This window comes from Campylobacter sp. MIT 99-7217 (assembly GCF_006864365.1).
In the GTDB taxonomy this organism is placed as follows: Bacteria; Campylobacterota; Campylobacteria; order Campylobacterales; family Campylobacteraceae; genus Campylobacter_D.
The window spans coordinates 1-115,343 of the sequence record NZ_QHLJ01000005.1 but is presented as its reverse complement, the minus strand read 5'-3'; the positions used below and the strand labels follow the sequence as shown (position 1 = coordinate 115,343).

Genomic DNA, 115,343 nt, shown 5'->3' with positions numbered 1-115,343 from the left:
TAAGTCATTCCCTGTAACATCGTTACCATTTTTTTCAACCTTGCTCGAAGCCCAGCCCAAGCCACCACCAACAAAAAAGCCATCATTTTCAGCAAAAGCAACGCTAGATAAAACGCTACTTACCAAAACTAAAGAACAAAGGGTTTTTTTCATTCACATTCCTTTTTGATTTAAAATTTAAAGACTTAAAGATCTTTAGTACATGGTAATTGTATCACATTTTACTTAATCAAGCTCATAAAAAACTTATCTTACAAACAAAAAAATAATTTTTTTAGTCCTTTTAAGAAAAGAAATTTTTTGATTTTATTCACAGCCATTTCACAATGTGATATTTTGTTAAAAGCTCGAATATACCATACTTTAAGCTTTGATGTTTCACAAAAAATATTTAGTTTTTTTTAAGTTTTTTTATGTATATATTTCTAAGCTGTGATTTTTCATTATTTGGATTTTTTTTAAGTATAAAATAAAGTTTTTTTTCTTTAAAAAGATCCTTAAATTTAAAAATTTAGGGATCTTTCAAACAAACAAATTTCTAGTAAAGATTTTTTAACACAAACCTAAGCCTTAGCCTTGCTTAGCTCATTAAGTGCTGCAAGGGCGTTTAAGCTTCTTGGATAGCCTATGTAAGGGATAAGTGTTGTGATGGTAGCAAGTAAGATGCTTCTATCATTTCCTATGTTTAAATTCCCTGCTACATGGGCTTTTACCTGAGCGTCAGCTCCTCCTAAAGCACTTACAAAGACAAAGGTCAAAAGCTCTCTAAATTTAAGCTCAAGCCCACCTCTTGTATAAAAATCCCCAAAGCAATGTGCAGATAAAAAGGCTCTTATGTGCTTTTCATCATTTGGCGCAGCAGCATTGCCCTTATCTATGGCAGAGCCAAAAAATTTACGCTGAATTTCAAGCCCCTTTTCTTGCCTATTTTCTAGGGTGGTATTAGCTCTAGGTGCAAGTGGCAGGGCTATTTTAAGCTCTTTAAAGATCTCATTACTAGCCAAGATAAACTCTAAAGCCTTGCCCATGCCAACATAAGGCGTGCTTTGATAAAGGATTTCTTGCACCTCCTCAGGCTTAACCCCAGCATTTAAGCTTGCTTTTAACATGATCTTAAATTCACTAAGCCCTCCGCTTGCTATTAAAGCCCCTAAAACAAGCATAAGTCTTTGTTTTTCTTCTAGCTTTGAGCTAAATTTCAAGCTCTCATCAAAGGCAAAATTCACATATCTTTCAAAAAACTCAGGATCTGTTTTGGCTAAAGGCGGTGTTTGCTTGCCAAAAAGGCGCTCAAAATTTTCTTTTGCGATTTTTGTTAAATTCATTGTTATTTCCTTTATTTTTGTGCTAGGCTTAGCTAAAAGTTCGCTAAAGCCCAAATTTAAAGCTGTTAAGACAGCACCTAGTTTTGCACCTGTTTTTAAAAATTCCCTTCTTTTCATCTTAAAGTCCAACGCTGTTTGCCGCATCACTTCCCGGAGCAAAACGCTCTCCAACGATAGGGATCTTTCTTACAGCTTCATCTATGTTTTTTAGCTCATTTTGGCTAAATTTCACATTCACAGCACCTAGGTTTTCTAGCAAATGCTTAGGATTTGTTGTTTCTGGTATAGGCATTAAATGTTCATTTTGAGCCAAAAGCCAAGCAAGAGCAACTTGTGTGATAGTCGCATTTTTTTCCTTTGCAAGCTGGGCTAAAAAGGCTACTATTTCTTGATTTTTTTCAAGTGCAGCTGGAGTGTATCTTGGAAAGGCTAAACGCATATCGCCGGGTGCAAATTTAAAATCAGGCGTCATCACCCCGGTTAAAAGCCCTCTATCAAGTGGAGAATAAGCCACAAAGCCTATGCCTAGCCTTTTGCAAGTATCAATCACTCCATCATTTTCATGCTCTCTAAAGCTTATAGAATACTGACTTTGAACAGCTGTTAGAGGAAATTCCTTATGCGCTCTTTCTATGGTCTTAGCCCCTGCTTCGCTAAGCCCCCAGAAGCGAATTTTACCCATTTTTACAAGCTCACGCATAGTATCAGCTACTTCTTCTATAGGAGTATCAGGATCAACTCTGTGCTGGGTATAAAGATCGATATAATCGGTTTTAAGCCTTTTTAAACTCCCATCAACAGCTCTTAAAATCGCCTTTTTGCTTGAGTCTTGGTGCTGTTTGCCAAAGGGATAATAAAGTCCAAATTTAGTGCCTATGATAACCTTTGATCGAAGCGGCTTTAAAGCTTCTCCCACAAGCTCTTCATTTGTGTGCGGTCCATAAATTTCAGCTGTATCAAAATAAGTAACGCCCATATCATAAGCCTGTCTTATAAGCTTTATCATCTCAGGTATCGGACGGGCTGGTCCATGTCCATGACTCATGCCCATACAACCAAGCCCTAAAGCACTTACCTTAAGCTTTTTTCCTAAGCTTCTTAGGGGTAGTTTTTTGCTTTGCTTTAAAGAAATTTTTTCATTTTCCTTTGCCATGCTCACTCCTGCACTTAAGAGACTAAAAACTGCTGCAGTTTTTGCAGCCTTGCTTAAAAACTCTCTTCTTGAATTTTGCATTTTTGCTCCTTTTGAACTAAAATTTAAAAAACGAAAATAAAAAATTTTCGTTTTCATTCTGTAATTATAAAAAATGAGAGCAACTCTAAGTCAAGGGTAAATTTAAAAAATTTCTATAAATTTGCTATAAAAATTAAAATTTTTTCATCGTAAAGAAATGTTGGGAAAAATTTAAAAATATCTATGCTTTTGATTTGCTAGCAAATTTTGGTGGCTTAAATCCTGTTTTAATGCTCTTTAATGCCCAAATATAATGCGAGCTAAGAGATGAGATAAAATAACTACCTAAAGCCGTGCCTTTACACCATTTAAATGTGCCTTTGCTAAAAAGTTCGTCCTCATTTATAAGTTCAAGCATAGCAAGCACGGCTTTATGACTTTGCTCTAAAAGCCTTTTACTTAAATCTAAGCTTGTATTTTGGTGTTTTTCGTGAAAGACTAAATTTAGCTTAGCATAGGTGCGCCAATTATAGCCCTCTGGAAAAAAGGGTGTATTTTGGCTCGTTTGAGCGAGGTTATTTTTCACGAAATTTAAAAGCAGATTGTGCCATTCGTGCAGATGAATAAGCACATCACGGATATTTTTATCACGCACATTTTTAGCATTTGGGTAAGTAAAGGGCGAAATTTGCGTATTTTTATCTAATTTATCGATAAAGCTCATAAGCTTATTATATTCAAGTGTGCTAGCTTCTATAAGTTCGGTTTTATTGCTTGGTCGTGGCATTTTATATGTCCTTATTTTGCGTATTTAAAAGTGCAATATAACGCAAAAATATCTAAGATAAATTAATAAATACATTAAAGTGGAACAAATTTCACAAAAAGCTTAAAAATAGCTTGTTTTTGCCCCACTTTTTAAATCCAAAGCCTTAAAATTCCTTACTCAAAAACATTTTAGGATTTAAAGGCACATAAGGGATAAACTCAAGCTTTTCTACCATGTGCAAGGTGCTTTGTTTGTATTCTTTAAAATGCGGTGTTTGTAAGTGGCTTTTATAGCTTTGCTCATCTTTATATGCTTCTATGATATTAAACTCGCAAGGATTTTTGCTATCTTGCATAGCATAAAGTATCAAAACGCCCGGTTCAGTTTGCACAGCCTTAGAGCTAGTTCTTAGCAAAATATCCCTATACTCGTCTAAAAATTCGCATTTTATGGTGATTTTTGAAATTTTTGTAAGCATGATTTCTTCCTTTGCATTTAAATTTACACCCATAACGCAAACTAAAATTCCTAAAATTTCAATAAGCTTTTTCATCTTTTCTCCCTTAAATTCCCATTAAAAAAGCTGGATTTTTCTTAACAAGCAAGTCTATATCATTATGACTTAAACCATTTTCTTTAAGCTTGATAATGCTTTGTTTCATCGCTTTTATAGGGTGAGTAAGACCCACTTGTCCTAAATCAGTGCTTATAAAGCTTCTTTGAGGATAAATTTTAGCAAAAGAGCTAAACTCTTGCCAGCTCATAGTTTCATACTCGCTTAATGAAGTGCCTTTGCCCCAAAAATTTGTAAGCACACAATACTCAACCCAAGCTCCCAAATCACAAGCCTTTTTGATCTTATCCTTGCTCATAGTCCAAATAAGAGAATTTGCATGTGTGATGATAAATTTTTCAAATTTTATCTTTTTTGCATATTCAGCCAAAATCAAACTTTCCCTAGGCGAGCAATGCCCACTTGCAAGGGCTATGTTTGCGTCTTTACAAAGATGCAAAATTTGCATACTCTCTTTAAGAGGCTTTTCATGCTCATCAAGCACAGCTATGCCCTTGCGTCCTGTTTTGTGCATTTTTTCTTGATAAGCAGCCGCTGCTGTAGGTAGCCAAATTTGACGGCAAAACCCACCCGTTGTGGCAAGGGCTTTTTCTACAGCAAAGACATTGAGCTTATCTCCTGTGGTGTAGTTTAAAACAAGGCTACCAAAGCATTTAAAATCACTCTTGCCTAAAATTTCATTGATGATAAAGGCTCTATCATGGCAACTAAAATCATTTGACTTAAAACAAATGCTTTTATAGCCTGCTTCTTTTGCCTCTTTGGCTATGGCAAGTTCGTTACTTAGTCTTTCTTTGCTATCAGGAGCTGCGTGAATATGTATATCACTGACCCCTTTAAGCAAGCTTTCTTCTTTATTTTCCTTTGCATTTAAACTCATATTAGCTCCAACAATCGCCGCACTAAGGCTTAAATTTAAAAATTTGCGTCTTGAAATCATTAAAAACCAACTTGTTTTTGTAAGCTCGCAGGATAGCGATCACCTACGATTTCTATTTTATCTATAGCTTGTTCTAAGCTTGAAAGCTCTTTTTGACTTAAATTTATACTTAAAGCCCCTAAATTTTCTTCTAAATGTTCTAGCTTAGTAGTTCCTGGAATTGGCACTATGTAAGGCTTTTTAGCAAGCAAATAAGCAAGGGCTATTTGAGCCTCAGAAGCCTTTTTGCTTTGTCTAAATTCCTTTAAAACTTCTATGATTTTGTAATTTGCTTTTAAAGCCTCAGGGGTAAATCTTGGTAACTCGCCTCTATTGTCATTTTTAGGATCAAATTTCCTTTCACTAGTAATCTTACCGCTTAAAAAGCCACGATTTAAAGGACTATAAGGCACAAAGCCTATATCAAGTCTTTCAAGCGTAGGAAAAATATCCTTTTCTACACCACGCCACATCAAGTGGTATTCGCTTTGAACGGCTGTGATTTTTTGTTCTTTATTTGCTTTTTCTATAGTGGCTGCATTAAGCTCACAAACTCCAAAATGCCTAACTTTTCCAGCTTTTATAAGATCTTTTACAGTTCCAGCAACCTCTTCAATAGGCACTTTTGGATCAAATCTGTGTTGATAAAACATATCTATATAATCTCTTTTAAGCCTTTTTAAACTCTCATCACAAACCCTTTTTATCGTATCAGGGCGTGAATCCACCTCGCCTTTGTGATAGACGCCATTTATGATTTTATGACCAAATTTTGTTGTAACGCAAATTTTATCCTTATATGAGCTTAAAGCCTCTCCTGCAAGGGCTTCATTTGTATGAGGACCATAAATTTCAGCCGTATCAAAAAGCGTGATCCCATAATCAACACATTGATGTAAAAGCCTTATCATAGCTTTTTTATCAGGTAACGCACCCCTATTATAAGTCATTCCCATGACACCAAAACCAAGAGCAGAAACTTCTAAGCCATTTTTACCTCCAAGCTTTCTTTTTGGCATATTTGAGGGACTAAATTTCGCACCAAATGCTAGCAATCCACCGCCTAAAGCTATAGCCACAAGGGCTGAAGTTTTTAAAAACTCTCTTCTTGAACTCATCTTTTCTCCTTTTAAGTTGAAATTTGCAAAAAACGAAAGTAAAAAATTTTCACTTTTGTAATTATAAAAAATGAGAGCAACTCTAAGTCAAGAGTAGATTTTAAAAAATACAAAGTTTTTTGAAAAATTTACATTTTGATACTAATTTGCAAATATTTTTTAAAGATATAACAGACTTTAAAGACTAAATTTTTAGTATTGTTATAAATTTATATTTAAGCAATTAGTATTATTTTTTAAGCACTTTTAAAAAGCTAAAAGTATATAATGAATACAAATAATCCAAAAGGAAAGGTATGCGATATAAAATTCAGCTTATTTTGGTGGTAGTTTTTACAATATTTTCGTTTATAATCAGCGCTTGTAGTTTAAAATCCACAACACAAACAAATCAAAGCTCTTTAGAAACAAACCCTCTGGATACAGCTTTTGGAAGTCCAAATGATAGCGATCCACTAAGTCTTGGTAGTACCCCAACTCCACCAAGCAAAAGTTTTAAAAATCCAAGACCCATAAAATCACAATCAAAACTACAAACCCAAACCCTACCTCTAATGAAAGAAATTTATACAAAAAAGCCTCTTATTCGCTCTTCTAGCAAGCCACTTTTAACAAGTGCAAGACAAAATATGCCAAAAATTAGCGTTCAAGGCGTGCCACCTGATTTATTTGATAGAACGAGCGATTTTATGGTGATAATGGGTGCAAATGGCGTGCTTATCACGATATGGGCGACAGCTCCTGGTAATTGGCTTTGGGGATATTCTTTAAACAATAGTGCAGATCTTGGTGGATACAGAATTTGGCGACTTATTTTGCTTCCTAATGATGAAGTGATGATCCTCAATTTCGCTACTCGGACAACTTGCATAAATACCTATAAAAACGGCGTAATCCATTCTCCGTGCAATATCAACAATGTATATCAAAAATTCACACTTCGTCCTATGACAAATGGTGCGGTGCAAATTTATAATAAAGCTACTAATTCATGCTTACAAACACCGATTAGTGATGTATTTAATGGCGATGATTTTGGAGCGATAAATTTAAGCTCAAAATGCGATAATAGCATAGATCAGCAGTGGTATTTACTACCTCCACCACTTACTTCAAGCTTGTTTGAATAAGGAGTTAAGATGCAAAGAATTTTAGTATTATTGATCATTATGTCAGGTTTTATCTTAGCAAAGCCCGAGGATTTCAAGCTTGCAACTTGGAATTTACAAGGAAGTTCAGCCGCAACGGAGTCTAAATGGAATATTAGCGTGCGTCAAATCATCAGTGGAGAAAACCCAGCCGATATCTTAGCCATACAAGAAGCAGGAAATTTACCAAGCTCAGCACAGCCAACAGGCAGATCGCTTAACCAAGGTGGCACTATAGTAACTGAACATAGATGGCAACTTGGTAGCATGTCGCGTCCTTTTGAAGTGTATGTGTATTTCTCACAGATTGACACAGGAGCAAATCGTGTGAATTTAGCTATCGTTTCTCGTATTAGGGCTGAAGAGATCATCATTTTACCACCACCAAGCGTTGTTTCTCGCCCTATCATCGGTATTCGTATAGGAAATGATGTATTTTTTAATATCCACGCACTTGCAAATGGAGGAGTTGATGCACCAGCTATTGTAAATTCAGTTTTTAATCGTTTTAGAAATATGCCAAATATCACTTGGACGATTATGGGAGATTTTAACCGCTCGCCAGAAAGCGTAAGAGAAGCTTTAAGCCTTGAAACACGCATTCGTATAACGGTTTTAGCACCAGGTGCAGCAACTCAAAGAAGTGGAGGAACGCTTGATTGGGCTATTGTTGGAAATTCAGCAGGTGGTATCGCAGAAACAGCACTTGTAGCTGTACTTATGCTAGCAAATTTACGCACGCATTTAGTATCTGATCACTTTCCTGTAAATTTTAGAAAATTTGGAGATAATTAATGAAAATTTTAGCTTTTATTTTGTTATTTTTTGTAACAGCTTTTGCTGAAAGTGTGGGTGAAAATGTAACAGATAGCTTTCAAATCCGCAATGTAAATACCGGCTTAGCTATCAATCTAAACCGAGGTGCAAAGCAGTTTAACTACCAAAATTGGTTTTTAAAAGAGCTTGGAAATGATCCTAAGATCAAAAAAGTTGATAAATTTGCTAACTCTTTTCCCTTTGGTTATGCTCAATTTGTAGTTGTGGCTCAGCCAAATATGTGCTTAAGTATCGCGCCTAGTGGTTTTATGGTGCTTAAGGATTGTAAGAAAGATTATGAGAGTGGCGAGTTTGAGACGATTTTTCAGCTCATACCCACAACTTCTGGTGCTATGCAGATAAGATCCTTGCTTTTAAATACAGATGAATGCTTGGGAACTTATGAAAATCCAAATGTTGATATTCATGACAGAGTAGGGCTTGTGCGCTGCGTGCTTGAGTTTTTCGTAGGGATTGAACCAAAACAGCTTTTTATGTTTTCTCCTCCTCTAAATCAAGCAAATGTGATACAATGAAGAATTTTACAAGAGCAAAGAAAAGTCAAAAGACCTTTCTTTGAAAATGTTAGAGTTTTGACTCATAACGCCTAAGCATGTAAAGTCTTTTGAGTATTTTCTTGCGTGCTGAAATTTTTTGTTTTTTACGAATTTCAGTCATAGGCTCAAAAAATCTTCTTGCCCTAACCTCAGTTACAACAAGATTTCTATCAACTTGCTTTTTAAACTTACGATACGCTTCGTCAAAACTTTCGTTTGGATGCACCTTAATTCCTGGCACTATCCTCACCACCTTTCTTTTTATGATTTGAAAAGGGGTATTCTATCATAAAAATGTTATTTTTATGATAAATTTCTTATTTTTTAAGTTATAATTAGGATTATTTTATCAAATACATAGGAGTTTTGAAATGCATACTTGTATTACTGATTTTACAAAAAAGCGATATTACACCTATATCTTGGTAACTTGTATCGCCTTTATCTTACCTTTCATTAGGATCAATGGAAATCATTTCTTTCTTTTGAGCTTTGTTGATAAAAAACTCAATCTACTCTTTGTTTCTTTTGATACACAAGAACTTTACCTCATGCCTTTTGTGCTTATAGGACTTTTTTTAAGTATTTTTCTCATCACTACTTTAGGAGGAAGAATTTGGTGTGCTTGGACCTGTCCTCAGACTATATTTAGAGTGATTTATAGAGATCTCATTCAAACAAAACTTCTTAAAATTTATAGTGGTATAAAAAATAAACAAAAGCAAATTAAAGGAAATTTTGTAAAAAGAATTCTTGCTATTTTGATATTTTATATACTTGCTTTTTTGGCTGTAAGTAATCTACTTTGGTATTTTATCCCGCCTGAGCAATTTTTTGTTTATTTACAAAATCCAAGCGAACATACTTTATTTATGGGGATTTTGATCATCGCTTCCTTGCTTTTTACTCTTGATATTTGTTATTTGAAAGAGAATTTTTGCATCTATGTTTGCCCTTATGCAAGAATACAATCAACCATGTTTGATGATGATACTGTGCAAGTTATTTATGATGAACAAAGAGGTGGAAAGATCTTTAATGGTGCTGTGAAATTATGGAAAAAGCCTCCTGAGGGCGAATGTATAGGCTGTGAAGCCTGTGTGCATGTTTGTCCAACGCATATTGATATAAGAAGAGGCATGCAACTTGAATGTATAAATTGTCTTGAATGTGCTGATGCTTGTTCTCATATCCAAGCTAAATTTAACCGACCAAGTCTTATAAACTGGACAAGCTCTAAGGCTCTTCAAACAAAAAATAAGGTGCATTATTTTAGGTTTAGAACCGTAGCGTATTTTGTGGTTTTATTTATACTCGTTCTTATCTTATCCTTTGTAAGCACAAAAAAAGAACATATGCTTTTAAATATCAATAGAAGCAGTGAACTCTACAATGTCAGCAAAGATGGTAAAGTTAATAACGCTTATATCTTTTTGTTTCAAAATACAGATAACAAAGAACATACTTATTATTTTGATGTGAGCTTAAAGGATATAGATGGTGGATTAAAAATCACAAAACCAAGTAAGCCATTTACTTTAAAGGCTGGGGGCAAATCAAAACAAATAGTTGTTCTTGAAGCCACGCAAAATTTAAGCCAAAACCTTGATCAAGATACGATCATACCTTTAAAGATCGTAGCTTATGCAACTGATGATAAAGAAAATATTATCGTGGAGCGAGAAAGTATTTTTGTTTATCCTAAACCCTAAATAAAAAAAGCTTGTTTGAGCTTAATAAACTCAAATAGGCTTTTTTTGTAAAATATCTACCTAGAATCTAAACGGCTATATCTAAATAAAATCTTCTTAAAAAACGAAAAAATTTACACGACTCTAAACAACAAAGATTTACCAAAAAACTACTAAAATAAAAATTTAACTAAAAGCACAAGATACTTGCCCTTATTTTTCCTAGAAAGCTAAAAATAAATTCAAATCTTTAGCATTTAATCTCTCATCAAAATAAACATATTTAAATCATTATGATATAATATATTAGCAAAGGTATTTGTTTATTTTAAAGTATTTTAGCTGTATTTATGGTTTTTAAAGTTATTTTTGTTAGAATTTTTGGATTTGTTTGATGATGGAGAAGAATATGAGTAAAGCTGATATTGTAGTTGGGATACAATGGGGCGATGAGGGTAAAGGTAAGGTCGTTGATAAACTTTGCGAAAATTATGATTTTGTATGCAGAAGTGCCGGCGGACACAATGCTGGACATACAATTTGGGTTGATGGCGTTCGCTATGCTTTACATCTTATCCCTTCTGGTGTTTTGCATTCTCAATGTGTCAATATCATAGGCAATGGGGTTGTCGTTTCTCCTGAGGCTTTGATTTGTGAAATGGCACAATTTGAAGATCTTAAGGGAAGACTTTATATCAGTAACAAAGCTCATTTAAATTTAGCCCATCACTCACTCATAGATATCGCGAAAGAAAAGCTAAAAGGTATCAATGCTATAGGAACGACAGGAAAAGGTATAGGACCTGCTTATGCCGATAAGATTGATAGGGTTGGACATAGAATGTTTGAACTTTTAGATCCTGTGAGATTGTGCGAAAATTTATTTAAGGATTTTGAAAATAATAAAACCTTGTTTAATCTGTTAGAAATTCAAATACCAGAAAAAGAGGAACTTTTAAAAGATATCAAAAGGTATAGTGAAATTTTATCTCCTTTTATCACTGATACAACAAGAATGCTTTATAATGCTCTTGATAATGACAAAAGAGTATTGATAGAAGGAGCGCAAGGAAGTATGCTTGATATAGATCATGGAACTTATCCTTATGTAACAAGTTCAAACACCGTTTCTTCAGGAGCTTTAACAGGACTTGGTCTTAATCCAAAACAAGCAGGCAATATCATCGGCATAGTCAAAGCCTATACTACTCGTGTTGGAAATGGAGCTTTTCCTACCGAAGATAAGACCGAAGATGGAGAAAAAATAGCAAGAATAGGCAAGGAAATTGGTGTAAGTACGGGAAGAAAAAGGCGTTGTGGTTGGTTTGATGCTGTAGCTGTACAATATACAGCAAGACTTAACGGACTTGATTCCTTATCTTTGATGAAACTTGATGTACTTGATGGTTTTAAGAGTGTGAAAATTTGCAAAGCATATGAATATGAGGGTCAAGAGATTGATTATGTCCCTGTGGATTTAGAAAATGTCAAACCCATTTATGAAGAAATGCCGGGCTGGGATAAGGTTTTTGGGATAAGGGATTTTGATCTTCTGCCACAAAATGCTAAAAATTTTATCAAAAGACTAGAAGAACTTTGTGGTGTAAAAGTGAAATATATTTCTACAAGCCCTGAAAGAGATGATACTATAATCTTATGAAAAGTAAATATGATTCGGTTTTAAAAGTAAGAAAACAACAACTTGATAAGGCTGAGCTTAATCTAAATCAAGCAAGAGCAAGACAAATAGCACATGAAGAAGCCTTTAAGCTTGCAAATTTAGAATATCTTTCTATGAGTCTGCCTCAAAATGGTGATGTTCATTTATTAAGGCAAGGCTTACAAATGCTTGATGTAGCAAGAAATACAAAAGAACTTGCAAAAGAAAAACTAGAACTTTCAAATAAAGAGATGAGTCATTATCAAAACCTTTATAAGCAAGCTAGCTTAGAATATGAAAAAATCAAATATCTCAAAACAGAGGAAATCAAAAAAATAAAAGATGAGCTTAAAAAAATGGAAGAGAAATTTATAGATGAAATTGCTATAAGTAGGCATTTTTATGGAGGTAAAGATGAATAAAAAGATAGTAAGCTTGATTTTTCTATGCTCTTTTTTTGCACAAGCTGCAACTGAGGCTGAGATCAATTCCTACATAGAAGCAAGAAAGGCTCAACTTGAGTTGCAAATTAGAGAATTTGACGAAGCAAAACAGGCACTTGAAGCTTATAAAGCCTCCTTTGAAGCCTTGCAAAAGGAAAAAATGGAAGCCTTGCTTAAAAAAGAAGCTGAAGTAAATGCTACCTTAGCTAAAATCGAGCAAACTAAAAAAGAAAATGAAAATATACTAGCTCAAACACAAAAAAATCTTGAAACCATAAACAGCAAAACACAAGATAGGGTTAAAGAAATTTATTCGCAAATGAAAGATCAGTCCATAGCCGATGTTTTAAGCCAAATGGACGCTGATGAAGCCTCTAAGATCATGCTTTCTTTAGAAGCAAGAAAAATTTCAGGAGTACTTTCAAAAATGACTCCTCAAAAGGCAAGCGAGCTTACATTACTTCTTAAGAATTTAGATAGCAATCTCACGCAAAATACGCAAGAAAAATAAAGATAAATAAAACTAACTAAGTAGCACGAAGCTACTTAGTTTATTCATTCGCCTTGAGTTTGATTTTTTCTTCTTGATAAAGCCCTGTTCCAACAGGTATCATTCTACCAAGGATTACATTTTCTTTAAGATCTTCAAGATAATCAAATTTACCAGCTATACTAGCCTCAGTCAAGACCTTGGTGGTTTCTTGAAAAGAAGCAGCAGAAATAACGCTATCACTTCCAATAGCAGCCCTAGTAACCCCAAGCAAGACAGGCTCAGCTATGGCTGGCTCTCCGCCCATTTTTAAAATGCGTTCATTTTCTTCCTTAAATTTACGCCTTGAAACAAAGTCCCCAACTATAAATTTGGTATTGCCACTATCTACGACCTTAACCTGTCTTAGCATTTGAGAGACTATGACTTCTATATGCTTATCAGAAATGACAACTCCTTGACCCCTATAAACTTGCTGAATTTCAGAGATCAAATAATGATGCAAGGCTTTTTCGCCCAAAATTTTAAGCACATCATGGCTTGAAATCACCCCATCAGTAAGCTTTTCTCCTGCGTGGATAAATTCGCCTTCTCTAACTTGGATTTGTTTATTTTTATCGATAAGATATTCGACCCTGCTTCCATCTTCAGCCTCGATGACAATCCTTTCTTTTGAACGCAAAGGTTTTTCAAAACGCACAGTTCCATCTATTTCAGCTATCACCGCAGCACTTTTTGGCTTTCTTGCTTCAAAGAGTTCTGAAACTCTTGGAAGACCTCCGGTAATATCCTTTGATTTTGTTACAGCCTTTGGAGTTTTTGCCAAAATATCAGCTTGCATAACCTTATCTTTATCATTAACAAAAATAGCTGTTTTTGGCTCAAGCTGATAACGCAAGGTTTTTCCACCTTTTGTACTGATCACGATAGTAGGACGCACTCCACCTGGTAAATACTCATTAATCACCAAAGATCTTTTGCCCGTCGCTTCATCGATTTGTTCATCAGCACTATAACCCACCTCAACATCTTCAAAGCTAACAACGCCGTCCATTTCCGCAATGATAGTATTATTATAAGCGTCCCACTCAGCAATAACCATTTTATTTTTACTTGGTGCTGAAGCTATAATAGCTTGTGGATCATCGATCACAGCACTATCATCAAATTCGATTATAGATTCTCTAGGGATATAATACCTCCTAGCTTCTCTATCATTCTCATCAGCAATAACAACAAAAAATCCTTTTTCTTTGACAGCATAACCTTTTTTAATATTCCTTACCCTATCCAAGCCATCACCTTTGAGTATATAAAATTTCAAAGTTCCTTTTTCTCCAGCTTTAATATTTGTAGGGATAGGATCGCCATCTTGAACAAGAATTTCACTTGCGTAAGGGATACGATTTGGCACATTCCAACCCTCTTTTATAGTCTCAACTATACTCTCATCTTGTTCAACTTCTGTGCCACTTGCATAAGGGAGATAAAACTTACCACCTATATTTCCACTAACACCGGCCAACTCATTTGATCTTGCTTGATCATGCTTTCTTAAGGTATATTTTGCTTCTTGAGTTTTATTTTTAAGGGTAATAATCACATCTTCATGTATATTTTCTATATGCAAAGTTCCTTTAAAAGGTGCTTTAATCTTTGGCTCTACAAGTAAAATTCCTGCATTTCTACGATTGGCAACGATTTTTTTCTTTTCTCTATTTGTATAGGTATCAAGATTATAAAATCTCACAAAGCCCTCTTTTTGAGCAACAACTTGTCTATCTTGCAAATCCGTACTTGCTGTTCCACCGCTGTGAAAAGTTCTTAGAGTAAGCTGAGTTCCTGGCTCACCAATTGACTGAGCTGAAATAATACCCACTGCTTCTCCAGCCTTAACCAAGCTACCCTCTCCTAAATTTATCCCATAGCATTTTGCACAAATTCCCTTTTTTGCCTTACAAGTGATTGGAGTACGGATATTAACGGTTTTGATACCGCTTTCGCTGATGATTTTTGCTTTTTCTTCATCTATTAATGTACCCTCAGCAAACAAGGTTTCATTTGTGATAGGATCGATAATATCTTCTGATAAAACCCTACCTAAAATCCTTTCTTCCAAAGTCTCAACTATGGCACTATCGGCTGTGATTTCATTAATTTCAACACCTTCATGAGTTCCGCAATCATCTATAGTAATTTTCACATTTTGAGCCACATCAATGAGCTTTCTAGTAAGATAACCAGCATTTGCTGTTTTTAAAGCTGTATCAGCAAGTCCTTTTCTAGCACCATGCGTTGAAATAAAATACTCAAGCACATTAAGACCCTCACGGAAATTTGAAATGATGGGCGTTTCAATGATAGAGCCATCAGGTTTTGCCATAAGCCCACGCATAGCAGCAAGCTGAGAAATTTGAGCTGCACTTCCTCTAGCCCCGCTATCAGCCATCATATAAATGGAATTAAAGCCCTCCTTATCTTTTTGGATAAGACTCATCATTTCCTTTGAAAGACTATTATTTGTACTTTTCCAAATATCAATGATCTTATTATATCTCTCGCTCGCAGTAATAAGCCCTTGATTAAAAGAATTTTGTATGCTACGAACTTGTTTCTTGGCTTCATCAATCTTTTTTTGCTTTTCTTCAGGTACGATAATATCAGCTACTGAGATAGAAATACCAGCCTTAGTAGCGTATTCAAAGCCTAAATTTTTAAGTTTATCCAAAAAGCTTGCAGTAATGCCTAGCCCTCCTTTTTTATACACATAATCAACCAAGGCGCCAGTGTCTTTTTTCTTTAAAATTTTATTCCACATATACTCAGGTACAAAATCAGGCAATATAGATTTTATAATAAGCCTTCCAGCTGTCGTAACTATCTTTTGACCATCAATAACGGTTTGAATACTTGCATGAATATCAAGGCAATTTGAATCAAGAGCCATCATCACTTCATCAATACCTGTGCAAATTTTATGAGAACCCTTTGCTCCCACCTTTTCCAAAGAAAGATAATAAATTCCCAAAACCATATCCTGAGAAGGCACAGTTACAGACTTACCACTTGCAGGAAGTAAGATATTCATAGAAGAAAGCATTAAAATTTTACACTCAGCTATAGCTTCTTGAGAAAGTGGCACATGAACAGCCATTTGATCGCCGTCAAAGTCTGCATTAAAGGCTGAACATACCAAAGGGTGAAGCTGTATAGCCTTGCCTTCCACCAAAATAGGGTGAAAAGCTTGTATAGAAAGTTTATGCAAGGTTGGAGCGCGGTTTAGCATGACAGGATGTCCTTCGACGACCTCTTCTAAACATTCCCAAACTTCATTGGTCTTATTTTCTATCATTTTTTTAGCTTGCTTGACCGTAGTTGCATAACCTTTTTCTTCAAGTTTGGCTAAAAGATGAGGCTTAAAAAGCTCTAATGCCATTTTTTTAGGCAAACCACATTGATCCATTCTAAGCTTAGGACCCACAACTATAACGCTTCGTCCGCTAAAATCAACCCTTTTTCCAAGTAAGTTTTGCCTAAAACGACCTTGTTTTCCTTTAATGATCTCACTTAAGGATTTAAGAGGGCGTTTATTTGCTCCTTTTACAGCATTAGTTCTACGACCATTATCAAAGAGTGCGTCTACAGCTTCTTGAAGCATTCTTTTTTCATTTCTTATGATGATCTCAGGCGCATCAAGTTCCATAAGCCTTTTAAGACGAGCGTTTCTATTGATCACACGACGATACAAATCATTCACATCAGAAACAGCAAATTTGCCACCATCAAGAGCAACCAAAGGACGCAAATCAGGTGGTAAAACAGGTAAATTTGTAATCATCATCCACTCAGGACGATTTGGCACAGATTCTTCATTGGTATTGGTATTAGAATTTGAATTTAAGAAATTTTCAACTACTTTTAAACGCTTCACGATAGTCTTTTTCTTTGCTTCTGAATTTGTAGCTGACATTTCTTCTTTGAGCGAATTTAAAAGTTCAACTAGATCAAGAGAAGCAAGTAAATCACGGATAACTTCTCCACCCATTCTTGCTTTAAAGCCCGTATTTTCATATCTTTGCATAAGACTTTGATACTGCTCTTCATTCAAAACATCACAAAATTCGACTTTTTTATTGCTCTCATTATCATAAAAGGCTTCACCAGCACTTTCAACTATATAAGCTTCATAATAAAGCACGCGTTCTAAGTCCTTCATCTTAACGCCCAAAAGCGTTCCTATACGGCTTGGCAAGGAATTTACATACCAAATATGAGCCACAGGAGTAACAAGTTCTATATGCCCCATTCTAGAACGACGCACCTTAGAACTAGCCACCTCAACCCCACATTTTTCACATTTTACGCCCTTAAAACGCATTTTTTTATATCTACCACACAAGCATTCATAATCTCTAATTGGTCCAAAGATCTTAGCACAAAAAAGTCCGTCCCTTTCAGGCTTAAGTGTACGGTAATTAATGGTCTCAGGCTTTTTTACCTCTCCATAAGACCAAGATTTGATCTTTTCAGGGCTAGCAAGTCTTAACTGAAAGGCTTCAAAATCTCTTGGTCTTCCCTCTTCTTTTATCTCTATAATCTTAAATTTACTCATCTTCTTTATCCTCATCAAAAATTTCAACATCTAAGGCTAAGGATTTTAGCTCATTTGTTAAAACAAAAAAGGTTTCAGGTATGCCTGTAGCTGGAACATTTTCGCCCTTTGTCAAGGCCTTATAAGCACTAAAGCGACCCTCAACATCATCTGATTTTATAGTAAGCATTTCTCTTAAAGTATGAGCAGCCCCATAAGCTTCAAGGGCCCAAACTTCCATTTCTCCAAATCTTTGACCCCCAAATAAGGCTTTACCGCCTACTGGTTGTTGGGTTACTAGGCTGTAAGGCCCTGTACTTCTTGCATGCACTTTTTCATCAACTAAGTGGTGAAGTTTTAGCATATACATACACCCTACATGCACCCTTTCAGCTATCTTTTCTCCTGTGCGTCCATCATAAAGCTCGCTTTTGCCGTCCATTGAAATTTTAGCCATTTCAAAAAGTTTGCCAAGCTCGTCCATAGTTGCACCCTCAAAAACAGGAGTAGCAAATTTAACACCCTTACTCCAATCTCTTGCATAAGCAATCAAATCCTCATCACTAAGACTTTTTAAGAATTCTTTTTCCTTAGCAAATCTTTCTAAAGAGCAAATTTCAAGCATTTTTGCCCTAAGCTCTTTGACAAAGTCCTTTTGCTTTTTATCAAAAATTTTTTGAATTTGATGACCTAGGCTAAGTCCTACTAAACCAAGATGACTTTCTAGAATTTGTCCTATATTCATACGACTTGGCACACCCAAAGGATTCAAAGCTATGTCTATACTTCTACCATTTGCAAGATAAGGCATATCAACTTCTGGAACTATGTTTGAAACAACACCTTTGTTACCATGTCTTCCTGCCATTTTATCGCCAACTTTAAGTTTTCTTTTTGTAGCTATATAAACTTTTACAAGCTTAACCACCCCACTTGGCAAAATATCATCTTTTTCTAAAATTTCAAGCTTTTCATCATGTTCGGCTTTGAGCTTTTTCTTTTCATTTTGGAAGTAGTTTTTCAAATCATCATATTGTTTTTGAACTTCCTTTGAATAAGCCTTAACAAGAGAATTTAAAGCAAAACGATTAATCTTTTCTAATTCTTTTATATCGATCTTATCGCCTTTTTTATAGTTTTTATCCCCTACTTTTTGTGCTAGATTTAAGGCTGATTTTGAAAGCAAGGCACAAACTCTTAAAATTTCTTCCCTATCCATCATTAAAAGTCTGTCATGGTGTTCTTTTTCCAAGGTTAGCTTTTCTTCATCATATGATTTTATCGTTCTTGCGTCCTTTTCATAACCCTTTTTGGTAAAGATCTTAACATCAACAACTACGCCCTCCAAAGAAGCCGTAGCATACAAGGATTTATTGACCACATGCCCTGCTTTTTCTCCAAAAATAGCCCTCAAAAGTCTTTCTTCAGGGGTTGGCTTTACCTCGCCCTTTGGAGAAACCTTGCCTACAAGTATCATGCCAGGTTTTATATGAGTGCCTATCTTTGCTATACCGCTTTCATCAAGATGAGCTACATCTTCTTCTTTGATATTTGGGATATCCTTTGTGATTTCTTCAATGCCGTCCTTTAGCTCTCTAGCCTCAATCTCTTTTTCATAAATATGCACACTTGTAAAGGCATCTTCTCTTATCATTCTTTCATTAACAACGATAGCATCCTCGTAGTTGTAGCCATTCCAAGGCACAAAAGCGATTAAAGCATTTTTACCTATAGCAAGTTCTCCTTGATCCATACTTGCACCATCGGCAATAATCTGTCCAGCTTCTACCAAATCGCCCTTTTTAACAATAGGGTGCTGATTATAAGCTGTATTTTGGTTTGTTCTTAAATTTTTCTCCATAGAATAATGATCAATGAAAGGACCTTTTTCATCTTCGCCTAAGATGAAAATACTTTTATTATCAACCTTTTCTACAACTCCACCCCTTTTTGCTTTCAAAGCCATCCATGCATCACGGGCTATGACTTTTTCCATACCTGTTCCTACTATAGGTGCATCAGAGGTTAAAAGAGGCACGGCTTGTCTTTGCATATTTGAACCCATCAAAGCACGGTTTGCATCATCATGCTCCAAGAAAGGTATAAGAGAGGCTGCAACGCCCACTATCATGCCCGAACAAAGATCGATGAGATTGATCTCTTCTCTTCTTGCAAGTATGGTTTCTCCATCTTGTCTTGCTTCAATAACCTCTTCAACGATATTTCCCTTTGAATCAAGCTTAGTTGAAGCAGGTGCGATAAACATTCCTTCTTCTTGAGTGGCTGTAAGATAAACCACCTCATCACTTACCTTTCCATTGATAACCTTCTTATAAGGAGCTTCTACAAAGCCCAGATCATTTACTTTTGCATAAGTTGCAAGAGTGTTGATAAGCCCTATGTTTTGTCCTTCAGGTGTTTCAACAGGACAAATTCTTCCATAATGAGTAGCATGAACATCTCTTACCTCAAATCCAGCTCGTTCTTTTACAAGTCCACCCTCGCCAAGTGCCGAAAGTCTTCTTTTATGTGTAACTTCACTTAGTGGATTGGTTTGATCCATAAACTGAGAAAGCTGTCCTCCTGTAAAAAATTCAATGATAGTAGTAGTGATCATCTTTGGATTGATCAAATCATAAGGCATAACTTTGTCTAAATCAGTACTTAAGGCTGTAAATTTATCACGAATTGCCTTTTGCATTTTTGCTAGCCCTAAATGAAGCTCATTAGCCAAAAGCTCTCCTATAGAACGGATACGGCGGTTTCCAAGATGATCCCTATCATCGATATGCCCCTTGCCATTTTTTACCTTTATAAGATATTTTGCCGTTTTAATGATATCCTCATTTGTTAAAACGGTCACAAACTCAGGAACATTCAAAGCTAACTTATGATTCATCTTCATACGACCAACTTTTGTAAGATCGTATCTTTCAGGATTAAAAAACAAATCATTCACATAAGTTTTAGCAGCTTCTTTTACCACAGGCTCGCCCGGACGCATAACCTTATAAATTCTAATCGCAGCTAAATCATTTTCATCTTCTAAATTTTCACTTTGTCTTAAGGTTTTTAAGGTTTCATTATCTTGCAAGAAAGAATTAATAATAGCCGTATCTACGCCATTTGCTAAGTCATTTGCTATCTCAAAGCTCTTTTGTTCCTTAGCTTTAGCAAGTTTATTTTCATCAAGTAAGGTCAAAGAGTCTAAAATAAGCTCGCCATTTTTATCAACAATAGGAGAAGCTAGATATCTGTTTGCAAGAATTTCAGCTGGATATTCTATCCATTTCAAGCCATTTTTAACAAGTTCTTCTGCTTTTTTCTTTGTCAAACGCTTCCCTGCTTGTAAAACCACCTTACCTTTTTCATCTTTTATGTCATATTCTATGCGGTCCATAAAATCATCTGGATTAAATTCAGTTACAAATTTATCCTTTTTAACATGTATGGTTTGTATAGGATAAAAAAGTTTGATAATATCTTGTTTTTTATAGCCCAAAGCTCTAAAAAGCATGGTAATAGGAACTTTTCTTCTCTTATTGATCCTTACATAAAGTACATCTTTGGCATCGTATTCAAAATACAGCCACGAACCGCGATCAGGGATAATTTGAGCTGTATAAACAAGTTTATTTGCAACGGTCGAGCTTTCTTCTTCTTTAAAGATAACGCCTGGACTTCTGTGAAGTTGATTTACAACAACCCTTTCAACCCCATTGATGATAAAAGAAATCCTATCCGTCATCAAAGGAATTTCTCTAATAAAAATTTCTTGTTCTTTTATATCTTTAATGCCTACTTTTTCTCCGCTTTTTTCATCTTTTTCATGTAGGGTAAGGCGGATTTTCATCTTTAAATTTACTGCATAAGTAAGCCCTCTTTCCATGCACTCACGGATCGTATATTTTGGCTTGCCTATCTCACTACTGACATATTCTAAACTTAAACGATTTTGTGGATCATGGATAGGAAAAATAGACTTAAATACCTTTTCTATACCACTTTCACTATGCTTATCATCAAGATTTAAAAAATAATCAAAACTCTTTTTTTGTAATTGTAAAAGATTTGGGATATCTATTTGTTTGGAAATATTGGAAAAATCAACTCTTAAACGACTTTTTGATGGTTGGTTGTGTAGCATTTATACACCTCATTGATAAAAAATTTAAAGAAAGTGATTCAAATTGAATCAAAAAAAGAAGACTTAAAAAAAGCCTTCTTTAAATTTAAAAAGCTTATTTAAGCTCTACTTTAGCTCCAGCTTCTTCAAGTTGTTTTTTAGCTTCTTCAGCTTCAGCCTTATTTACACCTTCTTTAAGAACTGATGGGGTTTGCTCTGTGGCATCTTTAGCTTCCTTAAGACCAAGCCCTGTAAGAGCTCTTACTACCTTAATAACCTCGATTTTCTTAGCTCCTGCATCGGTTAAAACGATATTAAATTCAGTCTTTTCTTCTGCAGCAGCACCACCGCCACCGCCACCGCCAGCACCTGCTACAACAACAGGGGCAGCTGAAACACCAAATTTTTCTTCAAATTCTTTCACAAGCTCTGAAAGCTCAAGAACACTCAAATTTGAAATATATTCTAATACATCTTCTTTAGAAATTGCCATTTTTTATCCTTTTATATTAATTTTCTGTTTCTTTTTTATTTTTAAGCGCATTTAAACCAATAGTAAAATTGGTGATTGGCGCATTCCATACTTGCAAAAGCATAGCAAGCAACTCATTTCTTGAAGGCATCTTAGCAAGAGCTTTAACCTTGGCTACATCTGCTACTTCTGTTTCAATGAAAGCGGATTTAATGTTAAATTGCTCATTATCATCTTCAAATTTAGAAGCAACTTTACAAACACTTAACTGATCCTCGCCCCAAAGATAAATATTTGTATCTTTAAGTTCAAGTCCCTTTTTATCCGCATTATTTAAGGCTATATTTGCTAAGGTGTTCTTGATGATTTGCACCTTAACGCCATTTTCCCTTGCATTTTCACGCAAAACTTCAAGTTTTTTAGTGCTTAAGCCCTTATAATTACAAACAATAATAGCTTCGCTCTTTTTAAAACCCTCTTCTAAAGCAGAAACGATTTTAATCTTTTCATTTTTGGTCATACTTCTCCTTTCCGACCGGCGATTTCAAGCAGAGAGAAAATCAATTCAATTAAGCTTAAAGCCTCGGCTATCTCCAATCTAAAATAAAAATTTAAAAAAAGTATAATTTTTTCAAATTTTTATTTTAGATAGTAAAAGAGTTGAAAGCTCAACTCTTATTTCATATCTAAAAGTTCTTGGGTTTCAAGACTTAAAGAAGGACTCATGGTTAAAGATAGGGCTGCTGTTTTGATATATCTTCCCTTAGCAGTAGCGGGCTTATGCTTGTTGATCGCCTTAACAAAGGTTTGGATATTATTATTTAATTGTTCCTTAGAAAAGCTCACTTTACCAAGCCCTGCATGGATATTTCCTTGTTTATCTACACGGAAATTAACCTGCCCACTTTTTGCATTATTAACAGCTTGTGCCACATCCATGGTAACCGTGCCTGTTTTTGGATTTGGCATAAGTCCCTTTGGTCCTAAAATACGACCCACTTTACCAACAAGACCCATTAAATTTGGAGTTGCGATTAATACATCAAAATTCATATTTCCTTTTTGAATTTCTTCCACCAAATCATCACTTCCCACTATATCCGCACCAGCAGCTTGAGCTTCATCAGCCTTTGCATCTTTTGCTATAACTGCTACGCGTACTTTTTTGCCTGTACCTGCTGGTAAAACAACTGAACCTCTAACCATTTGATCAGCATGTCTTGGATCAACATTAAGCTTTAAAGCAATCTCAACAGTCTCATCAAATTTAGCAGAGGCTAAACCCTTGATAGTATCAATAGCTTCATTTAAAGCATACTCTTTGTTTTTATCAACCTTTTGTGATAACTCTTTTAATCTTTTTGTAATTTTAGACATTTTTATTTCTCCGCATTTTTAAAGTGCTTCCGCCATCTTTTAAAACTTGGCGGTAAAAGTTTTAATCAACGATTTCAACACCCATAGAACGAGCTGAACCTGCTATAATCTTAGCAGCTTGTTCCTTATCTTTGGTATTTAAATCAGCAAGCTTCTTATCAACTATTTCTAAAACTTGTTTCTTAGTAAGCTTTCCTACTTTATTTTTAAGTGGATTATCTGCTCCCTTGCTAATGCCTGCTGCCTTTTTGATAAGATCTGTTGCAGGAGGCTGCTTTGTGATAAATGTAAAGCTTTTATCTGCATACACAGTGATCACAACAGGGATATTAAAACCTGCCATATCTTTTGTTCTTTCATTAAAAGCCTTACAAAACTCCATGATATTCACACCTTGTTGTCCAAGAGCAGGACCTACAGGAGGTGATGGATTTGCCTTTGTCGCAGCAATATGCAATTTGATTTCACCGACCACTTTTTTAGCCATAATTTTCTCCTTAATTAATTCTTAAACTATTTTCTCAACTTGAGAATGTAAGATTTCAACAGGCGTAGAACGCCCAAATATCGATACATTTAACTTAAGTAAGCCTCTAACCATATCGTATTCTTCGATAATACCGGTAAAATTTGCAAAAGGTCCCTCGACTATACGAACATTTTCGCCTTCTTCAAATGAAATTTTTGGCTTTGGCGCTGCCTTATTTTGAACCTTTTCTAAAATCAACTTGATATCTTTTTCACTCAAAGGAGTAGGCTTTTTACTTTCTCCAATAAACCTACCAACCTTAGGCAAAGACTGAATTCTATGCCAAAGCTCGGTACTTAAATCAACATAAGCAAATACATAGCCTGAATACAAGCTCCTTTCGCTTATCTTTTCTTTTCCATTTTTAAACTCAATCACATCTTCAGTAGGTACGACAACTTCTTTAATCTGCTCTTCTATACCATTATCACGAATTAGATTTTCAATGGCTCTTTTAACTGCCATTTCACTTCCTGCATAAGTTTGTATAGCATACCACTTATGCGACCCCATATTTTGTGTATCTAAATTCTCTTGCATATCAAAAACCTTAACCTACAACCAAAGATAGTAACGATGACATGATTAAATCCACTATCCACAAAAATAAAGCCACGACAAAAACAACCACTAAAACAGTAATAAAAGCATTTCTAACCTGCTCTTTGAGAGGGAAAATAACCTTTCTTAACTCTACCTTTGATAATCTAAAATAAGTTATTAATTTTTCCATTTTACAACCTTGATTGTGGCAGGGCAAGAGGGATTCGAACCCCCAACCATCGGATTTGGAATCCGGCGCTCTACCGTTGGAGCTATTGCCCTTTAGCTTTTCAGTTTAACTTCTTTATGAAGTGTATGTTTTTTAAGTCTTGGGCAATACTTTTTTAATTCTAACTTTTCAGTTGTGTTTTTGCTATTTTTATAAGTGCTATAATTAATATCGCCTGTCTCTTCACATTTTAAACCGATTTTTACTCTCATCATTTTTCCTTAAAAACAAAAAGCCAAGATTGCTCTTGGCTTTAAGATTTATTTAATAATTTTAGAAACAACACCTGATCCTACAGTATGTCCACCTTCACGGATCGCAAAGCGAGTTCCATCTTCAAGGGCTACTGGAGCAATCAAAGTTACGGTAATACGAACATTTTCGCCCGGCATAACCATTTCTGTACCCTCAGCAAGTTTGATTGAACCTGTAACATCTGTTGTTCTAACATAAAATTGCGGTCTATAGTTATTAAAGAATGGAGTATGACGACCACCTTCATCTTTATTTAAGATATAAACCTCAGCTTCAAATTCTGTATGAGGAGTGATTGATTTTGGTTTAGCAAGAACCATACCTCTTAGAACCTCTTCTTTTTTTGTTCCACGAAGCAATACGCCAACATTATCGCCAGCCTCGCCTTGATCCATTTCTTTTCTAAACATTTCAACACCTGTAACAGTTGTTGTTTGAGTATCCTTGATACCTACGATCTCGATAGTATCGCCCACCTTTACTATACCTTTTTCTATTCTACCTGTTACAACTGTTCCACGACCTGAGATAGAGAAAACATCTTCAATAGGCATCAAAAAGTCTTTATCAGTATCACGAACAGGAGTTGGGATATAGCTATCAACCGCAGCCATAAGATCCATGACCTTAGCAGACCACTCTCCATCTTGTCCAGCTTTTGCTTCTTCTAAAGCTTTCAAAGCAGATCCTGAGATGATAGGAGTATCATCGCCCGGAAAATCATAAGAACTTAAAAGCTCTCTAATTTCCATTTCAACAAGTTCCAAAAGCTCAGCATCATCAACCATATCAGCCTTATTCATAAATACAACGATATAAGGCACACCAACTTGGCGAGAAAGTAAGATATGCTCTCTTGTTTGAGGCATAGGACCATCAGCTGCTGAAACAACTAGTATAGCTCCATCCATTTGAGCAGCACCTGTGATCATGTTTTTAACATAATCAGCGTGTCCCGGACAATCCACATGTGCATAGTGGCGATTTTCAGTCTCATACTCGATGTGAGAAGTAGCAATAGTAATACCACGCTCTTTTTCTTCTGGAGCATTATCGATATTATCATAATCTTTAAGCTCCGCCAAACCTTTTCTTGAAAGAACAGCAGAAATAGCAGCTGTCAAGGTTGTTTTACCATGGTCGACATGACCGATAGTTCCAATATTTACATGTGGCTTATTACGAGAAAATTTTTCTTTAGCCATCTTTAATCCTCCATAAAAAAATTTTTATTTCAAACCAATCTTAACCTAGTATAATTTCATTCGTAAATGGAGCTCATAGCGGGAATTGAACCCGCGACCTCTCCCTTACCAAGGGAGTGCTCTACCTCTGAGCCATACGAGCGCTCAGGAGATTACACTTAAGAAAAGACAACAAAAAATTAAATTTAATGATTGATGTATTCAAGCAAATCAAGATCAAAGCTTAATACAGCTCCCAGTAAATTTAAAATGGAGCGGGAAACGGGACTCGAACCCGCGACCCTCAGCTTGGAAGGCTGATGCTCTAGCCAACTGAGCTATTCCCGCAAAGCATGGTGGTGAGTCGTGGATTCGAACCACGGAAGACATAGTCAGCAGATTTACAGTCTGCCCTCGTTGGCCACTTGAGTAACTCACCTTTTAACACCATATATTTCATATCTGGTCAAACACTGCTAAAAAATCTTAAAAAATACTAAGATAAATGGAGCTGGTTAAGGGACTTGAACCCCCGACCTGCTGCTTACAAGGCAGCTGCTCTACCAACTGAGCTAAACCAGCATTTTTTAAAATTAAAAGCAAGATTATACCCTAAAAAAATACTTTTTGTCAAGAAAAAATATTCATTTTTTTGATAAAAATATATTCATTAATAAAAACAAAAAAATAAACATAATGCCAAACTTAAATTTCTTTCATTAATTATAAATTTTGAAAAAATGATAATTAAGGCAAATTAATACAAATTTTTTTGAATGCAAAGATAATTATTTTGCTATAATCTCTCTTAAATTTAATAAAAAAGAAAGATTTATGAAAATACTTTTTGCCCCAAGTGAAGCTAAAAATAAATCCTCAAGCTTTGAAGCTATTAATGAAAAATCATTTATATTTGAAGATTTATTTGCTAAAAGACTTGAAGCTATAAACGCCTATAATGACTTTGTTTTTAACGCAAATTTCGCAGAACTTAGTGAGCTTTTTGGTCTTAAAGAAGAAAAAGAAATACTTAAATTTAAACAAAATATACTCAAACTCCCTACACAAAAGGCTATTCAAAGATATAGCGGGGTAAGTTTTAAGCATTTAGATTATGAAAGCTTAGACATAAGAGCAAAGACCTATATCGATGAGAGCGTTTTAATCTTTTCAAATCTCTTTGGAGCTATTTTAGCAAAGGATAAAATCCCTTTTTATAAATTTAAACAGGGTGCAAAAATCAAAAATTTCGAAATAGAAAAATTTTATAAACAACACTTCACTAAAGCCTTAGATAAGTTTTTGCAAGATGAAGATATCATTGATTTAAGGGCTGGTTTTTATGAAAAATTTTACACCCTTAAGCAAAAACATTCAAGTTATAAATTTATAAAAAATGGCAAGGTTGTTAGTCATTTTGCCAAAGCTTTAAGAGGAGAGCTTTTAAGGCTTTGTGCTAAATATCAAATCCAAAACAATCAAGATTTACTAAACAAGCTCCCTTCAAATTTAAAGATCATAGATATAAAAATTCAAGGATACAAAGAAGAGTTTTGCCTTGAAATTTTAGCTGATTAATGAGCTAGTTTTAAAAGCTCTTCTTGTAAGGTTTTTTTCTCAGCCTCACTAAGTCCAAAAATACTTAGCATGCTCATTCTAGAAAGTATGAGATCAGCTTGCTTTACTCTCTTATCCTCACTACCCACATCAAGAGGAGTAAAAGCAGAAGATCCTATGAGTAAGCGTCCATTTTCTTTACTTCTTAAACCCCAAATGCTATGAAACATCAACTCTTTATCCTCCACTTTACCCACATAAAGCGTGATATGTCCTTTAAGATATAACAAACTTTGATAAGCTTTAGCATACTTGGCTATAAATTTAAGTTTTTGTTCGTTATTTAAAGTACTAATATCAAGATTAGTAAAGCTGAGTGCTTGAGCATAGGAATTTCTTGGTAAAAATACCCCAAAACTTCCAAAAATATCTCTTGTAAGCAAAGAACAATCCCTTTCAAAACCATATCCACCCCAACCATAAGGAAGTCCCACAAGCTCTTTCATCATGCGTTTTAAATTTGCATCATTTGCTTGAAGAGGAAAGGAAGAAGCCTCGTTTTTGGGTATTTTATAGCTGTTTTTTCCTATCTTTCCATAGTAAAAATGGGCATCACTTTTATAAAAAGGATAGATAGCCCCTATCCTTGTTTCAAACAAAAATTTACCCTCTATACTTAAAATAGGTTTTTTTTCATAAAGTGGGGTAATGAATTGAAGTTTTTTATAAATTTGCACTCTTTTTTCGTTAAAAAGTTCCAAATCATCAGCTCTTACAAAGCCCCAGCCTAAAAACGAATACACCAAAGCAAACTGCTTATCCTTAGTATAATGACTGATAAAAACAGGAGTTCCGGCATTTAAAGCACTATCCATAGCATAATCAAATGGCACTCCTTCTCCAGCTTGGAGGGGATCAAGCAAAATTTCAGTATTTACAGGGATATTTTTACTAAAAGAATTTCTTATAAGTAAGGCTTTTTTGCTCACGCTTAGAAAGGCTTTTTTGTTTGCATTGTCTAAGGCTTTTTCAAAAAAACTCTTAGGGATAGGAATTTTGCTAAAAAAATAATATTCTTTATTAGGGTTTAAATAGCCTCCAAAAGCCCAAAAAATTTTATTTATATCAAATTTTCTCCTACGCAAATGATCGTTCCAAGGATCAAAAAATGTAGACATATAGTGATGATACTGCGCTTTCATATCTACATCAAAACCTCTAAATTGATCGAGCAAATCAACAAAACTTTTATCTTTATAAGTGTAAGGATCAACAAAATATTCTTCTTGTCCTTGCTCTTGTGGTGAATAAGTGTTATTTTGTGTTATTGGTGTTTTTGTAGTTGTTTTAGTAGAACATGCTATCATAAAAAAAACAAAAAAATTCAAAAAAAATGCAAAATTTAAAATTTTAAAACGCATTTTAAATCCCTAAATTTAAATAAAACGGCTATAATTCTACCATGAATTTAGTAAATAAACTTAAAGAAATTTTAAAACATAATCATGTCTTTTTAAGTGGTGGAGCTGGAGTTGGAAAATCTTATCTTACGAATGAGCTTAAAAAAGACTATAAACAAAGCGCTAAAGAAATAGCCGTTCTTGGCTCAACAGCAATTTCAGCCTTTAATGTAGGTGGATTCACTCTGCACAGCTTCTTTGCCTTTGGAATTTGCACAAATTTAAATGAACTTATGGCTTTGGATAAAAAACAAAAAGAAAAACTCAAAAAGCTAAGGAAAATTCTTCAAAAACTTGAACTCATCATCATTGATGAAATTTCTATGGTCAGTGCAAGTGTGTTTGAGATGATTGATTTTAGGTTAAAAGATGCTGATTTTAAAGGCAAAATGCTTGTTGTGGGCGATTTTTGCCAGCTACCGCCCATACAAAATGCAAAACAAGAAAAAAATCATCTTTTTTCTAGGGCTTACTACGCATTTTCTTCTAGTGCATGGCAAAATTTTAATTTCGTAAATATCCTCTTACACTTACCAAAAAGAACGCAAAATGAAGAATTCTACACACATTTACTCGCCCTAAGAGAAAGTAAGCTTGATGAAAAGCAGGCTTGTTATTTTGAACAATTTATAATTAAAACCCAAGATTATGAACGCTTAGATGATGATTTTACCTTACTTTGCGGGATTAATAAAAAAGTTGATTGTATCAATGAAAGCAAGCTTAGCAAACTTGAGGGAAAACTTTATACCTTTAAAGCAAGGGTGCAAAAATTTGATCAAAGCTTAGATGATAAGAGTATTGAGCGTTGGATAAAAGGGCTTAGTGTTTTAGATGAGCTAAAGCTTAAGGTGGGAGCGAAGATTATTTTTTGTGCAAATAACTGGGAATTAAATTATTACAATGGAGAACAAGGGCTTGTTGATGATATCTTTGAAGAAGACGGGGAAATTTTTATACAAATTTTAAAGAGCAATGGCGTTCATATTACCTTAGAGCCTTTTGCTTTTACGCTTGAGGATTTGTTTGCAGATGATTTAGAAGATCATGTTCGTGCAAAACTTTATCAATTTCCCATAAAACTAGCCTACGCTATAACCATACATAAATCACAAGGTATGAGCATTCAAAAGCTTATTTGCGACATTGATCATATTTTTGAAAATGGGCAGCTTTATGTGGCTATTTCAAGAGCTATAGATCCAAAAACATTAAAAATTCTTTATTCAAGAACACAAAATTTTAAAGAATACTTTTTGCATTCTGCAAAGATCGATGAAGAAGTGCTTGAATTTTATAAAAAGAATGAGTTTTTGTATTTAGAGGATTTAGATAAAATATAAAATAAATCAAGGAAAAATCATGAAAATATTGCTTTTGTTTTTATTGCCTTTGATCTTGAGTGCTGAAATTTTAGAGCTTAAGGGCTTGAGGACTGATTTGTATTCTAAAGTTGGTGCTAATACCTTAAAAAAGATTGAACTATCCTTAGAATTTGAAGGCTCAAATTTAAAAAATAACACATCAAAACTTTATGATAGCACTTTAAGCGTGATTTCTGGTTTTTTTTATGAGGACATTTTTACAGAAATAGGCAAAAATAATTTCAAAGAAACACTAAAGCGTTTCATCAGCAAAAAACATAGGCTTGAAATCAAAGAAATTTATATACTCTCAGTAAGCGGGGTGGAAAAATTTGATCTTGAAGAATTTAAACGCTTCTTGCAAGATGCGGATATAAAAGGTGATAGCAAAGAACAGCTTAGAAAAGAAATCGAATCCATAGAAAAAAATATCAGCGTACAAACACCAAATGTTCCACAAATTCCTGATCTTTCTAACTTACTTGGCGAAGAAAATAATGAAAATTTAAATATAGACAACATAGACACGAGCATTTTAGAGCTTCCAAAAATACCAGAAAAAACCCCTATCCAGCTCAAAGACAAAAACACAACAGGCTTTAGCATAGAAACTGATGATAAAAATACAAGTGGATTTTAAGGCAAGAAGCTTTTTCTTGCCTTGTTAATTATCTCTAAAAAGCCTTGAAGCAAGCCTTTTGGCTCTACTTTGATCGCGGTCTTTTTTAAGGGTTTTAAAAATTCGTCCCACATATTCTTCAAGCTTTTCTTGACTATTCATTGTCTTATCGTTTATTTTCTTTACCCTTTCATAACTTCCATCTTTTTGAAGCTCATAAGCTAGCTCTGTATCGCTGAGTTGCAAGTGTAAAATTTGAGCTAATTTAGCCTTTAAATTTTCATCAAAAATAGGTGTCATTAACTCAAGTCTTCGTTCTAAATTTCTTGGCATCAAATCAGCACTTGAAATAAAATAATTTGGCAAACTATGCTTAAAATAAAAAATCCTCGCATGCTCAAGATATTTACCCACTATCGAACGAACCTTGATATTTTGGCTATATTCCTCACCAACCCTTAAACAGCAAATTCCGCGGATAATAAGCTGTATACTCACTCCAGCCTTACTTGCCTCATACAAGGCGTTAATCACATCACTATCAACTAAGGAGTTCATCTTGGCTATGATAGCACCCTCCTTGCCCTTACCAATCTCAACGCCTATCATTTCTAAAATTCGCTCTTTGATTTGATTTGGACTCATTGAAAGTACTTGCAAACGGCGATTTTTATTAAAACCACTTAGGATATGAAAAAAACTTGTTGTATCCTGAGCAAAATCAACGCCTCTAGTGAAATAACTCACATCAGTATATATTCTTGCTGTATTTGCATTATAATTTCCTGTTCCAAGATGCATGTAAAATTTAAGCTCCTCGCCTTCTTTGCGGATCACCTGAGCTAGCTTAGCATGCACCTTAAAGCCTGTAATGCCATAAATCACATGAGCACCAGCTTCTTCAAGTGCTTTTGCCCAGTGCAAGTTATTTTCCTCATCAAAACGAGCCTTAAGTTCTACCATAACCGTTACTTGTTTGCCCTCACTTGCAGCATCTATAAGAGCTTGGACTATATTTGAATTTTTTTCCACCCTATAAAGCGTCATTCTTATGGAAATAACCCTAGGATCAGTGCTTGCTTCTTTGATAAATTTATACACAGGATCAAAACTCTCATAAGGGTGAAAAAGTAAAATATCTTGTTTATCAATACACTCAAAAATAGATAAATTTTCATTAAAAGGAGGCAAGACCTTAGGCGTATAAGAAGGACTAAGTAAATTAATAAAGGTTTTGTTTCCAGCGATTTGCCAAAGTTGGGGTAAATTAAGCAAAGTAGAATACTCATAAACATCTTTATGAAAAATTTTCATATGGGTATTGAGAAATTGAACGATCTCCTCATCAGCTCCTTTTTGGATTTGAAGTCTTACAAATGCCCCTTTTCTACGAAGTTTTAAACCCTGCTCAAGTATCATCATAAAATCATCTGCTTCTTCTTCTTCGATCGCCATATCAGCATTTCTAGTTACCCTAAAAGCAACTGAAGCTAAAAGCTTGTATCCCGGAAAAATCTCCTCAACATGCCTTTGAACTATACTTTCAATAGGAACATAAATATTGTTTTGAACCTGATAAAATCTTGGCAAAACACGAGGAATTCGTATCATTCCAAATTTGATCATATCCTCATGACTTTGATCACAAAGCTTTACAGCTAGAGCAAAAGAAAGATTATTTAAATGTGGAAAAGGGTGAGTAGAATCAACAGCAATAGGCACGATAACAGGAAAAATATGCGAAAAAAAATACTCATTGCATTTTTGCTTCAAACCTTCATCTAATTTTTCATAAGCTCTTATAAAAAGATTTTCTTTTTCTAAAGCATGAACGACCTCTTTAAAATAATACTCTAATTTTGCTTTTTCCTTATGTAGATATTTGCGGATTTCTTTTAACTGCATTAAAGGAGTCATCTCATCAACTCCACTAATAGTAATGCCAGCCGAGAAAAGTTGTTTAAGCCCAGCAACCCTTATCATATAAAACTCATCTAAATTCGTGCAATAAATAGCAATAAATTTCAATTTTTCAAGTAAGGGTATATCCTTAGAACACTGATCAAGTACGCGAGAATTAAAAGCAAGCCAAGAAAGCTCACGATTTAAAAACATTTGAGGGCTATTTTGCATCATCAAAACCTTAAGTGTAAATTTATTTATATTTTAATTTTTGTTTAAAATATGGCATTTAAGTAAATTAAGAGTTAATATATCCTTAAGATAAAATTAAATTAATTTGAGCTACAATTCTCATATTTAAGTAAATCTTTAATTAAGGAGGTAGCAATTTGAAGCAAGAAAAAACTTCATCAAGTCTTTATAGTGTTTTTCTTGTACTCATTTTTGTGTTTTTTGCTGTGGGCTTTTACACCTTTTACAATGCTAAAGGCTTGTCCTATTTTAGCAATGATAGCGCAGCCTGTAATAACTGCCATATCATGAACGAGGTTTATAACGACTATCTTAAAGCACCACATTCAAAAAAGATAGCAGGAGAGCCAAAAGCAAGCTGTAATGACTGCCATTTGCCTCATAGTTTTGTAAGCAAGTGGATCGCAAAGGCTGAAAGTGGCGTAGGACATGCTTATGCTTTCACTTTTAAACTTGACGAACTACCTACAAACTTAAGTGCAAATGAAAAAAGTAAAAAAATGGTGCAAGACAACTGCGTTCGCTGTCATAGCGAATATGTAAGCAATGTGATCAACCCAACAACTGATCCGCATAGAGATAATTCTTTAAAATGCGTATCCTGTCATGAGGGTGTAGGTCATAAAAGAGGATTTTAAATTTAAAAGGAGGAAGGAATGAACAAAAAAAGTTTATGGGGTGCGATTATAGTTCTTGTTGTTGTAATCGTTGGAATACTTTGGTTAAATAATAATATTACCAAAAAACAAAATGAAGGAGTTGGTGGGCTTGCTTCAAAAAATATCGTTGAGCTTAGCGATGACAATCCAACTTTTGATCATTGGGGTCAAAACTTCCCTGATTATCTTGATATGTATCTTACTGTGGAAAAACAAAAGCCTATTTCTACTGAATTTGGCGGAAATTTAGCTTATTCTAAGCTTATTCGCTATCCACAACTTACTGTGCTTTGGGCAGGATATCCATTTAGCCTTGATGCAAATGAAGAAAGAGGACACTTTTGGATTCAAGTTGATCAAATGGATACAGCAAGAAATAACAAAGATTTCTTAAATGCACATGGTTTTAAAGCATTTGCTGGGCAACCTGCTGCCTGTATGAACTGCCATAGTGGTTGGACTCCTTGGCTTATCAACAACACAGCAAAAGGTGATTTTGTAGCGTTTAACTCGACCAAATATTGGACAATGATCAAGAATGTTCCTGCAGTAAATGGATTTGCAGAAAACTCACCAGAACATAGTGGTCCTCATGGTGGCAAAAGAATGGGTGTAACCTGTGCTGATTGTCATGCTCCAAATACTATGGAACTTAGACTTACTCGCCCAGCAGCTATCAATGCTTTAGTTAAATTTAGAGGTTATGAAGCTGATCCTGTTACAGGTGTAAAAGCTTCAAGAGATGAGATGAGAACTCTAGTTTGCTCACAATGCCATGTTGAGTATTATTTTAGGCCAACAGGAACAAAGGTTAAGGTCATGGGCGAAACTATAGCCGATGATACGAGCAAAAAATGGTGGGACGGCACTCAAAAAACTTATGATGAGTTTGATTCTTGGAGAGATGGAAATGCTGCCAAAGAAATCGAAGTTGCTGGTATAGAGCTTGTTTTCCCTTGGGGAGAATGGAAAAAAGGCGAACCATTTAGGATAGAAATGTTTGATGATTATTACGAAAAAGCTCGTGATGTGTTTGCAGCAGATTGGAATCATAAATTAAGTGGCGCTCCTATGATCAAAATCCAACACCCCGAAAGCGAACTTTACAGCGGTGGCGTTCATGCTGCTAATGGTGTAAGTTGTGCAGATTGTCATATGCCTTATATTAGAAAGGGTGCAAAAAAGATGACCAATCACAATGTTACCTCACCACTTCAAGATATCAACGCAGCTTGCAAAACTTGCCACAATCAAAGCGAGGATTATCTTAAAGCACAAATCAAAGATATCCAAAAATCAGTGGCTTATGATCTAAGAAGTGCTGAATATGCAACAGTTAATCTCATCATGGATATCAAAAATATGCGTGAGCTTTTAGGTGCTAAGGATATTTATCAAAAAGACGGAAAAGCCGATCAAGCAAAAATTTCAGCTGCTCTTAAAGAGGTGCTAGAACTTCATAGAAAAGCTCAAATGAGAGGCGATTTCATCGGTGCTGAAAACTCAACAGGCTTTCATAATCCAAGAGAAGCTTCAAGAATGCTTTTACAAGCTGTTGAAATGGCAAAAGAAGGACAGGTTAAACTTGTTCAAATCGCTGCAGCAAACGGCATAAATGACTTTAAAACTTCAAATTTAGGTTTTGAGGAAATCCAAAAGCTTAATCCGGGAGATATTCGCTATAAAGTGGATCTTAATGGACACAAAGCAGGAGATCGCTACTATGAACATGAAGAAATCAATGGCAATCCTCCAGCAGAGTATCTTGAGTTTGACAAAAACACAAGACCTTATAACTACAAGGTGATCGATAAACAATGATTGCCAGCCAAGCTTTTCAAAGCTTGGCTTTTTAATTTAAAAGCTTAGTTAAGTTAAATTTTTAACATAACAAAGCTTGATTAAATTTGCTCTTTATTTTTCAAAGCCTTTTCTATCTTTTTATCAGTTTTATACTGCGATAGTGCATAAATAGCCCAAGCTGTTGCTGGTAACCAACCTATAAAAGTGATTTGCAGTATCAAACAAATAACTCCAGCTATAGGGCGACCTATAGTAAAAAACACAGCAAAAGGCAAAAAGATTGCAAGTAAAAGTCTCATTTTTTCTCCTTTAAAAATAATTCATAATTGTATTTTTTTTTTTTTTTGAATATTTGCTTAAATTTATATTAATTTTCAAAATTTGGCTTAAAGACTTTTTACTTTTAATTGAGTTTAAAATTTCTAATGCTTATTTTAAAGTATTTTTAACAAACATTTAAAAACTTATTTTGTGCTTAAATTTATGCTATATAGCCTTAAGTTGTTTCATTTTTTAATTAAGCTTTTAGGATTAGACTTTAAAATTTTTGAGCGAAAGCATTTTGTAAGCTAAAATAAGATTTTGTTTTCAAATTTCAAATTTTATTATAAAGTTTTTTTCAAAAGAGACGATGATAGGGATCAGTCTTTTCAAAATATTGTTAAGCCCAAGTAAAAAACTTGGGCTTTTTTTACAATACTTCTTTCTCTTCTTTTTCTTGTTTTTTGCTGATCGTTTCTATGTTTGAGCGATTTTTTTCTATCAATAAACGATTTTTTTCAACAAAGTCTTTAAGCTCTTCTATATCGGCTCGTATTTTTTCTATACTTGATCTAAAAAATTTAATCTTTGCTTCATAGCGATTGACAAGCAAAGAAATCGTAAATAAAAATAAAATCACGATCACCCAAAATCCAAATTCCATAAGTTCTCCTTTTTAATCAATAAATCTTTTCGTAAGCCCTGAATAAAAATCAATACGCCTATCTCTTAAAAAAGGCCACCACCTTCTTACCTGTTCGCCTCTTTGCAAGTCAAGTTCTTTGATGAAAGCTTCTTCATCTGTAGAATTTGCCCTAAAAAGCTCTTCACCCTGAGGTCCAAAAATAAAAGAATTCCCCCAAAAGCGAATCCCAGCTTCCACCCCACTTTCATCTTTTTCAAAGCCTACGCGGTTGATAGCCACCACAAAAAGCCCATTTGCGATGGCATGCCCTCTTTGCACACCAAGCCAAGCATCAAGCTGTCTTTGCTTTTCTTCTTTGCTATCCTTATCAAACCAGCCAATAGCCGTTGGATAGATGAGAATTTGCGCTCCTTTTAAAGCCATGAGCCTAGCTGCTTCAGGATACCACTGATCCCAGCATATCAAAACCCCAAGCCGTCCAACGCTTGTATTTATAGGCTCAAAACCCAAATCCCCCTCAGTAAAATAAAATTTCTCATAAAAGCAAGGATCATCAGGAATGTGCATTTTTCGGTATTTTCCAGCTAAAGAGCCGTCCTTTTCAAAGACAAAAGCCGTGTTGTGATAAAGCCCAGAAGCTCTTTTTTCAAAAAGAGAGGCGATCAAGACAACTTCATTTTTCTTTGCTATGCTAGCCCAAAATTTCACATCTTCTTCAAAGTCATTTGCCAAATCAAACAAATCCACATTTTCACTTTGACAAAAATACATACTTTGATGAAGCTCGCCAAGACACACTAAATTTGCTCCTTGCTTGGCAGCTTTTTGTATCAGTTCGCAGGTTTTTTCGACGCTTGCTTTTTTGCTTCCGTGAAATTTTTGCTGTATGAGTGCTATTTTTAGTTTATCTTTGCTATCTTGCTTCACTGCTTTGTCCTTTCTTCTTCAAAATCATCATAAGGATCAAGATGAATTTGAAATTCCCACCTTTGATCTTGAAACTGCTTTCTTATGTCTTGTTCTAGCGTATCAGCTATTTCATGAGCCTTGATAAGCAAGATATCAGGCGAGAAAACAAGATGCACGCTAAGATAGTTTAGTTGTGGGCTTTTGCGTGTTTTAAGATCATGAAAAGTGATGATTTGTTGATGAGCTTTAATGAGCGTTGCAATTTGATCTATGACTTCTTTTTCTAAAGCCTTGTCCATTAAGAAATTTATGGCTTTTTTGATGATTTTAAAGGCACTAAAAGCGATATAAAGGCTGATTAAGATACCAAAAACCGAATCAATGATATATAAGTTTGTAAAATAAATCAAAACCAAAGCCACAAGCGTGCAAAGATTGGTCAAAAAATCACTCTTATAATGCAAACAATCACTTTGCACGATCAAGCTCTTTGTTTTTTTAGCGACAAATTCTAAAAAAATCACAAGCAAAGCGGTTATGATCAAGGCAAAAATCATCACAAAAATACTTAAATTTAAATCTAAAATTTCTTCTTTGTGATAAATTTTCATGATACTTTGATAAAAGATGAAAGCCCCTACACAAACGATAAAAAAGCCCTCAACAAGCCCCATAAGTGCTTCTATCTTAGAAAAGCCGAAATTATAGTTTTCATTAGCCTTTTGTGAGGATTTTTTAAGTGCTAGAAAGTTAAAGATAGAAATAACAAAGTCCATTAAAGAATCAATAGCACTTGCAAGAACTGCAACGCTTGAGCTAAGCATTCCAACGATAAATTTTATCAAAGCAAGAAACAAGGCACACAAACTTGCAACAATGGTAGCTTTTTGAGCTAGCATTTTATGCTCATTTTTACAACATCACGCACAATGCTTTCCTTAAATTTATTGTTTTATTTTTGATCTTGTATTGTAAAAAAAAAGAGTTTAAAAAATACTTAGCCTTATTCTAAGGGCTTATTTATAGGTAAATTTAAAAAGTTGGAACGCTTCTTGCTTTTGGTTTGGAGCAATATTTTGAAAGGATTTAAAATGAGTTTAAGGATTAACACAAATATAGGTGCATTAAATGCACATACCAACGCAGTTATCACCTCAAGAGAATTAGATAACTCGCTTGCAAGACTAAGTTCAGGTCTTAGGATCAACTCAGCTAAAGATGATGCTTCAGGCATGGCTATAGCTGATCAGCTTCGCTCTCAAGCCTCAACACTAGGTCAAGCTATCAACAATGGTAATGACGCCATAGGTATCTTGCAAACTGCTGATAAGGCTATGGACGAGCAAATCAAAATTTTGGACATGATCAAAACAAAGGCAACACAAGCAGCCCAAGATGGTCAAAGTCTTAAAACAAGAAACATGCTTCAAGCAGATATCAACCGCCTTATGGAAGAACTTGACAATATCGCTAATACCACAGTTTTCAACGGCAAACAGCTTTTAAGTGGTGGCTTTATCAACCAAGAATTTCAAATTGGTTCAAGTTCAAACCAAACCATAAAAGCAACCATAGGTCCTACGATGTCAAGTAAGATAGGGGTTACTCGCTTTGAAACAGGAGAAAATATCACAGCTGCTGGTATAGCTCAAATGGTCATCAAGAACTATGATGGCGTTGATGATTTTCAGTTTGCTGATGTCATCATTTCAACCTCATCAGGAACAGGCATAGGCGTTTTAGCCGAAGAAATCAACAGAGTTGCTGATAAAACAGGGGTAAGAGCAAGTTTTAATGTAACCACTAAGGGTGTTTTTCCTATCAAGGCTGGAAATACAACAACTGATTTTGCGATCAATGGCGTTACTATAGGACAAATCGACTATAAGGCTGCTGATGAAAATGGACAGCTTGTCTCAGCGATCAATGCTGTAAAAGATACTACAGGCGTTGAAGCTTCAAAAGATGCCAATGGTATGCTAGTTTTAACTTCAAGAGAGGGTCGTGGTATTGCTATCAGTGGAAATATAGGTGGTGGAGCAGGTATCATGCTTGGACAATACGAAAATTATGGTCGCTTAAGTTTAGTTAAAAATAGCGGTCAAGATATTTCTATAAGTGGAACAGGCTTTGGCTTTGATTTAAATGCTGGCAGCTTCGTAACCCAAACTTCTATATCTTTAAGAGATAGCAAGGGAACTTTAGATGCTCAAATGGCTGATGCTACAGGATTTAACGCATATCCTGGTGGTTCTAAATTTATCATAACACAAACGATTTCAGATTACATGAGTACAGCAGGTTCTGGCTTTACAGCAGGTTCTGGTTATTCTATAGGATCAGGTAATGACTTTTCTGCCTTGCTTGCTCAAAATACTCTAGTTGTTTCAGCCACCTCGCAATACTCACAAGCGTATATGGTTTCTGCGGGTTCAGGTTATTCTGCTGGCTCAGGTAGATCAAATTTCGCCTTTTTAAGAGCAACTTCAGTAGGTCTTGATATCGCTGATAAAACCTCAGGTGTTACTACACTTAAAGGTGCTATGGCTGTTATGGATATAGCTGAAACAGCTATACTTAACCTTGATCAAACTCGTGCAGATATAGGTTCAGCCCAACAACAACTTGAAGTAACGATCAACAACATAAGTGTTACTCAGGTTAATGTCAAATCAGCAGAATCAACAATAAGAGATGTAGACTTTGCTAGCGAATCAGCAAATTTCTCAAAACAAAATATCCTTTCACAATCAGGCTCATATGCACTAGCCCAAGCAAATCAAGTGCAACAAAATGTCCTAAGACTACTTCAATAATCCTTTTTAACCCTTGTTTTCAAGGGTTAAATTTTAACTATTTTTTCTATTTTCAAATCAAATTAAGCTTTATCGCACTACAATAACTCGTTTAAAAAAGGAGTTATATGTTTGTCCTAGAGCCATTATTTACGATATTTTCTCTACTTATGGGAGGATATGTTGCAAAGCGAATTTATGTCTTAAAACAAAAACAAGCAAGAGCCTTTCTTGACTTTGTTATCGTCTTTGCTCTGCCTTGCTTGATCTTTGACAAAAGCTATCATCTTAAATTTGACTTTTCCCTTATCGTTTATGTTTTAATGGGCTTTAGCTCCTGCTTGATCGCTGCATTTTTAAGCGTATTTATAGGTTTTGTATGCAAATTTTCTAAGGCTACCTTAGTGAGCATGTTTTTACTCTCAGCCTTTGGAAATACTATATTTATAGGACTGCCTATCATTTCATCTTTATATCCTGCACAAAATCAGTTTGTCAGCGAAGTGATCTTTTATGATGCTCTTGCAACGGCTTTGCCTATGAGTCTTTTTGGTCCCTTTGTTATATCCTTAGCCAGCAAAACAAAGATTGATTTCATGCAAAATGTAAAAAAGATCTTACTTTTTCCGCCATTTATAGCTCTGGCTTTAGGTTTTGCGTGCAAGCTTATAAGCTTGCCTGAGTTAATCTTTTTGCCTATCAAGATGTTTGGGGATGCAGCCACGCCTACTGCTTTATTTGCCATAGGCTTAGGACTTAGCTTTGCAACGATAAAATCAAGCTACAAAGCAACTTTTTTAGTCATCTTAGCAAAAATGCTTCTAGCACCCTTGATCTTTATCTTGATTTTAAAGCTTTTTTCCATGCAAACAACGCCATCAGCCATAGTAGCCATTTTTGAATCCTCTGTGCCTACGATGACTTTAGCAAGTGCGATGATCATTAAGGCTAAGCTTGATACAAATTTAGCGATCAGCTCCATTGCCTTTGGAGTGCTTTTTGCCTTTGTTTCTATGCCTTTGCTTGTTTGGATTTTATTTTAGTTTTTTAAGCTCATAAATAATGGCTAAATTTTCTTTAAATTCAACACTAAAACGAAGAGGTAGCATTTGTATATAAGTTTCACTTTGTGCTTTTAAAAAAGTGCTATTAAGCTTATCTTTGACATTGATTTTTGCACCTATAAAACACTGCACAAGCTCTTCTTTATGAGCATTTAAAAAGCGAAATTTAAGAGCCTTGGGCATATCATCATCAATCATCTTAAAATCATCTCTTTGAAGATAACTCAAATCCTCCTGAGTATAAGCAATCTCGCAAGCATAAGACCTACTCAAGCCATCGCTTTGTGTCATAGCCATAGAAAGATTTTCGTTTTGATGAAAAAGTATGTAGTTTTTGCTTGAAAGCTCTGCCCAAAAGATAAATTCATCTTGGGCAAAAAGCTTACAAGCAAGGAGTATCAGTAAGCAAATAATTCTTTCCACTTATCAGCATCTATTTTGAGTTCTAAATTGACTCTATAAAGTCCTTGGTTAAAATCCTCATCAACGATACTTGCATTTTTGATCAAACCATTAACCGAAGCATCGATAACTGAGCTTTTAAGCATCGCATCCTTTACGGTATCTTTACCATTTACTTTCACGCCATAAAGCTTACTTGCAAGCTGGCGGTAACCATCAGCTAGGGCTGCTCTTTTTGCAAGGGCAAGAGCTTGGGCTGGTGAAACTGTATTTAAAGGAGCGATACCCTCACCCACTGCACCAAAGCTAAGTTCATTTTCACTACTATCTAAAGCAAGCATTTTTTCTTGTTTGATAATATCACGAACATCGTCCTTATCAACCTTTTGAACGACGATATCAGGAGAAGCACTTGTACTACTTGAAGTTGCTGAAGTACCCGTGCTTGTTCCTAGAGGATTTGTGAAATTAGAAGCTGCCGCGGTTTTACCCTTAGGCGCTACAACACACCCACTCACCATTAAAGCTATGAAAAGCATTAAAGTTAAGTTTTTCATTTTACAACCTTTCAATCTATATTTCAAAGCTAATCAAGCAAGAAGTGTTCCAACTTTTACGAATTTGTTTCTTCGCTTATTTCACTATCCTCTTCATTTTCTTCCTTAGGACATTTTGCAACGCTTACCACCTCATCATTTTCAACATTCACAACGATAACGCCACTTGTATTGCGTCCAGCCTTTCTTATGCTGTGCATATCAACTCTTATCATCTTGCCAGAGCTTGTAAGTGCCATTAAATCCATACTTTCATCAACGATAACAACACCGATTAAATCCTTAGTCTTATCAGTAAGCTTCATACAAATGACGCCCTTACCGCCCCTACTTTGCAAGCGATATTCACCAGCATTAGTGCGTTTTCCTATACCCTTTTGGCTAATGCTTAAGATTTCTTGCTCATCATTTTCTATAAAGACAGCTCCAACCACCTCATCATCTTTTTCCTTAAATTTAATCGCACTCACTCCACGAGCCACACGCCCTATTTCTCTTACTCTTGCAAGATTAAATTTAATACACATGCCTTTTTTAGTAACCACAAAGAGCATTTTACCTGCTTTTTCTTCGCTATTTTTAGCCAGCTCATCGCTTATTTGCTCAAAGCTTTCATTGCTAAGACTTGCTTCAAATTTAAGCTCTTCTTCATCTTTTAAAACAACGATAGCCGTTACTAATTCATCATTTTCATCTAAATTTATAGCCCTTACTCCAACGCTTCTTATATTTTGATACTCGCTTAAATTTGTGCGTTTGACAAGCCCGTTTTTAGTAAAGAAACATAAAGATTTATCAGAATTAAAATCGCTCGTTGGTATGATAGCCTTGATCTTCTCATCAGCTTGTAAATTTATGAGATTAACCACAGCCTTACCCTTAGCCGTCCTACTTCCCTCAGGGATCTTATAAACTTTTAGCCAATAAAGCTGACCGCGATCAGTTACAAACATCAGCGTATCGTGAGTGTTTGCTGTAAAAAAGCTTTCTATGAAATCATCATCATAAGTAGTTACTGCGACCTTACCCTTGCCGCCTCTTTTTTGCTTTTCATACTGCTTGCTAGGCACTCTTTTGATATAACCTCTATGCGTTATAGTAACGACCATATTTTCATTTGGTATCAAATCCTCGATTTCTATATCATCGTAATCATCTTCGATTTGAGTAATACGAGGCACATCAAATTTAGACCTGATTTCCTTAAGCTCCTCGCGGATTAAGTTTTCAAGCAAAGTTTCACTTTTTAAAAGCTCCTCAAGCCTTGCGATTTCTTTGATAAGCTCGGCTAATTCATTATCTATCTTTTCTCTTTCAAGCCCTGTAAGACGGGAAAGTCTCATTTCTAAGATCGCATTTGACTGAAGTTCGCTTAGCCCAAATTTAGCCATTAAGCCCTCTTTAGCCTCAGCATTATCAGCGCTTGCACGGATAAGCTTGATCACTTCTTCTATATGATCAAGAGCTATTTTAAGACCTTCCAAGATATGAGCCCTAGCCCTAGCCTTTTGCAACTCGAAAATAGAACGCCTGATGATGATCGTTTTTCTGTGATTTAAAAATAAATTTAAAAGCTCTTTAAGGGTAAAAATCTTTGGCTCTTTGTTATAAATAGCAAGCATTATAACGCCAAAGGTACTTTCCATGGTGGTTGATTTGAAAAGATTATTAAGCACGATCTCGCTCATCGCCTCGCGTTTAAGCTCGATCACAACACGAATGCCCTCTCTATCGCTTTCATCTCGAACTTCAGCAATGCCTTCAATTTGCTTTTCTTTGACAAGTTCGGCAATTTGCTCTATAAGCCTTGCTTTGTTGGTTTGATAAGGCAATTCATCAATAACGATAACATCTTTATTTGACTTTTTTTCTATATGGGTTTTTGCCCTTATCTTAACCCTGCCTCTTCCTGTGCGGTAAGCCTCTATAATGCCCTTTTTGCCATAAATAATACCTCCGGTTGGAAAATCAGGTCCTTTGATAAAGCCCATAAGCTCTTCTAAACTTGCTTCTTTATTATCAAGCAAATGCAAAAGTCCGTCTATAAGCTCATTTAAGCTATGTGGAGGGATATTTGTAGCCATACCAACAGCTATACCGCTTGAGCCATTTAAAAGTAAATTTGGCACACGAGCAGGCAAAACATCAGGCTCTTGCATAGAATCATCATAATTTGGCGTAAAATCAACCGTATCTTTATCAATATCGCGTAAAAGCTCTTCAGCCAAAATCGTCATTCTAGCCTCAGTATAACGCATAGCAGCAGCACCGTCTCCGTCAATCGAGCCAAAGTTTCCTTGTCCATCAACACTTGGATAACGCATAGAAAAGCTTTGAGCCATACGAACAAGGGCATCATAAACAGCTGTATCGCCGTGCGGGTGGTATTTACCGATGACATCACCCACGATACGAGCAGATTTTTTGTAAGGGCTTCTGCTTCCTACATTAAGATCATTCATAGCATACAAAATACGCCTATGAACAGGCTTAAGTCCGTCTCTTGCATCAGGCAAAGCACGCCCTATAATAACACTCATAGAATAATCAAGATAACTACTCTTAATGGAATTTTCTATATCCACAACTTCTATATCTGAATCTTTATTCAAAATATTTTCCATATGGTTTTTCCTTAAATTTAAAAGCTTTATTTTAGCAAATTATTCTTTTGCATCAGCTAAAACCAAACCAAAAAGCACAGAAATTTTGTTTTTTTCTAAAACTTTCTTTGCTTCAAGCATGCTCGTTCCGGTTGTTACAATGTCATCAACTAAGATCACCGGCGAATTAATCTTTTTTAAAAGTTTATAATTTCTTTTATTTTTCTTGCGAAAATTAAGACTCTTGCCAGAATACTTAATCTTATTTTGAGCGTGCAAAGCGTTAAATTGTATAGTGATATTTTTGCTTTTAAGATTTTTTAAAAGTATAGCAGAATGTGAATACAAAGCATTTTCAACCCTATCATCAAGAGCTATGGCACTGATTTTGCCCTCATAAGCAAAAAATTCATGAAATCTCTTAAAACTGAGCTTTGCTAAAAAATTATAAACAAAATACCCATAAAATTTATGTTTTGAATGCAAAAGATGCTTTATATCAGAATATTTATAGAAAGAATAAACCCTAAGTTTGCCACTCTCATCATCAAGATCTCTTGCACCTAAAGAAAGCTCACCAAGCTCATTTTCGCAATGATGGCAAAAATCAAGCAAGGTAAAACTTCCGCAGTTAAAGCACCTCAAATCGAGCTTATAACACTAGCAACTTTGTTCGCCATTTGTTTAATAAGAAGCTGAGTATAAAATGGAATTTGACTTGTACCGCTTAGTCCTCTTACTTCTTGATTTGTTCGCACAACGAAATTTTTTGTGTAATTGATATTTTTAAACTCAACCCTAGCCGAAAGATTTGATCTTAAGCCAGCCTTATCGATATTAGAATTAAAATCCACAAAGCTTAAATCAAGTCTTATTGTATAAGGAGATTTATCCACGCCCTCAACAACGATAATGCCTCTAGCACGAAGTTCTTGCTCTAAAAAGCGGTAAAATGAGGCGTGAAACTGAGCTTCAAGATAGTATTTACTTGTACCATTGTAAAAAAATTTATTTTCTTCAGGAAGATCAACAACTCTATGGATATATACCTTTTTCAAAGCTACACTAGGATCAAGTGTGCGTTTATCTGCACAACATCTTATCCCAACATCACTCAAATAAATCAAACCCTTGATTCTTGCTTCAAAACCCTCAGCACTCTCGCAACTTGCACAAGGCTGTTGTCTTGATAAATCCACCGCTTGTTCAAAACTTGACTTTGGCGCACAAGCACTAAAAAGCAAAACCAAAAACCCAAAAAACACAAGTCTTAACATAAAATATCCTTAAAAATTTAAGATCGATTTAGCTTTAGATTATAACTTAACTCGCTTTTCAAAAAGCTTAAAAATTTTTAAATTTAATCAATTTTAAGCACAGATAAAAAGGCTTCTTGGGGCAAATGAACCTTGCCTATGGCTTTCATTCTTTTTTTGCCCTCTTTTTGCTTTTCTAAAAGCTTTCTTTTTCTTGTGATATCGCCTCCATAACATTTTGCGGTTACATTTTTACCCATTGATTTAATAGTTTCGCGGGCTATTATTTTTGAACCTATACTAGCTTGAATAGCCACTTCAAAAAGCTGTCTAGGCACTATTTCTTTCATCGCCTTTACAAGCTCTCTTCCCTTAGCTAAAGCCTTTTCATTTGGCACTATAATGCTTAGTGCATCGACATTTTCTCCAGCTACCTTTATATCAAGCTTTACAAGAGATCCCACCTTAAATTCGCTTGGCTCGTAATCAAAGCTAGCATAGCCTCTTGTAAGACTTTTAAGCTTATCATAAAAGTCCATGACTATCTCATTTAAGGGCAGTTCATACTCTAGCAAGACGCGCTCGGGCGTAATATAATCCATCTTAAGCTGAATACCTCTTTTGCGATTTAGCAAAGTGATTAAATTCCCCAAAAACTCGCTTGGAGTAATGATAGTAGCCTTTACAAATGGTTCTTTGATGTGATCTATTTTATTTACAGGAGGTAATTCGCTTGGATTTTGAATCTTTAAAACCTGCCCGTCCGTTTGATAAACCTCATAAGTAACAGTTGGAGCAGTGGCTATCAAATCAAGATTAAATTCCCTTTCCAAACGCTCCTTAATGACCTCCATATGCAAAAGCCCCAAAAAGCCCACCCTAAAGCCAAAGCCAAGAGCTAGGGAGGTTTCAGGCTCGTAAGTTATGGAACTATCATTAAGCTTAAGCTTATCCAAAGCGTCCCTTAAATCCTCAAATTTATCAGTTTCTATGGGGTAAAGCCCAGCAAAAACAAAGGCCTTAGCCTTTTCAAAGCCCTTAATGGCTTCTTTTGCTTTATTTTTACTTAAAGTTATCGTATCGCCCACTTGTAAATTTGCTATGCTTTTTAGCCCAAGCACCACTATGGCTATTTCTCCTGCACTTATTTTGTTTGTTTTTATAGGGCTTAAAGGGTGAGGGTAAAGCAAATCTTGCACAAGGTGTTTTTCATTTGCTCCCATGATCAAAACCTCGTCATTTTTGCAAATTTCGCCATCAAAAAGGCGTATCAAAGCTAGTGCGCCTAAATAACTATCAAACCAAGAATCATAAATCAAAGCCTTACAAGGAGCGTTTAAATCGCTCTTTGGAGCTGGTATTTTTTTGATAATGGCTTGAAGAAGCTCTTTTATGCCTTGACCTGTTTTAGCACTAACTAAAAGTGCCTCGCTACAATCAATGCCTATGATATGCTCTATTTCGTGCTTAACCTTTTGGGTATCAGCTGAGGGCAGGTCTATTTTGTTGATCACAGGGATAATTTCAAGATTATTTTCAAGGGCTATATAAACATTGGCTATGCTTTGAGCCTCAACGCCCTGACTTGCATCAACAACAAGCAAGGCTCCTTCACAACTTGCCAAAGAACGGCTTACCTCATAAGAAAAATCCACATGTCCTGGGGTGTCGATTAAATTTAGGATAAAATTTTCATTATTAAATTTATATTCAAGGCGAACTGATTGAGCCTTTATAGTAATGCCTCTTTCCTTTTCTATATCCATAGTATCCATAACTTGAGCTTGCATTTGTCTTTCACTTATGGCCCCACACTCAGCTATAATCCTATCAGCTAAGGTTGATTTACCATGATCAATATGAGCTATTATGCTAAAATTTCTTATATTTTTCACTTTTTTCCTTGATAATTTAAAGGGTAAAATTCTAGCAAAACTTTGTTTTAAAATCAAATGAAAAATTTAAATTTATTTTTTTTAGAGCTAAAATGTGTTACACTTCAAATTAAAAATTTAAGAGTGAGTGTTGATGAAAAAGATTTTAGCTTTTTTGTTTCCCCTAAGTTTGCTAGCAAATAGCAATCTTACTACACTCATTGATCTAAGCTTAAACAATGAAGAATACCTCACAGCAGAGCTTTATACCGAGCAAGCAAATAAACAAAGCTTGCTTTCTTATGCAGCTTATCTGCCAGAACTTAGTCTTCAAAGTGCTTATGTATCCAACGACAAAGATCGCTTCATCACTGATCCAAGAGAAAGTGCTTTTGCTAAATTTAATCTTAAGCTTATCCTTTATGATGGAGGAAAAAGAGAAGCAAGGATAAGATACTACAAAGAAGCCTTAGAGCTTGCAAAACTAAATAAAGAACTAAGAAAAAACTATCTTGCCCTAAATGCTACGACCTTATTTTTCAACTATCAAAGTCTGCAAAATCTCATTTTTTCAAGTGAGCAAAAAGAAAAATTTTTAGCCGACACGCTTAAAAGAATACAAGATTTTTACGAAGTTGGTTTAAGCTCCAAAGAGGAGCTACAAAGCATTAAGGCAAAATACCACCTCGTTCATCTTGAACTTTCTCAAAATAAACTCAAAAAACTTGAAATTCAAAAAGAACTTCAAAAACTAAGCAAGCAAAGCTTTACTCCTGAGGGCGAGGCAAGCTTGCAAGATCCTAAGCAAGAACAAAGCAAAAGTCTTGAAGTATCCATTGCAAAAAGGCAAGTAAACTTTGCTAAAGCAAGCTTTGATCAGGTAAAATCAAGCTATATCCCAACATTTTTCATTCAAGATTCTTATACCTTTTACAAAAACCGCTATGCCTTAGATATGCCACCCATTTTGTCTCCTGTCTTAGATCCTTATCTTAATCAATACATGCCCAAAAAAGCCCAGTCAAATCAATTTATCATAGGCTTAGAATGGAGATTTTTTGGCTTTTTTGAAAGAAGACAAAAATTTGAAGCAGAACGCATAGAAATGCAAATTCAAAAGCTTAATTTTGACTACAAAGAAAGACAAAACAAGCTTGAACTTGAATATAAATTTAAAGAACTTGAGGTTTTAAAAGAGCAGGTAAATGCCCTTGAACTTGCCTTAGAAGCAGCAAATTTAGCCTTTGAAAGTATAAATACAAAATACTCCACAGGGCTAAGCTCTTACAATGACTATCTTAAGGCTCTTGATGATAAATTTAAGGCAAATGCTGATCTTGAACTTGCCAAAAATCAGCTTGAAATCGCTAAGGCTGAGTATTATTTTACCGCAGGTATAGACATAAAGGAGAGGATTAAAAAATGAAGAAAATTATCTTGCTCATGTTAGCTCTTTTGAGTTTAAAGGCTGAAGAAATTTATGCAAGTTTTGATGTTTTTGCTATCAACCAAAGCAAGCTAGCCCTTGAAGTTCCGGGTGTGGTAAGTAAAATCAATGTAGAAATTTCTCAACAAGTAAAAAAAGGCGATATCTTACTTTCTTTAGATAATCAAAACGAACTCATTGCCCTTAAAAATGCCAAAAACGAATACGAACTTGCACTCATAGCCTATGAAAACAGCAAAAGCCGTATGGATAAATTTAAGCAAGTGCAAAGTGTCATTGATAAACAAAGTTTTGAAGATATACAAACTCAGTTTAAACAAAGCGAACTCAAGCTCGCACAAGCAAAAATCAATGTAGAGCGTTCCGAGCTTATCCTTGACAAAAAAAATCTCAAAGCCCCATATGATGGTATCATCGCAAATAAATTCACTGATATAGGACAAGGCGTTGCAGGGGTTAATCAACCCCTAATGGAAATTTTTTCCTATCCTGAAGTAAAACTTGTACTTAGCTTTGATGAAAAATACAAAGACAAGGTCAAGGTTGGGCAAACTTATATCTATAAAATAGACGGAAGTAACGAAGAAAAACAAGCAAAAATCACCCTTGTTTATCCAAGCATTGATCTTAAAACAAGAAAAATTTACGCTGAAGTAAGAACAAACGCACTTATGCCCGGAAGCTTTGGTGAGGGCAAGATCATAACGGAATAAAACATGTATAAAATCGCCATCAATCGCCCCATAACAACCCTAATGTTTTTCTTAGCTTTGGCTATTTTTGGACTGATTTCAGCCTTTTCAATGCCTGTAAATTTATATCCAAATGTAAGCATTCCCTTAGTAAAAATCAGCACAGTAGCAAATGGGGATCTTAGCTTCATACAATCAAAAATCACCAAAGAAGTAGAAAATGCTCTAGCAGAAATTGATGGTATTAAAAATATAAATTCTGCAAGTTATGATAATTTCGCAGTAACCGTGGTTGAGTTTAACCTTGATAAAAACTTAGAAGTTGCAGCAAATGATGTTCGTGATAAGATAGGAACCTTAAGCTTGGCTGCTAAGCCAAAGATTGAAAAAGTAGCCTCTGATGCTGGGGCTGTCATCAGTCTTTTTGTGCATTCTAAAAGCAAAAACGATCTTAATTTGATGAGAAAGATCGATGATAAAATAAAACCTTTTTTACAAAGAATAAAAGGTGTGGGCAAGGTAGAAACCATAGGCTTTTTAAAACCTCAAATTCGCATCAAACTTGATCCAAATTTACTTGAAAAATACCACTTAAACGCTCTTGAAGTTTCAAATATCATCAAAAATCAAAACTTCAAACAAGCCCTAGGAGAGCTTGAAAACTCTCAAGATCATTATCTTATCAAGGGCTATTTTGAAGCAAATTCCATAGAAGAACTAAAAAATTTAAGGATTATAGCTGGGGTATTTTTAAGTGATATTGCTGAAATTTCTCAAGGACTAGAAGATCAAAAGCAAGCTGCACTTTTGGATTATTCAGGTGTGCTTTTAGAAGTAGGAAATATCAGCGGATACAATGCTCTTAGCACGATTAAAAATGTCAAAGCAAATTTAGAGGAGCTTAAAAAACTTGGCGGAGAAGATATAGAACTTAGCATTGCCTTTGATAAAAGTGAAAATATCTCAAAACACCTTATACAAGTTATCGAAGATATGTTTGTGGGGATTTTTTTAACGGTTGTGATAGTGTTTTTATTTTTAAGAAATTTAAGTGCAACCATCATCGCTTTTATCGCCATACCTTGCTCGATCATCTCCACATTTTTTATCATTGATTTGCTTGGTTTTGATCTAAACCGCCTTACTTTCATAGCCTTGACACTGAGCATTGGGATCTTTGTTGATGATGCTATCGTGGTGATAGAAAATATCGCTAAAAAAGCCAAAACCTTACCTCCTTTGCAAGCAACCTTTGAGGGGATAAATGAGATAGGTTTTAGTGTTTTAAGCATATCTATAGTCTTGCTTTGTGTTTTTATCCCTATTTCTTATATGAACTCTGTTCCGGGGCTATTTTTTAATGCTTTAGGAATCAGCGTAGCCTCAGGAGTTGTTGTAAGTTTCTTGGTTGCTGTATTTTTGATCCCTAGCTTAAGTGCTAGGTTTTTTAATGCCAAAGAGGGAGCTTTTTATCATAAAACTGAAAAATATTTCGAAAAGATAGAAGCCTTTTATCAAAGGCTTTTGCTTCAAATTTTGCAAAATAAGCTTAAATTTATCATCACAAGCTTTGCCATAGTTTTAGTTTGCTTTTTTTTAGCCACAAGAATCGGGCTTGATTTTTTGCCTATGGAAGATGACAGCGAGTTTCAAATTTTACTTGAAAATAAAGAAGATGTGAGCTTAGAGCAAATGCAAAGAAATTCCCTTAATGTCTTAAAGCAGGTTAAAAACGATGAAAGGGTGGATTATGCTTACTTGCTTGTGGGTTATGATGATGCCAAAGAAAGTAAAAAGGCTAAAATTTATGTTAAGCTAAAAAGCCTAAAATACCGAGATCAAAGGCAAACCGAGATCGTCGCTGAATATAGAGAAAAACTAAAAAGTAGCTCTTTAAAGTCTAAGGTTTTAGAGCTTCCAAAATTTAGTGGTGCTGGGGTTGATGAACCTGTGCAATTCATGGTTTTAGGAGATGATTTAAACGAGGTCTTACAAGCTGCAACAAGAGCAAAAGAACTTCTTGCACAAAATCCTCAAATAGTAGGCATTGATGATAATGGAAATTCGCTCAAAACAGAGGTTGGAGTTTATCTTAATAAAGAAAAAATAAAGAAATTTAATGTCAATGCCGAGTATGTAGCTGGGGTCTTAGCCTACTCTTTTGGAGAACTTAGCGTAGGTTCGATAGACCAAGGATCAAGCAAGGATGATATCATCTTAAGTTTTGATAAAGAGTATAAAAAAGATATAGAGGCTTTAAAAAGGATTCAAATCAAAAATAATGAGGGTTTAATCCTTGATCTAGCAAGTGTTGTGGATTTTAGCTATCAAGAAAACTTAGCAAGGATCAACCGCTATAACAAAAACACAGCTATAAAGGTTACTGCAAGCAATGATGGAATTTCTTTAGGCGAAGTGCAAAACTATATCCTTGATCATATCAACCAAATAACAGGTCAAAAAGCTGGCATTTCTTATGCCTTTTCAGGCTTTATAAATTTACTTGGAGAAACGATCAGTGGCTTTGCAGTGGCTATAGGACTTGGCTTTTTGTTAATCTATCTTGTTTTAGCCGCCCTTTATGAAAGCTTTATCTTACCGCTTATCATCATGCTAACCATGCCTCTAGCCTTTGCAGGCACTTGTTTTGGACTTTTTATCACGGGAAATAATTTTTCTTTATTTGTCCTCGTGGCTGTGATCTTGCTCTTTGGAATGGTGGGTAAAAATGCGATTTTGCTTGTTGATGTTGCTAATACAAAATGCCATGAGGGACTTGATGTTGATGAAGCCTTGATTGAAGCAGGCAAGGCAAGACTTAGGGCTATTTTAATGACAACTTGTGCGATGATTTTTGCTATGCTTCCTCTTGCTCTTTCAAGAGGTTCAGGCTATGAGGGAAACTCGCCTATGGCTATAGCTGTGATTTTTGGGCTTATTAGCTCGACCTTACTTACTCTACTTGTCGTGCCAGCATTATTTAGAGTATGTTTTATACTTGATATGAAGTTAAGAAAAATTTATGAAAGAAAAAAAATTTAACAACCAAAGATAAATCTTGGTCAAATCCTTGTATACTCTTTTGCTCTCTTTGCTTTTTGCATTTCTGTAGCTAGAGTATTTTTTTTATTTGAGATAAGTCTGTTTGCCTCATCAATCAAGCTCTTAGCTTGGATAAGCTCGCCAACATCATTTTGACTATATTCTGGCTTATCAAGCAAAAGCTCTATTTTTGCAATATCTTCTTCAATCAAAGCAAGTTTAAATTCACTGAGCCAATTTGCCATCTTGATGAACCTCTCTCCAAGCTTCCAATAAACCTTTTACAACATTGATGACCTCATCTACTCTAGCTTCATTATTTTCTAAATTTGCCAAAGAAAGAAGTTGAATTTCCCTTGTATAAAGTCCACTAAGATAATGAGCAACATCGCCACCTTTTTCATAATCAAGACTATTAATAAGCTCGATAAAAATAGCTGTTGCTCTTTTTACATAATACACTCTTTGTTCTATGTCTTCATTTCTAATATAAATCTTAATCCTAGAACAAAATCTTAAAAGCCCCTCATAGAGCATTTCTATAAGCTTTTCAGGGGACTCTATACCTGCTTGATTTTCTGAGTAAGCATTATAAGCTAAATTATTCATGTGTTACCTTTCCTTGCAATCTTAATTATTGTTGTTATTTGCTGCATTGATCATTTGAGTGATCGTATTGCTTTGAGTTTTAAGCTTAGAAATGATCAAATCATACTGCAACCATTGCAACTCCATACTTTCATATCTTGCATCAATACGCTCTTGAGTCTTTTTCTTCGTTTCATTTAAAGACTTAAGCTCGCTTGTGATCTGTTTATCTAAAAGAGTTAAGCTTCCCTCTTTATTTGATCTTGTACTTGTCATACCATCAAGAATAGTTGCAAGACTTGCAAAAACACCTGTTCCCTCTTCAAGACTTGGAGTAACTTTCTTTTCTTCTAAGCCTATCGCCTCTAAACTTGTTTTATCACCCTTGATTTCAAAATCAGATCCATTATCGCTGTTAAATTTAAGCAAATATTCTGTACCATTTGTTCCCATATTAACTTCTTGGATCTTAACCTTTAAATCTTCAATTTGAAAACTATTGATATGATCAAGTAAATTTCTTGCCCTTTCTGCAGCGTCTTTTCCACTAAGAACAAAATCTTGTCCATCTTTTGTCTTACTCAAATCATAGGTTTTATCATTAAAAACGATCTTAAATTCTTTTCCTGTGAAGTCCACATCTGTATCAAGCTTGACAGATTTACTTACAACATTGATATCCTCAAAGCCACTAACCCCTGCAAAGAATTTCTCAGCAAAATCGATATCATCTGATATTTTTGTATCAAATTTACTTTTGCTAAAGGACATAGTGCCTGACTCATTTAGCGTCAATCCAAAATCCTGCAAAGAAACCATAACCATAGCTGTTGAAGTTTTATCATTATCATCTTTAACGCTTCCTTCAATAGACTGGGTTTGAAAAATTGAGTTAATAATAGTCGATCTTATACTAGTAACCTGACTAACACCTTGCAAATCTCCAGCCACCTTAGTATCAGTATCATATTTAGTGTAAGTATCTAGTGTCGTCATTAAGTCATTGTATGCAGTTGCAAGCTCTTCCATTGCTGAACTAATGCCCTCAGTATCTTGCTTTACATCAAAGTTAATATCTCCTGTCTTCTTCAAAGTAAGAGCAAGACCTGCTCCAATGTCTTTAACTTCATTGCTTTGACGCACCATTTTAATACCATCAAGGGTAAATTCGGCATTTCTAGCATGCTTGATATGAAAATCATTGTTTGCATCATCTAAAGAATAATTCTTTGACACCTTCATACCAAGTGTATTTGCAAAAAAGTTACCTGTGGCACTATCGTTTTTATAAGTATTACTAGCGGTATCTAAAGTTCCTTCAAAGATCTTAGCAGAGCCACTAAAACTCATAGTTTGATCTGAACTTGAATAATTAAGCTTTACCTTACCATTTGTTGTTTGATTAACCCTATCGATAAGATCTTGATAAGTTTCATTTGCTGTAGCTGAAATCTCATAAGTTTGATTATCCGCAAAAAGTGTAAATTTAATATCAGAACCCAAAGGATCACTTAAATTTGCGACCTTATTTGTGCCATTTGCAACACTAAAACCCGAAAAGCTATCCTTTGCAAAATCATCGGTTTTAAAACTCCAACCTAGAGCATTTTGAAGTATGTTATCATCATCAGTAAAACTAATGGCACTATCAGTTCCTGTATTTTTACTCGAAATCGTTAAGCGATAAGGTGTATCAGCTTCTCCTGTATTGATAATCTTTGCTTGAATATCCCCATTACTTGCTGTAGCAATCCTCTCAGCCAAATCCTGAAAGGTAGTATTTGAATCAACACTAATTGTATATGTCTTACTACCTTGCGTAAGTGTAAATTTACCTGCATTTTGACTCTGAGCTAGCACAAGTTCTGTTCCTGCTTTGATGCCCTTACTTTGAAAAACATCTTTTTCGGCAATTTGACTTACACTTACACTTACATTTTGTAAAGCAACACCACTACTTGCAGTGAGCGAAGCAGCAGCACTATCACCCGTTACACTTGCAGTAACACTTCTTTTTGAAAAGGCTGTAGAATCTCCAAGTGTCTTAACCTGAGTTTGAAAGGCAGAAAGCTTGGTCTTGAGTTCAGTCAAAGCTTTTTGCTTAGCTGTATTTTTTTCAATGCTCGTTGTATAAAGATTAAGCTGTGAAGATTCTTCAGCTTTTTTTAACTTCTCTAAAGTGTCTTGTGTTAAAACATTTGAGCCTAAACCTAAGCTTCCTAATTGTCCCAATGCCATCTTAACTCTCCTGATTAAATAATAAACCCACAGCGTTTTTAAAATACTCTTGAAGTCTTATAGCTTCTTCGCTTGGTATTTGACGGATAACATCTCCTGTTTCATTATCAGTTACCTTAATATACAAGCCATTAAGCTCGCTACTAAAGCTAAAACTAATGTTTGCTTGCAAAGACTTCATTTGCTCATTAAGCTTTTGGCTTAACTCCTCAAGTTGCTCGCTTGAGCTAAGATCTTCCTGAGCATTACCAATCCCTGAAACTCTGGAAGAATCTTTATTACCCTCACTCAAAGAACTTTCTTGAGTAGGCTTTACTCCACTACTATCCACGCTAGTATTTTGCGTAGGGATAGAAGAATTTATGTTTAACGCGTTAATTTTCATTTCCATCTTAAAATCCTTTCTAATATGGTTTCTAAAATGCAAATCGACTAAACTTAAAAATAATGAAGTCTTTTTTATATTTTTTATAAAAAAATACTCATTTGCTTACAAGCAAAAAACATTCCTAAATTTAAAAACAAACAAAAACATTTATAAATTTTTGTTTGTTATCAAGAATATAAAAAATTAATAAAGCTCAAATTTCTTAAAAAGTATGGGATCTTTTTCTAAGATATTACGCAAGATAAGATCATCAATCACGCTTTTTGTGCAATCAGTTTGCAAGGGCCAAGTCCTAGTATAACCCTCAAGCTCGCCTTTTGCACTCGCATCAATGCCCACACAATGCTCACTAATAAAAATATCTCTTTGCGCATCGATATTATTTACCACACGCCAAACAAGCATGTAAGGATTTTCAAGGCAGTTTGTGCTGTCTAAAAATACCAAAATTTTAAAATGCTTTTTAAACTCAAGCAATTTTTCAAAACTTGTTTTTATCTTTTCTTTTTTATCTAGCAAAATGCAAGTTATAGGAGCTTTGCTCTCAGGATAAAACTGCTTTAAGGCTTTGATCTCAAGCTTTGAGCTAAAAAGCTCAAACAAGGCTTTGTCGCTGATTTTATCTATATCCTCGCTACTTTTTTCCCCACTTGCATCAAGTCCAGCCTTACCACCAAAACAAGCATTTGGAGAGGCATGATCAAGCTGATCGCAAATTCCGCTTGTAATGAGCAAATTTGAGGGTTTAAAACGATCTAAAATATAAGGGATTAAAGCTTCATAATCGTTTAAATTTGGTGCTTTCTCATCAACAAAAATGGCGTGTTTTACAAAGCTCATTTGCCCAACGCCCCAAAAAGCATGCATGATTTGCTGGGCATGAGCTGGGTATTTGGGTGCGATTTTAGCTAGGATAAGATTATGAAAGACTCCGTTTTCAGGCATTTTATAATCCAGCAAATCAGGAACGCTAGTTTGCAAAAGCGGTAAAAAAATCCTCTCCGTTCCAAGTCCCATGATCTTATCTTCTAAAGGTGGCTTACCCACGACGGTAGCTTGATAAATAGCATTTCTTTTAGCATAAATTTTTTCAACCCTCATCACAGGAAAAAGCTCAGCAGGCGTGTAAAAGCCTGTATGATCGCCAAAAGGTCCTTCGATCTTAAATTCATTCGTATCGATAAAGCCCTCGATCACGATATCACTATCCTTTGGCACGAAAATATCATTACTTTCGCATTTTACAAGCTTTGCGGGAGTTTTTTTGATAAAGCCAAAGAGCAAAAGCTCAAAAATTCCCTTTGGCAAAGGAGCTTGCGAACACCAAATGTAAAGCGGATCGCCTCCTATGGCTATGCTAACAGGCATTTTGCGTCCTGCTTTTTTGTATTCGTTAAAGAAATTTGCACCGTCTTTGTGGATTTGCCAGTGCATTAAAAGCTCGTTTTCACCGCTTACTTGCAGGCGATACATACCAAGATTATTTTGCGTATTATCAAGGCTTTTGGTATAAACTTGCCCCATAGTGATAAATTTGCCCCCATCCTTTTCCCAAGTCTTTAAAATAGGAAGTTCATTAAGGCTTTTAAGTTCTTTAAAAGTAAAATCGCCCTTGCCATTTAGCCTTTTTGGAGGGGCTTTTTTAAGGCTTAAAAGCATTTTGAAAAAATCAAATTTAGCCTTTAAACCTTGAGGGATATGAAGCTTGCTAAGCTGTTTGATCTCATCTGCAACCTCTTCATAAGATCTTGTTAGGGCTAAATTTAGGGCTTTTTCATTGCAAAAAGTGTTCATAAGCACGGGAAATTCATAGTTTTTATTTTCTTTTTTGCTTATGGGTTTGGTAAAAAGCAAGGCTTTGCCGTTTTCTCCCTTTTTTGCTTCTATGTAAGCTAAATGTGCGATTTCAAGATCGATATCTACAGGCTCTTCGATGATTTTTAGCAAATTATTTGCTTTTAAAATTTTGATAAAGCGTTTCATAGCATTGCCTCAGCTTTCTTTAAAAGCTCTTTTGCGCCCTTTGAAATGAGCTTGTTAGCCAAATTTAGCCCCGCATTTTCATAGTCCTTTTTCAAAATCACAAGCTCATCTTTTAAAATCTCACTCGCATCAGGAAGTCCTAAAATAGCCCTTATCTTGATCTTATCTTCTTTTAAGCTCGCATTTATGCCAATTGGCACTTGACAACCACCCTCTAAGGTCTCGATAAACTGCCTTTCTATATGCGTTTCTATCCTCGTAGCCTCATCATCAAGGCATTTTAAAAGCCCTAAAAGTTCAGCTTCATCAATGCTTTCTATGCCTAAAGCTCCTTGAGAAGCAGCAGGGATCATCTCTTCAAGGCTAAAATCATAGATGAAATTAACTTCTTTGTCAAGATTAAGGCGGTTAATGCCAGCACGCGCTAAAATAATCGCTTCAAATTCCTTATTTTTAAGCTTTTGAATGCGAGAATTAACATTTCCCCTTAAAGAAATGATATTTAAATCAGGTCTTAAAAGCAAAAGCTGCATTTTGCGTCTAAGGCTTGTCGTGCCTACTCTAGCACCCTTTGGCAGGGAAGCTAAGCTTTGAAATTCCATGCTAAGCATTGCATCATTTACTGCTTCTCTTTTAGAAACAGCAGCTAAAACAAGTCCTTTTGGGAAAAAACTTGGCACATCTTTTAGGCTATGAACAGCAATTTGAGCTTCATTTCTTAGCATACTTTCTTCAAGTTCCTTAGTAAAAAGCCCCTTGCCGCCGATCTTTGCAAGAGGACTATCTAAAAGCACATCGCCTTTTGTTTTAAAGCCTTCAAGTGTGATTTTTAAATTCTTATGCTCTTTTTGCAAACTTTCTTTGATAAATTCACTTTGCCACAAGGCTAAAGCACTTTTTCTAGTCGCGATGATGAGTTCTTTCATGATTTAATCCTTGATAATTTCTACATCGATGATTTCTTCATCTTTGTATTTTTGCTGAGAATTTGAAGTGTTGTTTGCCTTAAAAGCTTCTTTTTGCTGTGGTTTAAATTTTAAAATCAAGCAAAAAAGCAAAATCAAAAAAGCCACAAAAGAGCTTAAAACGCCCGGAATAATAAATAAAAAAGCACAAATGATAAAGCCAAATTGTGCAAACATTTCTTTAGGGCTTAGAATTTGAAACTCGAGCATATTCTTCCAAAAAATGGCGAGTAAAATCATACCTAAAGCCACACTTATCAAAAGAAAAATCAAAAAATTTCCAAAGCCAAAAGCATATATAAAAGCAATACTCATAAAAAGTTCAAATAAAAAAAATGGTAACAAAGAAAAGCGGTAAAAACTCATAAAATCTTAGCCTTTAATGCACTAGCTAGGCTTTGAATTTCATCTTTTTTAAAGCTTAAAAGCTCTTTTTGAAGTCCTTTTCTAGTGATAAATTCAAGCTCATTATTTTCAAAGCCCTTGCCTATAAGCAAGGCATAAGGAAAGCCCAAAAGCTCAAATTCGCTCATTTTCACGCCAAATCTTTCATTTCTATCATCAAAAAGCACTTCAATGCCTATTTTACAAAGCTCTTCATAGAGTTCATGAGCAAATTTAAGGGCTTGTTCATCTTTAGGATTTGAAAGGATCAGCTCTAAGCTAAAAGGTGCTAGGTTTTTGTTCCAGATAATGCCCCTTTCATCAAAGCTAGCCTCAACAGCCACTGCGACCAAGCGAGAAACGCCTATGCCATAACAACCCATGTAAAAAGGCTTGCTTTTGCCGTTTTCATCTAAGAAATTTGCATTCATAGCAGCTGAATATTTTTGCCCTAACTTAAAGATATGTCCTACTTCTATGCCCTTGTTTTTTTTAAGCTTGCCTCCGCATTTAACGCAGGTGTCGCCTTCTCTTACCTCGGCTAAGTCTTTAAATCTTTCTTGATTTAAATTCACCACATCAATGCCTATTAGATGATAATCCGTCTCGTTTGCTCCTAAAATCATCTGCCTTTCATTTTCAAGCTCTTTATCCACATAAAAATCAAGATCCTTTAAGCCGATAAATCCTATAAATCCGGGCTTCAAACCAGCTTTTAAAAGCTCATCTTCACTTGCATCAACAAGCTCAAGTGCCTTGCAAGTATTGCAAGCTTTGGTTGTTTGAAGCTCATCATCGCCCCTTACAAAAAAGACCACAAGCTTTTCTTTATCCTCATAAATCGCCTTTTTAACAACAGCTTTGATCGTGTAAAAAGCATTGATCTTAAAAAACTCGGCTAAATCTTTAATGGTTTTAATATTTGGCGTGTGAAATTTACTCGCGTAATTTGCCTGCGGACGCTCATCATCACAAATTCTTTTTGCACGCACAGCTGCTTCTATATTTGCAGCATAAGAGCAGTTTTCACACATCAAAATGTCATCTTCGCCATTTTGTGCCAAAACCATAAATTCTTTACTTCCACTTCCGCCAATAGCCCCACTATCAGCCTCAACAGCCCTAAAATCAAGCCCAAGCCTTGTGAAAATTTTGCTATAAGTTTCAAACATAAGCTCAAACTCACGGCTTAAATCCTGCTCATCAGCATGAAAGCTGTATCCGTCTTTCATCACAAACTCACGACATCTTAAAAGTCCAAAGCGAGGTCTTGCCTCATCGCGGAATTTAAGACCGATTTGATACAAATGCAAGGGCAGTTGCTTATAGCTTGTGATTTTGTTTTTTACTATGCTAAGCATGGCTTCTTCGTGCGTTGGACCTAGGACAAAATCATTTTCTTTTCTATCCTTAAAACGCAAAAGCTCCTTACCAAAGACATTATAACGCCCACTTTCTTGCCATAAATTTGCACTCGTTACGAAGCTAAGGCTGGTTTGCAAAGCACCTGCCTTATCCATTTCATCTTTTACAATGGCGGTGATTTTATCTAAAACCCTTTTTCCAAGAGGTAAAAAATTATAAAGTCCAGCGCCTATTTGCTCGATATATCCAGCACGAAGTAAAAAAATATGACTTGGCAAGCTCGCATCTTTTGGTGCTTCCTTTGTTGTCGGTGCGTAAAATTTGCTAAATTTCATTGTCATTCTCCAAAACTATCTCATCAAAATCCTCAAATTCGTCCTCAAGCTCAAAAACATAACGCAGGCTATCTAAGATGACCTCTCTTTGATCTTGCAAAGCTTTAAGTTTTTTGGTTGGGGCATGTAAAAAGGCTTTGAAAACTTGGTGTATAAGCTTTCTAGCTTCTTCTTCGTCTGATTTTTTTAAATAACCTTTTTTTAATGCGATTTCAAGCTGAGCGTTCGCACAATCCTTAGCTTTCAAGCGTAAAGCCTTGATGATAGGATTTAAAGCCTGATCGTTAAGGTATTTGAAAAAATCGCTCGTCATTGTGTTGATGATATTGTAAGCAATTTGAGCTTGTTTTTCCCTAAGAGCTAGATTTTTGCTCACCACTTCTTCAAGATCATCTACTGAAAAGACCTTAATACTCTTATCCTCGCTTAAATTTATATCCCTTGGAACAGCGATATCAAAAAAATACCTCGTAAAATCTCTTTTTTGCAAAAGCTCATCAGTGATGATGCACTGAAGCGAATTTGTGGCTGAGAAAAAAAGCTCATAGTGATTTAAGCATTCTTTTAAGCTACTGATATCTGCTGTTTTAACGCGTTCTCCTAGGCATTTGGCGAGGTTTTTTGCCTTGTCTAAATTTCTATTTAAAAGTAAGATTTTAGCTCCTGAATTTAGCAAATGCTTGCAAGCAAGCTCTCCCATTTCCCCAGCTCCTATGACTACAGCTTCTTTATCTTTTAAATCAAGAAGTTCCTTAGCCTTAGAAACGGCAACTGAGGCTATGGAGACAGGATTTTTAGAAATTTGCGTTTCGTTTCGAATGCTTGCAGCGCACTTAAAAGCAAAATGAATAGCCTGCCAAAGATTTACCCCGCTAAAATGCTGTTTATAGGCAAAATTAAAAGCATCTTTAAGCTGTCCGGCAATTTGCGTTTCACCCACAACAAGACTATCAAGTGAGCTAGCTACTGAAAAAAGATGATGAATAGCTCCAATATCTTCGAAAAAATCAGCCTTTTGAAACAAAACTTCCTTATCCACACCACACAACAAGGACAAAGAAGCGACGATATAATCAGCGATTTTTTCAAGCTCGCTAGCATAAACGAAAATTTCAATCCTATTGCAAGTGCTAAGCACAAAGCTTTCATCTATACTTGAGTTTGCATTTATGAGCCTTAAAAGCTCTTTTATGCGTGCTTCATCAGTGATAGAAAGCTTTTCTCTTAGGGTAATATCCGTGTTTTTATGCGTCCAGCTTACACAAAAATAATGCATTAAAAGTCCCTATCTACCATTTTACTAACGATTTCATTTAAAAAAGGACTTTGATATTTTTCTATGGCTTTTAAGGCTAAATTTGCATAGTTTTTAGCCTCTTGCAAGCTCTCATCTAGGCTTAAATTTAGCTTTTGTCTTAGCCAAGCAAGCTGGGTTGAATCTAGCTCTTTTTTAAATAAATTTTGAAGTTTTATTTTATCATTTTCATCTAGTTTTTGATATAAAAATATATAAGGAAGAGTGGTTTTTCCCTCCCTAAAATCGCTCATTGCAGGTTTTCCAAGCGTTTTTTCATCACTTCTTATATCTAAAATATCATCAACCATTTGAAAGGCTAAGCCCAAATTCTTGCCATAGTCTGCAAAATCTTGTGGCTCAAGCCCTACCAAAAAGGCCGCACTTTTTGCACTTGCTTCGATCAAAACGGCGGTTTTAAAATAAAGCATTTTAAGGTATTTTTCTTTATCCAAATTAAAACTTTTGCTTAAATTTATGTCCATCAATTCGCCTTTTGAAAGGCATAAAACAGCATTTGAAATGCTTTTTGCAAGCTCTTTATCAAAAGAACTAAGCTCAAAAAAGGCTTTAGAATACAAAATATCGCCCAGCATAATGGCATTTTTTGCTCCAAATTCAGCATTAATGCTTTTTGCCCCACGCCTTAAACTCGCTTCATCAATGACATCATCATGAAGCAAGCTTGCTAAATGAATAAGCTCGACAATAGCACAAAGCTTGTAAATTTCATTCCAAGTAGCACCGCTTGGGTTTTTTAAATTCGCTATGCTTAAGATGAGTTTGGTGCGTAGTTTTTTGCCAGATTTGATATGTGAAAACATCAACTTTGCGTCCTCATAATCAAGTTCATCAATGAAATTTAAAATGATCTTATCTACTTCTTGCAATTTTTGTCCTTTAATTTGCTGGTTTTGGCACTTGGCTTTCGTTAAAATTGATCATAGGCACGGTTTGATTGCTCTTAGGCGGCTCTTTTAAAGGGCTTTCAAGCTTTCTAGGATCAAGAAAATTAACCTGCAATCTTGAATCCTTATCCTCGATATAAACCCTAAATTTAGCCATTCCTTCCTTAAAATCACTAAATTCTAAGATCAATCTTGCCCTATCAATATGCGGATTTTTAAAATCAGGAATGAGAGTTTGTGTCGCCCAGTTGAGATTTCTTTTTAAAGATAACACAAATTGACGCGGAAATTTGCGGTATTTGCTATGAATAATAATCTTATTAGTATCCCAAAGTGTCCAATAAAAATCAAAATTTTGTTTCCTGTCTTCATAACCAAGCTCGGTAATTTCAACACTTGCTCTTTCATCTTTTTTAAGCTCAAAATCATAAATATGCTCAAAACTAGGAGTTGCTGCTTCTAAAAATAAAACAAGAAAGAAACAAAGACCTATAAATTTCAAATCAGCCCTCTTGCGTTAAAATCTTTGCGACCAGATCAATAAAAACATCGTCTTTTCTACCCTGTATCAAGGCATGATTGTGCATTTTGAAATTTTGAAATTCTTCCTCATCAATGCCCTTATGCTCAAAAAACTCAAGTAAGGCTAGATGCTCTGCAATAAAATCATCAAAAGCTTTTTCTACAGCAAAAGCGTTACCATTTTGTAAAATTTGTATAAATTTTTCTTTTGGACTTTGACTAAGCATTTCATCTAAAATATCCATGAATATCCTTATTAAATATTTATAAACCAAGATTATAAAATTTTATAAATTAAAAGCAAATTAAGTTCTTTAAGTTTAACTAGGAAAATTGATGAAATTTTATCAAACAGGACTTAGTTAAATTTTAAGAAACTTAGATATAATAACATTTTCATATAGTTGCGTAAAAAGGATATCCCATTAAAAAACAAGCTCTCTTTATTGTTTTTAATTTCATTATTTTTTATCTGTGTTTAGCTTCTTTAATGCCTGAAAGCGTTGGATTTTTAGGAACTTGGTTTTTTAAATTTAATGAATTTGTATTTGGAGATTTTGGATCTTACTATCCTTTTGCTCTTTTTGCTCTTAATTTTTTATATTACAAAAGGGGATTTAAGATTGAAAAAATTGCAAGACGAGAGTACTTAGGCATAGGCTTAAGCTGTCTTTCTAGTATGATATTATTTGCTATTTTAGGAAAAAATGCAGGTTATTTGCCCGAGTTTTTTTATATGATTTTTGGAGCAATATTTGGAAGAGTGGGAAGTGGTCTAATTTCACTTGCACTTTTGCTTTTTTCTATCGTCTTACTTTTCCCAAATTTCATTTATGAGGTCTTTAGAATTAAAGTTGATTTTGCTAGCTTTTTGCAATTTGAAAATATGATAAAAAACAAAATATATAGCTTTTTTGGTGGAGAAAAAGTTAGTACAGAAGAGCTTACAACCAAAATTCCAAGTCCTACTATCAAAGAAGATGAACTCTTGCAAGAAAAGGAAAACTCTCAAGTTGCCCAAGAACAAAATATTAAGAAAGAAAGCGATGAAGAAATACCTTTTCAAAAACCAAAAGAGGAAAAAAATCACGCTTTAAATGAAGAAATAAAAGAAACAAAAAAAGAAGAGGAAAAACCAAGTCAAAAAGATGATTTTTTTCAAGAATTTATTAGGAAAGCAAGTAAGGATCTTGAAGCTCAAAAAGAAGCTGAAAGAAAAGAACTTGAGCAAAGAGCAGCTGCAGACATCATACCTCCTCGCTTCTTAAAACCTAAAAATATAGATGAAATAAAACTCGAACTTTCTAGAAAAGAAAATTTTGATGAACCAAGTTATAAAAGAGCAAATATCAATCTTCATCAAAATGAGGATATAAAAGAACAAGAAACAAATTTAAATCAAGATAATTTCGAAATCCATGAACTTCATATCGAAAATACAGAAAAAGAGCAAGATTTTATCCCTATTGTTGAAGAACTTGATAAGATTAATTACACTCCAAAAACTATAAAGTTACAGGATTTACAAGCTGAATTTCAAAAAAAGCCCAAGCCTCAAAACATTGATCATGAAGATATTAAAGCTCCTAAACACAGCATTATACAAAAAGAGCTAAGCTCTAATAAAGCTTTGCTTGATGATATAGAAAAAGGAGAGCTTGAAAAGCCAAAGGATTTTAGCCTGCCTCCTCTTGATTTTTTACTAAGGCCTAGTGAAAACAGGGCTGAAATTGATGAGCAAGAAATAGATAAAAAAATTTATGATTTACTTGAAAAGCTTCGCCGTTTCAAAATAGGAGGCGATGTCATAAGCACTTATACAGGACCTGTGGTAACTACCTTTGAATTTCGTCCAAGTGCTGATGTAAAGGTAAGCCGTATTTTAAATTTACAAGATGATTTAGCTATGGCTTTAAGGGCTAAATCCATACGCATACAAGCGCCAATTCCGGGCAAAGATGTAGTGGGCATTGAGGTGCCAAATGAGCAAATTCAAACCATTTATTTAAGAGAGATCTTAGAAAGTGATAGCTTCAAAAAGGCAAAAAGCCCCCTTACCATAGCACTTGGCAAGGATATAGTGGGAAATGCCTTTGTAAGTGATCTTAAAAAATTACCCCACTTACTCATAGCTGGCACAACAGGAAGTGGTAAGAGTGTGGGCATTAATGCTATGCTTTTAAGCCTTCTTTATAGAAATAGCCCTAAAAATCTGCGTTTGATGATGATAGATCCAAAAATGCTTGAATTTAGCATTTACAATGAGATCCCTCATCTTCTAACCCCAGTGATTACTGAGGCTAAAAAGGCTATAACAGCTCTTTCAAATATGGTCGCTGAAATGGAACGCCGCTATAAACTCATGGCTGAAGCAAAGACTAAAAATATAGAAAATTACAATGAAAAGATGAAGGAGCAAGGCTTAGAGCAAATGCCCTTTATCGTGGTGATTATCGATGAGCTAGCGGATTTAATGATGACGGCAGGAAAGGATGTTGAGTTTTACATAGGGCGTTTGGCTCAAATGGCTAGGGCTAGTGGGATACATTTAATAGTAGCGACTCAACGCCCCTCAGTTGATGTGGTAACAGGGCTTATCAAGGCAAATTTACCAAGCCGTTTAGCTTATAAGGTGGGGCAAAAGATCGATAGTAAGGTAATCTTAGATACTATGGGAGCTGAGAGCTTGCTTGGCAGAGGAGATTGCTTATTTACACCACCTGGAACTAGTAATTTAGTCCGGCTTCACGCTCCTTTTGCAAGTGAGCTTGAGATAGAAAAAATAGTTGAGTTTTTAAAGGCCCAACAAGGGGTAAACTATGATGAGAGCTTTTTAAAAGATGAAAGCCCTGCTTCAAATTTAAGTCTAAGTTCAAGTGAAGATAGCAATTTAGGCGAGCTTTTTGAAGAGGCGAAGGCTGTCATCTTAGCAGATAGAAAAACAAGTATTTCTTATCTTCAAAGGCGTCTTAAAATAGGCTATAACCGAGCTGCTAATATCATAGAAGAACTAAGCAATCAAGGCTTTTTAAGCCAGCCTGATAGCAAGGGACAAAGAGAGATTTTACAAAAATAAATTAGGTTTTGAACACAAAATATTTTTCATTTTGTAAATTCATAGATGCTAAAAATTTATATTTTTGCATGAGAAGTTTTTAAATTAGCCTTAATACAAAAACAAAAATCCTAAGGAAAATTTACCCTTTTTCATAAAAGGGTAAAATATTAGGCTATTTATTTGCTTTTTCGATATATTCGCCACGCACAGTATCAACGCGAATAACTTCTCCCTCAAGTACATGAAAAGGAATTTGCACCACTGCACCTGTTTCAAGAGTAGCTGGCTTTTTGTTTGAGCCTTGAGTATCGCCTCTAAAATTTGGTGCAGTTTCGATGATCTTAAGTTCAACGACCTGAGGCACTTCAACGCCGATTGCCTTGCCGTTGTGAAACATCACATCAACCATCATTCCATCAAGCATCCATTTTTTAGCTTCACCTACATCATCATCGCTGATAGCTACTTGCTCATAGCTTGTAGTGTCCATAAATTGGCAGTTTTCACCATCATCATAAAGATACTGCATAGTTTTTTGCTCTAAATTTGGAGCTTCACACTTATCGCCGGCATGAATGGTCTTTTCTAAAACCTTACCATCAATAAAAGATTTGATCTTTATACGCACAAATGCAGGTCCCTTGCCCGGTTTTACATGCTGATATTCGACTATTTTAAACGGAATTCCGTCAATTTCGATCTTTAAACCCTTTTTAAGATCGCCCATAGCATAAGTTGCCATAATTTTCCTTTTGTATAAATATTGCGTAGATTTTAACACGATTAACTTGATAACTTGATTAAAAATTTGTAAATTTTGAGCAAAAAATAAGAAAAATTTAGCTAAAATGCAAGTTAAAGCATAGCAAATGCTCGCTTCATTAAGAAGAGGAAAGTCCGAGCTGCAAAAGACAAGCATTCCATCTAACAGATGGCTAGAGTGATCTAAGGGAAAGTGCAACAGAAAGCAAACTACCACAAAAGTGGAAAAGGTGAAACGGTGAGGTAAGAGCTTACCAGCGATTTTAGCGATAATTTCGGCTTTGAAAACCCAATGTGCAGCAAGAAGGGATGGTTAGTGTCTTTGTTTTAACCCTTCGCTTGAGCAAGCTTGCAAAAACTTGCCTAGATAAATGAGCATTTAAGACAGAACTCGGCTTATAGCTATGCTTTAATTTAGTAATTTGGAAAAAATGATGAAAAAAATCAAAACATGGCTTTTTACTGCCTTATTTAAAATTTCAAACCAACCCATCTTACTTAGAGACTTGCTTGAAGCAAATGCCCTTTTTAACGAAGGAATGCTCGTTGATCCTTCAAAACTTAACTATAAATTTAAGTTTTTTAGCTCTTATTTGGTGTATTTTGCACTTTGTGCCATTGTTTTACTCCCTCTTCTTGCTATCACGCATTATTTTTTTACAAAGATTGATTTTCATTTAAGTATCATAAGCACAGTTGCTGTTACAGCCTGCGTTTTTATCTTTTATGATATATTCAAAATTTACACAAGAAAGCTTATCAGTAAGGAGTTGATACAAAAGGCTTGGAAGTTGCATTTTCCATTTTTTCCTTATGAAAAATACTCAAAAATCGTTGAAAATATCTATAACGAAGCTTTAAAAAAAGAAATCCCAAAAACAAGCCTAGAAGCATATATACTTGAACAAATCATCAAATTTAAGGATAATTAATCCAAATAATCCAAAATTTGATTTTGAAAACGCATATGCTCAAGTTTTCTTTTAAGCTCTTTGTTTTCCTCATTAAGAACAGATTCTTGACTTCTTAGAGTTGCGATTTCTCGGCTAAGATAATAAATTTGAGTTCTTATATAAACTTCTGGAACAAAAACAATGCAAGCAAAAGCTACCAATAAATACGCAAATAAAAGATGACTAAAGCTTAAATTTCTCTCTTCTTTTATAGCCTGAGTATGTCCTTCAAGCAAGATACTTTTGACTTCTGTATTTGCCTTACTTTCGCTTTCTTTTTCAGGTTCTGTTTTAGAAATTGTGATTTTTTTATCTTTTTCTTTTTTTTGTGGCTTTGGTTTTGTTTGTATATTTTGATTTTTATCTTGGAATTTAGCTTGTTCTTCTTTTTTAACTTTATCTTTCTTTTTTGGTATTTCAACATTTTTAAAAGCTATTTTTTGCGATTGATCTGAGCTAATAAAAGCTTTTGAACTTGTTTGATCTAAATTTAAGGTATGAGTTTTTTTATCAACTTCCTTTTGTTTTTTTAAATTTTTATCTTTTTTATTTCTTTTTAATTTGGAAAAAAATTTTAAGGAAAATGGTTTTTTTTCCTCAAGTTTTATATTGATTAAATCCTCTTTAAGATAAATGCTAGCTTTAGAATTATTCTCTTCATGTTCTTCATTAAAAAAATCATCATAAGCTTTTTTACGATTTTTTACCCTCTTTTTTAGAATTTCATCACTACTTGATATATCAATATCTTCTGGCGTCCTGCCTTCTCTGATCGCCCTTGAATACCGAAGCATTTTTTCTCGGATATTTTGTTTTTCCTTTAAAAATTCATTATTGTCCATTTTTATCCAAAATTATTTAAAATAAAAAACTCGCATTTTAGCACAGCTTGAGCGAGAATTGCTCTTAATCTCTTCCAAACTTGGCACAATGGGTTTTTTTGTCAAAATTTTTCCTAGGCTATGATTTTTGCCACATTCGCATTTTATAGCATTTTTATCACAAATGCAATCCCTTGACCATTTTTTAAAAGCATTTTTTACCAAAACATCTTCCAAAGAATGAAAACAAATGATAGCCACTATGCAATTTTTAGGCTTAAAAAGTACTAATTTTTCCAAAAACTCTTTTAAAACACTTAGTTCTTGATTAACCTCTATCCTAAGGGCTTGAAAGACCAATGTTGCTTGAGATACACTTCTTTGACCTACTTTAGCTCTACCGATGATTTGACTAAGTTCTTTAGCACTTGAAATAGGCTTTTTTGCTCTAAATTCGCAAATTTTTTGAGCTATAAATTTAGAGTTTGTAAGCTCTGCGTTTTCTTTAAAAATGCATTCAAGTCTTTCTTGAGGATAAAAATTCACCACCTCAAAAGCACTTAGCTCATTTTGCTTATCCATACGCATATCAAGACGAGTTGAATTTAAACTAAAACCCCGCTCATCATCATCAAGCTGCAAAGATGAAAGACCTATATCAGCTAAAATTCCTCTTACATCATCATTTTTACAAAAAGATAATATATCTTTAAAATTTGATTTTACAAGCTTGCATCTGTTTTTAAAGTGGGCTAAAATGTTCATTGAAAAATCCAAGGCTACCTCGTCTTGATCACAGGCTAAAAGTCTTAAATTTGAATGCTTTTGTAATATAGCTTTTGAATGCCCACCAAAACCTAAAGTACAATCAACAAATAAACCCTCATCAAGCCCATCAAAGATCTCAAGAACCTCATCAACTAAAACAGGGATATGCGGAACTTGCAAAATTTACCTTTTTGTAAAATTTTTCCTGTTATAATAGCAAACAAATTTTAAAATAAAACAAATTTTTTAAGATTTAAAACATAAAAATTTAGTTTTTTAAACTCTAATTAAACACTTTAAAGATACAATTCGTTCTTATAAATATAAGGATTTGATTTTATGATAACTTGGATGCAAAAACATAAAAAATGGCTTGTTGTAACGATTTGGATCAGCGTTATAGCCTTTGTTGGAGCTGGCTTTGTTGGCTGGGGAGGTTATGATCTGAATATAAATCGCAGTTCTTCTTTAGCTAAAGTAGGAAATGAGAAAATCACTCTTTTTGAGCTTAATGAAAGATATGCCCAAGTTTTTAGCTACTATAATCAAATTAGCAATGGAACACTCAGCGATGAACTTGCCAAAGAAAGACAACTTGATCTTCTTGCTTTAAATGACTTGATCGAAGACAAACTCTTTATCAACTTTGCAAAAGATTTAGGCTTGAGTGTGAGTGAAAACGAAGCTGCAATTGCTCTTGCAAGCCAAGAAGAATTTTGGGACGAAAATAACACTTTTGATCAAGAAAAATATTATTTTCTACTTGCTCAAAATCAAATCAAAACAAGCCAATATGAGCAAATGTTAGAAGATAGAATTTTACTAAGAAAACTACGAACACTCTTTGAACTTCCTGTTAAGGAAAACGAATTTGAAATGCTTGGTGCAAGCTATTTTATGCAAGATGTTTTAAGTATAGCCAAACTTGACTTTAAGCCTATAAATGTTGATATAAACGAAACAGAATTACAAAATCTTTGGAAAGAACATGAAAAAGACTATATCAACGAAAGAAGGTATGAAATTTCAACTTATTTCTTGCCTATTGCTCAAAACTTCGATGAACAAAACCTAACAACCTACTATGAAGAAAATAAACACAAATATACAGATTTTACGGGAAAAATTCTATCCTTTGATGAAGCAAAAAAAGACTTACTTATTGATTTTGGCTTGAAAGAATTGGAAAAGACAGCTAATCAAGCCTATCTTGATTTAAATTCTCAAAAAATACCATTCCAAGCAGATCTTAATATCAGTGAAAATGACATATACTATCCTCTAGAACTTTTAGATAATGCAAGAGCCAATTCCCTTTTGAAACCCTTTAAATTTAAACAAAATGATCAAAATGGACTTATGATTATAAGGCTAAATGCTCTAGTTCCTGCTAGCGTAAAAAGTTTTGAACAAGCAAAAGAAGAAGTTTTACCACTTTATCTTGAACAAAAACAAACTGAGGCTCTAAACCAACAAGCTAGTAAAGCTTTAGAGAATTTTAAGGGTAAAAATATAGGCTCTATGAGTAGAGATTCTATAAGAGATCCTGAAAGGGTATCTGATGATATCATGAATGATACCGAGTTTAGCCTCTTTTTGATGCAAGTGTTTAATTCAAATCAAAAAAAAGGTTTTGTAGCATTTAAAAATAAAGCCATTCTCTATGAAATAAGAGATCAAAATCTCATCAATCAAAATAAAATAAATCAATACAAAGAAAGTTTAAGTGCAAATTTACAAGTTGCCAAGGCAAACGAATTAGAAGCAGAACTATCTAAGGAATTAAGAAAAATTTATAAGGTTGAAATCTATTATAAAGGAAACTTGAATTGAATATTTTAGGAATTGATTTAGGCTCGACGCAAACTTGTGCTATCATTGCTCAAAAAGATGATGAGGGCTTAAAGATTATTGGTTTTGGAAAAGCAAGAGCTGGTTTTGACAAAACAAAAGCTAATGGAGTAAAAAAAGGTGTTATTACGAACATAGAACAAGCTTCTAACTCTATAGAAGAAGCTGTAAGAGAAGCTCAAATGATGTCTGGGGTGCGTTATGATAAAATCATTGTTTCCATGTCAGGTGCTTATGCGAAAAGTGTCAATAGTGTCGGCGTCGTTAATATACCAAATCATGAAATAGGCATTAATGAAATTCGTCGTGCCGTAAGCACTGCTAAACATACAGCAAATATCCCATCAGGCTATGAAATCGTCCATGTTTTACCCTTTAATTTTAAGGTCAATGACCTCGAACATGTCGATGATCCTTTAGGCATGAGTGGTACACGCTTAGAAGTTTCAACTCATATCGTTATCTGCCAAGAATCATACATAAAAAATTTAAAAAAGGCTTTGGAAATAGCCGATCTTAAGGTTGATAATTTCGTTCTTTCAGGCTATGCCTCAGCAATTGCCTGCCTTGATGATAGCGAAAAAGAGCTTGGAACAATTTTAATTGATATGGGTGGAGCAATTTGCGATATTGTCGTGTATATGGGAAATTCTATTCGTTATAATGATTGCTTACAAATTGGCTCTATCAATATCACAAATGATTTGGCTATGGCTCTTCATGCACCTTTAGAAGAAGCTGAAAGGATTAAGCTTAATTATGCAAATTTAAGTTTACAACCAAACAATCTTGTTCAAGTTCCATCAATGGGCGATAAAGATAAGATTGTTGAAGTTACTATAGATGTGATCAAGGAAGTCATTTACGCAAGAGCGCAAGAAACTTTGATGCTACTTGCCAAAATGCTAAGTGATAATCCTTATGCAAAGGCTTCTGGTGCTGGTATTGTTCTAACAGGTGGTATGACAAAGTTAGCTAAACTTGATGAACTTGCTGCAGTAATGTTTGATAATAAATCCGTGCGTATTGCAAGTGCGAGAAAAGATTTAGCCTTAGGCTTTAATGAAATTTTTAACGATCCTGAAAATACTTGTGCTATAGGGCTTTGTTTATATGGTGCTGGCTATTTTACCCCTTATGAACTTGATTCAAATAAGGATTTGAGATTTAAGGGTGAAGAGGACAATTACTCAAAAAAGTCCATCGCTCATCAAGAACCAGTCTTTGAAGAAAGAAAAAGTGAAATTTCAAGCAAAATTTCACAAGAAAATGATACAATATCACTTAATGAACAAATAGACTTTAGACCAGTTGAAGAAAATAAAAGTAATATCATTACCAGAATGTGGCAACAAATTGTCAGCAGATTTTAAGGAGAGATCATGGATTATACAGTTGAAGAAGCGATAAAACAAGGTGCAAAGATTAAGGTTATAGGCTGCGGTGGCGGTGGCGGAAATATGGTCAATCATATGATAGACACAATGGGGCTTAGTGATTTTGATCTTATTGTTGCAAATACAGATGCCCAGGCACTAGCTAGCTCTAAAGCAAAAACAAAAATTCAACTTGGAGAAAAAAAGACTAAAGGCTTGGGTGCTGGAATGGTGCCTGAGATTGGTGCTGAGAGTGCAAGAGAAAGTTACGAAGAAATCAAAGCAGCCTTAGCACAAAGTGATATCGTTTTTATTGCTGCTGGTTTAGGAGGTGGCACAGGAACTGGTGCTGCTCCTATTATTGCTCAAGCTGCTAAAGAGGTGGGTGCTTTAACTGTTTCTGCTGTTACCATGCCTTTTGCTTTTGAAGGTAAACAAAGAAAAAAACTTGCTGAGGCTGGTCTTTTGGAGCTAAAAAAAGAAACTGATTCTATACTTGTTATACAAAATCAAAAACTTTCTAGTATCATAGACAGAAAACTTGGTTTTGGAGAAGCCTTTGAAGTCGTTGATAATGTTTTGGCTCGTGCTGTGCGTGGAATGATCTCCATACTTTTAGACAATGGTAAAATAAATGTTGATTTTGCTGATGTAAGAACTATTATGAGTTATAGAGGCTTAGCTCTTATGGGTATAGGTTCTGGACAAGGAGAAAAAGCTATGGAAGAAGCTTTAGCAAATGCTATAGAATCGCCTCTACTTGATGGTATGGATATCAAGAGTGCTAAGGGTGTCATATGTCATTTTAAAACAAGCTCTCAATACTCTTTCATTGAGTTTTCACAAGCTGCCGGAGAAATACACGATCTTGTCGATGAAGATGCTAAAATTATTATGGGTACTACTCTTGATGATAGTTTAGGCGACAAGGTTGAACTGACTATTATTGCTACCGGTTTTGAAGATAAAGCAAGTCAGGATAATGCCAAAATAAAAGAACAAGAACCAAAAAAGAATCCTTATATCAATTTAAATGTAAAAACAGGAACATTTAATAGTGAAGAATTTCTACACGAACTTGAAATCCCTACTTGGATGAGAAACCAAATGGACTGATCATGTGCAAAAGAAGCTTATCTTCTTTTGCCATTATTTTTATTAAGCTTGTAAGCGATCGCCAAATTTTTTCTTATTTGACTGATAAACAAAACGCAAGACTTCTGCAACGGCTTTAAAAAGCTCTCTAGGTATCATATCTCCAACTTCACAAAGCTTATAAAGCTCTCTTGCAAGCTGAGGGTTTTCATAAACTAAGACCTCATTTTCATAAGCGATTTCTTTTATCCTTAGAGCCAAAAAATCCACCCCCTTTGCCAAAACCTTTGGTGCAGCTTCTTTAGAGCTATCATAACGCAAGGCTATAGCATAATGAGTTGGGTTTGTGATCACCACATCAGCACTTGCAACATCTTGCACCATTCTACGCCTTGCAGCCTCCATTTGCAAACGACGAATACGCCCTTTTACTTGAGGGTCTCCTTCCATTTGTTTATACTCATCTTTGATTTCTTGCTTGCTCATTCTTAAGCTTTTAAAGTACTGAAAACGAACCAAAAAAATATCCAAAATCCCCACCACTATAAAAGCAAGTATCACAACAGCTGCTAGGATAATCGCTTTTTCTTTCAGCCACACTAACTGCGAAACTATATCATAAAGCTCTACTTTTGGAAGCTCTGTCATGAATTGAAGCAAAAATACAAAGGCTATAGTAAAAACTATACCAACTTTTAAAATAATTTTAATCGCATCAATAAGTTTTTTTAAAGAAAAAAGATTTTTTAAGCCTTTTAGAGGATTAATTTTATTAAGATTTGGAGTTATGGGTTTGGTTGTAAAAAGAAAGCCAAATTGCATTACATTTCCTAAAACTCCTGCCACCATAATACTTAAAACTATGGGTAAAAGCATAATGATCGCTTCCATAACTGTTTTAATCATGACATTTTGAAGCATACCGACACTAAATTCAATACCAATTAAACCTTGATAATAGCGATATAAATTCATCATTCTATCGCCTAAAAAACCAAACAAAAACATAACTGCAACAACGGCAACTACAAGGGTTACAACAGCTGCTGCGTCTTGGGATTTGGGGATATTACCATCTTTTCTGGCATCTTCTAGCTTTTTACTCGTAGCTTCTTCAGTTTTTTCTTGATCATCAGCTGCCATTTTTTTCCTTAAAGATGAAAATACCACATTCTAGCACAAATTTACAAATAGCAAATTAGCTTTAATTTTTAGCTCAATTATGCTAAAATTACAAATTTAAAAATTTTAGGAAAAAATATGTCAGAAAAAAAAATCAATGAAAGCATTAAAATCACAGGGGCAAGGGAAAATAATCTTAAAAACATAAGCCTTGAGATCCCAAAAAATAAGCTCATAGTCTTTACAGGGCTAAGTGGCAGCGGTAAATCAACCCTAGCCTTTAACACCCTTTATGCAGAAGGGCAGCGCCGCTACATAGAAAGCCTAAGTGCTTATGCAAGGCAGTTTTTAGACAGGGTAGCAAAACCTGATGTAGATAAGATAGAAGGGCTAACCCCAGCCATAGCCATAGATCAAAAGACAACTTCTAAAAATCCTCGCTCCACAGTTGGAACCATTACTGAAATTTATGATTATCTAAGGCTTTTGTATGCAAGAATAGGACTTCAGCACTGCCACAACTGCGGTAAAAAGATCTCAAGTATGAGTGCAAGCGATATCACTAATGAAATTTTAAAGCTTCCTTTTACAGCAAAGATCATTATTTATTCGCCCTTGATTCGCGAAAAAAAGGGAAGCTTTAATGAGCTTTTTGAAAGCTTAAGGGCTAAAGGCTATGTAAGGGCTCAAGTTGATGGGGTCTTAGTAAGGCTTGATGAGGATATTGAATTATCAAAAACCAAAAAGCATAGCATTAAATTAGTTATTGATCGCCTTGAGATAAAAGAGGATTTGCTAGCACGGCTTACAAGTGATATAGAAAAGGGGCTTGAGGAAAGCTTTGGCGAGCTTGAAATAGAGGTGCTAAATGCTGAGGAGCTTGGAATTTCAAAGCATTATCATTACAGCGAGCATAATGCTTGTTTTGATTGCAAGCTTTCCTTTGCTGCCCTTGAGCCTCTTAGCTTTTCTTTTAACTCCCCAAAGGGAGCTTGTGTAAGCTGTGATGGGCTTGGCATTCGTTATAGCCTTGATATGAAAAAGCTAATTGATGAGAATTTAAGCATAGAAAAGGGCTGCATAAAGACCATGTATGGCTTTAATAAAAGCTATTATTATAAATTTTTACTCGCCTTTTGTGAGCAAAATAGCGTTGATATAAAAAAGGCTTGGGCTGATTTAAGCGAGGAAGAGCAAAGGCTAGTGCTTTATGGAAATGCTAAGGAGATTGATTTTTTTTGGAAAAGACACCGCATTAAAAAAAGCTTTGAGGGCGTGGTAAAGCTTGCTTATGATATGCTAAAGGATGAAAAGGATCTTGAAAATTATATGAGCGAGAAAATTTGCAAAGACTGCAAGGGTCACCGTTTAAAGCCTGAAAGTTTGGCTGTAAAAGTAGCAAATAAGGGGCTAGGAGAGCTTTTGGATATGAGTATAGAGCATTGCACCAGCTTTTTTAGCAAGCAAGGCAATTTTTCTTATCTTAATGCCTCGCAAAAACAAATCGCAAGCCCTATTTTAAAAGAGATTAATGAGAGGCTTTTTTTTCTTTTTGATGTGGGGCTTGGCTATTTATCCTTAGGACGCGATGCAAGGACTATTAGCGGAGGCGAGGCTCAAAGGATACGCATAGCCTCTCAAATTGGAAGTGGGCTAAGTGGGGTGATGTATGTTTTAGATGAGCCAAGCATAGGCCTTCACGAAAGAGATACCCAAAAGCTTATCAAAACCCTCAGAAATTTACAAGCTAAGGGCAATACTTTAATAGTCGTAGAACATGATAAAAAGACCATTGAGGAGGCTGATTTTATCGTTGATATAGGTCCTAAAGCTGGTAAATTTGGAGGGGAGGTTGTCTTTGCTGGAAGCTTTGAAAATTTGCTTAAAAGCAAGAGCGAAACCGCCTTATATATGAGAGGGCAAAAGCAAATTTCACACCAGCAAAACAGAAAGCAAGAAGAATGGCTTGAGCTTAAAAATGTAAGCATTAACAATATCAAGGGCTTAAATGCTAAATTTCCTCTGCGTAATTTAGTCGCTATCACAGGAGTTTCAGGCTCTGGCAAAAGCTCTCTTATACTTCAAACCCTGCTTCCCTTTGCTAAAGAAGAGCTTAATAGAGCTAAAAAGGTGCAAAAGCTAAGTGGAGTACAAATTGAAGGACTTGAAAAGCTTGATAAGGTGATTTATTTAGACCAAAGCCCCATAGGTCGCACGCCAAGATCAAATCCAGCCACCTACACAGGGGCAATGGATGAGATAAGAAATCTTTTTGCTGCGACTAAAGAAGCTAAGATGAGAGGCTATAAGGCTGGGCGTTTTTCTTTTAATGTCAAGGGTGGGCGTTGTGAAAAATGTAGCGGGGACGGAGAAATAAAAATAGAAATGCACTTTTTGCCTGATGTAATGGTGGTTTGTGATACTTGCAAGGGCAAACGCTACAATGATGCCACACTTGAGATCAAATACAAGGGCAAAAGTATAGCCGATGTTTTAGCTATGAGCATTATAGAAGCAAGTGAGTTTTTTGCCTCTGTGCCTCGCATTAAACAAAAACTTGATACCTTGGTAAAGGTGGGGCTTGATTATTTAAATTTAGGGCAAAATGCCACGACCTTAAGCGGAGGTGAGGCCCAGCGCATAAAGCTAGCAAAAGAACTTAGCCGAAACGATACAGGAAAGACTCTTTACATACTTGATGAGCCAACAACAGGGCTTCATTTTGAAGATGTAAATAAGCTCATACTTGTTTTACAGCATTTAGTGGAGCTTAAAAACTCTGTGCTTGTGATAGAGCATAATTTAGATGTGATTAAAAATGCTGATTTTATCATCGATATGGGACCTGAAGGAGGAGATAAGGGCGGAAAAATAATAGCTTTTGGAAGCGTTGAAAAATTAGCCAAGGAGTATGAAAAAACAGGCTCTTACACAGGGCAATTTTTAAATGAGGAGTTAAATTTAAATAAAAATTCTAAAGGCTCAAGGGCTAAGAAGTAAATTTAGGCTAAAAAAGGATAGAAATGTTTGAGAGCGAAAAAGAATTCCAAGATGAGATACAAAATAATAGCTCTTTGCAAAAGGATATTTGCTCCACTCTTGATATAGATTATGATAAAAGTAAATTTATAAGAGAGGATAAATATATAAATGGCATTGTGGCTGATTTTAGCATTTTTGAAGATGGTAAAATCAAAGCTATTGCTGAGTGTAAAGGCGGAAAAATTAATATCACTGATTTTGTGCGAGGTATAGGGCAAATTTTTCAATATGAATATTTTGCAGAAAAAAAGCTTTCTAGCAAACAATATGAATTTGTGGATTTTAAAGATTTTAGCTCTGTGTATATTTTCCCTGATTCTGTGCTAAGAAATAATGATTTTAATGTAGGATTTTTTAAATATCCAGAAAGTAAGAAAATTTTAGAGGTAAATTCTAATTCTTTAGCAGTAAGATTAATCAGCAATGAGGAATTAATTAAAATGGGGGGGGGGGTATAACAATAGAAAATTAAAATGTCAATATTATATACACGATACAAGAATTTTTGAACTTTATTATCTTTTAAAAATACTTGCTATCTATAAAATAAAATCCAAAACTATACATAGAAAATTATTAGAAAATGATTTTTCACAAAGATTAAATACTCCAAATTCTAATGGCTGGAGAAATATATTTATTACCCTATCCACATTAGGACTTATAAATAAAAAGACAAATGAACCAAATCAAGCTGGTATAAATCTCGCAAACAAAACTTATCCTGAATTTGCTTGTATAATTTTTAAATATTTAGAGCCTTTTTTTAAAATCATTATAAATACACTTAAAGAGCATAACTTAAGCTTAAAAAATAAAATAAATATTAGCAATTTAGAGCTTTTTGAACTCATATATAAACAATATAAAGAAATATCCTATCTAGTTGAAATACAAAATACTGATAGCACAAAGAACACTCGCTATATTTCAAGTTATTTAAATATCTTAAGAGATGATTATGGTGTAATTAATTTTAAGCCAAAAAGTAAAGAAAGAGAACTTTTGTTTGACCCCTTAATTTCAAATGAAAAAGCCTTCATAGAACATATTAAAAAATACTCTCAACAAAAATATTATGAGGAAAATTTTAAAAGGATTATAAATGAAATTTAATGTAGTAGAATTTTTTGTAGGAGCTGGTGGTAGCCATTTAGGTTTTATGCAAAATGGCTTTAAAAGTCTTTATGTAAATGATTTTGATCCTAATGCACTTGAAACTTTGAAATTTAATAATCAAAAAGATTTAAAGGATAGCATAATAGACAGCACAGATATAACACAAATCAATCCCAAAGAGCTAAAAGATAAGATTGATTCTAATGTAGATGTAGTCTTTGGAGGCATAGTTTGCAAAGGCTTTTCTTTAGCAGGAGAGCGAAGCCCAGCAGATGAGAGAAATCAATTTTATAGATATTATCTTAATATTATAAAGGAATTACAACCTAAAATAAGCATTATTGAAAATGTAAAGGGTATGCTGGGAGCTAAAATTCTTAACCCAAAAGCACCAAATAAAATATGGCAAGAAGTAGCAAGGCTTTATAAAGAAATAGAACTTTATAGAGGAGCAAAATCAGCATACAGAAAACAAGATAAAATCACGCAAGATATAATAAAACAAGGGCAAAATTTAAGAAAGCAAAAGCAGGATTTATTAAAAAATATAGAACCACATTTAATTAATGTAATCGATGATATTATTAAAATTTACAACAAAATAGGCTATCAAGTAAGCTATAAGATTTTAAATGCGGCTTGGTATGGCTCTAGCACGAAGCGTGAGAGACTAATCATAGTAGCCGTTCGTAAGGATATAAAAGCTAAATTTAAATTTCCTATCCCTATTTATTATGATGAGAGCATAGGCACTAAGCTTGATTTTAGTAAAGATGAATTAGCAAATATTAAATTTAAAAAGCCCATTGTTTTAAAGGAATGTTTAAGCAAGATTGATTATTTAGACTCTACTGATATAGATAATTTGCCTATGAAACACAATGTAAAGACTATTGAGCGTTTTAAATACATAAAGCCAGGGTGTAATATCTCAAATAGCCTAGATTTACTACCTAAGCATTTACAAATTTCAAAATTCTATTCAAGGGGAGGTAATATGAGATTAAATTTTAATGACTTAGCTCCTACCTTAGTTCCTGGTCATAGTGCATTCCCTCTGCACCCAAGCGAACATAGAAGCATAACTATACGAGAAGCAGCTACAATCACAGGCTTTCCACTAGATTATAAATTCTTTGGCTCTCATACTAAAAGATGTGAGCAAGTTGGAAATGCTGTGCCACCACCACTTTCAAATTCTTTAGCTAAGGCTGTAAAAGAGTTTTTAATAAAAATTAGCTAGTTTAGGTGCATAAATAGCTTTATGCTTATTTTAAATTTTTTGGTTATAATGTAAATTTAAAAATTGGAATTGAAAATTACAAAGATGAATAAATACAACACAGTAATACAAAAAAATTCTTTTTATTTTAGCAATAGCAAATTTGAGGAAGAATACGAGGCAAATACCATAAATCTTATAAAAACTCTGCTTTTAAATTTACAAAATGAAATACAAAATCAAGGCTCTAAAGAAGAAAACTTTGTAGATTTTATACAAAATAATGAATTTGGCTTAGAAGCCTTGCTAGTCTTAAATGGCATTGCTAATGAAAATTTAAAACGCATTATTACTATTGCTAGGATTGTAAAAGATAAAGAGTTATCAAACATGCTTTATATGCAAAAATGGAATGATAATAGCGATAGTAATGATATAAAAGAATGGGGCGATAAGAAAATAAAAAATCTTATTAAAAATAATGAATTTTTTGCAAAGGGCTTAATAAATTTATTTTTTAAAGGCTCATCTAATGCCTTTTTAGCTAGAACACTGCCACTATTTGAACTAAGTAAATTAAATATTACAAAAATTAATTTTAATCAAAATGCCATGATAGATTCTCTTATTCGTTACAGACAAAAAGGCTCTTATAGCGGTGCTATGGATAATAATCCTGAATCTTGTATAAAAAATATTTTAAGCTCTTTAAATATAGATTTTGATAGCGGTGATTTGCCATTTTTAAAAGACAGCCTTAACAAACGCACTATGGATTTTATCATTCCAAACAAGCAAAATCCACAAATTATTATAGAATCTTCTTTTCTTAGCACCACAAGTAGTGGGCAAGGCGATAAGGCAAAAACAGAGTTTGCAGTAGCAAAGCTTATAAAAAAGCATTATCCAAATGCTAGATTCTATGGTTTTGTCGATGGGATAGGCTGGTATGTAAGAAAACAAGACTTAAAAAGAATGGTAGAAGCTTATGATGAAGTTTTTACTTTTAGAGCTGATGAATTACTAAGATTTAGCTCTATATTAAAAGATATATTTAAGGCGTAAATATGCAAAATCTACCTATAAATGAAATCTTGCAAGGAGATTGCTTAGAGCTTTTTAAAAATATTCCTAGTGATAGTATTGATATTGTGTTTGCTGATCCACCCTTTAATCTTAAGAAGAAATACAATTCTCATAAAGACAAGCTTTTGGAGAACGAATATCTAAGCTGGTGCGAAGAGTGGATAAATGAGTGTGTGCGTGTGCTTAAAAATGATGGTTTTATATTTTTGCATAATATTCCTAAATGGCTTACTTATTATAGTGCTTTTTTGAATAAAAATATGATTTTTAGGCATTGGATAAGCTGGGAGGCGATGACTGCTCCTATGGGAAAGACTTTACAGCCAGCACATTATGGAATCTTATTTTATTCAAAAGGCGAGGCAAAGACTAGGTTTAAAGAGATACGCTATCCACACAAAAGAGATAGAAAAGGCGTGTTGTTTAAAGACTATGGAGGAAAAAAGAATATTTTACACCCCTTTGGTCCTTTGTGCTCTGATGTTTGGAGTGATATTCATAGGATTAGACATGCTAAAAATAGAGATGAGCACCCTTGTCAGTTGCCTATTCATTTGCTAGAAAGAATTATTTTAATGAGTAGCGAGGAAGGAGATCTTATTTTAGATCCCTTTATGGGAACGGGCACTACAGCACTAGCAGCAAAAAGGCTTGGTAGGAATTTCATAGGTTTTGAAAAAGATAAAATTTATTGTGACATTGCTAGAACAAAGCTTGAAAATGAGAATTTTATTTCTAAAATAGGCAATTCTTGGGTAAGTTTTCATTTAAAAGAAGTTATTAGCTTAAGAGAATGTGATTGGCAAGATTTGAAAGAGTATTTTAGTATTCCTAGCAATATAAAAGACATTGATACACAAAAAATAAGACTTTTAAACAAAAGTAAATACAGCTTTGAAGAAGATAGTTTATTTTATGATCTAACTTATAATGCCTAAACTAGCCCCGTTTTTTGTAAGAAAAAATCGCCCATAAATTTAGCACAAAAGCAAAGGCTAAAAGGCAGATGAGATTTAGCCAAAGATCGCTTAGCTCGCTTGCTTTTAAAAAAATAAGCCTTAAGGATTCGATGAAATAGCGTAAAGGATTAAGATAAGTAAGGAATTTAGCCCAATCAGGCATGGATTTTACCGAGGTGAAAAGTCCGCTTAGAAGGATTAAAATCAAAATAAAAAAATAGCTCACAAACATCGCTTGTTGCATGGTGTTAGAATAATTTGAAATGATGATCCCCATGCCAGCTACAACCAAGATATAAATAAAGGCGAACAAATACACAAGCAAAAAGCTTCCCTTTGGATAAAGCCCATAAATCACAAAAGCCATTAAAAAGCAAAGACTTAGCACCAAAAGTCCGATCAGCCAATAAGGAATAAGCTTTGAGAGTATAAAAACTAGCTTTGAAATGGGCGTTACATTGATCTGCTCGCTTATGCCCTTTTCTTTTTCAGCAACGATATTAAAAGCAGGCAAAAAGCCACAAATCAGCGTCAAAACCATGACCATCAAAGCTGGGATCATAAAAATTTTATAGTCTAAATTTGCATTAAAGCGGTAAATGCTATTTGTTTCAAATGCAAAAAAAGCAGAGTTTTGTAAGGTATTTAGCTGTTTTACTTTCACAAAATCCAAGATGATATTGCTAAGATAATTTGCTCCTAAAACGCCTTTTACTGAATTTATAGAATTTGCGTAAATGCCTAAATTTGCCTTATTTTCCTTGTTTAAAGACTGCTCGAAGTTAGATGGCAGCTCTAAAATCAAATCGCAGTCATTTTGATAAATGCACTCATAAGCTTCTTTGGTGTTTGTTGTTTGAAGAGCGATGTTAAAATAAGAGCTTGCAGCGATTTTCATCGCAAGTTTTTGAGTGGTCGAGCTTTTATCAAAATCAACTATGGCTAAATTTACATTTTTAATCTGCATATTCGCAGCCCAAGGCATCACACAAATGATCATGATAGGAAAAAGCAAGATAAGACGCGGTAAGAAGCGGTTTCTAAAGATTTGTTTAAATTCTTTTTGGATCAAAAATAGCATTTTAAAGCCTCACTTTAAAGCTTTTTAAGCTTATAAATAAAATCGCAACAAACATCAAACCTAAAATGCTAATTTCTTTTAAGCAATACCCCACACCAAGCCCTTCTATCATGATCTTTTTAAGCCCTAAGATAAACCATTTTGTAGGGATTATATGTGAAAGATATTGCAAGATCAAGGGCATGCTTTCGATAGGAAAAAGCATGCCAGAAAACATCATGATAGGCATCATAAAAAGCATTCCACAAACAAGCATAGAAGCAATTTGTGTTTTGGCTAAATTTGACACAAAAAGCCCTATACTAAGCACTAAGGCTATATAAAGCATGCAAAAGGCAAAGAGCAAGAAAATATTTCCTGCGATTTTAAGATCAAGGGCAAAAACACACACGAGTAGCACCAAAATCAAGCTCAAACAAGAAAGCGCAAAATAAGGCACAATCTTTGCAAAAATGATGAGTATAGGCTTTATAGGCGATACAAGCAGGATTTGCATGCTGCCGTATTCTTTTTCACGCACGATAGAAATGGAGGTCATCATCGCACAAATCAGCATTAAAATAAGCCCCAAAAGTCCCGGCACGAAGTTGTAAGCACTTTTTCCTTGAGGATTGAAAAGCAAGGTGGTTGCGATTTCAAGCGGACTTTGAAAGCTTAAATTTTTTTCTGTTAAAAAAGAATTTAAGACATTATTTGCGTAGATATTTATGGTGCTAGCTCGGTTTGGATCACTGCCGTCGATTAAAAGCTCTATTTTGGCATTGTTTTGTTTGAAATCCTCGCCAAAGATGATGAGCAGATCCGTTTTATCATCATTAAAAATCGTTGCAATTTCATCTTTAAAGCGGATATTTTTAGCAAATTCAAAATACTCATTTTGAGCAAATTTTTCTATGATTTGTGTGCTAAGACTTGTTTTGCTAAGATCAAGCACGCCAAATTTAACCCCGCTAACCTCAGTGCTTAAAGCAAAGCCAAAAAGCAAAATTTGAATGATAGGCATTAAGATAAGGATAAGCATAGTCCTTGTATCTCTAAAAATGTGAAAAAACTCTTTTTTAACAAAGGCATTAAAAGCTCTCACGCACCGCCCCTTTTGGCACTCTTAGCCACCTCGTAAAAAACTTCATTCATAGAGCTTACGCCAAGTGCTGTTTTTAGCTCGCTAGGGCTTCCAAGAGCATTGATACGCCCATCAACCATGATACTAAGCCTATCACAATACTCAGCCTCGTCCATATAATGAGTCGTGATAAACACGCAAGTTCCCATACTCACAGCCTCGTGTATAAGCTGCCAAAACTGCCTTCTTGTGATAGGATCAACCCCGCCCGTTGGCTCATCTAAAAAAATAATCTTTGGAGAGTGAAAATTTGCCACGCAAAAGGCGAGTTTTTGTTTAAAACCAAGGGGGAGATTATAAACAAATTCATCTTTTTGATCCTCAAATTCAAGCTTTTCAAGTAGCTTTTTCATCTTTGTAAAAATTTCTTCTTCCCTTAGTTTGTAAATTTTGCCAAAAAAATAGATATTTTCCCAAACCTTAAGATCTTCAAAAAGTGAGAATTTTTGACTCATATAGCCTATATTTTGCTTGATAAGCTCGCTTTGAGTGTTGATATCAAAGCCTGCTACAAAGCCACTTCCAAGACTTGCTTTGCTGATACCACATAAAATTTTTATAGCCGTTGTTTTGCCTGCTCCATTTGCTCCTAAAAAGCCAAAAATTTCGCCCTTTTTCACCTCAAAGCTGATATCATCAACAGCCTTAAAATTCCCAAAAATCTTGCTTAAATGCTCGATTTTAATGATAAGATCTTCATCTTTAAAGTCATTTTTAAAGATCAAACTCATCTTAAAAACTCCATAAAACAATCCTCAACGCTAGCTTCAATGACCCTATAAGTAGCATTTTTCAAATGAGCGTTTGAATCTATAGCTGTTTTTATATCAAAACCTTCTTTAAATACTATATGATAGGAATTTGCAAACAAAAAACAAGAATAAATAAACTCAAGCTTTCTTAACTCTTCCAAGGCATAAACACTGATATTTTTAAACTCATAAAGTGTGTGCGTAAAGCTTTGGCAAAGCTTTTGAGGACTATTTACGCTTAAAAACCTGCCCTCAAAAATCAAAGCGATCCTATCACAAAGACTTGCTTCGTCCATGTAAGGCGTGGAAACTACGATACTCATTTTAGATTTTAGTTCGTTCAAAATATCCCAAAATTCTTTTCTACTGACCGCATCAACGCCGGTTGTTGGCTCATCAAGAAAAAGCAACAAGGGCTTGTGAATGAGCGCACAGCACAAAGCAAGCTTTTGTTTCATTCCTCCAGAAAGAGCCTTTGCTCTTCTGTTTTTAAAAGGCTCAAGTGCCTTGTAAATAGGCTTTATCAGCTCGTATTCAGCCTCTATGCTCGTGTTAAAAAGCCTTGCAAAAAAGTCCAAATTCTCATAAACGTTAAGATCCATATAAAGGCTGAAATTCCCCGGCATATAGCCTATTTGCGTGCGAATTTTAGCATAGTCTTTGACCAAATCAAGCCCCAAAATCTCGCCCTCGCCACTATCAGCTAACAAAAGCGTGGTTAGAATTTGAAAAAGCGTGCTTTTTCCAGCCCCATCAGGTCCTATGACACCAAAAATTTCATTTTCCCTAACCTCAAGGCAGATATCGTGTAAGACCTTGGTTTTGCCGTAGCTTTTGCTTAGCTTATTAACGCTGATGACACTCATTTAAGCTTGATCTCGCCATAACTTCCAATCTTCAAAAATCCGTCATTTTTCACATCGATTTTTACCCCATAAACCAAATTTTTACGCTCATCTTTGACCATGATCGTTTTTGGCGTAAATTCAGCCTTACTTGAAATCCACGAAATCCTGCCCTTATACTCTTTATAATCCTCGCCAAAATCCACATACACAGCTACTTCATCTCCAAGCTTTAAACGCGTTAAATCAGTATCAATCACATAAGCTTTAAGCCTTAAGGTGTCTAAATTTGCGATTTTAAAAAGAGCTTTATTTGGCGAGCTTAGCTCCCCTTTGAAAGCGTATTTTTCAAGCACAGTTCCAGAAATAGGCGATATGATCGTAGCTTTTTGGATCTTATCTTCTATGATTTGGGCTTGAATTTGGCTATTAGCGATCTCATTATCTAAAGATTCGTTACTTAGATTCATTGAGGAGAGTTTAGAATCAATTTCTTTGCTTACGAGATTAAAATTTGAGTTCGCATCATCAAGGGCTTTTTTTGTGCTAGCTCCGCTACTAAAAAGCCTTTGCGCCCTTTCAAGCTCTCTTTTTGCGGTGCTTAGGCGTTCTTTAAGTGGGGCAATTTGCGTTTGAATGTCGCTTTTTTGCGCCTGCAAGGCTTTGATATGCTCGTTAATGGCGTCTTTGTTGAGCTTAAGCTGGGTTGTATCGATGAAGCCAAGTATTTGCCCCTCACTTAAAACCTCGCCCTCGCTTAAATTTATGTCTAAAATTCAAAAAATTTCCCATTTTTCTACTCAATTTTAATCAATCTTAAAAACAAGTTCTTTAAATTTTTCGGCTCAAATTACCTTTAAAATCTTTCGAGTTTGTAGGGTTTTGAAAGAAAATTAATTTTTTTAAAAGCTTTTTGTATTTAGTGAAAGCTTGAGTTAATTTTAGGATTTTTTAAGCACAAAGAGGGGGAGTGAAATCCCATGCCCTGTGTCTAAAAATGTGTCTAAATTGTGTCTATTTTTTAAGATATTGAGAAATAAAGCATTTGAACGCTTTTAAAAATCTATTTTAACAAATCAAACTTTTTTATAAGTTTTGTTTAAAACTTAATAAAGATTATTTACACAAATTTGAGCTATGAGGTGGGTAGCTGGAAAATTGTTGTTTTAGCTTTTATGAGACAAAGCCTTAAAGCTTTGCTTGTGAGCTAATTTAAAATCATCTATGAGGTGGGCTTAAAAATAAAAAGGAGGATTTAGAGGGGATTGATCATTTAGAACTTAGCTAATGAGCTTAATAAAAATATTTTTAAAATAGGGCTTTAAAAAAGCTCAAAATAATAGAACAAAGGAAAACAAATGAAAATTTCAAACAAAAACGGAGGAAGAAAATGAAAATTCAATTGATTGATTTGATTAAAGATACTTATCAAAGAACGAGTTTTGTGCAATATGTGAGAAAAAATCACATTGTAGATTTTGAAAAGCAAATGGTTAAAAGACCTGCTTTTCAAGGATATTTTATAAATACCCATGCAACGCATCATTTAGCCTTAGTTACAAACAAACAAGAGCTTCAAAAAATCGTGAATTTTAAAAACAAAGAGGCAAAAGAAATCAAATCAAAAGAGCTTAAAAAGGCTTTTGCGGTAGTGGAAAAGTTTTTGCAAGAAAATGAAATCTAAACCATTTGAAAGGAAAAGAAAAAAATGACAACAAACATCTATGCAAGAGGACGAAAGCTCTATTTAGACTATAGAGACGAGGGACAAAGATTTAGGATAGCTAGTGGGCTTAAAGATAGTCCTGAAGCTAGGACTTTCATTAGTGATAATTACTTGCTTTTTATCGAAGATAAGCAAAAAGCAAATTTAGCCTTTAGGGAATTTAGCGACAAAAAAACCGAGCGAGCGTTAAAAGCTACTGAAGCAAGGTATGAAAACAAAAAAAGAGAGTTTAAGGGCGAGCTAAAAGAGCTTTTTGAACTTTTTGAAAAAAGCCTTTTGTCAAATAGAACCAACACCTTGAAATCTTACGCTTCTATGAAAGCTTTTGTATATGACTTTTTAGCTCATTGTAAGATTAGAAAAATTCAGGATTTAAACAATCAACTAGGCTTTTTCTTTGTGGGGTTTGCCAAAGAAAAGAAAAACTGCAATACCACGCTTAAAATAAGGGCAAATTTTTTCAACCGCTTTTTAAGCTTTTTAGTTGAAAATGAATACTTGCTTAAAAATCCTTTCAAGCTTCCTAAGCTAAGCTATGATGAAGCCGAAGCTAGCAAAAAAAATGAAAAGGCATTTGATTATGAAGAAATGAAGCTTTTGATAATGAATGCAAAAGGGGATTTAAAAGATTATTTACAAATAGCCTTTTTTACAGGGGCTAGGACAGGAGAAATTTTAGGGCTTAAAAAAAGCGATATTGATTTTGCTAAAAACGAGCTTCACATTAAAAGAACACGCCTTGAAAACGGGGGATTTAATTTGCCCAAAACAAAGGCTTCTTTTAGAACGATTGATCTTTTGCCCATAGTTAAAAACGCTCTTTTAAAAAGGCTTGAGGAGCTTAAAAAAGATGATGAACTGATTTTTAAAAAATACAGAGCCTTTAAGCTAAGGCATGATTTTAAAGCCTTGCTTGAAAGGCTTGGTTTTGATAAGAAAATACCCATTTATAACACAAGGCATTCTTTTGCTTCTTTGATGATAAGCAAAAATGAAGATATAGAATGGGTTAGCAAACGCATGCTAGGACATACAAATACAGCAATGACCTTTCAAAAATACAGCAAATATCTAAAAAAAGACATAGCTATGAGGGCAAATTTTATCAATGAAGAGGATTTTTAAGATGAAAGAATTAGTCTTAAGCAAAAAGCTAAACTTAGCCTTGCATATAACAGGCGAGCTTGGGGATTTTGTAGATGAGGGCTTAGAGCTTTTAGATGAGTTAGAAAGTGATTTTAACGATGAAAGGCTTGAGAGCTTAAAAAGTATATTTTATGATATGAAGGAGCTTTTATGAGGGGATTTTTTGAGAACTTAAAGGCTTTTTTAAAAACGCATAAGCAAAATTTAGAGCTTAAAAATGAGCTTTTGAGACTTAAAAATTTACTGCGTTTAAAAGAAGATATACAAAGACAAATGCAAGTGAGTTTTTACAAAGAAAATATTTCAAACATAAGGCTAAAAGATTTTAAAAAGCTGGTTTTAAAAGAGCTGGAGCTGGGTCTTAACTCTAGCGAGGCTTTGGCTTTAAAAAAAATCAAAGAGCTTAAAGAAAGGCTTAAACATGAATGAAGCAGATAAATTAAACTTAGCTTATGAGGGGGGAGCTAGCACGAAAGGCTTTAGCATTGATTTAAAACGCTTTGAGTTAAAGGGCGATGATGAGCTAAGCTTTGCAAAAAATGCTAGGGTGCAAAGCTTTATTGAAAAAATGGAAAGTGAAGGCTTTTGTTTTGTAACTATGGGAGCAGACTTTTTAACTATGGTAAGGATAGAGCCTTTAAAACAAAGCAAACAAAAAATAAGAAAATTTAAGGATATATCATGCTTGTGAAAGATTTTTTACAAAGACTAAGAAGAAGACTTATTGATGAGGGTTTTCATGCTAAATTTAGCGATGAAGAGCTTTTAGCCTCGCTTAATCAAGAACAAAATATCTTAATCAGTGATTTTGAAATGAATGTTCAGCATTTTTCAAAGCAAATAAGCAGTGATGATAATGTTTTGCATTTGCCAAAACTTGCTTTAAAAATCGTTCATGCAAGGCTAAATGCTAAGGCAATACCACTTAAAAACTACAAATACGCCCTTGAAAATGAAAATCCCACCTTGCATGTGATGAGCTATTCAAACATGCAAAGCTTAGCTGTGCTTCCTCAAATCAAGGCAAATGGGCTTTTTGAAGTATGGGTTAATCTTTGCGTGTTTCAAGATGATGAAAACGAAAATTTATTTTTGAATGATTTGTTTGTGAATGCCTTGCTGTATTCTTGCTTTAAAAATGTCTTGCAAAGCGAAAATAGCGAGTTTTCTTTGCAAAAAATGAACTTTTATGAGGCACTTTTTGAAAAAGAAAGCTCAAGGCTTAAAAAGTTAGTTAGCGACACTAGAGAAAAGCAAGTGTTTTTTTCTAAGGTTTCAAGAGTTTAAATCAAAAGGAGTTTTAAAATGATAGTTAAACAAGAATTAAAAGAAAATTTCACCATAGTTTCAAATGAGATCATAAGAAGTAAGGAGTTAAGCAATAACGCAAAGCTTTTGGCTGTTCTTTTGTGTTCTTTGCCACAAAACTGGGCTGTAAATACTCAGCATTTAAGCAAAGAGCTAAATCTTGGCTTAAGAAGCGTTCAAAGAGCTTTTAAAGAGCTTATTGATTTAAATTTCATTCAAAAGGTGCAAATCATCGATGAGAAAACAAACAAATTCACAAATTCCTTTTCGGTGGTTTTCATAGGCAAAAATGAAAAAGAAATCAATCAAAGTTTAAAAGATGAATTAAAAGGCGAATTTGTAGGACAAAAAGTAGAGGCTAGAGACGATTTAAACGAGATTTTAGAAAATGAAAGCCCAAATGATACGGATTTGAACGCAGAAAATGAAACAAAAGAGCATTTAAATGAGCTTTCAAACAAAACGACAAATTCACGCCAAGCGGAAATTTGTCGCACATATGTGAATCACCCCCACTTAAGAAGTGAGGGCTTCCTAACTAAAGCCAACCATTGTTAGCTAACTCGAAAGGCTTTTTTTACTTCGCTATACTTGTAACTGCAAAGCAGAAGTTTTATAGTCCAATAGGCTAATTCCTAACCCAAATGACTTTAATCCACGCTCCAAGATATTTAAACTAGCATTTATGTCTCTATGTATGGTTGTTTGACATTCTTCACAAGTATATACTCTATCTTGTAGTGTTAGATTATCTTTTATATTTCCACATACATTACAAGCTTTACTTGTATATTGTGGATTTACTTTTACAAAGAATTTGCCATTATGCTTTTGCTTATATTCTAGCATTTGAGTAAATTGATAGAATGAAGTATTTAATATCCACTTATTTAAGCCACTTTTAGCTTTTACATTTTTTAGTTTAGCTCTTTTAGTCATATTCTTATTTTTAAGTGCTTCAACTACTATCAAATCAAATTCTTTAGTAAGTTTTGTAGTTATCTTATGATAACTATCTCTTTTGATATTGCTACTCCTTTCATAGATTTTATTGAGTTGTTTTTGTGTTTTTTTAAAATTACTCCCTAGCTTTGATTTACATTCTTTTGCTTTTAAGATTCTGCGTGATTGTTTTCTTTGTAGTCTTTTAAAAGTAGTATCGTATTTTTTTGCATTGATTTTCTTAGATAATGTTTTAATTAACTCTCCATTGCTTAAGGCTATATCATTTATATTTAAATCTATTCCTACGCATTTATTAGAATCTAGATTTTGTTTATCTAGTTGCTTTACTTCTTGTTTATAGGTGATACTCAATGAAATATAGTATTTATCATTGCTTTTTGAAATAGTAATTTGATTAAGCTTATACTCTTTTGGCAAGTCTCTATGATAACGCATTTTTAAAGGCATATTCATTAGTTTAAAAATTTTAAAGTGCTTATTGTTAGATTCTAATATTTGATAGCCTTGATTGTTCCAATTAAAGCTTTGTTTAGCAAGTTTAGAATTTTTAAAATTTGGAAAACCTATGTTTAATGCCTTAGCTTTTTGTTTTGGTGTTGAGGCTTTTTGTATTGCTCTTTTGCGTTCTGCTAGTATCTCTTTACTCAATGCTCTTTTGATAGCTTGTAAAAAATTTACTCTTGCTTGTTGGGTGGTTACTGATTTAAAAGGTAACTCTCTTTGTTTTAAGGCAAGTTTTACTAATCTATCGTATTCAACTGCCTTAAGATATTTCTTTTGCTCTTTTGGTAAGTCTTTGTTAGCTTCGTAATCTTTTTTCCATAGATTTAAACAGATATTAAAGGCTTGATTATATATGAAACATTGATGATCTAATGCTTTTGCTTGTTCTACATTTGGGTAGATTCTATATTTAAAGCCTTTTGTGATTTGCATTAGATATTCCTATATGCCTTTGTGCGTCTATCTAAGTTTTCACCATCTTTTTTAACGCCTTGATTTTCTACATATTTTTTTAAGACTTCTAAGCTTACTCCACCTGTTGTAGCTAAAAAATAACTTCTGCTCCAAAAGTATTCTTTCCACAAAAATTGTCTTATGTAAGTAAATTCTTGTTTAATTAGTCTGCTTGAAGCTGATTTATAAGCATTAATGAATTTTACTAGCTCGCTTTTTGGCTCTGCTTCAAAAAGTATATGCAAATGATCTATGTCGTGATTAAATTCTATTACTTTAAGACTATATCTAGGATTTAATGCAATGTATTCAAAAATTTCTCTAAGTCTTTTGCATATCTCATCATTTAGCACTTTTCTACGATACTTTACAACAAGTATGAAGTGATATTGTAGTAGATATACTGAATGTTGATTTTTATTATATTTCGTTTCCATGTAGTAATTATAGCAGAAATCAACTCATTTGAGTTTAAAATTTTTCCTATGTGAATTTCTTAATATAACAAGATGTTTTAATTGCCTCATTTACACATTTTTTAAAATGCTTTTAACTCGCCTAAGCGAGTAGCAATTCATCTCTTACCTAAGAGGTAAGAGTTTTCTTGCTTGGTTTGGATAAATAAAGAATTCTTACAAAGTAAGAATTTATACCTTATGAAAAATTTTTCAAATTCGCTGTTCTTTGTCTTTGAAAAATCCAAACTCAAAAAAGAAGAACTAAACTTAAAAGATTTTACAGCTTACGAGCAAGAAAAAATCATTCAGTGGTTTAAATACAAAGCCTTGAAAAGAAACTTAAACATACTTTCAAAGCAAAGAATTATCAAGCAATTAAGAGAATTTAAGGCAAGAAATCAAGATATAAGCAAAATCATCGATCAAAGCATTTTAAAAGGCTGGCAAGGACTATTTTTTGTAAAAACTGAGAAAAAATTAGAGCAAAATGAGCTTTTAGAGCTTGTTTTGAAAGAATTTCCAGAGTTTAATTTCACGGATAGCTTTGATTTAAGCACACTTAAAATCAAAGGGCAAAGTGTTAAATACAACGCTTCGCAGGATAAATTTGTGTTAGAGGGTGCAAAATGAGTTATTTTTTAAAAACCTCGCCTATCATATTCATATTTTGTTGTTTGAGTAGCTCTATTCTAAAGGCTTCTCGTTCGGCTTTAAGGGCTTTGATTTCTTCTTTTAAATCCTCTTGTGTGTTTTTGTATAGCTTTTGTATGAAATTTAAAAATTTCCAAACAAAAGCACCGCTTATACTTAAACCAAGCAAAAAGCCTAAGAAAAAATCTTTAAAAGAAACGGAATTTAAAGCCTTAGCAATAAGTTCTAAATCTTGCATGTTTTATCCTTATGAATTTTTAAAAATATTATATCAAAAAGGGATTTAAAATGGATATGTTGTTAGGTTTTGCAGTTGGGGTTTTTGTGATGGTCATAAGCTTATGTTTAGGTGCTTGGATTTGTTATTTTATACAGGGCATAAGTGCCGCTGTGCAAGTATGTTTTAGCTGGTTTAAATGCAAAAAAGGCTAAAAAATGGCTTATCAGTTTAAAACTTCAAAGGCTAAGGAGCAAAGTCCTACCTTTTTGATCAGCAAAAAAGATTTTAAGCTTTTAAAAGAGCTTGCCATTTTGCAAAATCTTTCAAGAGCTGAGCTTATGGCTGGGATTTTGATCTTGCATTTTAAGGGAGAGAAAAAATATGAAGTATTTACAAAAGCAAAACGAAGAAAAACTAAGAAAAAAATTCCGTCTTAAAAAAGCCTTGCTAAGCGAGCTAAACAAGCAAGCAAAAAAGAGGGGGAAAAGTAAAAATTTGCTTTTAAATGAAGCGATAAATGATTATTTTTCTTATATGAAAGCTAATCATTTGTTCGCAAATGTTTTGATTTTGGAGGCAAAAAATGACAAGCCTTGAGTTTAAGCTTAATGTCTTAAAACTTCATTCTTTAAGGTTTTCCACTAAAGAAAAAGAAGCTTTTAGCGAGCTTGTTGATCATTTAGAGCTAGAAAACAAAGAGGATTTTTTTGAGGATATGTTTTATGAGCTTATACAAAATTATAATTACTTAAATTTCAAGGATTTTTTAGAGTGTTTTAGAAAAAACTTGAATGATTATATCAAGGATTTGGTGGCAAAAAGTAAGATTAAAAATTTCAATCACAAGCTTTTTTTACAAGAAGAAGAGCTTTTAAGCAAATACTTTAAAGTCAAAATTTACAAAAATTTACCCAAGTGGTTTCAAGGTTAAGCAATGTTAGAAAAAGAAATATTAAGAAGTTTTATCGAATATCCTGATTTGATTGACGAGTTTTTAGACAAAATCTCTTTAAAAGCCTTTTCAAATGAGGCTTTGTATTATTTAAAAATCATCAATGAGCTAAAAGATAAAAAGCTTTTATCTTTGAGCGTGTTTTTAGAAAATGTGCCAAGAGCTAAGCAAAGTGAGGATTTTTTCATTGAATTAATTTCTGCAAATGTCAATCCTTTAGTGTGTGATTTAATCCCACTTTTGGTTAAAAAATACCAACTTGAAATGCAAGAAAAAATCGCACAAAAGCTTTTAAGTGGGGTTAATGCTAATGAAGTTTTAGAGCTTGATTTGTTAAGCAAGGAAATGGAAATTGAAAACAAAAGCATTAAAAATTTAAATGAGTGGCTCAAATATTATGAAAACAAGCCAAAGCTAGCCAAAACGCCTACAAATTTAAGTTTTATTGATAATGCCTTTAATGGAGGCTTTGAGCTGGGTCAGCTTATGCTGATTAGCGGGGACGCTGAGGCTGGAAAGACAACCTTAGCCTTGCAAATACTAGAAAACATAAGCAAAAGCAAAAAAGTAGCCTTTTTTTCTTTTGAATTTAGCGTGGATAGCTATTTAAAAAGCGTTGAAGAACAAAAGAAAAAATTAATCAAAGATCATATTTTCATCATTAACGATGGCTATGATATTAATGAGATAGTCGCAAACATTAAAAGGCTTTACAAGCTGGGTGTGAGATTTTTTTTGATCGATAGTCAAATGAGAATAGAGGTTAATTCTAAAGGCTTTTCAAACATGGAAGAAAAAGAAAGCTTTAAATTTAGCTCCTTAGCCAAGCTTTGCCATTCTTTAGAAATTTTCATCATGCTCATCATTCAAACCTCAAAAACGGACAAAGACAGCCCAACAGGAAGCAAAAAAGGCGAACACGAGGCAAGCATTATTTTACGCATTGAAAAAAATCCCCCTGATAAGAGGGATTATTCACAAAAAGAAAGTGAATTTGATGAGTTTAGCAGGTCCTTAATTTTAAAGAAAAACAAACAAAACGGCAAGCATTTTAAGGGCAAAATAGCTTTTAATCCAGCCACAAGGCTTTTTAGTGATTATGAAAGCAAGGTTAAAAAAACTGAGTATGTAGATATGGACGATATCCAAAAAGAGCTTAAGACAAATTTAGATGTGGATATATTTTAGGAGCTTTTAAATGGAACTTGTCAATTTTGGTTTTGGGATTGTTTGTGGGTTTGTCATAACTGCTGTGGTGTTTTGGATACTTAAGCTTTTTGATAGCTTGTTTGGTTAGGTTTAATGTTTAATTTGATTAAAAAAATGGCATTTTTGATTTTTTTTAGTGCAGTAGTGTTTTTTAAAAAGCTTATTTTTGTAATGCTCACACTCTATATTTCCAACTTGGCAATTATCAAGCATTCTAATAATGGCTTCCTTGTTGTCAGTGCAATTATAAGTGCCGTGAAATTTGGCTGTGTTTGGTTTGTGAAAGATTTTGTGAAACTGAAATCCGATGAAACACCCACACAAAAAGCCACATATGAAAACAGGCATATTTTGCGAGGCATAAGAAACAAGTTCATTAAAAGAAAACATTAAAACCTCTAAATTTTTAAAAATTATAACACAAATAAGGTTTAAATCACGAAAAAAGGAAAACTTGAATGATACTTAATTTAGAAGAAATTAAGACTAGAGCTGACATTTTAGAGGTGGTAGAGCATTTTTTGCCCCTGCAAAAAAGCAATGGCATGTATAAAGCACTTTGCCCCTTTCATGATGAAAGAACGCCCTCTTTCATGATAAGCCCACGAAAAAATATGTTTTATTGCTTTGGGTGCGGCGTGGGAGGAGATAGCTTTAAATTCGTGCAAAATTACAAGCATTTAAGCTTTGAAGAAGCGGTTAAGGAAGTAGCTAGCATTTGCAGGATAAGCGTTTTAGAAAGCGAAAACAAAAAGCAAATAAGCACAAAGCTACTTTACGAAGTGTTTGAAAATGTGAATAATTTTTTCATTCAAAGCCTTTTAGAGCGAGAGGATATTTTAGAATATATCAAGCAAAGGGGCTTAAATGAAGAAGATATCAAGCGTTTTGATTTGGGTTATTTTAGTGGGGCTGGTAAATTAGCAAGATATTTAACAGGCTTAGGGCAAATCAAACTCGCCCTAAAACTTGGCATAATATATGAAAAAAATGGCAAATTTTTCTCTCCTTTAGAAAAAAGGCTTATTTTTGGCATAAGAAACGCGGTCCATAAAATAGTAGCTTTTTCAGGTCGCTTTTTAGGAAAAAACGAAAACAACGAAGCAAAATACATCAACTCAAAAGAAAGCGAGCTTTATAAAAAAAGCTTTGTTTTGTATAATCTGAGCCACGCAAAAACAAGCCTTTGCAAATTTAAAGAAGTCATCATCACGGAAGGGTATTTTGACACCATAGCCTGCGTTAAGCTTGGCTTTTTAAACGCAGTGGCAACTTGTGGCACGGCTTTTACGCTCTCGCACCTAGCCTTGCTTTTAAAAATGGAGCATGAGCTAAGTTTTATCTTGTGTTTTGATAAGGACAAGGCTGGAGTGAATGCAAATTTAAAAACGCTTAAAATGCTTTTTAAAGAGGGGATTTTCAAAGCGAAAGTGCGTTATTTAAGATCTAAAAAGCTCAAAGACTTTGGGGATTTGCTTTTGCAAGAAAATTTAATTTTAAATGAGGCTTACATTGACATTGACGGCTTTGAGTATTTTTGCAAGATGAACTTAAAAGAATGTGGCGAGGACAAGGACAAAATCCATGCCTTTTTTAAGGAAGTAGAAGCCTTGATAAACGCACAGGCTAATTTTTTCTTAAAAGATGAGTTAAGGCAAAAAGCAAGCGAGTATTTTAAGTGCGACAAAAAGCATTTTGAGCTTCAAAAAAGCGGATCAGTTAAGGAGGCTAATTTTTCTTTAGAAGCTCTTGTTTTAAAAAATATTATAGGCGATGAAGAAAAGGCGTATGTTGCTAAGCAGTATTTAGAGCCTTTTCATTTTAAGGCTTTGGCTAAAAACTATGAAGCTTTTTTAAAAAATGATCAAGAAGCAAATTTAAAAATAGCTCTTGATGAGAGCTTAAAAGAGCTAAATAGAGAGGATTTTGCACTTTGCATTAAAGAGCTTGTAAAAAGCGAGTTAAAAACAAGGCTAGATGAAGCAAAAAGGCTTAAAAATGTAAGTTTGATCATAGAGCTTAAACAAAGGCTTTTAAAGCTTTAATGAGATTTTAAACTATTTATGTGTATTATACACACAGGAGCTTAAAAAATGAGTAAAAAAGAAAAGCTTTTAAAAGAACTTAAAAACAATCCTTATAATGTTCGTTTTGAGGTCATTAAAAATTTGCTTGAAAGTTATGGTTATGAAAGCTTTAATAAAGGTTCATCACATTTTCAGTTTAGAAAAGCTGGAAAAGAACTTATAACAATTCCTTTTAACCGCCCATTAAAAGCTATATATGTTAAAATAGTATTAAAAGCCATTAAGGAGGATAAATGAAAGATTTAGAATATTATTTAAATTTACCTTATGAAATTATCGTGCGAAAATTAAGCACAAAAGAGGGTGGTGGGTATTTTGCAAGATATAAGGATTTTCCTTATATTATGGGTGATGGACAAAATGAAAGCGAAGCAATAAAAGACGCTAAAGAAGCTTTTAAGACAGCTATTGCTCTAATGCTCGAGAAAAATGATTATATCAAAGAGCCAAATAATGATGAAGCTAAGGTGCGTATTAATATCACTATGTCAAAAAGCCTCATTGAAGCTATTGATAAAATTACTACGAATAGAAGTAAATTTTTAAGTGATTTAGTAGCTAGGGCTTTAAATTAAATTTTGCCCCTTTTTTTAAATGAGCCTTTTTAAATAAAATCTTTCCGTCCTTTTTTGTTTGGACCCATATTTTTTCTTTTGTAGCAAGATAGTTTTATACCCACCTATCTTGCTTAAATTTAAGGTTTTTGCAATGAATGCGGTAGGTTTTATTGATAATTTTAATTTAGCAGCACAGGCTCTTGAAAGCTTTTCTATGAACGCAGAAACGAAATTTAAAGCCGTTTTAGAACTAGCCTTAAAACTTGAAGAAATAGAGCTAAATAACAGAAAACTTGTTTTAGAAGAAGAAAAAATGAAACAAGAACTAGAGCTTAAGGCTTTAGAAAGTAAAAACAAATACGAAAATGCCACTGTCGAGCTTATCAAAAACATGGTTCAAGCCCAAAGCATGATTAAAAGCGTTTGGGATAATGCAAATATCAACAAATGCAATGCTCTTGTAGGTCTTTTTAATGTCGTGATGAATGCACAAAATACAACAGCACTTAGCGACTGGAAAACTTATTTTACAGAGATTAAAAACAGCATTCACGCTATAGGCAATGATAAGGATACAAAGGGCAACAAAAACAGCCTCATTGATGATTTTGACCCACTCATGAAAACGATCAAAGAAAGCTTAAAAGAGCTAAATTTTGCTAATGCTAACATTAAAAAAGTTGCTATCATTAGCCCTAAACTTGAGTTAGTAGAGGGCGAAAGCGTTGTTTTAAGAGGCATTAGCATATTTGCTAGCACGAAAGGGGGCTTTGAGGTAGAAAACAAAAGCTACGATACAAGCACCTTTTTATTTAAGGGCGAAAAAGTTGGAGATTTTCCTATTAGTTACTTCACAACTGATAACAATGGCACAATCGTTAAAGATAACATAACTCTTAAGGTCTTACCTAAAGAACTGAAAAGATTAAGGTAAAAAAATTGAGTTTTTAAAAAGCTTGGAAAAAATTTAATGCCCAGCTCGTCCGTATTTTCTAATGCTATCAAAGACTTCAGGATCAAAATCATCGCCAGCTTGTTGTAAATACTCATAAGCTTTTTGATTATTGTAAAAATGATTTGTTCCCTCTTCGCCTAAAGTTTTAAATAAACATTGCCCTCATCTGCCATTCTTTGTTGATTGTCATCATCGGCAGCAAATAAAGTGTGTCCTGTTTTGTCGCTTAACCACCTAGCCCAACTATTCCACCAGCCACTTGTTTTATCAGCATTTGCTATAATGCTACTCAAACTTTCCATAGCCGAATTAATATCATGCAAGGCTTTAAAATCGCTATCCCCACTGAGCTTTTTCACTTTCAAGTCTAAATTTGCCTTTGGATCATTTTCCTTGTAAAGCTCTCTTGTATCAATGCCTGCAAATTTTTTTAACAAATAAGCTTCATACAAGCTTAAATCTTCATTTTCTAATCTCTCATTTAAGCCCTTAATGCCTGTTTTGACAAAGCTACTTTCCTTATTTTGTGGATTTTGCAAATTTTCTAAGCTTTGCTCTGTATTTGTATCGTTTAAATTTTCTTGCTTTAAACTTTCATTTTGCAAGGCATGAGAGTTTTGATTTTCTAAATTTGAAGCTTGATTTTGCGTGTTTTGATCTTGCAAGCTTTGTGAGTTTTGCTTAGCCCTCATTAGCCCATCATCTTTGATAAAGCTTTCAAGAGGCGGTCTTTCTTTGTTTTGATTTTGCGTATTTTCCTGCGTTAAGCTTTCCCCTGCGTTTAAATTTTCTAATTTTTCTTGTTCTTGTTCTAAATTTAAGCTTTCCCTCTTTTTTTGATTTTCAAGCTCTAATTCTTCTTGGTTTTTTTCATAATTCATCAAATCACCTTATAAGTATTGTGCATATATGTGTTTAAATCCTCGTTTTGTTTAAAGGATTTTAACCATTTCATATTTTCTTGCAAGATTTTAAGCTCATTTCCTAAAGCCAAACTCGATAAAACGATATTTTGCAAAAAGCGTTGTTCTTTCAAATACTCGCTTTGAAAAAAATCCTCGCTTATTTGCCCATTTAAATTTAAAAGTGCGTTTTCAAACTCATCTTTAAGTTTTGTGTTTTCAAGGTGCAAACTTAGCACTAATCTTGCTTCTTTTTTGTAAGCAGCTTTAAAATCCTCATCTTTTAACAAATCATTTTTCAAAAAAGCCAAAGAAAAGGGCTTAAAAAGCTCGCTTTTGTGTTCTTCGATGAAAGCTTTTAAAACCTCCTCGCTTTTTTCCTCTAGCATATTGTGAAAATTAAAATTAACATTTTCAAGCTCGTTTTTAAGCTTTTGTTCTATTTTTTCGCATTCGTTAACGCTTTTTTCAAAATGTGCGTTTAAATCCTCTTTGAAATTATCAACGATGTCTGCAACTGGGACATTTTCTAGTCTTGTTTTTAAAACCAATCTAAAATTATCCAAAATACTTTCTTGCTCCGTGAAGTTTTTAATCACTTCCTCGCTTAAATTTGCATAATCAAAGCCTTGCTTGATCTCGTCTAAAGCTTCTTCTTTGCTTTGCTCAAAAAGCTCTTTAGTGCTGGTTTGAACGCTAAGCTTAAAGTCCTTTTCTAAACTTTCTTTGCTTTCTTTACTCTGCTTTTGCAAAAGAGCTTTTAGCTCATCTTTTAAGCTTTCAAAGCTAAAGGCTAATTTTTCATTGATAGCCTCTTGCTCTAAGCTTAATTTTGCTTCATTTAAAAGCTCTTTAAGCTCATCTTTTAGCCTTGAAATTTCAGCCAAATTTGCATTTTCATAATTCACTTAGCTTTCCTTTACTCGTGGCTTGAGAATATCCCTATCACAGCAAAATCAATGTTATTATAAGCATTTAAAAACTTGCCATCTTGTTCATATCTTGCCTTTGAAATAGCAAGTATCCTATCTGCTCCGCAAATCGTCTTTCTGCCCGCATCTTGAGTATCATCGATGTAAAAATTGACCGTATCATTTCCAGCCAAAACCAAAGCTGAAGCACCGATTAAAAAGCCTATGCTAACAGCTTGTTTATCTGCATAAGCACTAGGTGGGGTTAGCTTGGCGTGATTTTTGTGATTGATATTTTCGTAAAAATCCGTATCGCTTATGGTGGAGTTTAAAAAGCCACTTTGCGTTTGCGTCCAAACGCCCATATCAATGACAGGACATTCATCAATAAGCCCTATAAGTCCTGTAAATATGTTGTTTTTGTCCCCTCTGTTGCCCACTTTTTGCATTTCTTTCCATTCAGGATCATTTTTAAGCTGGTTGCATTGATAAGTATCAAGCAAGATGATATAAGAATAATTTTGCACATTTAAGCCCCCTTGATTGTGTGCAATGCTTCTTATAGGCTTGATAGGAAAGGTATCTTGTCCTTTGTAGTTTTTGCCTGTTCTAGCCATAAAAATGGCTCTTCTTAGAGCTTTGACATTACAAACATCGCCAGCTACGATTTGTTTGCTTGCACTTTGCGTATCTTTTTGTCTTGAGCTATCTTTAAAACCTAAAGCCTGATCACACACTACGCAGTTGCTGATATCATTGCTTAAAGCAGTTACAAATTGCCTATCTCTTCTATCCACCATCCAATCAGTTAAGCTATCCGTTGCTTCCTTGATGAAGTTAATTTGGCTTGAGCGTTCATACAATTTGATAGGACTGAGCAAGGCATTAGCGATAACTTCAGGATATATCGTTTGGCTTAGGATTTCTAGATTATCAAAATTTGTTTCAAGGTCAGCATTTCCACGAACTCCATCGCCCATGAGCTTTGTTTTAAGGCGTGGTCTATAAGGCTCGGTATCTGGCACATTATAAGTTCTTATACCTCTATCACTTCCCCCACCAGCAAAAGGCTCCCAAATGCTCTTTCTCCAGCTTGCCTTTTCTATTATCTTGCCGATATTTACGGCAACATTAGGATCATTTTTCCAATCAGCTATATTGATTTTGTTAAGTTCATTTAATGGCATTTTTCACTCCTTTTAATATTCAGTCATTATTTCGCTTTTTAAAAAATAAAGCACTCTTAAGATGATTTTAGCGTTTGAGTTTTCAGTATTGACGCTTACAAAACTTTTTTCATTCATACTTGTGATCTTAGCTGATGTGTGCGTTCCCTCAGCACTTAAATCAATATCTTTGATGAAAAAGTCCTCCACTTCATTAAGTCCTATGTTTAAGGGCGTAGCTTTTTTTCCGCCAGCTGTATTTGGAGTTTTGATTTCAACGCTTACTTGCAAAATCTCAGCACCTGCTGGTAAAACAATGGCTTTATAACCCTTGATAGTCTCGTCTAAATTGATCACAGCCTTAGCTAAATAAGGCACATGTTTAACTTGTTGTTGATACATTTTTGTTCTCCTTTTTAAATTCTATTCATAGGCATATCATCATAATCAAATTTTGCCTCGCTCACATCCCCACTGCTTGCATTTAGATCCTTTGGCAAATTTTCTTCTTCTTTGCCACCGCTTCTTTGCTTTTGGATTTGATACAATGCTTCAAAAAACTCATTTGGAGGTAAGTTATCAAGCTCTTTTTTGTAGCGAGTTCCAAGCTCTTCATAATAAAGAGCTAAAAGCTCCTCCATATTGGCATCAGGGTGCTTAGCTAAAAACTCTTGCTGAGCCTTTTCAATATCTGCAAATTGCTTTTCTTGTGCGATTTGCCCTTTGAGATTGTCTCTTTTTTGAAGCAAGGCATTATAATTTTCTTGCAAAAAATTATTTTGCATGCTAAGAATAGCTTTGATGAACTCTTCTTTGTTTTCAAAGAAAAGCTCTTCCATTTTCTCATCTATTTGAGAACTTGCAAATTTAGCAAAATCACTTTCTAAGCTTTGTTCTGCTTGTGAGATCTCATTTTCAAGAGTTTGAAGCTGCTCTTCTTTGCTTAAGGCTGGTGTATTTGGTATGTCCATTTAAACGCTCCTTTAAATTTGTGCTAAATTGTAGGTTTTTTTCATTTTTTTAAAAAGGGGCAAGATTTAAGCAAGGCTTTAAAAAGCATTATTTAGGCAAGTATAAAGTATAAATTATCTTAAATTTAAGTATTTAATAAATGGTTTTTACTTATAAAAATCTAATCAACATTTTTTAAAAGATAGATAAAAAAATGGATATAGTCCTTAAATCCTCCATTTAGACTTGTAAGCTGTTTGTCTCAAACTCTTTTTAGGCTTAATTTCTTGTGAATAAGGAGCTATAACCTCGCTATTTATCACACAGCTTGCTATGCAATCAATGCAATCATCTTTCCTAAAAGGCTTAGCTGGATTAAAGCTTAAAAGCTCTTTTTTGATCTGCCCTAAGCCATAAGCTGTATTTAAAAAGCACAAAAAACCGCTGTTATAATAAGGTTTTAAGGCTTTTATTTTTTCTACTTTTGAGATTTTACGGCTTGGAGCGTAGGTTTTGATCTCATTTGTGATTATGCTTTTTGCCGTTCTTTTAAGCTTTTCATTCACTCTAATAATTTCTTTGTTTAAAAGCCTAGCTAAGATCAGCCCTCCGCCCTCGCTTTCTATAAAGCATTTAGCCTTTGGATATTTTAGCAAGGCTTCTATCAAAACGCTTATGGTCTTTTCCTCGTCCCAAATGCCAAAAAAGCAATCTTTGACAATGTAACGCTCGTTTTTTTCAACCCTATCCACGCCTAAAACAACGATAGCTCTATTATCTGCGTTTTTTTCAAGGCTTGTTGCATTATCAACGAAAATATATTCATAATGCTCGTTTAGCTCATAACTTGGCACTTCTTTAAAATAAATAGCCTCAAAAAAGCCAGCTTCTTTGGCTTGGGGTTCTTGTTGATACTGCGTTGAAAACTCATCATCGCCCATTTGAAGCTTAAGCTCTTTAAGCTGGTTTAAATCGTGCTTGAGTGGGAAAAGGGCTTCATTTTTAGCCCTTTTGTAGTAAAAATCGCCCATTTTATACTCTTTTTGCTCATCATTTAAGGCTTCAAGCTTGATGATTTGCCATTTTTTTATAATATCTTTTTCAAAATTTCTCTCATCAAGCAAAAAGCCACAAAGATCTTCATAGCCTAGCCTTTGCATTAAGATAGTGATATTTGAGCTTGTATCTTGCAAACGGCTTAAAACGCTTTCTTTGAAGTTTTGATTTACTAAATTACGGCTTGCCTTGCTTGACATTTCGCTTACTTTAATGGGATCATCGATTAAGATTTGATGAGCGTGAAAGCCTGTTATGGCACTTTTAAGCGTGGTTACGAAAAGTCCTCCACCCTCACGCAAAACAAATTCGCTTGAATTATCTTGCAAAAAAGAGGGTTTGAAGTTAAAAATGCTTTGAAAAAATTGTGATTTGATTAAATCCCTTACTTGATTTGAGATTTTTTTGCAAAGCTCATCGCTGTAAGATATATAAATGAATTTTCTCTCAGGTGCATTTCCCAAAGCCCAAGCGATAAAGCTTCTTGCTATGGTTTCAGTTTTGCCATAACTTGGAGGCATGTTAAGCATTAAACGAGTTATTAAATCCTCGTTTTTTGTCTTAAAAGGTAGGGTGTTTTTTAAAATTTCGCACAAAAACTTAAAATGCCAATTATCCAAAAAAGGCATTTTGTTGTATCTTTCCCATTTTAGCTTTAAAAAGGTGTAAAAGTCTTTTTTGGCCAATTCTCTTATTAAAAGTTCTTTTTGATAGTCTTTAATATCTTTCATAAGCTTAATTTAGCTCGTTTTTAAGCTTTTTTAAAGGGGCAAAAATTGAGAAAGTTCTACCTTTAAGCACAAGGGGGCTTGATTTTGCAAGTTTTTAAACTCATCAAGCTTTTTTAATATATTTTCAATTTGTTTTAAATCAATTTCAAAAATGAAACTCAAGCATTCTTCAAAACTTTTATAAGATTTTAAATTTTTAAAATATTTGTAATCCTTGCTAAAATCATCAAATCGGGGTAAAATAACATTACAAAGCACTTTTTGAATGAAATTTACTTCATTTCTTTGTTTTTGTTTCAATATATAGGAAAAAGTAGTATGAATATAAGCTAAATTCCTACTTTTTGACATTTATGCCCTTAAAGCCTTGTTTGCTTCTTCCACGCCCTTACCAAATTCTATAATATCAAAATCCTTTAAAATGCTTGTTTCAAAACCACCCATAAGATTCATAAAATCATTATCTAAAAGGCTTTCTAAGATATTTTTTAAAGCTATCGAGGAATAATACACTTTTAAATCTGCTTTTTTTAAGCTTTGATCTTGTTTTAAATCAATTCTTTTTTTAGCAGTGCTTATAACCTTGTCTAATTCCTTAAGATATTTTCTTAATCTTTGTTTTTCTTGTATGTTTTCTGTGTTTTTGAGTTTGAAAAAATCTTGCTCTTTAAGCATTATCAAAGAATAATAAGAATGTAATTGCACTATATCATCGCAAAGGGCTAAATACTTTTTTAAATTTTGCTCTTGTATTGTTTTGTGCGAGGATTTATCTAAATTTAAATAACTCGCATTGAGGTTGCTGTGTGCTAAATTTAAGGCTAAAAAACAAGTTAAAGAAGTTTTAATAAGATTTGATTTTGTCAATGTATTCTCCTTAAAAAACTTAAAAATTATAGAAAAAATACATTAAAACCCAGCTTAAGCTTAATTCATTTTTCCTTATCTTCTAAAGCCTGTATCCTTTCTAAAAGCTCTTTTTGGCTAAGCTTGCTTAAATCCTCGCTGACATTGATCACATTGAGGTTCAAGCTTGCGTCTGAGTTTGAGTAAAAGCTTTTTTGAAGCGTGGCTAAGATATTGACATATTTTTCAGCTCCAGCGATGATTAAAGGCTCGCCCTTGCCCTCTTTTCTAAGGCTTAGCATTCTAGTTAGCTCGTCCTTTGCTATCAAAGCTCCCAAAGCCATGTTTTTTTGTAAAAAATTAATACCCATTGCTTTCATTAAAAGCTCATCGCTTAGGTTATCAAGCAAGTTATTTCGCACCAAATCATTAAGTTCATAATAAGTTTGTCCTAAATTTGCCTTGACATTTTCTTTGATTTTTTCGCTGGTGGCGTCAATGATAGTGCCAAATTCTTTTTTGATTAAATTTTGTTTGATATCACTTTCCAAGACCTTTTTAACGCCTTTTCCTTTTTCCCAGCCCTCTTTTTGTATCCAAGTCATTAAGGTGCGATATGAAACATTAAATTTTTTAGCCACTTCTTTGTTTTCATCTAAATGCGTTTCATAGTAAAATCTAATCTCAGCCTTAAGCTCTTTGCTTATCATCTTAGATCCTGACCGCCTTTTTGCATGCTTGTATTTTTGCTCTCATCACTTATCTTGTGTGCTAAAATGCCTTGAGCTGTGTATTTTCCAGCCTTAGCTCTTTTTTCGTTGATTTCAGCCTTGACCTTTTCAAGCTCTAAAAGCGTGCTTTGTTCTTGAAGCTGTGCCAAAGGCGAATTAGCCATTTGTGCCTGAGCTTCGTTAAATTTGTCTATCAAGGATTTGACATCTTCAACTATAGGACTATCTATATCTTTGAGTATCAAAGGTAAAAGCTCTCTAGTTAGCTCTGGCTGGGTGGTGTGAAGCACTTTGATGATCTCGCTCCACTGAGTGAAACGATCTTCATTAGAGCTAATTTTTAGCTTGGTTTTGTATTCAAGATCAAAGGCTCCTATTTTGATCTGATTTTTTTCGTTGTCATTAATGCTAAAATACCTTAAGCCTCTTTCTTTATCGACTATCTTAAAAATTTGCTTTTTGGTAAAGTAAAGTTGCATTAAATTTAAAGCCTTTTCAAAAATGAGCCTATCTAAATCATCGCTTCTACTTAAAAACTCTTGCAAGCCCATAAGTCCAGCCTCACGCCTTTGAGTTATAGCCTCGCCACTTTGGCGGTTGTTGGCTATGCCTAAAAACTCATCATTTAAGCCACTTAAAATTTTAGCAAGTTGTCTTTTTTCGTTTGCCTTTGCACTTAGTGCTTGTATGTCTGCGTGGTGCTGAATGAATTGTATCTTTTGAGCTGAAAGAGCATTTGGAGCGACCTTTACTACTGCGTTATCTTTTTCTATGGCGTTAATGAACTCCTCAGTGTCTAAAACAGAGTCTGCTTCAAACATAGCCTTAAAAGAGCCAAGCATATTTCCCATTTTGTTTTCAGCAAAATTGATATAATCTTGCATAGGCTTAATATCTCTAAAAAGCCCATACCAAAGCCCCTTTTCATCGATATTAAATTTAGCTATGCAAAAAGGGTGGGACCCATCTTTAAAAGGACTTTTTTCATAGAGCAAAATACCCTTATCGTGCCAAATGTAGCGGTTAAAAACGCCATTTTCTTTGATCCAAGTTTCGATTAATTTCACTCTTTTGTCGATATTGTTATCAAGTGGGATTAATTCTTTTTGAAAAATATCCTTTGCTTCATAATAATCCATATTTAAGCTTTTGTGAAAACGCCTTGCGTCCTTTGCGTTGATATCCTTTGAGTAAGCGTCTATCAAAAAGCTTTTTGTGGGTAAGCTTTTAAGCTCCACGAAGCGATTTTTTTCTTTGTCCTCTTTTATCCAAAGCTCGCAAACTGCAAGCCCAAAGATAAGCTCTCTGTCTTTTTTGATCATTTCTTTGTTATAAAAATCAGCGTGCGAAAAGACCTTTAAAAGATCGTTAAGCAAAAAGGCTAATGCCTTATCTTCTTCTTGGCGGCCACTTACGACAAATTCGCTTATACTTTGAGCCTTATAGCCTAAAATTTTATTAATGATCATCTTATAGATATTTTCGATCACTGGACTTTGCCCACGCTCTGCAAGTATGGCTAAAATACTGCTATCAAGCTGGTTTCCGTGATAGTATTTTAAGCTTTCTTTGTATTCGTTTAAGGCTGCTTTGTTAGCCTTAAGATCGTTTTCGTAAAGCTCTTTAAGCTGGGATAAGCTTTTCACTTTTCATCTTCTTTCTTCCAAAAAATTCGCATACCACTTCTATCTTGATAATATCCTGTGTTTTTGTCCCACTGCGTAATTGATGGAGTGATAGGATCTTTGATATTTGGATAAGCTTGGTGTCTTGTAACATAATCATCAACATAACTTTTATAAGTTTGGTGGCGAATGCTTTCTGCATTTGCGTTTAGATTGCTTGTTTGTGCTGCTCTTAATGCCAACATAGACCTAAAATCGGTTTCAAAATTATCATTGACTTTCTTTTGATACTCATTTTTGTATTCTTGTCCTATAGTGGCTTTTCTTGTAAAATCAGTGCTAGCGATCAGATTGTCAGTTTTTGCTTTCATTTGATCTTTTTGCAAAGCCCTCATTTCTTCGGCATTTTGATAATTTGCTTGATTTTGCAAAACCGCACTCATTTGCAAAATCCCATTTGTAAAGCCTTGCATTCTAGCAGTGTTTGCGTTTTGTAAATTTGCTGTAGCTTGAGTTACATTTGCTAAAGCCCCACGCCCTGCTGTTATATCTTGTATCGCCATTTTTTGTCCCCTTATATTCTGTTCCAAACGCTTGAACTATCATCAAAGACAGAGCCTATCATATCGCTATTTGCTTGTAAATTAGCCTGATTTGTATCATAACGCTTTTTTTCTTCTTTGAACTGATCTTTGGCAAGATTAAGATTATCTTTTGCAAGCTTGATATTTTGCTTGCCACTTCCAAAAACAGAGTCTAAAGCTCCAAGCGTAGCCGCACCTCCTGCTAAAACACTTCCCACACCCATTAACGCATTTGCTGTTGCTGCTTCGAACATTTTTAATCCTTTTTTATTTTGATTATATTTTAAAAGCACAAAAAAGATAAGGGGCAAAAAAATCTTGCCCCTTTATTTAAGCTTTTTTAAAAGATAAATTTACAAAAAATAAAGGAGCTTTTGTGATGAATGATCAAGCAAACAAAGACTTAGATAGTGCAAATCCACTAAGCAAAGAAGAGTATTTAGCAAAGATAAAAGAGCTTTTGGATAAAAATGATGCGTGGTTAGAGCAAGTGAAAATGACTCTTTTAGTCGTTTATAATCTTGAAAAATCTTTCCAAGATATGAATTTAAAATACGAAAACGCCTTTGCTGAGTGTGATAAAATCGCTAAAGAAATCGCTGAGAAAAAAGAGCAATTGCACGAATTGCTTGCCTTAAAAGGCGAGGAATTTAAAAATTTGCAAACTGAGTTTTTAAATATCAAGGCTGAAAATTTAGAGCTTTTAGAAAGTGCAAGCAAACAGCTAGAAGAAATCACAAAGATCAAAGATGAGATCATCAAACTTTCTTTAGAATACGACAACAAAAACGAAAAAGCCCTTTTTGTTTTAGAGCAAATCGAGTATATGAAAAATGAGCTTGATAGCTTTGATTTTGAAGCCATAACGCAAAGGATAAACAAGGCTCTTTTAGAGCTTAAGACAAAAAAGGACGAGGCTTTAAACGAACTTTCTTTGCAAAGTAATTTAGCACAAACAAGCATTAATAACTTAAGCGAGATATTTAGAACAGAATTTGAAGTGAAAATGACCGAGCTAGATAACAAGATCACCCTCCAAGCTCCAAATTTTGAACTACTCAATCAAAAAGCTGAACAACTTGAAGACTTCATTAACAAAAAACAAGAGCAATTTCAACAAGATTTTTATAACATTGACAAGCTCGAGGAAATAACCTTTGTTCAAAAAGACATTCCAAAGCAAGATGAAGCAAAAGAAAATGACACTTGGCTTGATACAAATCAAGGTGTCATCAATATCTATGAAAAAAATCCCAATGTTAGATTTAATCAAAGCGATGATCCTACAAATTATGCTTCTTTGTATGATACTTTTCACAAAAACAACAAAATAGCAGATACTGAGTTTAACGAACTTCATATGTTTTTGCAAACTGAAAACGGCAAAGAATGGGTTAAGACTAATGAAGTGAAGTTTTTTGCAAACTATCAGCAAAGCCAGCAGCCAGCACTTGAAAACTCAGAGCCTAATCAAACTTGGTTTGAAATGGATTATTTAGAAGTTTATTATCGCGAAAATAACGCTTGGGTGCAAATATCTAAAAAGCTTGAGCAAGCTAGATTTATCCAAGACACTGAACCGAGTGAAAATCAAAATGTGAAGCTTAATGACATTTGGAAAAAAAGCGATGATGAATTTTTCATGTTTGTTGCCGTAAATGCAAATGGCAGTGTTACGAATGAATGGATAGCTTTAGAAAAGGTGTATTTGTTTGCTAAATTCATGCAAGAGATCGAACCTGTGTCAGTTGAGGGAAAAGTTAGCGTTGATATGTTTGACTTGTGGTTTAAGTGTGATTTTTCTAAATTTTATGTTTTTGCAAAGAAGGGCGAGAATGATACAGGAAGCGTATTTGAGTGGATACTTGTAAGTGAGGCTAAAGCAAATGCTAGATTTAAAGGAGAAATCGCACCAAATGAACTGATGATAGGGGATTTTTTCTTTAAGCACGAAGCAAATGATCAATATCAAGGCGAACTTTTTGAATACAAGGCAAAAAATCACGAATATCGTTTTGTAACTTTAAAAGCTCTTGAAAAATACACAAGATACAAACAAGAAATTTTGCCTGATGAACAAGACTGCGAAAACGATGATTTGTGCTTTAAGCCTTATTCTAAAAAATATTATATTTTAAAAGATGAGATCAACAGCAGAGCTTGGCAAGAACTTGACATTAACAAAGAAGCAAGCTTTAGAGGCGAAGTAGATTTAAGCACTGCAAAAGCAGGCGATATCTATCAAAAAGATGAAAACTCACAAAAGCTTTTTTACATGAAACTGCCTAAAGAATGCTTTTGGCAAAAGCAAGATGAACCTAAGATCAAGCCTTATATTTGGAGGAACAAAAACACAGATAGACTTGAGATCATCGAAAATCTCATGAGTCCTGAGCTGAGTTTAGAACACACTTACAAAGATATCTTAGAGCTTAACTATCCTCAGCAATTCGTGCAAAAGTATCATTTAGATACGCAAATAAATGCCTTAACTCAGGCTTTAAATGAAGCTAAAACCAAGCTTGAAACAAATATCACAAATTTAGATAAAAAATACTCTTATGACTTTGTCAATGTTGGTGGCAATCCTGCAAACATAGACTTTAGAGCTGGAAATACCTTTGTTATCAATGCAAAAACAAGCAAAAGCATAGGTGTAGCAAATGTAACAGGTTGTGTTGGTAAAAGCGGTATCATCATCGTTTATAACTGCAACTTGTTGCAAAGATTTGATGCGAGGTTTAAATGGCGTATCGCTCAAAGTGGCTTTAGTGGGACTGAAGTTTTTGCCTTTTTTATCCATGATATCAATTGGATAAGACTTGTGAGAAGCTAAGATGAATAGTGCTTTGATTTTGAGTAATAATAGCGTTATGCCTAATACTAGCACCTTACCTTTTCAAACCTTGAGTGCATTTAGCGGTGCAAGTGGTGCAGTGTTAAGACTTGAGTTTAAAATCACAGCCTTTGCTGATGAGCATTATTTTATCGATCGAGACAACGGAAGACAAGTAGATACTTGGGGACCTGCTGATTTTAGGTGGCTTGAAGTGTATGTATCTTGGGGAGATGATTTTAACATAACTAAAAATGCAGGCTCAAGCTTAATAGCCCAGCATATGTATTGGGAAAGACCTGTTTTAAAAGTAGTTGCTAGCATTAAAGTGCCTGCGAATAAATACTATAAAATTTGGTGCAAGGGTAGAAATCAACATAATTGGAAAAAAGCTTATAGAGCTCTTGGAAAGATTTATAAATATGACCATAGAGAGGATTACAGCGATGATTTTAATGTCAAGCCTGAATACTTTGAAATTTTTAATGTTATAAGGATTGCTTAATGGTTTTTTTCAAATTCGTTTTTATCCATTTGATACATTTTATAAGCAAAAACAATAACAGGCACACAAATACCAAGTATGCAAAAGATCGCCAAACTTATGCCGTAAATTTCGTTCATAGGTATTCCTTTAAAATTTTTAATATCACAAGGATATCTTAATGGTTTTTACCTGCTTTAGAAATTTTAATCACTATAAAAGAAATAAATGCAGTGGCAAAGACCATAACGCCTACAAGAACAATATAATTAAGCATAATCACTCCTTGAGTTTATCGAGATTTTGTATTAAAAAATACACAATTAAAGCTAAACAAAAAGCAAGGAAAACAACCCCTAAGCAAACGATTGAAAGTCTGAGCTTACTTAAGCTTTCAACATTGATAAACAAATACGCTATCAGTGTTAAAAACGCTGTTAGGATAATGTTTAGCACATTTTTAATAATACTGATGATTTCTTTTGTTTTTTCCATAAAAACATTATACAAAAGAAATTTAAATTTAATTTGAAAGGGAATACACATGTTTTACAAACTCAAAGACAAAAGCCTAAGCTATGATGATACTTTCATCGATGAGCTTGGCAATACTTGGTTTTTAAATGCACTTGATGATGAAGAGCTTAGAAAACTTGGCTTTGCTAAGGTGCATGAAGATGAACAGCCTCAATATGATCCAAATTTATACGAACTTGCCAAAAATGAAAGCTATGATGAGCAAAACAATGTTTTTAAGATTTCTTATTCGCTGAAGCCTTTAGAAAAAGAAAAATTGCTTGCTTTCATGAAAGAGTATTTAAATACGCAAAAAATGTTGGAAAAATTAAGCCTTAATTTCAAAGGCAAGGATTTTCAAAACACCGAAACTTCAAGGAACTTAATCACAAGCTTCATCAATGCAGGAGCGAGTGAGGTAGAGTTTTTAAGCAAAGACAATGAAAAAGTGCTTTTAAGTCAAGATGAACTAAAAGAGCTTTTAGCCCTTTGCCTAAAACAAAACGAAGAACAAGTTTTTGAGTTTAGGATATTAAAGGATAAGTTAGAGCAAAAAACAGAACAAGAGCTTATCGAGTTTTACGAATTTTACACACATGCAAAGGAGCTATGATGATTGATTTAATCCAAACACAAACTCAAAGCTTGCAAGCTTTACAAGAGGACTTAAGAGAACTTGTCTTAAATCAAAAAGCCTTTTTGCAAAACCAAAAAGAGCTTCATTCTTTAGAGTTTAAAATCAAACAGCTTGTCAGTGCAAAAATCACAGAAAACTTGAGTGAAAACTCTTTTGATGAGACAAGAGCTTTAGAGCTGATCAAAGATGAGATCGCAAAGCTTGAAAATCTATCTTTAGACCAAGTTAATAATCTTTTGCAAGATGAGCTTTTAAAAGCAAACCAAAACACACAATCAAAGCTAAGTGCCTTAAATGAAAGTTTGGCTCTTGAAATGAATGCAAACATTCAAAAGGCTTTTGAAAGCTTAGAACTTACAGCCAAGCTAGAAGAAGTAAAAACGCATTTTAAAACCCTTTTAAATAAAGAACTTGAAGCAAATAACGAGGCTTTAGAGGCTCTTGAAACGAAGCTAAATGAGCTAAAAAGCTCGCTTGAAAACTTGCAAAATGAAAGTCTTAGTTTAAACAAAGCAAATGAGCTTTTTTTAAGCAAACAAGAAAGCGTTAATTTGATGACTTGGAAAGGACATATCGATACTTTAAAGGAGTTAAAGGCTATCAAAAAGGCTAAGATCGGAGATACTTACTCAGTAGCTGATCAAAACGGAGCTAATTATGTATATGATGGAACAAATTGGGACGAATACGCAAGCTCTCAAAGCCTTGATAGGCAAGAAATGAACGAGCTTATCAATGAAAGCGTGAATGGCATAAATGAAAAGCTAGCTTTAAAAGCTGATACTCAAAATGTAGAAAGCTTAAAAGAAAAAATGCAAACAAGTTTTGAGGGATTTAAGGCAAAGCTAAAAGATGAGATTAAGGACTTTGTGAGTGAGATAAGAGCAAAAGAGCTAATCAATGAAAAACTTAGCTCCTTTAAAGCTGGCATTGATGAAGCTGAACTTAATCAAAAACTAGAGCCTTTAAAAACTGAGCTTGAAAGCAAGATAAATGAAAACAAAGAAAGCTTAAAA

115 protein-coding genes, 5 tRNA genes, 1 other RNA gene and 1 pseudogene (1 of these 122 running past the window's edge) are annotated in these 115,343 nt (G+C 34.3%); 49 read left to right on the top strand and 73 right to left on the bottom strand.

Annotated features, from left to right (window positions below; genetic code table 11):
- The 7 genes from DMB92_RS05785 to DMB92_RS05755 form a co-directional block, all read right to left on the bottom strand.
- Positions 1–153: the 5' end (the start) of an outer membrane beta-barrel protein gene (locus DMB92_RS05785; protein WP_142682107.1), read on the bottom strand. Its footprint begins 396 nt before the window's first position; 153 of the gene's 549 nt are visible here — the first part of the coding sequence; the start codon lies at positions 151–153; the stop codon falls past the left edge of the window.
- A gap of 410 nt (positions 154–563) precedes the next feature.
- The gene (locus DMB92_RS05780; protein ID WP_260604763.1) at positions 564–1,442 is read right to left on the bottom strand and encodes a carboxymuconolactone decarboxylase family protein; all 879 of its coding nucleotides are present in this window, start codon (positions 1,440–1,442) and stop codon (positions 564–566) included.
- A gap of 1 nt (position 1,443) precedes the next feature.
- Positions 1,444–2,559, bottom strand: coding sequence for an aldo/keto reductase (locus tag DMB92_RS05775; protein ID WP_260604762.1), 1,116 nt, complete (start codon positions 2,557–2,559; stop codon positions 1,444–1,446).
- Positions 2,560–2,740: 181 nt separating this feature from the next.
- Positions 2,741–3,286: a ClbS/DfsB family four-helix bundle protein gene (locus DMB92_RS05770; protein WP_142682106.1), complete on the bottom strand. Its 546-nt coding sequence runs from the start codon at positions 3,284–3,286 to the stop codon at positions 2,741–2,743.
- A gap of 145 nt (positions 3,287–3,431) precedes the next feature.
- The gene (locus DMB92_RS05765) at positions 3,432–3,821 is read right to left on the bottom strand and encodes a putative quinol monooxygenase (RefSeq protein ID WP_142682105.1); all 390 of its coding nucleotides are present in this window, start codon (positions 3,819–3,821) and stop codon (positions 3,432–3,434) included.
- A 10-nt stretch (positions 3,822–3,831) separates the two neighbouring features.
- Complete coding sequence (locus DMB92_RS05760; protein WP_185900169.1) at positions 3,832–4,782, bottom strand: DUF6282 family protein; 951 nt, start codon at positions 4,780–4,782, stop codon at positions 3,832–3,834.
- Positions 4,782–5,879, bottom strand: coding sequence for an aldo/keto reductase (locus DMB92_RS05755; RefSeq protein ID WP_142682104.1), 1,098 nt, complete (start codon positions 5,877–5,879; stop codon positions 4,782–4,784). Before DMB92_RS05755 ends, DMB92_RS05760 begins: the two co-directional genes overlap by 1 nt.
- Before the next feature lie 296 nt (positions 5,880–6,175).
- Here DMB92_RS05755 and DMB92_RS05750 point away from each other — a divergent pair, with 296 nt between their 5' ends.
- From DMB92_RS05750 to DMB92_RS05740, 3 genes are read left to right on the top strand one after another with little or no spacing between them, the layout of a single operon-like run.
- The gene (locus tag DMB92_RS05750; RefSeq protein WP_142682103.1) at positions 6,176–7,009 is read left to right on the top strand and encodes a toxin; all 834 of its coding nucleotides are present in this window, start codon (positions 6,176–6,178) and stop codon (positions 7,007–7,009) included.
- A 9-nt stretch (positions 7,010–7,018) separates the two neighbouring features.
- Positions 7,019–7,822: a cytolethal distending toxin subunit B family protein gene (locus DMB92_RS05745; RefSeq protein WP_142682102.1), complete on the top strand. Its 804-nt coding sequence runs from the start codon at positions 7,019–7,021 to the stop codon at positions 7,820–7,822.
- Positions 7,822–8,379: a toxin gene (locus DMB92_RS05740; protein WP_142682101.1), complete on the top strand. Its 558-nt coding sequence runs from the start codon at positions 7,822–7,824 to the stop codon at positions 8,377–8,379. Before DMB92_RS05745 ends, DMB92_RS05740 begins: the two co-directional genes overlap by 1 nt.
- 49 nt (positions 8,380–8,428) lie before the next feature.
- Here DMB92_RS05740 and rpsU read toward each other — a convergent pair whose 3' ends face one another.
- Positions 8,429–8,641, bottom strand: coding sequence for a 30S ribosomal protein S21 (gene rpsU, locus DMB92_RS05735; protein ID WP_142682100.1), 213 nt, complete (start codon positions 8,639–8,641; stop codon positions 8,429–8,431).
- Between the two features lie 130 nt (positions 8,642–8,771).
- On the opposite strand from rpsU, the gene ccoG reads away from it, so the two are divergent.
- The 4 genes from ccoG (at position 8,772) to DMB92_RS05715 (ending at position 12,705) form a co-directional block, all read left to right on the top strand.
- The gene (ccoG, locus tag DMB92_RS05730) at positions 8,772–10,112 is read left to right on the top strand and encodes a cytochrome c oxidase accessory protein CcoG (protein WP_142682099.1); all 1,341 of its coding nucleotides are present in this window, start codon (positions 8,772–8,774) and stop codon (positions 10,110–10,112) included.
- A gap of 388 nt (positions 10,113–10,500) precedes the next feature.
- Positions 10,501–11,751, top strand: a complete 1,251-nt coding sequence (locus tag DMB92_RS05725) for an adenylosuccinate synthase (RefSeq protein WP_142682098.1) — start codon at positions 10,501–10,503, stop codon at positions 11,749–11,751.
- Positions 11,748–12,173 carry a flagellar export protein FliJ gene (locus DMB92_RS05720; protein WP_142682097.1) on the top strand — a complete coding sequence of 142 codons (426 nt, stop codon included), beginning with the start codon at positions 11,748–11,750 and terminating at the stop codon, positions 12,171–12,173. The genes DMB92_RS05725 and DMB92_RS05720 overlap by 4 nt, the downstream gene beginning before the upstream one ends.
- Entirely contained in the window at positions 12,166–12,705 is a 540-nt protein-coding gene (locus DMB92_RS05715; protein ID WP_142682096.1) for a MotE family protein, read from the top strand. Before DMB92_RS05720 ends, DMB92_RS05715 begins: the two co-directional genes overlap by 8 nt.
- Before the next feature lie 40 nt (positions 12,706–12,745).
- Here the strand turns inward: DMB92_RS05715 and rpoC are convergent, their stop codons facing one another.
- From rpoC to DMB92_RS05640, 15 genes are all read right to left on the bottom strand, one after another.
- A complete protein-coding gene (rpoC, locus tag DMB92_RS05710) occupies positions 12,746–17,296 on the bottom strand; it encodes a DNA-directed RNA polymerase subunit beta' (RefSeq protein ID WP_142682095.1) in 4,551 nt (1,516 codons plus the stop codon).
- Positions 17,289–21,422 (bottom strand): DNA-directed RNA polymerase subunit beta, encoded by a 4,134-nt coding sequence (gene rpoB / locus DMB92_RS05705; protein WP_142682094.1) that lies wholly within the window; start codon positions 21,420–21,422, stop codon positions 17,289–17,291. The genes rpoC and rpoB overlap by 8 nt, the downstream gene beginning before the upstream one ends.
- 94 nt (positions 21,423–21,516) lie before the next feature.
- On the bottom strand, positions 21,517–21,894 hold the full coding sequence (gene rplL, locus DMB92_RS05700; protein ID WP_142682093.1) for a 50S ribosomal protein L7/L12: 378 nt from the start codon (positions 21,892–21,894) through the stop codon (positions 21,517–21,519).
- A gap of 16 nt (positions 21,895–21,910) precedes the next feature.
- A complete protein-coding gene (gene rplJ / locus DMB92_RS05695; protein ID WP_142682092.1) occupies positions 21,911–22,393 on the bottom strand; it encodes a 50S ribosomal protein L10 in 483 nt (160 codons plus the stop codon).
- A gap of 155 nt (positions 22,394–22,548) precedes the next feature.
- Entirely contained in the window at positions 22,549–23,250 is a 702-nt protein-coding gene (rplA, locus tag DMB92_RS05690) for a 50S ribosomal protein L1 (protein WP_142682091.1), read from the bottom strand.
- A gap of 61 nt (positions 23,251–23,311) precedes the next feature.
- Entirely contained in the window at positions 23,312–23,737 is a 426-nt protein-coding gene (rplK, locus tag DMB92_RS05685; protein ID WP_142682090.1) for a 50S ribosomal protein L11, read from the bottom strand.
- A 21-nt stretch (positions 23,738–23,758) separates the two neighbouring features.
- A complete protein-coding gene (nusG, locus tag DMB92_RS05680; RefSeq protein ID WP_142682158.1) occupies positions 23,759–24,292 on the bottom strand; it encodes a transcription termination/antitermination protein NusG in 534 nt (177 codons plus the stop codon).
- A gap of 37 nt (positions 24,293–24,329) precedes the next feature.
- The gene (secE, locus tag DMB92_RS05675; protein WP_142682089.1) at positions 24,330–24,512 is read right to left on the bottom strand and encodes a preprotein translocase subunit SecE; all 183 of its coding nucleotides are present in this window, start codon (positions 24,510–24,512) and stop codon (positions 24,330–24,332) included.
- Between the two features lie 16 nt (positions 24,513–24,528).
- A tRNA-Trp gene (locus tag DMB92_RS05670) sits at positions 24,529–24,604 on the bottom strand.
- A complete protein-coding gene (gene rpmG / locus DMB92_RS05665) occupies positions 24,605–24,763 on the bottom strand; it encodes a 50S ribosomal protein L33 (RefSeq protein WP_142682088.1) in 159 nt (52 codons plus the stop codon).
- 48 nt (positions 24,764–24,811) lie between these two features.
- Entirely contained in the window at positions 24,812–26,011 is a 1,200-nt protein-coding gene (gene tuf, locus DMB92_RS05660) for an elongation factor Tu (protein WP_142682087.1), read from the bottom strand.
- Between the two features lie 67 nt (positions 26,012–26,078).
- A tRNA-Thr gene (locus DMB92_RS05655) sits at positions 26,079–26,153 on the bottom strand.
- 108 nt (positions 26,154–26,261) lie between these two features.
- Positions 26,262–26,338, bottom strand: a tRNA-Gly gene (locus DMB92_RS05650).
- Between the two features lie 6 nt (positions 26,339–26,344).
- Positions 26,345–26,429: transfer RNA gene (locus DMB92_RS05645), tRNA-Tyr, on the bottom strand.
- A gap of 67 nt (positions 26,430–26,496) precedes the next feature.
- Positions 26,497–26,572: transfer RNA gene (locus tag DMB92_RS05640), tRNA-Thr, on the bottom strand.
- 252 nt (positions 26,573–26,824) lie between these two features.
- Here DMB92_RS05640 and DMB92_RS05635 point away from each other — a divergent pair.
- A complete protein-coding gene (locus DMB92_RS05635) occupies positions 26,825–27,568 on the top strand; it encodes a YaaA family protein (protein WP_142682086.1) in 744 nt (247 codons plus the stop codon).
- On the opposite strand, the gene DMB92_RS05630 is transcribed toward DMB92_RS05635, so the two are convergent.
- On the bottom strand, positions 27,565–28,968 hold the full coding sequence (locus DMB92_RS05630; RefSeq protein WP_142682085.1) for an SH3 domain-containing C40 family peptidase: 1,404 nt from the start codon (positions 28,966–28,968) through the stop codon (positions 27,565–27,567). The genes DMB92_RS05635 and DMB92_RS05630 overlap by 4 nt on opposite strands.
- A 41-nt stretch (positions 28,969–29,009) precedes the next feature.
- Between DMB92_RS05630 and DMB92_RS05625 the strand changes: the two genes are divergently transcribed.
- On the top strand, positions 29,010–30,350 hold the full coding sequence (locus tag DMB92_RS05625) for an ATP-dependent RecD-like DNA helicase (protein ID WP_142682084.1): 1,341 nt from the start codon (positions 29,010–29,012) through the stop codon (positions 30,348–30,350).
- 16 nt (positions 30,351–30,366) lie between these two features.
- A complete protein-coding gene (locus tag DMB92_RS05620) occupies positions 30,367–31,011 on the top strand; it encodes a hypothetical protein (protein ID WP_409513398.1) in 645 nt (214 codons plus the stop codon).
- A 24-nt stretch (positions 31,012–31,035) separates the two neighbouring features.
- Here DMB92_RS05620 and DMB92_RS05615 read toward each other — a convergent pair whose 3' ends face one another.
- The gene (locus tag DMB92_RS05615) at positions 31,036–33,123 is read right to left on the bottom strand and encodes an RNA degradosome polyphosphate kinase (RefSeq protein WP_142682082.1); all 2,088 of its coding nucleotides are present in this window, start codon (positions 33,121–33,123) and stop codon (positions 31,036–31,038) included.
- A gap of 158 nt (positions 33,124–33,281) precedes the next feature.
- Between DMB92_RS05615 and nrfH the strand changes: the two genes are divergently transcribed.
- The gene (gene nrfH / locus DMB92_RS05610) at positions 33,282–33,782 is read left to right on the top strand and encodes a cytochrome c nitrite reductase small subunit (RefSeq protein ID WP_142682081.1); all 501 of its coding nucleotides are present in this window, start codon (positions 33,282–33,284) and stop codon (positions 33,780–33,782) included.
- A gap of 18 nt (positions 33,783–33,800) precedes the next feature.
- The gene (locus tag DMB92_RS05605) at positions 33,801–35,624 is read left to right on the top strand and encodes an ammonia-forming cytochrome c nitrite reductase subunit c552 (RefSeq protein WP_142682080.1); all 1,824 of its coding nucleotides are present in this window, start codon (positions 33,801–33,803) and stop codon (positions 35,622–35,624) included.
- A gap of 80 nt (positions 35,625–35,704) precedes the next feature.
- Here DMB92_RS05605 and DMB92_RS05600 read toward each other — a convergent pair whose 3' ends face one another.
- The 4 genes from DMB92_RS05600 to DMB92_RS05585 form a co-directional block, all read right to left on the bottom strand.
- The gene (locus DMB92_RS05600; RefSeq protein ID WP_142682079.1) at positions 35,705–35,905 is read right to left on the bottom strand and encodes a YqaE/Pmp3 family membrane protein; all 201 of its coding nucleotides are present in this window, start codon (positions 35,903–35,905) and stop codon (positions 35,705–35,707) included.
- A gap of 392 nt (positions 35,906–36,297) precedes the next feature.
- Positions 36,298–36,531, bottom strand: a complete 234-nt coding sequence (locus tag DMB92_RS05595; RefSeq protein WP_142682078.1) for a hypothetical protein — start codon at positions 36,529–36,531, stop codon at positions 36,298–36,300.
- Positions 36,532–36,543: 12 nt separating this feature from the next.
- Complete coding sequence (locus DMB92_RS05590; protein WP_142682077.1) at positions 36,544–37,440, bottom strand: carbon-nitrogen hydrolase; 897 nt, start codon at positions 37,438–37,440, stop codon at positions 36,544–36,546.
- On the bottom strand, positions 37,437–38,321 hold the full coding sequence (locus DMB92_RS05585) for a cation diffusion facilitator family transporter (RefSeq protein WP_142682076.1): 885 nt from the start codon (positions 38,319–38,321) through the stop codon (positions 37,437–37,439). Before DMB92_RS05585 ends, DMB92_RS05590 begins: the two co-directional genes overlap by 4 nt.
- 192 nt (positions 38,322–38,513) lie before the next feature.
- Between DMB92_RS05585 and DMB92_RS05580 the strand changes: the two genes are divergently transcribed.
- The gene (locus tag DMB92_RS05580; RefSeq protein ID WP_142682075.1) at positions 38,514–40,238 is read left to right on the top strand and encodes a flagellin; all 1,725 of its coding nucleotides are present in this window, start codon (positions 38,514–38,516) and stop codon (positions 40,236–40,238) included.
- A gap of 107 nt (positions 40,239–40,345) precedes the next feature.
- Entirely contained in the window at positions 40,346–41,260 is a 915-nt protein-coding gene (locus DMB92_RS05575; protein ID WP_142682074.1) for an AEC family transporter, read from the top strand.
- Here DMB92_RS05575 and DMB92_RS05570 read toward each other — a convergent pair.
- The 6 genes from DMB92_RS05570 to lepA form a co-directional block, all read right to left on the bottom strand.
- Positions 41,252–41,704: a hypothetical protein gene (locus DMB92_RS05570; protein WP_142682073.1), complete on the bottom strand. Its 453-nt coding sequence runs from the start codon at positions 41,702–41,704 to the stop codon at positions 41,252–41,254. The two genes, DMB92_RS05575 and DMB92_RS05570, sit on opposite strands and share 9 nt — an antisense overlap.
- Positions 41,680–42,240 carry an LPP20 family lipoprotein gene (locus DMB92_RS05565; protein ID WP_142682072.1) on the bottom strand — a complete coding sequence of 187 codons (561 nt, stop codon included), beginning with the start codon at positions 42,238–42,240 and terminating at the stop codon, positions 41,680–41,682. The genes DMB92_RS05570 and DMB92_RS05565 overlap by 25 nt, the downstream gene beginning before the upstream one ends.
- A gap of 56 nt (positions 42,241–42,296) precedes the next feature.
- Positions 42,297–44,864 (bottom strand): DNA gyrase subunit A, encoded by a 2,568-nt coding sequence (gyrA, locus tag DMB92_RS05560; protein ID WP_142682071.1) that lies wholly within the window; start codon positions 44,862–44,864, stop codon positions 42,297–42,299.
- Between the two features lie 39 nt (positions 44,865–44,903).
- Positions 44,904–45,488 (bottom strand): ComF family protein, encoded by a 585-nt coding sequence (locus DMB92_RS05555; protein WP_142682070.1) that lies wholly within the window; start codon positions 45,486–45,488, stop codon positions 44,904–44,906.
- Positions 45,485–46,120 (bottom strand): hypothetical protein, encoded by a 636-nt coding sequence (locus tag DMB92_RS05550; protein ID WP_142682069.1) that lies wholly within the window; start codon positions 46,118–46,120, stop codon positions 45,485–45,487. The genes DMB92_RS05555 and DMB92_RS05550 overlap by 4 nt, the downstream gene beginning before the upstream one ends.
- A gap of 83 nt (positions 46,121–46,203) precedes the next feature.
- Positions 46,204–47,994, bottom strand: coding sequence for a translation elongation factor 4 (gene lepA, locus DMB92_RS05545; RefSeq protein ID WP_142682068.1), 1,791 nt, complete (start codon positions 47,992–47,994; stop codon positions 46,204–46,206).
- A 133-nt stretch (positions 47,995–48,127) separates the two neighbouring features.
- Here lepA and DMB92_RS05540 point away from each other — a divergent pair, with 133 nt between their 5' ends.
- The 3 genes from DMB92_RS05540 to DMB92_RS05530 are packed head-to-tail and all read left to right on the top strand — an operon-like array spanning position 48,128 to position 53,154.
- On the top strand, positions 48,128–49,399 hold the full coding sequence (locus DMB92_RS05540) for a TolC family protein (RefSeq protein WP_142682067.1): 1,272 nt from the start codon (positions 48,128–48,130) through the stop codon (positions 49,397–49,399).
- Positions 49,396–50,133 (top strand): efflux RND transporter periplasmic adaptor subunit, encoded by a 738-nt coding sequence (locus DMB92_RS05535; protein WP_142682066.1) that lies wholly within the window; start codon positions 49,396–49,398, stop codon positions 50,131–50,133. Before DMB92_RS05540 ends, DMB92_RS05535 begins: the two co-directional genes overlap by 4 nt.
- Positions 50,134–50,136: 3 nt before the next feature.
- Positions 50,137–53,154, top strand: coding sequence for an efflux RND transporter permease subunit (locus DMB92_RS05530; protein WP_142682065.1), 3,018 nt, complete (start codon positions 50,137–50,139; stop codon positions 53,152–53,154).
- Positions 53,155–53,174: 20 nt separating this feature from the next.
- On the opposite strand, the gene DMB92_RS05525 is transcribed toward DMB92_RS05530, so the two are convergent.
- The 12 genes from DMB92_RS05525 to DMB92_RS05470 all read right to left on the bottom strand — a co-directional run bounded on the left by DMB92_RS05525 (position 53,175) and on the right by DMB92_RS05470 (position 64,369).
- Positions 53,175–53,399: a hypothetical protein gene (locus tag DMB92_RS05525; RefSeq protein ID WP_142682064.1), complete on the bottom strand. Its 225-nt coding sequence runs from the start codon at positions 53,397–53,399 to the stop codon at positions 53,175–53,177.
- Positions 53,380–53,763, bottom strand: coding sequence for a flagellar export chaperone FliS (gene fliS / locus DMB92_RS05520; RefSeq protein ID WP_142682063.1), 384 nt, complete (start codon positions 53,761–53,763; stop codon positions 53,380–53,382). Before fliS ends, DMB92_RS05525 begins: the two co-directional genes overlap by 20 nt.
- Positions 53,764–53,784: 21 nt before the next feature.
- Positions 53,785–55,980 carry a flagellar filament capping protein FliD gene (fliD, locus tag DMB92_RS05515; protein WP_142682062.1) on the bottom strand — a complete coding sequence of 732 codons (2,196 nt, stop codon included), beginning with the start codon at positions 55,978–55,980 and terminating at the stop codon, positions 53,785–53,787.
- Position 55,981: 1 nt separating this feature from the next.
- Positions 55,982–56,371: a flagellar protein FlaG gene (locus DMB92_RS05510; RefSeq protein WP_142682061.1), complete on the bottom strand. Its 390-nt coding sequence runs from the start codon at positions 56,369–56,371 to the stop codon at positions 55,982–55,984.
- A 180-nt stretch (positions 56,372–56,551) separates the two neighbouring features.
- Entirely contained in the window at positions 56,552–58,351 is a 1,800-nt protein-coding gene (locus DMB92_RS05505; RefSeq protein ID WP_142682060.1) for a menaquinone biosynthesis decarboxylase, read from the bottom strand.
- The gene (hemC, locus tag DMB92_RS05500) at positions 58,348–59,277 is read right to left on the bottom strand and encodes a hydroxymethylbilane synthase (protein ID WP_142682059.1); all 930 of its coding nucleotides are present in this window, start codon (positions 59,275–59,277) and stop codon (positions 58,348–58,350) included. Before hemC ends, DMB92_RS05505 begins: the two co-directional genes overlap by 4 nt.
- 3 nt (positions 59,278–59,280) lie before the next feature.
- Complete coding sequence (locus tag DMB92_RS05495; RefSeq protein ID WP_185900168.1) at positions 59,281–59,682, bottom strand: integral memnbrane protein; 402 nt, start codon at positions 59,680–59,682, stop codon at positions 59,281–59,283.
- Positions 59,679–61,400: a proline--tRNA ligase gene (locus DMB92_RS05490; protein ID WP_142682058.1), complete on the bottom strand. Its 1,722-nt coding sequence runs from the start codon at positions 61,398–61,400 to the stop codon at positions 59,679–59,681. Before DMB92_RS05490 ends, DMB92_RS05495 begins: the two co-directional genes overlap by 4 nt.
- On the bottom strand, positions 61,390–62,676 hold the full coding sequence (gene hemA, locus DMB92_RS05485) for a glutamyl-tRNA reductase (RefSeq protein WP_142682057.1): 1,287 nt from the start codon (positions 62,674–62,676) through the stop codon (positions 61,390–61,392). The genes DMB92_RS05490 and hemA overlap by 11 nt, the downstream gene beginning before the upstream one ends.
- Positions 62,676–63,584 carry a polyprenyl synthetase family protein gene (locus tag DMB92_RS05480; protein ID WP_142682056.1) on the bottom strand — a complete coding sequence of 303 codons (909 nt, stop codon included), beginning with the start codon at positions 63,582–63,584 and terminating at the stop codon, positions 62,676–62,678. The genes hemA and DMB92_RS05480 overlap by 1 nt, the downstream gene beginning before the upstream one ends.
- A gap of 10 nt (positions 63,585–63,594) precedes the next feature.
- Positions 63,595–64,035: an exporting protein gene (locus tag DMB92_RS05475; RefSeq protein ID WP_409513397.1), complete on the bottom strand. Its 441-nt coding sequence runs from the start codon at positions 64,033–64,035 to the stop codon at positions 63,595–63,597.
- Between the two features lie 70 nt (positions 64,036–64,105).
- A complete protein-coding gene (locus DMB92_RS05470; protein ID WP_142682054.1) occupies positions 64,106–64,369 on the bottom strand; it encodes a DUF2018 family protein in 264 nt (87 codons plus the stop codon).
- A gap of 998 nt (positions 64,370–65,367) precedes the next feature.
- Here DMB92_RS05470 and DMB92_RS05465 point away from each other — a divergent pair.
- Positions 65,368–67,200, top strand: a pseudogene (locus DMB92_RS05465) (DNA translocase FtsK); the annotation flags it as partial.
- A gap of 154 nt (positions 67,201–67,354) precedes the next feature.
- Here DMB92_RS05465 and efp read toward each other — a convergent pair.
- The gene (gene efp, locus DMB92_RS05460) at positions 67,355–67,924 is read right to left on the bottom strand and encodes an elongation factor P (protein ID WP_142682052.1); all 570 of its coding nucleotides are present in this window, start codon (positions 67,922–67,924) and stop codon (positions 67,355–67,357) included.
- A gap of 115 nt (positions 67,925–68,039) precedes the next feature.
- On the opposite strand from efp, the gene rnpB reads away from it, so the two are divergent.
- Together rnpB and DMB92_RS05450 are read left to right on the top strand one after the other, a co-directional pair.
- An RNA gene (gene rnpB, locus DMB92_RS05455) (RNase P RNA component class A) lies at positions 68,040–68,359 on the top strand.
- Between the two features lie 19 nt (positions 68,360–68,378).
- The gene (locus tag DMB92_RS05450) at positions 68,379–68,876 is read left to right on the top strand and encodes a hypothetical protein (protein ID WP_142682051.1); all 498 of its coding nucleotides are present in this window, start codon (positions 68,379–68,381) and stop codon (positions 68,874–68,876) included.
- Here DMB92_RS05450 and DMB92_RS05445 read toward each other — a convergent pair.
- Both DMB92_RS05445 and rsmH read right to left on the bottom strand, forming a co-directional pair.
- Positions 68,873–69,739 carry a hypothetical protein gene (locus DMB92_RS05445; protein WP_142682050.1) on the bottom strand — a complete coding sequence of 289 codons (867 nt, stop codon included), beginning with the start codon at positions 69,737–69,739 and terminating at the stop codon, positions 68,873–68,875. The two genes, DMB92_RS05450 and DMB92_RS05445, sit on opposite strands and share 4 nt — an antisense overlap.
- A 12-nt stretch (positions 69,740–69,751) precedes the next feature.
- Positions 69,752–70,666, bottom strand: coding sequence for a 16S rRNA (cytosine(1402)-N(4))-methyltransferase RsmH (gene rsmH / locus DMB92_RS05440; protein WP_142682049.1), 915 nt, complete (start codon positions 70,664–70,666; stop codon positions 69,752–69,754).
- 159 nt (positions 70,667–70,825) lie between these two features.
- Here rsmH and DMB92_RS05435 point away from each other — a divergent pair, with 159 nt between their 5' ends.
- The 3 genes from DMB92_RS05435 to ftsZ are packed head-to-tail and all read left to right on the top strand — an operon-like array spanning position 70,826 to position 74,829.
- Positions 70,826–72,319, top strand: coding sequence for a peptidylprolyl isomerase (locus DMB92_RS05435; RefSeq protein ID WP_142682048.1), 1,494 nt, complete (start codon positions 70,826–70,828; stop codon positions 72,317–72,319).
- Positions 72,316–73,710, top strand: coding sequence for a cell division protein FtsA (gene ftsA, locus DMB92_RS05430; protein WP_142682047.1), 1,395 nt, complete (start codon positions 72,316–72,318; stop codon positions 73,708–73,710). Before DMB92_RS05435 ends, ftsA begins: the two co-directional genes overlap by 4 nt.
- 6 nt (positions 73,711–73,716) lie before the next feature.
- The gene (gene ftsZ / locus DMB92_RS05425; RefSeq protein ID WP_142682046.1) at positions 73,717–74,829 is read left to right on the top strand and encodes a cell division protein FtsZ; all 1,113 of its coding nucleotides are present in this window, start codon (positions 73,717–73,719) and stop codon (positions 74,827–74,829) included.
- Between the two features lie 42 nt (positions 74,830–74,871).
- Here ftsZ and flhB read toward each other — a convergent pair whose 3' ends face one another.
- Positions 74,872–75,951: a flagellar biosynthesis protein FlhB gene (flhB, locus tag DMB92_RS05420; RefSeq protein ID WP_142682045.1), complete on the bottom strand. Its 1,080-nt coding sequence runs from the start codon at positions 75,949–75,951 to the stop codon at positions 74,872–74,874.
- A gap of 132 nt (positions 75,952–76,083) precedes the next feature.
- On the opposite strand from flhB, the gene uvrA reads away from it, so the two are divergent.
- The 5 genes from uvrA to DMB92_RS05390 all read left to right on the top strand — a co-directional run bounded on the left by uvrA (position 76,084) and on the right by DMB92_RS05390 (position 83,337).
- Positions 76,084–78,930 carry an excinuclease ABC subunit UvrA gene (gene uvrA / locus DMB92_RS05415; protein ID WP_142682156.1) on the top strand — a complete coding sequence of 949 codons (2,847 nt, stop codon included), beginning with the start codon at positions 76,084–76,086 and terminating at the stop codon, positions 78,928–78,930.
- 23 nt (positions 78,931–78,953) lie between these two features.
- Entirely contained in the window at positions 78,954–79,430 is a 477-nt protein-coding gene (locus tag DMB92_RS05410; protein ID WP_142682044.1) for a hypothetical protein, read from the top strand.
- A gap of 647 nt (positions 79,431–80,077) precedes the next feature.
- On the top strand, positions 80,078–81,334 hold the full coding sequence (locus tag DMB92_RS05400) for a DNA cytosine methyltransferase (RefSeq protein ID WP_142682043.1): 1,257 nt from the start codon (positions 80,078–80,080) through the stop codon (positions 81,332–81,334).
- Positions 81,335–81,403: 69 nt separating this feature from the next.
- Complete coding sequence (locus DMB92_RS09290; protein ID WP_221886251.1) at positions 81,404–82,378, top strand: hypothetical protein; 975 nt, start codon at positions 81,404–81,406, stop codon at positions 82,376–82,378.
- A 2-nt stretch (positions 82,379–82,380) separates the two neighbouring features.
- The gene (locus DMB92_RS05390; protein ID WP_142682042.1) at positions 82,381–83,337 is read left to right on the top strand and encodes a DNA-methyltransferase; all 957 of its coding nucleotides are present in this window, start codon (positions 82,381–82,383) and stop codon (positions 83,335–83,337) included.
- A 1-nt stretch (position 83,338) separates the two neighbouring features.
- Here DMB92_RS05390 and DMB92_RS05385 read toward each other — a convergent pair whose 3' ends face one another.
- The 5 genes from DMB92_RS05385 to DMB92_RS05365 are packed head-to-tail and all read right to left on the bottom strand — an operon-like array spanning position 83,339 to position 87,818.
- Complete coding sequence (locus DMB92_RS05385; protein WP_142682041.1) at positions 83,339–84,439, bottom strand: ABC transporter permease; 1,101 nt, start codon at positions 84,437–84,439, stop codon at positions 83,339–83,341.
- Between the two features lies 1 nt (position 84,440).
- Positions 84,441–85,523, bottom strand: coding sequence for an ABC transporter permease (locus DMB92_RS05380; protein WP_142682040.1), 1,083 nt, complete (start codon positions 85,521–85,523; stop codon positions 84,441–84,443).
- Positions 85,520–86,293 (bottom strand): ABC transporter ATP-binding protein, encoded by a 774-nt coding sequence (locus DMB92_RS05375; RefSeq protein WP_142682039.1) that lies wholly within the window; start codon positions 86,291–86,293, stop codon positions 85,520–85,522. Before DMB92_RS05375 ends, DMB92_RS05380 begins: the two co-directional genes overlap by 4 nt.
- Complete coding sequence (locus tag DMB92_RS05370; protein ID WP_142682038.1) at positions 86,290–87,180, bottom strand: ABC transporter ATP-binding protein; 891 nt, start codon at positions 87,178–87,180, stop codon at positions 86,290–86,292. Before DMB92_RS05370 ends, DMB92_RS05375 begins: the two co-directional genes overlap by 4 nt.
- The gene (locus DMB92_RS05365) at positions 87,177–87,818 is read right to left on the bottom strand and encodes an HlyD family secretion protein (RefSeq protein WP_185900167.1); all 642 of its coding nucleotides are present in this window, start codon (positions 87,816–87,818) and stop codon (positions 87,177–87,179) included. The genes DMB92_RS05370 and DMB92_RS05365 overlap by 4 nt, the downstream gene beginning before the upstream one ends.
- A gap of 731 nt (positions 87,819–88,549) precedes the next feature.
- On the opposite strand from DMB92_RS05365, the gene DMB92_RS05360 reads away from it, so the two are divergent.
- Genes DMB92_RS05360 through DMB92_RS05335 form a run of 7 tightly spaced genes read left to right on the top strand, consistent with a single transcriptional unit; the run spans position 88,550 to position 91,897 of the window.
- Positions 88,550–88,843, top strand: coding sequence for a hypothetical protein (locus DMB92_RS05360; protein WP_142682036.1), 294 nt, complete (start codon positions 88,550–88,552; stop codon positions 88,841–88,843).
- A 24-nt stretch (positions 88,844–88,867) separates the two neighbouring features.
- Complete coding sequence (locus DMB92_RS05355; RefSeq protein WP_142682035.1) at positions 88,868–90,010, top strand: tyrosine-type recombinase/integrase; 1,143 nt, start codon at positions 88,868–88,870, stop codon at positions 90,008–90,010.
- 1 nt (position 90,011) lies between these two features.
- Entirely contained in the window at positions 90,012–90,185 is a 174-nt protein-coding gene (locus DMB92_RS09170; RefSeq protein ID WP_185900166.1) for a hypothetical protein, read from the top strand.
- The gene (locus tag DMB92_RS05350) at positions 90,182–90,460 is read left to right on the top strand and encodes a hypothetical protein (RefSeq protein ID WP_142682034.1); all 279 of its coding nucleotides are present in this window, start codon (positions 90,182–90,184) and stop codon (positions 90,458–90,460) included. The genes DMB92_RS09170 and DMB92_RS05350 overlap by 4 nt, the downstream gene beginning before the upstream one ends.
- Positions 90,453–90,722: a hypothetical protein gene (locus tag DMB92_RS05345; protein WP_142682033.1), complete on the top strand. Its 270-nt coding sequence runs from the start codon at positions 90,453–90,455 to the stop codon at positions 90,720–90,722. The genes DMB92_RS05350 and DMB92_RS05345 overlap by 8 nt, the downstream gene beginning before the upstream one ends.
- Positions 90,713–91,318, top strand: coding sequence for a hypothetical protein (locus DMB92_RS05340; protein ID WP_142682032.1), 606 nt, complete (start codon positions 90,713–90,715; stop codon positions 91,316–91,318). Before DMB92_RS05345 ends, DMB92_RS05340 begins: the two co-directional genes overlap by 10 nt.
- An 18-nt stretch (positions 91,319–91,336) precedes the next feature.
- A complete protein-coding gene (locus DMB92_RS05335; RefSeq protein WP_142682031.1) occupies positions 91,337–91,897 on the top strand; it encodes a helix-turn-helix domain-containing protein in 561 nt (186 codons plus the stop codon).
- 27 nt (positions 91,898–91,924) lie between these two features.
- Here the strand turns inward: DMB92_RS05335 and DMB92_RS05330 are convergent, their stop codons facing one another.
- The gene (locus DMB92_RS05330) at positions 91,925–93,241 is read right to left on the bottom strand and encodes an RNA-guided endonuclease TnpB family protein (protein ID WP_142682030.1); all 1,317 of its coding nucleotides are present in this window, start codon (positions 93,239–93,241) and stop codon (positions 91,925–91,927) included.
- Complete coding sequence (gene tnpA / locus DMB92_RS05325) at positions 93,241–93,699, bottom strand: IS200/IS605 family transposase (protein WP_142682029.1); 459 nt, start codon at positions 93,697–93,699, stop codon at positions 93,241–93,243. The genes DMB92_RS05330 and tnpA overlap by 1 nt, the downstream gene beginning before the upstream one ends.
- A gap of 219 nt (positions 93,700–93,918) precedes the next feature.
- Between tnpA and DMB92_RS05320 the strand changes: the two genes are divergently transcribed.
- Positions 93,919–94,350, top strand: a complete 432-nt coding sequence (locus DMB92_RS05320; protein ID WP_142682028.1) for a hypothetical protein — start codon at positions 93,919–93,921, stop codon at positions 94,348–94,350.
- Between the two features lies 1 nt (position 94,351).
- On the opposite strand, the gene DMB92_RS05315 is transcribed toward DMB92_RS05320, so the two are convergent.
- Positions 94,352–94,609, bottom strand: a complete 258-nt coding sequence (locus tag DMB92_RS05315) for a hypothetical protein (RefSeq protein ID WP_142682027.1) — start codon at positions 94,607–94,609, stop codon at positions 94,352–94,354.
- A gap of 50 nt (positions 94,610–94,659) precedes the next feature.
- Here DMB92_RS05315 and DMB92_RS09165 point away from each other — a divergent pair, with 50 nt between their 5' ends.
- From DMB92_RS09165 to DMB92_RS05295, 5 genes are read left to right on the top strand one after another with little or no spacing between them, the layout of a single operon-like run.
- Complete coding sequence (locus DMB92_RS09165; protein WP_185900165.1) at positions 94,660–94,803, top strand: hypothetical protein; 144 nt, start codon at positions 94,660–94,662, stop codon at positions 94,801–94,803.
- 3 nt (positions 94,804–94,806) lie between these two features.
- The gene (locus DMB92_RS05310) at positions 94,807–95,028 is read left to right on the top strand and encodes a hypothetical protein (RefSeq protein ID WP_142682026.1); all 222 of its coding nucleotides are present in this window, start codon (positions 94,807–94,809) and stop codon (positions 95,026–95,028) included.
- The gene (locus DMB92_RS05305) at positions 94,973–95,188 is read left to right on the top strand and encodes a hypothetical protein (RefSeq protein WP_142682025.1); all 216 of its coding nucleotides are present in this window, start codon (positions 94,973–94,975) and stop codon (positions 95,186–95,188) included. Before DMB92_RS05310 ends, DMB92_RS05305 begins: the two co-directional genes overlap by 56 nt.
- Positions 95,175–95,522, top strand: a complete 348-nt coding sequence (locus DMB92_RS05300) for a hypothetical protein (RefSeq protein ID WP_142682024.1) — start codon at positions 95,175–95,177, stop codon at positions 95,520–95,522. Before DMB92_RS05305 ends, DMB92_RS05300 begins: the two co-directional genes overlap by 14 nt.
- A 3-nt stretch (positions 95,523–95,525) precedes the next feature.
- Positions 95,526–96,731 (top strand): DnaB-like helicase C-terminal domain-containing protein, encoded by a 1,206-nt coding sequence (locus DMB92_RS05295; RefSeq protein WP_142682023.1) that lies wholly within the window; start codon positions 95,526–95,528, stop codon positions 96,729–96,731.
- A 111-nt stretch (positions 96,732–96,842) separates the two neighbouring features.
- Here DMB92_RS05295 and DMB92_RS05290 read toward each other — a convergent pair whose 3' ends face one another.
- Entirely contained in the window at positions 96,843–97,142 is a 300-nt protein-coding gene (locus DMB92_RS05290; RefSeq protein WP_142682022.1) for a hypothetical protein, read from the bottom strand.
- Positions 97,143–97,210: 68 nt separating this feature from the next.
- Here DMB92_RS05290 and dnaG point away from each other — a divergent pair, with 68 nt between their 5' ends.
- The 4 genes from dnaG (at position 97,211) to DMB92_RS05270 (ending at position 100,330) form a co-directional block, all read left to right on the top strand.
- A complete protein-coding gene (gene dnaG, locus DMB92_RS05285; protein WP_142682021.1) occupies positions 97,211–98,797 on the top strand; it encodes a DNA primase in 1,587 nt (528 codons plus the stop codon).
- Between the two features lie 48 nt (positions 98,798–98,845).
- Positions 98,846–99,076 carry a type II toxin-antitoxin system HicA family toxin gene (locus tag DMB92_RS05280; RefSeq protein WP_142682020.1) on the top strand — a complete coding sequence of 77 codons (231 nt, stop codon included), beginning with the start codon at positions 98,846–98,848 and terminating at the stop codon, positions 99,074–99,076.
- On the top strand, positions 99,073–99,414 hold the full coding sequence (locus tag DMB92_RS05275; RefSeq protein ID WP_142682019.1) for a type II toxin-antitoxin system HicB family antitoxin: 342 nt from the start codon (positions 99,073–99,075) through the stop codon (positions 99,412–99,414). The genes DMB92_RS05280 and DMB92_RS05275 overlap by 4 nt, the downstream gene beginning before the upstream one ends.
- A gap of 133 nt (positions 99,415–99,547) precedes the next feature.
- A complete protein-coding gene (locus tag DMB92_RS05270) occupies positions 99,548–100,330 on the top strand; it encodes a hypothetical protein (protein ID WP_142682018.1) in 783 nt (260 codons plus the stop codon).
- 158 nt (positions 100,331–100,488) lie between these two features.
- On the opposite strand, the gene DMB92_RS05265 is transcribed toward DMB92_RS05270, so the two are convergent.
- The 12 genes from DMB92_RS05265 to DMB92_RS05210 all read right to left on the bottom strand — a co-directional run bounded on the left by DMB92_RS05265 (position 100,489) and on the right by DMB92_RS05210 (position 110,108).
- Complete coding sequence (locus tag DMB92_RS05265) at positions 100,489–101,232, bottom strand: hypothetical protein (RefSeq protein WP_142682017.1); 744 nt, start codon at positions 101,230–101,232, stop codon at positions 100,489–100,491.
- Positions 101,232–102,161 (bottom strand): hypothetical protein, encoded by a 930-nt coding sequence (locus tag DMB92_RS05260; protein WP_142682016.1) that lies wholly within the window; start codon positions 102,159–102,161, stop codon positions 101,232–101,234. Before DMB92_RS05260 ends, DMB92_RS05265 begins: the two co-directional genes overlap by 1 nt.
- Before the next feature lie 11 nt (positions 102,162–102,172).
- A complete protein-coding gene (locus tag DMB92_RS05255; protein ID WP_142682015.1) occupies positions 102,173–103,351 on the bottom strand; it encodes a DUF4043 family protein in 1,179 nt (392 codons plus the stop codon).
- A gap of 12 nt (positions 103,352–103,363) precedes the next feature.
- A complete protein-coding gene (locus DMB92_RS05250; RefSeq protein WP_142682014.1) occupies positions 103,364–103,732 on the bottom strand; it encodes a hypothetical protein in 369 nt (122 codons plus the stop codon).
- 14 nt (positions 103,733–103,746) lie between these two features.
- A complete protein-coding gene (locus tag DMB92_RS05245; protein ID WP_142682013.1) occupies positions 103,747–104,301 on the bottom strand; it encodes a Coiled-coil domain-containing protein in 555 nt (184 codons plus the stop codon).
- 207 nt (positions 104,302–104,508) lie between these two features.
- On the bottom strand, positions 104,509–106,068 hold the full coding sequence (locus DMB92_RS05240) for a terminase large subunit domain-containing protein (protein ID WP_142682012.1): 1,560 nt from the start codon (positions 106,066–106,068) through the stop codon (positions 104,509–104,511).
- 30 nt (positions 106,069–106,098) lie between these two features.
- A complete protein-coding gene (locus DMB92_RS05235; RefSeq protein WP_142682011.1) occupies positions 106,099–106,419 on the bottom strand; it encodes a hypothetical protein in 321 nt (106 codons plus the stop codon).
- Positions 106,420–106,935: a hypothetical protein gene (locus DMB92_RS05230; RefSeq protein ID WP_142682010.1), complete on the bottom strand. Its 516-nt coding sequence runs from the start codon at positions 106,933–106,935 to the stop codon at positions 106,420–106,422.
- Positions 106,936–107,000: 65 nt separating this feature from the next.
- Positions 107,001–107,624: a hypothetical protein gene (locus tag DMB92_RS05225; RefSeq protein WP_142682009.1), complete on the bottom strand. Its 624-nt coding sequence runs from the start codon at positions 107,622–107,624 to the stop codon at positions 107,001–107,003.
- The gene (locus DMB92_RS05220; RefSeq protein ID WP_185900164.1) at positions 107,621–109,291 is read right to left on the bottom strand and encodes a portal protein; all 1,671 of its coding nucleotides are present in this window, start codon (positions 109,289–109,291) and stop codon (positions 107,621–107,623) included. Before DMB92_RS05220 ends, DMB92_RS05225 begins: the two co-directional genes overlap by 4 nt.
- Positions 109,288–109,833, bottom strand: a complete 546-nt coding sequence (locus DMB92_RS05215) for a hypothetical protein (RefSeq protein ID WP_142682008.1) — start codon at positions 109,831–109,833, stop codon at positions 109,288–109,290. The genes DMB92_RS05220 and DMB92_RS05215 overlap by 4 nt, the downstream gene beginning before the upstream one ends.
- An 11-nt stretch (positions 109,834–109,844) precedes the next feature.
- A complete protein-coding gene (locus DMB92_RS05210; protein WP_142682007.1) occupies positions 109,845–110,108 on the bottom strand; it encodes a hypothetical protein in 264 nt (87 codons plus the stop codon).
- 125 nt (positions 110,109–110,233) lie between these two features.
- On the opposite strand from DMB92_RS05210, the gene DMB92_RS05205 reads away from it, so the two are divergent.
- Both DMB92_RS05205 and DMB92_RS05200 read left to right on the top strand, forming a co-directional pair.
- Complete coding sequence (locus DMB92_RS05205) at positions 110,234–112,690, top strand: hypothetical protein (RefSeq protein ID WP_142682006.1); 2,457 nt, start codon at positions 110,234–110,236, stop codon at positions 112,688–112,690.
- A gap of 1 nt (position 112,691) precedes the next feature.
- Positions 112,692–113,195 carry a hypothetical protein gene (locus DMB92_RS05200; protein WP_142682005.1) on the top strand — a complete coding sequence of 168 codons (504 nt, stop codon included), beginning with the start codon at positions 112,692–112,694 and terminating at the stop codon, positions 113,193–113,195.
- Here DMB92_RS05200 and DMB92_RS09380 read toward each other — a convergent pair.
- Positions 113,192–113,314 carry a hypothetical protein gene (locus DMB92_RS09380; protein ID WP_260604760.1) on the bottom strand — a complete coding sequence of 41 codons (123 nt, stop codon included), beginning with the start codon at positions 113,312–113,314 and terminating at the stop codon, positions 113,192–113,194. The two genes, DMB92_RS05200 and DMB92_RS09380, sit on opposite strands and share 4 nt — an antisense overlap.
- A 404-nt stretch (positions 113,315–113,718) precedes the next feature.
- On the opposite strand from DMB92_RS09380, the gene DMB92_RS05195 reads away from it, so the two are divergent.
- Both DMB92_RS05195 and DMB92_RS05190 read left to right on the top strand, forming a co-directional pair.
- Positions 113,719–114,303: a hypothetical protein gene (locus DMB92_RS05195; RefSeq protein WP_142682004.1), complete on the top strand. Its 585-nt coding sequence runs from the start codon at positions 113,719–113,721 to the stop codon at positions 114,301–114,303.
- Positions 114,303–115,343 (top strand): hypothetical protein (locus tag DMB92_RS05190; protein ID WP_142682003.1); only part of this gene is annotated, 1,041 nt, incomplete at its 3' end. The genes DMB92_RS05195 and DMB92_RS05190, both read left to right, overlap by 1 nt.

Coding starts and splice junctions, on each gene's coding strand:
- DMB92_RS05780 (WP_260604763.1), bottom strand. CDS start 1,442: ATGAAAAGAAGGGAATTTTTAAAAACAGGTGCAAAACTAGGTGCTGTC.
- DMB92_RS05775 (WP_260604762.1), bottom strand. CDS start 2,559: ATGCAAAATTCAAGAAGAGAGTTTTTAAGCAAGGCTGCAAAAACTGCA.
- DMB92_RS05770 (WP_142682106.1), bottom strand. CDS start 3,286: ATGCCACGACCAAGCAATAAAACCGAACTTATAGAAGCTAGCACACTT.
- DMB92_RS05765 (WP_142682105.1), bottom strand. CDS start 3,821: ATGAAAAAGCTTATTGAAATTTTAGGAATTTTAGTTTGCGTTATGGGT.
- DMB92_RS05760 (WP_185900169.1), bottom strand. CDS start 4,782: ATGATTTCAAGACGCAAATTTTTAAATTTAAGCCTTAGTGCGGCGATT.
- DMB92_RS05755 (WP_142682104.1), bottom strand. CDS start 5,879: ATGAGTTCAAGAAGAGAGTTTTTAAAAACTTCAGCCCTTGTGGCTATA.
- DMB92_RS05750 (WP_142682103.1), top strand. CDS start 6,176: ATGCGATATAAAATTCAGCTTATTTTGGTGGTAGTTTTTACAATATTT.
- DMB92_RS05745 (WP_142682102.1), top strand. CDS start 7,019: ATGCAAAGAATTTTAGTATTATTGATCATTATGTCAGGTTTTATCTTA.
- DMB92_RS05740 (WP_142682101.1), top strand. CDS start 7,822: ATGAAAATTTTAGCTTTTATTTTGTTATTTTTTGTAACAGCTTTTGCT.
- ccoG (WP_142682099.1), top strand. CDS start 8,772: ATGCATACTTGTATTACTGATTTTACAAAAAAGCGATATTACACCTAT.
- DMB92_RS05725 (WP_142682098.1), top strand. CDS start 10,501: ATGAGTAAAGCTGATATTGTAGTTGGGATACAATGGGGCGATGAGGGT.
- DMB92_RS05720 (WP_142682097.1), top strand. CDS start 11,748: ATGAAAAGTAAATATGATTCGGTTTTAAAAGTAAGAAAACAACAACTT.
- DMB92_RS05715 (WP_142682096.1), top strand. CDS start 12,166: ATGAATAAAAAGATAGTAAGCTTGATTTTTCTATGCTCTTTTTTTGCA.
- rpoC (WP_142682095.1), bottom strand. CDS start 17,296: ATGAGTAAATTTAAGATTATAGAGATAAAAGAAGAGGGAAGACCAAGA.
- rpoB (WP_142682094.1), bottom strand. CDS start 21,422: ATGCTACACAACCAACCATCAAAAAGTCGTTTAAGAGTTGATTTTTCC.
- rplL (WP_142682093.1), bottom strand. CDS start 21,894: ATGGCAATTTCTAAAGAAGATGTATTAGAATATATTTCAAATTTGAGT.
- rplJ (WP_142682092.1), bottom strand. CDS start 22,393: ATGACCAAAAATGAAAAGATTAAAATCGTTTCTGCTTTAGAAGAGGGT.
- rplA (WP_142682091.1), bottom strand. CDS start 23,250: ATGTCTAAAATTACAAAAAGATTAAAAGAGTTATCACAAAAGGTTGAT.
- rplK (WP_142682090.1), bottom strand. CDS start 23,737: ATGGCTAAAAAAGTGGTCGGTGAAATCAAATTGCATATTGCTGCGACA.
- nusG (WP_142682158.1), bottom strand. CDS start 24,292: ATGGGGTCGCATAAGTGGTATGCTATACAAACTTATGCAGGAAGTGAA.
- secE (WP_142682089.1), bottom strand. CDS start 24,512: ATGGAAAAATTAATAACTTATTTTAGATTATCAAAGGTAGAGTTAAGA.
- rpmG (WP_142682088.1), bottom strand. CDS start 24,763: ATGAGAGTAAAAATCGGTTTAAAATGTGAAGAGACAGGCGATATTAAT.
- tuf (WP_142682087.1), bottom strand. CDS start 26,011: ATGGCTAAAGAAAAATTTTCTCGTAATAAGCCACATGTAAATATTGGA.
- DMB92_RS05635 (WP_142682086.1), top strand. CDS start 26,825: ATGAAAATACTTTTTGCCCCAAGTGAAGCTAAAAATAAATCCTCAAGC.
- DMB92_RS05630 (WP_142682085.1), bottom strand. CDS start 28,968: ATGCGTTTTAAAATTTTAAATTTTGCATTTTTTTTGAATTTTTTTGTT.
- DMB92_RS05625 (WP_142682084.1), top strand. CDS start 29,010: ATGAATTTAGTAAATAAACTTAAAGAAATTTTAAAACATAATCATGTC.
- DMB92_RS05615 (WP_142682082.1), bottom strand. CDS start 33,123: ATGCAAAATAGCCCTCAAATGTTTTTAAATCGTGAGCTTTCTTGGCTT.
- DMB92_RS05605 (WP_142682080.1), top strand. CDS start 33,801: ATGAACAAAAAAAGTTTATGGGGTGCGATTATAGTTCTTGTTGTTGTA.
- DMB92_RS05600 (WP_142682079.1), bottom strand. CDS start 35,905: ATGAGACTTTTACTTGCAATCTTTTTGCCTTTTGCTGTGTTTTTTACT.
- DMB92_RS05595 (WP_142682078.1), bottom strand. CDS start 36,531: ATGGAATTTGGATTTTGGGTGATCGTGATTTTATTTTTATTTACGATT.
- DMB92_RS05585 (WP_142682076.1), bottom strand. CDS start 38,321: ATGCTAGCTCAAAAAGCTACCATTGTTGCAAGTTTGTGTGCCTTGTTT.
- DMB92_RS05580 (WP_142682075.1), top strand. CDS start 38,514: ATGAGTTTAAGGATTAACACAAATATAGGTGCATTAAATGCACATACC.
- DMB92_RS05575 (WP_142682074.1), top strand. CDS start 40,346: ATGTTTGTCCTAGAGCCATTATTTACGATATTTTCTCTACTTATGGGA.
- DMB92_RS05565 (WP_142682072.1), bottom strand. CDS start 42,240: ATGAAAAACTTAACTTTAATGCTTTTCATAGCTTTAATGGTGAGTGGG.
- gyrA (WP_142682071.1), bottom strand. CDS start 44,864: ATGGAAAATATTTTGAATAAAGATTCAGATATAGAAGTTGTGGATATA.
- DMB92_RS05550 (WP_142682069.1), bottom strand. CDS start 46,120: ATGTTAAGACTTGTGTTTTTTGGGTTTTTGGTTTTGCTTTTTAGTGCT.
- DMB92_RS05540 (WP_142682067.1), top strand. CDS start 48,128: ATGAAAAAGATTTTAGCTTTTTTGTTTCCCCTAAGTTTGCTAGCAAAT.
- DMB92_RS05535 (WP_142682066.1), top strand. CDS start 49,396: ATGAAGAAAATTATCTTGCTCATGTTAGCTCTTTTGAGTTTAAAGGCT.
- DMB92_RS05530 (WP_142682065.1), top strand. CDS start 50,137: ATGTATAAAATCGCCATCAATCGCCCCATAACAACCCTAATGTTTTTC.
- DMB92_RS05525 (WP_142682064.1), bottom strand. CDS start 53,399: ATGGCAAATTGGCTCAGTGAATTTAAACTTGCTTTGATTGAAGAAGAT.
- fliS (WP_142682063.1), bottom strand. CDS start 53,763: ATGAATAATTTAGCTTATAATGCTTACTCAGAAAATCAAGCAGGTATA.
- fliD (WP_142682062.1), bottom strand. CDS start 55,980: ATGGCATTGGGACAATTAGGAAGCTTAGGTTTAGGCTCAAATGTTTTA.
- DMB92_RS05510 (WP_142682061.1), bottom strand. CDS start 56,371: ATGGAAATGAAAATTAACGCGTTAAACATAAATTCTTCTATCCCTACG.
- DMB92_RS05505 (WP_142682060.1), bottom strand. CDS start 58,351: ATGAAACGCTTTATCAAAATTTTAAAAGCAAATAATTTGCTAAAAATC.
- hemC (WP_142682059.1), bottom strand. CDS start 59,277: ATGAAAGAACTCATCATCGCGACTAGAAAAAGTGCTTTAGCCTTGTGG.
- DMB92_RS05495 (WP_185900168.1), bottom strand. CDS start 59,682: ATGAGTTTTTACCGCTTTTCTTTGTTACCATTTTTTTTATTTGAACTT.
- DMB92_RS05490 (WP_142682058.1), bottom strand. CDS start 61,400: ATGAAATTTAGCAAATTTTACGCACCGACAACAAAGGAAGCACCAAAA.
- hemA (WP_142682057.1), bottom strand. CDS start 62,676: ATGCATTATTTTTGTGTAAGCTGGACGCATAAAAACACGGATATTACC.
- DMB92_RS05470 (WP_142682054.1), bottom strand. CDS start 64,369: ATGGATATTTTAGATGAAATGCTTAGTCAAAGTCCAAAAGAAAAATTT.
- efp (WP_142682052.1), bottom strand. CDS start 67,924: ATGGCAACTTATGCTATGGGCGATCTTAAAAAGGGTTTAAAGATCGAA.
- DMB92_RS05450 (WP_142682051.1), top strand. CDS start 68,379: ATGAAAAAAATCAAAACATGGCTTTTTACTGCCTTATTTAAAATTTCA.
- DMB92_RS05445 (WP_142682050.1), bottom strand. CDS start 69,739: ATGGACAATAATGAATTTTTAAAGGAAAAACAAAATATCCGAGAAAAA.
- DMB92_RS05435 (WP_142682048.1), top strand. CDS start 70,826: ATGATAACTTGGATGCAAAAACATAAAAAATGGCTTGTTGTAACGATT.
- flhB (WP_142682045.1), bottom strand. CDS start 75,951: ATGGCAGCTGATGATCAAGAAAAAACTGAAGAAGCTACGAGTAAAAAG.
- DMB92_RS05410 (WP_142682044.1), top strand. CDS start 78,954: ATGTTTGAGAGCGAAAAAGAATTCCAAGATGAGATACAAAATAATAGC.
- DMB92_RS05400 (WP_142682043.1), top strand. CDS start 80,078: ATGAAATTTAATGTAGTAGAATTTTTTGTAGGAGCTGGTGGTAGCCAT.
- DMB92_RS05390 (WP_142682042.1), top strand. CDS start 82,381: ATGCAAAATCTACCTATAAATGAAATCTTGCAAGGAGATTGCTTAGAG.
- DMB92_RS05385 (WP_142682041.1), bottom strand. CDS start 84,439: ATGCTATTTTTGATCCAAAAAGAATTTAAACAAATCTTTAGAAACCGC.
- DMB92_RS05375 (WP_142682039.1), bottom strand. CDS start 86,293: ATGAGTTTGATCTTTAAAAATGACTTTAAAGATGAAGATCTTATCATT.
- DMB92_RS05370 (WP_142682038.1), bottom strand. CDS start 87,180: ATGAGTGTCATCAGCGTTAATAAGCTAAGCAAAAGCTACGGCAAAACC.
- DMB92_RS05360 (WP_142682036.1), top strand. CDS start 88,550: ATGAAAATTCAATTGATTGATTTGATTAAAGATACTTATCAAAGAACG.
- DMB92_RS05355 (WP_142682035.1), top strand. CDS start 88,868: ATGACAACAAACATCTATGCAAGAGGACGAAAGCTCTATTTAGACTAT.
- DMB92_RS09170 (WP_185900166.1), top strand. CDS start 90,012: ATGAAAGAATTAGTCTTAAGCAAAAAGCTAAACTTAGCCTTGCATATA.
- DMB92_RS05350 (WP_142682034.1), top strand. CDS start 90,182: ATGAGGGGATTTTTTGAGAACTTAAAGGCTTTTTTAAAAACGCATAAG.
- DMB92_RS05345 (WP_142682033.1), top strand. CDS start 90,453: ATGAATGAAGCAGATAAATTAAACTTAGCTTATGAGGGGGGAGCTAGC.
- DMB92_RS05340 (WP_142682032.1), top strand. CDS start 90,713: ATGCTTGTGAAAGATTTTTTACAAAGACTAAGAAGAAGACTTATTGAT.
- DMB92_RS05335 (WP_142682031.1), top strand. CDS start 91,337: ATGATAGTTAAACAAGAATTAAAAGAAAATTTCACCATAGTTTCAAAT.
- DMB92_RS05330 (WP_142682030.1), bottom strand. CDS start 93,241: ATGCAAATCACAAAAGGCTTTAAATATAGAATCTACCCAAATGTAGAA.
- tnpA (WP_142682029.1), bottom strand. CDS start 93,699: ATGGAAACGAAATATAATAAAAATCAACATTCAGTATATCTACTACAA.
- DMB92_RS05320 (WP_142682028.1), top strand. CDS start 93,919: ATGAAAAATTTTTCAAATTCGCTGTTCTTTGTCTTTGAAAAATCCAAA.
- DMB92_RS05315 (WP_142682027.1), bottom strand. CDS start 94,609: ATGCAAGATTTAGAACTTATTGCTAAGGCTTTAAATTCCGTTTCTTTT.
- DMB92_RS09165 (WP_185900165.1), top strand. CDS start 94,660: ATGGATATGTTGTTAGGTTTTGCAGTTGGGGTTTTTGTGATGGTCATA.
- DMB92_RS05310 (WP_142682026.1), top strand. CDS start 94,807: ATGGCTTATCAGTTTAAAACTTCAAAGGCTAAGGAGCAAAGTCCTACC.
- DMB92_RS05305 (WP_142682025.1), top strand. CDS start 94,973: ATGAAGTATTTACAAAAGCAAAACGAAGAAAAACTAAGAAAAAAATTC.
- DMB92_RS05300 (WP_142682024.1), top strand. CDS start 95,175: ATGACAAGCCTTGAGTTTAAGCTTAATGTCTTAAAACTTCATTCTTTA.
- DMB92_RS05295 (WP_142682023.1), top strand. CDS start 95,526: ATGTTAGAAAAAGAAATATTAAGAAGTTTTATCGAATATCCTGATTTG.
- DMB92_RS05290 (WP_142682022.1), bottom strand. CDS start 97,142: ATGTTTTCTTTTAATGAACTTGTTTCTTATGCCTCGCAAAATATGCCT.
- dnaG (WP_142682021.1), top strand. CDS start 97,211: ATGATACTTAATTTAGAAGAAATTAAGACTAGAGCTGACATTTTAGAG.
- DMB92_RS05280 (WP_142682020.1), top strand. CDS start 98,846: ATGAGTAAAAAAGAAAAGCTTTTAAAAGAACTTAAAAACAATCCTTAT.
- DMB92_RS05275 (WP_142682019.1), top strand. CDS start 99,073: ATGAAAGATTTAGAATATTATTTAAATTTACCTTATGAAATTATCGTG.
- DMB92_RS05270 (WP_142682018.1), top strand. CDS start 99,548: ATGAATGCGGTAGGTTTTATTGATAATTTTAATTTAGCAGCACAGGCT.
- DMB92_RS05265 (WP_142682017.1), bottom strand. CDS start 101,232: ATGAATTATGAAAAAAACCAAGAAGAATTAGAGCTTGAAAATCAAAAA.
- DMB92_RS05255 (WP_142682015.1), bottom strand. CDS start 103,351: ATGCCATTAAATGAACTTAACAAAATCAATATAGCTGATTGGAAAAAT.
- DMB92_RS05250 (WP_142682014.1), bottom strand. CDS start 103,732: ATGTATCAACAACAAGTTAAACATGTGCCTTATTTAGCTAAGGCTGTG.
- DMB92_RS05245 (WP_142682013.1), bottom strand. CDS start 104,301: ATGGACATACCAAATACACCAGCCTTAAGCAAAGAAGAGCAGCTTCAA.
- DMB92_RS05240 (WP_142682012.1), bottom strand. CDS start 106,068: ATGAAAGATATTAAAGACTATCAAAAAGAACTTTTAATAAGAGAATTG.
- DMB92_RS05235 (WP_142682011.1), bottom strand. CDS start 106,419: ATGTCAAAAAGTAGGAATTTAGCTTATATTCATACTACTTTTTCCTAT.
- DMB92_RS05225 (WP_142682009.1), bottom strand. CDS start 107,624: ATGATAAGCAAAGAGCTTAAGGCTGAGATTAGATTTTACTATGAAACG.
- DMB92_RS05215 (WP_142682008.1), bottom strand. CDS start 109,833: ATGGCGATACAAGATATAACAGCAGGGCGTGGGGCTTTAGCAAATGTA.
- DMB92_RS05210 (WP_142682007.1), bottom strand. CDS start 110,108: ATGTTCGAAGCAGCAACAGCAAATGCGTTAATGGGTGTGGGAAGTGTT.
- DMB92_RS05205 (WP_142682006.1), top strand. CDS start 110,234: ATGAATGATCAAGCAAACAAAGACTTAGATAGTGCAAATCCACTAAGC.
- DMB92_RS05200 (WP_142682005.1), top strand. CDS start 112,692: ATGAATAGTGCTTTGATTTTGAGTAATAATAGCGTTATGCCTAATACT.
- DMB92_RS09380 (WP_260604760.1), bottom strand. CDS start 113,314: ATGAACGAAATTTACGGCATAAGTTTGGCGATCTTTTGCATACTTGGT.
- DMB92_RS05195 (WP_142682004.1), top strand. CDS start 113,719: ATGTTTTACAAACTCAAAGACAAAAGCCTAAGCTATGATGATACTTTC.